The following is a 114,805-nucleotide window of genomic DNA, read 5'->3' as shown; positions in this document are numbered from 1 at the left end:
CGAACAAGGATCCGAAGGCGACCTATGAGGCGCTGCGTGTCTATCTGATGCTTTACGACAAGGCGAAGTTCAACGCCGACGACGTCAAGGCATGGGTACTCGACGACTGGGCGAAGACCGACAGCGCATCCGTATTCGGCGGTCGCGCCTCGATGATCGATCACGTCCAGCAATTATTCTCCGGCAGTCGGGTAGTCCAGTCGCCGCTCATCCGTAACGACGCGCTGATCGAGCAGGCACGCGCCTTCCTCGACCGCAGCAATGCGACCGACCGGCTCTACGAGCGGGCCAAGGCCGCCATGATGAAGGAGGCGCCCGACGAGTTCACGCTGATCCGCGCGGTGGGCCCCCAGGCGGGGACCGTCTTCACGCGCGCAAGCGGCGCGCCGCTCTCGCGCGGCGTGCCGGGCCTCTTCACGTTCGACGGCTACCGCAATCTGTTCGACAAGCGCCTGCCCGAGTTCGTGCAGGTCGCGCGCGATGACGATGCGTGGGTGATGGGGCGCTCTTACCTCGGCGGCCTCGCCGATCAGGCTCAAAAAAAAACTGCTGAGCTTGTAAGTACGGCCACTGGTGCCGACGATCCGCTGACAGAAGCCATCCGCCGGGAATATCTGACGGAGTATGCGCAGCAGTGGAATGCGTTTCTCGGCGACATCCGCACGGTGACAGGGACGAGTCTCGCGTTCAACCTGCAGGTGCTGCGCAGCTTTGCCGCACCTGGCTCCCCTCTTGCGCGGCTCGCGCGTGCGGCCGTGCATGAAACGACGCTCACGCAGCCAATCGCCGCAACCGGCGGATCGCTGCTCCAGAAGGCGACCGACCAGATCAGCCAGAAGGCTGACTCTGCGCTGGGCATCCGGGCGTCGGAACAGGTCGAGCGCGAACTGCTCGACAGCCATTTTGCTGCGCTGCGCGAGGTCGTGACCGGCAACGCGGAGGTTCAGGCCACGGGCGATACCGCGGCACAAGCCGGCAAAACCGGGCTGGACGGTGTGACCAACCTGTTGAACGATTACTACACCGCGCTTACGGTGGCCGATAACGCGATCAGCAACAACAGCATGCCACCCGCCAGTGACACGGCCGCGAAGCTGAAGATGGCGGCGAACACGATGCCCGCGCCTTTGCGCGCCGTGCTGCTGCAACTTGCGCAACAAGGGTCGCAGGAGGTCAATCAGGGCATCGGCCAGTTGCTTTCACGCCAGATGGGTGCAGTGATCGGCGATACCTGCCGGCTCACGATCGAGGGCAACTACCCGTTCACACCAGGCAGCACGCGCGACGTGAGCATCGACGACTTTACGCGCGTGTTCGCGCAGGGCGGCGTCATTGACGACTTCTTCAACAAAACGCTGGCTCCCTTCGTCGACACCTCCGCGAAACCGTGGCGCTACCGCACGCTGCCCGGTGTGACGGAGCCAGTCCAGGGACCGGACCTTGAGCCGTTCCAGCATGCAAAGGCCATCCGTGATGTCTTCTTCAGCGGCCCCGGCCAGAATCAGATGACGTGGAAAGCCAACCTCCAAGTGCCGGAGCTCGATCCCGCCATTACCGGCCTCACGATCGACATCGACGGCCAGACGATGCTCTACCAGCACGGGCCGGTCACGCCTTTCGCGGTTAGCTGGCCCGGCCCTCGCGGCGGCGTACACGCCGAGATCACGGCGAACCCGCGTATCCGCCCCGAGACGTCAACCGCGTCTGCCGACGGCCCATGGGCGTTGATGCGCCTGCTGGCAAAGGGGCACGTCGTGGAGACGGCCACGCCAGGAAAGACACGCGTTGCCTTCGATTTCGATGGACGCAAGGCGGTGCTCGATATCGACAGCACCGGTAGCGTTGCCAATCCGCTCACGAGCGATGTCCTGAGAACGTTCCGCTGCCCGAGCTCGATGCCGGTATTCGGTCTCGCCGACAGCGGACCGCCACCGGGCCTGCCTGCCGCGGGGCTGCCCACGGCAACGGCCAGTCCGCATTGATCGCACCAACATCCGGAAAAGAGCTCATGACCGCGACCGACAACGTTGCCGCCTCGCCGCCAAACACCCGCATGCGGCTGGCCCAGTCGTGACCGCATCGAGCAATTCGTTTCACTTCACCTTATTCGATTCGGCACGTCAGGCGATCGCCGTCGAGCTTGATTCTGTAGAACCAAGATATCACGAGGGAAACACCATCGACGCGTAGGTCAACCTGTCGCTACCCAGCGGCGTAAAGACCATCAGCCGTTCGTGCGGCGTGCGGCTGATCGCATCGACGCGTTCCAGGATCAACCGATGATGTGCCGCCAACGGCGCCGCCAACGGCGCCGACAACGGCTCGAACTGCTCGTCGTCGGCCCCGTCTATGTCAGCGTCCGTGTCGTCACCTGCATCACCGCTCACCGGCCGGCCCGGCACCTCGATCGCGTTCGCGTTCTCGAGGATGCCCGCTCGCGCACGACGACGCGTCAGCAGTTCAGCCGCCGCCGCATCACGATCGACGGGATTGACGTCCTTTCTCAACGATGGCTTCGAGTTCGGCATCGCTCATCGACTGCACCAGCAGCGGCCCGCCGTTCGCGCCCGACAACTCGACCGCCTGCGCGGTCTCCTTCCAGTGCGCACGACATTTGAGCCAGAAGATTGCCGCGATGGTGTCGCCGCCCGTGGCCTTGTTGTAGAGCGATTGCGCCACGTTGCTGTTGGCGCGTACCGTGCCTTCAAGCAGCTCCTGCGCGAAGTGCGCGCGCAACGTCTGCTCGCTCACAGGTCGACCCCGCGCATCCATCACCAGCGCGCAAATCTCCGATACCGAGGTGCCACACGCAGCGAGCTTCAGCACCAGCTGGCGCTGCGCCACCGCTGGCGTGAACTTGCTGCGCGGCATTGTTCAATCTATGACGTAGTCAACGTGGTATTCGATGTTCAGCTCGCACGTTGCTCACGATCATGCTCTTTCGATCGGTTGCCACAGCCTCGTCGAATTGACTCGCTTCCGTGCGCGAGCAGAGCGTAAATGCGGTCACCCCAACCCACGGAGTCAGAAGCATGAACGCAATAGCCAACACCGCTCGGAACGCGATCGAACTCGATCCGCATCCGCTCGTGATCGGCCACGCCATCGAAGTCGACACGCAGACGATCGCGTTCGACCACCGCCACTACCACCGCACCGGCAAGACCGGCCACTCGATGCACGACAGCACGCCGGTCGCCGAATACCGCTCAGAAGACGGCCACACGGTCTGGGTCGATCCCCTCAACCGGGTGCATGCCCACACGCTCGACGAGGCGCGCGGATACCGCGCCGAAGCTGTTCGACAAGGCGCGCGTGAGGTACCGGTGCAGAAGGTGCACCGCATCGAGCACACCCGGCTGAAGGCCGGCGATGCGCTCTACGACGCGCACGGCCGCAAGGTCGACGAGGTGCTGTATTTCACCTACGGCCTGAAGCACAGCGAACGCATCGTTCACACGCGCGCCGGCTACGCCCACGCCACACGGGGCGGATACCTGCTGGGCCTGTCCAACCGTGCACCGGAATAAGACCGCTTCTTGCGCGCAGCGCCGGCCACCCGCCGGCGTTCTCGTCGCTCAGCGATGCGATTCATCCCATGCCACGGCTGTCGAGTCCATTCCGCGCGCTGTCGCATCGTTCCGACACCGTCGCACGAACATCGCGAAGGGCCGCAGAAATCACTCGATGGGTTGGCGGTGGTACGCGACAGTGAACCCATCGCAACGCACCACGACCTCACGCACATGAACGCCCTGCTCGACACCACGATCCCCGCCCCGCGCAACGAACGCCTCGGCTTCTTCATGAGCATGGGCCGCCATGCCAGCGACGCCTGGCCGCTCGCGATGCTCGCCATCGAACGCCTCGCCGATGAAGAGTTCGACGCCATCCGCGCCTTTCTGGAGAGCGACCACGGACGCATCTTCGCCGACCACGTGCTCAAGCGCATGACCCACGGCGCCTCCCTCGAACATATCCTGGTTGTCGCCGCGCCACGCCGTCCACATCGCGCCGCCGCGCTCATGATTGACGAGCAGCTTGATCGCCGCTCCCAGCGCGTCCGCTTCCCAGTGCGTCAGGCCGCGCATCGACATGACGTCGGCCGCGGTGCGCGCGGCACCCGTATCGACGGTCAGCGCCGCATCGCGATCGAGGCCCACGCGCACCTCCATCTCGACCGTCACGCCGGATTGCACCACCCCGTTCAGGCGATGTTGTCCGTCGATCATGCTTCCGTCGGTGGCGAACTTGATGCACTCGCCGTTCAGACGCCAGCGCCCGCTCTTCATCTGCTGCGCGTAGTAACGCACCAGACGCGGCTTCACGAAGCGATTGCCATGGTTGCTCCCGAGCCACCGTTCGGCCAGCGCGGGCGAGACCGCCACGCGCACCACGAGCGGCGTCTGGCAGTACGGTAACTCCGACAGCGGAGGTATTCCCGCAGAAAAGAGCTCCGCCGTAGTGCTGGCCGTTTGCGGCACGCGGGCGTCGAGCCGCGGTGCGTGGTTCGCGGAGCGCGCGGCCTCGGAGGCAGACTGGCCCGAGCCGTTCGCAGTCTCTCGCAACGGGTAGTCGAGCGACAGTCGCACTGGAAGTGCTTGATTCGTAGTGCTATCCTTAATAGGGTTCATTGCGACAACTCCTTCGTCAAGTGAACTCCCCGTGGGTCTGTGGCCGTACTGCTGTGTGCGGCCATTTTTTCGCCGCCGTGATCGGCGGCACACACTCAACCGGTTCCGACCGACTCGAATAACGGGACCAGAACACGATCATGGATGCCGAAACGCGACACGCGCGGCCCGTCCACTTCGGCGTCAACAAGCAACTTGTTCTCGAGCGCGGTTTTCAGCGCGGCAAGGATGATGAGGCGCTCGGCAAACTCACGCATCGGGATCACCGATCTGCTGAGGTTCGGTCGACGAGCGCCCGGCGCAATTCGCCGACATTCCAGCGCGCGGTGACGCCGAGTTTGCGCGGTGCCGGAATCACGCCTTTACGCACGCGACGCCATACCGTCTGCGCCGTGCAGCCGTACAGAAGGCCCACCGTCCTGACGTTGACGAAGGCGCTGTCGGGGTAGGCGTCGAACAAAACAAAAGCATCGGGAAGAGGAGAAGCTGACACGGTATCGCTCCTGGCTGCGGCGCGATACGGTCAGACTCGGAAGGTATCGCACCAGGCGTGGGTGAAATGCCTGAGGCGATACCGATTAAATACCGCAAATCGGGACTTGAAAAGCTCGCTGCGCGCAGCGTGTAGGCTGCACAGCCGCGATTCGGCGCGTCGCTCGGATCGCGACCCAGGCGAACTCGGGTGCTACTGCTTGTGCGGCGGGCGTCCGTTTTTACCGAAGTCGGTCAGCCACCTTCGGACGGTACGCTGCGCAACGGGACGCAGCGCAACGTCCGGCCCTCTTGCTTCGACCTCGATCATCTCCGTGATAGCCTCGGCCAACGCTTCCAGACTGCCACACGCGGACCGGTGCCGCTTAAACAGCTCATGCGCCCGCCGTTTCGCCGCATTGGTCCCCGCGTGTCTCCTTCCCGCATTTCTCGAAGCCGTCTCGGAAATAGTCTTCTTGGTTGCCGCCTCCAGATCTTGAGTTTGAGCCACCTCTACAGCAATCTGGCGGTTGAGGTCGTCCACCGCGCGCAGCGTCCTTTCGTGCGCGAATCGCTCGGCCCAGCAGCTCGCCTCCATTGCTTCCAGCGCGTGGTATCCGGCCTCTTGCCACCACGTAAACGGGTCATCGATCCAATCCGTGGCCATCACGCCCGTCGTTTGCCTCGCACACGTCACGTCGTCCGTGAGTGTGCCCGCAGTGGCCTTCTCGTGAGCGAGGCTTAGAATATGATCGGCTTGCACCGCATGGCAGAGCGCGAGCACGGCAAAATATTCGTACGCCTCGCCATTGGGGAAATCAGCATCACGTTTGAGGTCGTAGCTCCGGATTACGTCAGCCAACGCTGCAGCATCGGCGATGACGCCGTGGCGAGAGCCGGGCGATGCGCAGTCTCCGTCATCGCATGGATACCCGGCATCGTCAAAGTACTGTTCGATGACGACATCCACCTTCGCGGCCACCGCCTCAATCGCTTCACTGCTGCGCCTGTGGAGCATGACACGCGCGCGCCGTGCGATCTCTTTCAATTTGAGCTTGCTGCTGAGTTCGTCGTTCTTAAGGTCCACGCGCTTGGCGACACAGCTCTCCCAGTACCACATGCCGTTTCTCCCAGCAAATGTGGATCACAATGACACACCATCGAGGCCCAGCCAGCTCGACGCCAACCACTTCGCTCTCGACTCCAAAGAATACGCCAAGGCACGCATATCGACTCGGTCGAAATGAGTCGATACGAGTTCGCCCGCAGCACTTCAGAAAATCGCCGGATTGTTTCAGTTTGTGCTCTATAACAGCTCGCGTTGCAAGGCCGCGCTTCAGCTGGAAGCATGATGAGCCGCAACAGCACGGGTTAAGGAACCTTCGAAAGACTTGAAGGCGCGCTCGGCTCCGATATCACGCTTACTCAGTATTTATCCCTACATTGGGGTCGTTTCTCGGGATCCCAACAAATACGTGTTTAATTCCTGCTTGGCGCTTTCGTCGGCATCTCAAGCGTTTAACAAGAAAGTTGTTTTTTAATCGACGTTTAATTTGATTCGTTATCCAAATCAATTTTTGGACAACTCGAACAAGTCTCTCTTGCACTGAGGCTAACGAATTTATATCGTGCCCTGTGTTAGCCCTGCTTTTCCGGATGTTTCCCCATGCGTCCCCCTTTCATATCTGACTGCGCTTCCAACACCACTGGTCAAGACGCCGGCCCCGTGTCGTCGAGCACGACACGCTGTACGCACCCAACACGCTCACTTCGTGCCCTCGGACTCAAACCACGCACCCTGCATTCGCTGCGCCGTGCCGACGTGCGCTCCGTTGCGCGACTCTGCGAGCTGAGTGAACACGAACTGCTGCTCATCCCCGGCATCGGTCGCGGCTCGATCACGGCGATCACCTCGGCGCTTGCCAGCCGTTCGCTTTCTTTGCACGGGGACGACCATGGCCGCGACTGAGACCGAAGTCACCTTCAGCGACGGTGCCGATGCCGCGGCGAGCGCGCCGGCCAGCCGGCACGTCAATCTGCCCGCCACGGAGGACCACGCGATCGAGGCCCTGAGCGCCTCCGGCATCTCGAAGCTGCTGCGCTCGCCCGCCCACTATCATGTCTGGCGCACGGCTGCGCGCGCACAAACTCCAGCGATGGCCTTTGGCACCATCGTTCACGCGCTCGTACTCGAACCGCATCGAGCGCCACCCGTCGCGATTACGCCGGCCTGCGAACGGCGCTCCAGCATCGACAAGGCAATCTGGGCCGACTTCGAAGCGAACCTGAACGGCCGCGTGCCGATGAAGCAGGACGAGTACGATCGCGCCCTACGGGTTCGCGATGCGGTCTGGACCAGCGCCGGTGCACGCGTACTGCTCAAGGATGTCGTCAGCGAGGTATCGATTTTCTGGCGCGACACTCAATTTGATATTCCATGCAAAGCGCGGCTCGATGCACTTCGCCCCGATCACGGCGTCATCGATCGGAAGACCACCGCCGATGCGACGCCCGATGCCTTCGCGCGCTCTGTCGCGAATTTTTCCTATCACGCCCAAGCCGCGCACTACTGGCGCGCGGTCGAACATGCGCTACACGCCTCGCCGCCCTTCTTCGCCTGGATCGCCATCGAGACCGAACCGCCGTTCGGCTCACGCTGCTATGTCATCGAGGTCGATGCGCTGCGCCTCGGCGGCGAACTGGCCGACCGCGCCACCGCGCGCTACGCCGCGGCATTGCGCAATGATCGGTGGCCCGGCTACATCGAAGCGATCGAGCCGCTGCGTCTGCCGAAGTGGGCGCTGCGCATCGATGCCATTTGAGGAGGCGCCATGTCTGTCAATGCCAACATCGCCGCGTTCCGGGGCGACCTCGACAAACAGCGCAAAGAGCTGGAGTTCGTGCTGCCCAAGCATATCGATTTGGGTGGCTTCTGCCGCATCGTGCTGACAGCGGTCAGCGCCAACGAGAAGCTTGCGAGCGCCGATCGAACCAGCCTCTTGGCCGCGTGCATGGAGGCCGCCGAGGATGGGCTCTTGCCCGATGGTCGCGAAGGCGCGATCGTTCCGTACTTCAGCAAACGCGCGAACGGCTATACCGCGTCTTGGCAACCAATGGTCTGGGGGCTCGTCAAACTGGTGCGTCAGTCGGGCGAGTTGCGCGACCCTGGCGCGCACGTCGTGACGAACGCCGATCGCTTCGACTATCTCGTCGATGAACACGGCGAGCACTTCCGTCACCGCCCGGACTTCGCACAATCAAATGCCCAGCCGGTTTTAATCTACGCGTTTGCACGCACCAAGGATGGCGGCGTCTATTTCGAGGCGATGCCGTGGCGCGAGGTGGAGAAGTTCCGCGATCTCGCGCAAGCGCGATCCGAGGACACGCCGTGGCACAGCTGGACTGACGAGATGGCGAAGGTGCGCGTGCTCAAGCGCCTGTGCAAGGGGCTGCCGATGTCGGCGACAGCGCGCGCGGCGCTCGTGCGCGATGACGCTCGTGATGCACAACACTTCGCGCCCGTGTCCGATGCCGTCGATCCGGTCTCGGCGATCAATGCGACGATCCGCGCCGGGGCGGCAAGCGTGCCCACTCTCGACGCCCCCGCACTCACACCCGCATCCACATCCGAACTCAACCAAGCCACGCATTCATCGAAGCGTTCGCGCGGCGCGCGCGGCAAATACAGCGTCTCCACGGACGCCAACCCACCACAGGGATCAGCGTCGCCGCTGAGCTTCACCTATGCGCAAGTCGTCGAGCGACTGAATCGCGCGGCAGACCTCGCGGAGCTCACCGCGGCGTCAAAGCTGATCGACTCGGTGGCCGATGAACAACAGCGTGAAGAACTGTACGAACTCTCCGGGCAGATCGCGGCGGACTTCGCCGCGCAGGCGCACGACGACGACGTTCAACGGTCATGAGAGTAATCGTGCCCGACAAGAACGTGCGCAAGTTGCTCGCGCGCTATCCCGGACTGGAAGTCACACGCACCGATCACCACGTGCGCGTGCGTCATCGCGGCACCGGCGACTTCATCATCGTCTCGCTCACGCCTTCGGACTGGCGCAGCCTGCGCAAAGTCGAGCGCGATCTCGAACATCTTCGGGCGGGCATGGGCTACCTGCAGCGCGCCACCCGACGCCGGCGTTCGGACACGGGTCAGTAAGCACCGCACCAGCCGACACGTCACCCTCGGGCGGTATGTTCAGGAAAGGACGAAATAGACGAATCCAGTGGCTGTTCGCGGCACCCGACGGTACAGTCGCCGTCCCTTGGCACCCACACGGGGGCAGCGTCGGGACCGCGCGGCCCGCACTCGATGAAGAGGATCACTGATCATGCGAACGATTCGAAACGCACCGGTCGCGACCGCGCCATCGCATGGCAACTACGTGAGTGTGGCACTGGCCGCCGCGCTCACGGGTCTCTCGCAGAAAGCCATCCGCCGCAAGATCGAACAGGGACGATGGCTCGAAAACCGCGAATACCGCCGCGCGCCAGACGGTGCCATCTTTATTTCATTGCAGGGATTTCAGAAATGGGTAGAACGACAGGAGGCGTAGAGGTCCGCGCGGCCTCCATTCGCCTGAGCTTCACTGCGCAGGGCGTGCGCTATCGCAGCACACTCATGGTCGAAGGCGCGGCCGTGTTGCCCACGCCCGCCAACATCCAGTACGCCAACCGGCTCATCGCCGAGATCGGCAAGGGCATTCAAGCCGGTACCTTCGACATGGCCGAGTACTTCCCCGAAGGCGCCACGCCGGTCAAGCGAATACCAGGGACGCCCATGCCGGCCATCGAAGCGCCCGCGATCAAGCCGCCGGCAAGCGAAGCGCCCGTCAACGTGACGCGCGGAAAGCCAGCCTCCGCGAAGCGCACGCCGAAAAGCGCATCGCCCGCCGAACTCACCGTCGAAGCCTGGCTCACGCAATGGCTCGCCATGACCCGCATCGAAACCTCCACGCGCATCGGCTACGACGCCGCCGTCAAGTTCTGGTGCCGCGCCATCTGCGACAACCGCGCCCGCAAGCTGGGCACCCTGCCGCTCGCCGCGCTCAAGCTCTCGCATATCCTCACGGCTATCGCCAGCCGCCGCGAACTCTCCGGCAAGACCATCAACAATTACGTCTCCGTGCTGCGTCTGGTGCTCTCCGTCGCCGTCGCCGACCAACTGATGGCGACCAACCTGGCCGAATCGGTCTCGCGCGCCAAGCACCAGCGCCAGCCGACCGACCCGTTCTCGCGCGAGGAGTCGGAGGCGATCATCGCGGAGGCCGCCAACGTCGACCCGCAGATCCACAACTACATCGAACTGTGGTTCTGGACCGGCTTGCGCACCTCGGAAATCAACGGGCTGGAATGGCGTTTCGTCGACTTCAAGGACAACACCATCGCGATCGAGCGCGTGCTCGTCGCAGGCGAAGAGAAGCACCGCACCAAGACGGCCGAGGCGCGCCTCGTGCGCCTGAACAGCCGCGCGCACGCCGCCCTGCAGCGCCAGCGCGCCTTCACGCAAGTCGCCGGCGCCCGGGTGTTCCAGGACCCGCGCACGGCCCGCCCGTGGCACAGCGAGGAGGCATTTCAGCGCGTGTTCTGGGCGCGCATACTCAAACGCCTCGGCATCCGCTACCGCCGCCCCTACAACATGCGCCACTCCTACGCCACCAGCATGCTCATGGCCGGCATGACCCCCGCCTTCTGTGCGCGCCAGCTCGGTCACACCGTCGAGATGTTTCTCAGGACGTATGCCAAATGGATCGACGGCAGCCAGAACGATCTCGAAATGGCGCGGCTGGAGAATGCGCTGACGGACCCGTTGGCGCTATCGCGTACCTCGAAGCTATCGTAGCCGTCTCTCAGACCGTGGCGTGAGCGCCGTCCGTGTGGTGCGGCTACCGGCCATGAGGGGTCATTCATTTGCCCCATCGTTCGGACGTCGGCACGTCGGCTCCGCTGAACAAACGGTCATTCGGAAGGTCAGGACCGGCATTGGTACACCCAACTAGCCAGCCATTTGGACTCGCTATCCGCAACGAAATTACCATTGAATGTCCAGCTACGTGATCAGGACAGCCCATAGCTCAGGCAAATGAATTTATGGATGTCGGTCAGTCGCCAACCCACAATGGCGGAATGTTGAGGGCTAGCCAGCCACGGGATTGCCGCATCCCTGCAAGGAAATGCCGGATGATCTCCTTGACGAACCACCCGTCGCACAGGAACTGCGGGTGATGATACATCGTCGGGGATGCATCTTCCCCGGTCAGCGAGAGGCACATGAAGAGGCCGTTGCACCGAATCCTTCTTTCTCCTGGTCTAGACCCATTACAATTGCTCAGCGACGGCTCAAGGAACCCTTGGCACATACAGGAGAAAGGCGTTAGCGATGGATCTGAAGGAACAAGCACCGGATGACAGCGGCGCAACTCCGATCGGTAACGAGGAACCGACAAAGAGAGATGCACTGTCTGGCGTAGACCGGGTGGTCCAACTCGCGGACCTCAATCACCCAGGCGTACAAAAGCTCGTTCTCGATCGACTCGATAGAGCAGAAGCCCGAGTGTTGGAACTAGAAAGATATCGGCAGGATTACCACGATACGCGTGAAAAGTTGGTGGTTGCAGAGTCGTCACTGAAACGCATCATGTCTCTCGACGTCTTGCAATCGACGCTACTTGGTGTTGGATGCATGGCTATCGGGTTGTTGCCGACCGCCTGGGGCAATTGGGGGCTGTTTTGTATTGGTGGTCTTGGCGGCCTCGCCATGGTCGTGGGAAGCTTCGTATCCAAATTTAGGAACACCCGATGAAGCTCGAAATTCAGTCCTTTGCCGACATCGGTGATATATCCAAAGAAAGAATAGTCCTTCGGGCGCTTGATGATATTAACATCGGCGACTATGTAATTTTGCGATCCAAACGGTCGAACGACGGTGGTCCTCTATCCGGAGCAAAAAGCGCCTACTGGTTTCCTGACGTTGTGGTTAAAACTGGGGACTTGATCGTCTTGTATACGAAGACAGGGAATGCTGGTAAGAAAGCACTTTCACGCGATCGGACGGCGCACTTTTACTATTGGCGCATGAAAGAGACTCTTTGGGGAGAAGACAACGAGAACATCGCCGTAGTGCTTGAATCCAAGAGTTGGGAAAGCAAATCGCCGGTATCTTAAATGGCGCTGGACAAATATGCCCAATCGTGAGGACTTTACCGAAGACGAAGTGAAGATCGCGTACGGCATTGCGCGTGACGTTGCTCGTGGAAATCTGCCGCGGAGTGCCGGAGATCAACTCGTCATCGAAAAACTCGGTGCGAAGCCCTATACGGCCGCGCAGTTTACAGAGGCCTATCCGGCGATGCTCGACGGCATTCTCTACAAAAAGACACTAAGCGATCTTGCCGTGACCGTCTACGTTGAAGCCATCACCGCGGAGCACGGTTTAGCGAAGAGGGCGTTGGCGCTGCAGGCGGTTTTCAAAAATATCGAGTTCTGGGAGAAAAACGAAAGCGTACGACGGGGTAGGCCCGCTTTCCGCAAGAGCCAACGCGCGCTTTATCAGATGTTGCTCGCCGCTAGCCCCGTTAATTTCGTCTATCCCGACGACCTTGTGTGGTCCAAGACGCATTACGAAGGTGCAGTAACGCAAGTGCTCGTCAATCGCTACGAACGAGACCCGACCGCAAGGGCCACCGCGATTGCGCACTACGGTTGCAAATGCTGCGCATGCGGGTTTGACTTTGAGGCGAAATACGGAGAACTCGGGCGTGGATTCATTCATGTGCATCACGTTGTCGATCTAGCCACGATCGGCGCCGAATACCAGGTTGATCCGATTAAAGACCTGCGCCCAGTATGTCCCAACTGTCATGCAATGCTTCATACGGAAAAGCCGTCCATGGAGATCAGCGCTCTGCGAGATTTGATCGCCGCGAAGACCATTGATTTCCGGACCTGAAGCGGCGTGCTAAGTCAGCTTTGGCTGTAGTGCGGCAGTCGTTTTGTGCGAGCGGATGTCTGTTCGACCTTGGAAGCGGACGTTGAGGTCATGACGGACCGAACGGCGGCTAGGGGTCGACAACGGTGTCTCGGCCAGACGCCGTCTGAAGTCTCACCAGGAGATCCAAACAGGCCACCTCTACGGCGGTGATTGTCGTCTTTGAGGCGACGTAGCCGGTGACCGCTATTCGCTCGCTCGGCTGTACGTTGGCCTAGGTGCCAAACCCAGGCTGTGCAAGGCAGTCACCGTGGTAGGCCCGAGTGGGTAACGCGACCCACTCGGTCCCCAACGGCGGTTTTCCCGCGTGGGTGACGTCACCCACCCGCGTCCCCGAAGGGTCCCCAAAGTGTCCCCGAAGGCTCCGGCCGGGGACCGAAACGACGCTAACCCTTTGATAGTTTTAAGTAAGTGCTGGTGGGCCGGGTGGGACTCGAACCCACTATCGGTCGATTATGAGTCGACAGCTTATACCAGTTAAGCTTCCGGCCCTTTGCTGGCAGAGGGCAAAAAGAAAGCGCCGAGCGGCGCTTTCCGTTACTTCAGAACTTTGCGCGAGGCAACTACGAAGGGTAGCGAGTTTGCCTCACAACGCCGCTCAAGACAAGTCCCGTCAGTTGCCTTCGAGGAACGACTTCAGCTTGTCCGACCGACTCGGATGTCGCAACTTGCGCAACGCCTTCGCTTCGATCTGGCGAATCCGCTCGCGCGTTACGTCGAACTGCTTGCCGACTTCTTCCAGGGTGTGATCCGTGCTCATCTCAATGCCGAATCGCATGCGCAACACCTTCGCCTCACGCGGCGTCAGCGAATCGAGCACGTCCTTGACGACATCGCGCATCGACGCATGCAGCGCCGCGTCGGACGGCGCCACCGTATTCGTGTCTTCGATGAAATCGCCGAGATGCGAGTCGTCGTCGTCGCCGATCGGCGTTTCCATGGAGATCGGCTCCTTCGCGATCTTCATGATCTTGCGGATCTTGTCCTCCGGCATTTCCATCTTCTCAGCGAGCGTCGCCGGATCCGGCTCGAGACCCGTCTCCTGCAAAATCTGCCGCGAGATTCGGTTCATCTTGTTGATCGTCTCGATCATATGAACCGGAATACGGATCGTGCGCGCCTGGTCGGCAATCGAACGCGTGATCGCCTGACGAATCCACCACGTCGCGTATGTCGAGAACTTGTAGCCACGACGATATTCGAACTTGTCCACGGCCTTCATCAGGCCGATGTTGCCTTCCTGGATCAGATCGAGGAACTGCAGGCCGCGATTCGTGTATTTCTTCGCGATGGAAATCACGAGACGCAAATTCGCCTCTGTCATCTCACGCTTCGCCTGACGCGCCTTCAACTCGCCCGCCGCCATCTGCCGGTTGGTTTCCTTCAGATCCTTCAACGGCAGTACGACGCGCGCCTGCAAATCCAGCAGACGTTGCTGCTGCTCGCGAATCGCCGGAATATTGCGTTCCAGCACCGCGCTGTATTCATGACCTTCGGCAACGACCTTGTCCGACCATTCGAGATCCGTCTCGTTGCCGGGGAAACGCGTGATGAACTCGGCGCGCGGCATGCCGCACTTGTCGACCACCGTATGCAGAATCTGCCGCTCGACCTGGCGCACTTCGTCCACTTGCGCGCGCAGCGTATCGCACAGGCGCTCGACGGTGCGCGCGGTGAAGCGAATGTTCATCAGCTCCGTCTGGATCGCTTCCTGCGCCTTCAGATAGGCCTTCGACTTGTAACCTTCCTTCTCGTAGGCGCGGCGCATCTTGTCGAACCATTCGCTGATGAGCGCGAACTTCTCGAGCGACTGGAGCTTGAGGGCTTCGAGTTGGGCGGCGTTGGCGCTGGCTTGCGCGCTGCCGTCGTCCTCTTCTTCCTCTTCCTCGTCGCTCTCTTCCTCCGACTCTTCGTCTTCCGACTCGATGGCTTCCGCTTCCTGCTCGGAGAAGCCGTCCGTGTCCTGGGCGTTCGGATCGATCAGGCCGTCGACGAGTTCATCGACGCGCACTTCCTCGTTCTGCACGCGCTCGGCCATCGCGAGGATGTCGGCGATGGTCGTCGGGCACGCGGAAATCGCCATGACCATGTGCTTGAGGCCGTCCTCGATGCGCTTCGCGATCTCGATTTCGCCCTCGCGCGTCAGGAGTTCGACGGTGCCCATCTCGCGCATGTACATGCGGACGGGGTCGGTCGTGCGGCCGAATTCTGAATCGACCGTGGACAGCGCGACTTCGGCCTCTTCCTCTACTTCGTCGTCGGACGAGGCATTCGGCGCGTTGTCGTTCAGCAGCAGTGTCTCGGCATCCGGCGCTTGTTCGTACACGGCCACGCCCATGTCATTGAACGTGCTGATGATGCCTTCGATCGCCTCGGTTTCCGTGAAGTTGTCCGGAAGGTGATCGTTGATCTCGCCGTAGGTCAGGAAGCCGCGCTCCTTGCCGAGCTTGATGAGCGCGCGCAGCTTGCCGCGCCGCTCCTCCAGTTCCTCGACGGTGCCGGGCGCGCTCGACGAGAACGCGTCTTTCAGCAGCGCCTTCTCTTTCGCACGGCGATCGCGGGCCTTGGCCTTTTCGACCTTCGCCGCCGGAGCGGCGCCAGACTCTGCGTTTTGCATTGCGTCGTCTTCGACGGATACATCGTTCAGCTTTTTCGTCATGGAGTTCGCCATACCGGCTTTAGTCTCGACTCGCGGCTGCTGGACAACAGCCGATGGAACCGTGAATACCCAATACGCGCACGCTGCTTCGTCCTGCGTGCCCTGCCCGGAGCGCCATCGCGGTTCGAACGAGTGTGAATCGTCTCCTCGCCCTACCCTCAATAGCAGCCGCTTCCCTTATGCCCGTCTGTACGTCGGCGTGCTTATCGGCCCGTTTCGTGTGACTTATGCGGCGCGCGCCACGTATGCCGCAGCGCGCCGCATTCCGGACAGCCGATTCAGACAGCGCCTTCCTGCCTACCTTCCTACGCAAAACCAATGTCAAATACGCTTTGCCAATTGCTCGATCGCTGCCGCCCATCTGCCGTGAAAAACCGACAAAAAAGCACTCGAACAGTTGACAAAAAGCAATTCGCTTTGAACTTTTAATTATAGCATTCTCACCTTCCGCCATCCGGGCTCGCGCCCCGCCTGGCTTTGATCTGCGCGACTCTCGCCGACAATTCCGAGAACTCCGCCACCTCTTCCGCCGACAGGCTGGATTGCCTGGCCAGTTGATCCAGACGCGCGCGGTAGCTGTCATGCCGCAGCTTCACGACGGTCGCTTGCAATTCCTCCGCCAGCAGCCGCTTCTGTTCCTCGACTCGCTGCGCTGCATCTTCATCGGACGGGTCGCGCATCAGCAAATCGCGAACGTTTTCATCATAGGCGAGAATTTCCTGGAAGATATCGTCGTACGTGGGCGCGTTTGCTGCATTTCTCAAGATCTCCGACAGCAACTGGAATTCCGCGGCATCTCCCAGTTCGCGCGCATGCGAGATCACTTCACCGAAAAGTTCGCCGTGCTCGGTCATCGTCACGAGGGTGCGCTCGCTTTCCTGATCGAGTGAAGCCGCCATGCCGGGGTACATCACCAGGTTGCGCAGCGCGCGCTGTTCCTGCCCCGTCACGCGGCGGCGCTCGCTCTTCGGTACGTTCGCGCGCGCGACGGCGGCCGCTCGCGAATCGATGTCGCACAGCGCGGCGATCTCGGTGAACGGCGTGTCGAGCCGGTCCGCCAGCATGTGCAGGATCTGCACGCGAAGCGCATTCGCCGGCAATGCCTGAAGCAACGGCTTCGCGTCGAAGAGCGCTTTCGCGCGGCCTTCGGGCTGCTCCAGTTCCTTGTCGTTCAGCACCTCGTTCAGCAGGAACTGCGACAACGGCATGGCCCGATCGACCTGCTCGCCGAATCCATCCGTGCCGAATTCGCGCACATAGCTGTCGGGATCGTGTTCCTTCGGCAAGAACAGGAACTTGATCGTCCGATTGTCCGCCGCGTGCGGCAGCGCCGCTTCCAGCGCGCGACGCGCGGCGCGCCGGCCGGCCGAGTCGCCGTCGAAACTGAACACGACCGTATCCGTCTGGCGGAACAGCTTTTGCACGTGAACCGGCGTGCAGGCCGTGCCGAGCGTCGCCACGGCATTCGCAAAACCCAGCTGCGCGAGCGCGACGACATCCATATACCCTTCGACGACGAGCACGTACCCCAGTTCACGAATCGCGAGACGCGCTTCGAAGAGGCCGTACAACTCGCTGCCCTTGCTGAACAGCGGCGTCTCGGGCGAGTTCAGATATTTGGGCTCGCCGCCGTCGAGCACACGTCCGCCGAAACCGATCACGTTGCCCTTCACGTTGCGGATCGGGAACATCACGCGTTCGCGGAAACGATCGTAGCGACGCGCCTGTCCCTGCGAATCGGTTTTCTCGCTGACGATCACGAGTCCCGATTCGACCAGGTTTTCATCCCGATAATCGGGAAATGCCGATTCGAGGTTCTGCCAGCCATCCGGCGCATAGCCGAGTCCGAAACGTGCGGCGACTTCGCCGGTCAAACCGCGCTTCTTCAGATAGGCGATAGCGTTCGGCGCGCCGCGCAGTTGCTTGCGATAAAAATCGCACGCGGTCTGCATCACGTCCGTCAGCGCGACGCTGACCGCCTTGCTCGGTGCGCTGTCGCCGCCACCGCCACGGAACGAGTTCGAAGGCTCCTGCGGCACCGTCAGCCCCGCGCCCTGCGCGAGCTCTTTCACGGCCTCGGGAAACGTGAGGCCGGTGTGCTCCATCAGAAAGCCGATCGCGGTGCCGTGCGCGCCGCAACCGAAGCAGTGATAGAACTGCTTGGTCGGGCTGACCGTGAACGACGGGCTCTTCTCGTTGTGAAACGGGCACAGGCCCATGAAGTTCGCGCCGCCCTTCTTTAACTGGACGTAGCGGCCCACCACGTCGACGATATCGACGCGGTTGAGCAAATCCTGCAGGAAAGCGTGCGGAATCACCGAATCAGAAGCAGCGGACGTTACTTGGCGAGAGCGGCTTTCACCTGCGCGGAGACCGCGGTCATGTCAGCCTTGCCGGCGAGTTTGGGCTTCAGCACGCCCATCACCTTGCCCATGTCCTGCGGGCCGGCGGCGCCCGTCGCGGCGACGGCGGCCTGAACTTCGGCGGCGATCGCGTCGGCGGAAAGCTGTTCGGGCATGTACGCCGCGAGCACCGCCAGTTCCGCCTTTTCCTTGTCGGCGAGATCGGTGCGTCCCGCGGCTTCGAACTGGCTGATCGAATCCTTGCGCTGCTTGATCATCTTGTCGATGACTGCGGTGATGCCCGCATCGTCGAGCGTGACGCGATCGTCGACTTCACGCTGCTTGATGGCCGCGAGCAGCAGGCGAATCGTGCCGAGGCGCTCGGTTTCCTTCGCGCGCATGGCAGTCTTCATGTCGTCGTTGATCTGGTCTTTGAGGCTCATCGTTCACCCGGTGCAATTGCGAAAGTTTGAATTCCGGCCGGCGCCCGGCTATCCCGCGAAAGTAAAAACCCGCTTGGGAACGCCTCCTCAAGCGGGACTATTAGCGGGCCGTTCGGCGATGCAGCGAAGGTATGCAGCGACCCGTGCCGCGATAACCGTTCAAGCGCCTGCCAGAGCGGAGAGAATCCTCCGATGACCGTCTGAGTATAGCAAACGGGTTCGCATTTCGAGACTCGCCAAAACCCCCGGCCGGGCCTGCTCAGGCGGTGTTCGTCGCGTCTCGTGCATGCTCGGCGGCGGCCTTGCCCGCCGCGACGCCCGAGGCCCACGCCCACTGGAAGTTATAGCCGCCGAGCCAGCCGGTGACATCGACCGCCTCGCCGATGAAATAGAGCCCGGCGACGCGCTCGCTCATCATCGTCGCGGACGAAAGCTCGCGCGTGTCGACGCCGCCGCGCGTGACTTCCGCCTTGCGATAGCCTTCGGTGCCGCTCGGCGTGAGCGTCCAGCCGGACAGCGACGCGCCGATCGCCTTCAACGTGCGGTCGGGCAGATCGGCGAGGCGTGCATCGACCGGCACGCGCTGCGCTTCGAGCCACGCGTGCGCGAGACGCGCGGGCACGTGCTCGGCGAGAAAATTGCCGATCTGCTTCTTCGAGCCTGCTTTGGCGTCGATCAGCATGTCGGTGGCATCCGCATCGGGAAGCAAATCGACGTGAATCGGCTCCGACGTATTCCAGTAGCTCGATATCTGCAGCACGCCCGGCCCCGACACGCCGCGATGCGTGAGCAGCAGATCCTCGTCGAATTCGCCGCGTGTCTTGCCCTTGCCGGTGCTGATGCGCACCGGCAGCGAAAGCCCCGACAACGCCGCGAACGGCGTCCAGTCGGCGGACGTGAACGTGAGCGGCACGAGCGCCGGGCGTGTCTCGACGAGCGTGTGGCCGAACTGCTTCGCGACGCGATAACCGAAATCCGTCGCGCCGATCTTCGGAATCGACAGGCCGCCCGTCGCGATCACGAGCGCCGCGGCGCCGATCGCGCCCGCGGTCGTGTCGAGCGCGAACCGCGCGCCGTCGTGACGAATCTCGTGCACGGCGACCGGACGCCGCCACGCGACGCGCCCCGCATCGCACTCGCTTTTCAGCACGTCGATGATGGTTTCGCTGGAGTCGTCGCAGAAAAGCTGGCCCTTGTGCTTCTCATGCCACTTCACGCGATATTGCTTGAGCAGCGCGAGAAAATCGCGCGGCGTATAGCGCGCGAGCGCGGAGCGGCAGAAATGCGGATTCGCAGACAGAAAATTTGCCGGCTGCGCATTGATGTTGGTGAAATTGCAGCGCCCACCGCCAGAGATGCGGATTTTTTCGGCGAGACGCTCGGCGTGGTCGATGAGCACGACGCGGCGCCCGGACTGAGCGGCCACGGCCGCGCACATCATGCCGGCTGCGCCCGCGCCGATGACGGCGATATCGAAGGATTCCATGGCGCGCATTTTAACCGCTGCGCCCGCTAGCGCCTCGGACCACGGAACGCAAAAAGTGCGCCGCTGCTATACTTTTTTGTTCCCTCCAAAGCGTTACTCCCATGCTAGTTCTCGGCATCGAAAGCTCCTGCGACGAAACCGGCCTCGCCCTCTACGACACCGGGCGTGGCCTGCTCTCGCACGCGCTCCACTCGCAGATCGCGATGCATCGCGACTACGGCGGCGTCGTGCCTGAACTGGCTTCGCGCGACCACATCCGTCGCGCGCTGCCGCTGCTGGAGGACGTGCTCGAACAATCCGGCGCGCAGCGCGGCGACATCGACGCCATTGCGTTCACGCAGGGACCGGGGCTCGCGGGCGCGCTGCTGGTCGGTGCGAGCATCGCGAATTCGCTGGCGATGGCTTGGGACAAGCCGACCGTCGGCATCCATCATCTGGAAGGGCATCTGCTGTCGCCGCTGCTCGTCGACGCGCCGCCGCCGTTTCCGTTCGTCGCGCTGCTCGTGTCGGGCGGGCACACGCAGTTGATGCGCGTCACCGATGTCGGCGTCTACGAGACGCTCGGCGAAACCCTCGACGACGCCGCCGGCGAAGCCTTCGACAAGACCGCGAAGCTGCTCGGCCTGGGCTATCCGGGCGGACCGGAAGTCTCGCGGCTCGCGGAATTCGGCACGCCGTGCGCGGTCGCGCTGCCGCGTCCGATGCTCCATTCCGGCGATCTCGATTTCAGTTTCAGCGGCCTGAAAACGGCCGTGCTCACGCAGAGCCGCAAGCTCGGCAACAACGTCTGCGAGCAGGCGAAGGCCGATCTCGCGCGCGGTTTCGTCGATGCCGCGGTGGACGTGCTCGTCGCCAAATCGCTCGCCGCGTTGAAGAAGACGGGACTGAAGCGGCTCGTCGTGGCGGGCGGCGTCGGCGCGAACCGGCAGTTGCGCGAGGCGCTGTCGGCGGCGGCGAAAAAACGTCGCTTCGACGTTCATTACCCCGACCTGTCGCTCTGCACCGACAACGGCGCGATGATCGCGCTCGCGGGCGCGCTGCGGCTGTCGCGCTGGCCGGAGCAGGCCGTGCGCGATTACGCGTTCACCGTGAAGCCGCGCTGGGACCTCACCTCGCTCGCGCGCGCCTGAATCTTTATCTCGGCGGATTGAACGGCTGCACGATCGCCTTGAACACGGGCAGCATCTCGCAGCGATCGCTATGGCCGATGAGCGTCGGCCAGCGCGTCGAGCTGACAATCTCCGGGTGCGCCTCGCGCGCGAAGCGCAGCGCGCAGGCCACGGCGATATCGGCGTGACCGATCGCGTCGCCGAACCAGAAGGGTGTCGCGCGCGTGGCGCGGTCCGCTTCCAGCGCGTTCAGAACGCGCTCGACCTGTCCCGTGCAGCGATCGAGCCACGCCTGCGATTTTTCCTTGTGCAGCACACGTTCGTACACGAGCGCGACCGCCTTGTCGGCAAGGCCTGTCGCGAGCGCACACACCTTCAGCGCCTCGCGGCGCTCCGGGCCGCTCGATGCGACCATCGCGCGCGCGTCGCCCGCCTGCTCGTCGAGGTAGTCGAGGATCATCGTGCTTTCGATGAGCGCATCGCCTGAATCGAGCACGAGCGTCGGCACGCGGCACAGCGGGTTGTAGGGTGCGATCTTGTCGGCATCGCCGAATGTCGACCATGGGCGATGCTCGAAAGCCATGTCGTACAGCTCGAGGGCGATGGCGACGCGCCGCACGAACGGGGAATCGTATTGGCCGATCAGAATCAAGATGGCTCCGCATTGTCGAGATGAGGTGGACGGCCAGTTTAAGCGCGCGCGGGCCTCGGAAACAACGGCCACGCGAGCGACGCGCACAGGCCCGCCGCGAACCACACCAGCGGCCAGGAACCGATCGCGAGCACGAGCGGAATGGCGAGCGGTGTGAGGAAAAAGCCGGCGAAAACGGCCGTGTTCGCCATGCCGAGCGCAGTGCCGGCGCGCTCGGCGCCCGCAAGCGTCGCCAGTTCCGTGTACGCGACGCCGTGCCAGGCCGACACGCACACGCCCGCCACGATCAGCATCGCAGCCAGCGCCACAGGCATCCGGACTGCGCCGAGCGCCGTCGCGACACCGAGCGCGACGAACGACGCGCACGCGGCTATCGTCGAGACGCGCAAGTACGCCCGGCGATTGCGGTGCCGGTCGGTGTGGCGGCCGCTCCAGACCCGCATTGCGATCGCGCCGAGCTGAAGCGTGGCCATCGTGGCGCTGATCGCGCTCACGCCGAAGCGCGCGGCGTCGTGCATGAAAATCGTCGCGAAGCTCAGCACCGCGAACTGCGGCACGCACAACACGCCGATGCCGAGCACAACCCGCCAGACCAGCCCGTTCCTCAGCGGCGCGGCAATTTCGCTTCGAATCGCCCGATGTGTCGTCTCGGGCGGCTCGTGCAGCCAGCGCCAGGCGAACACACCAGACAGCGCGCACAGGGCGGCCAGCGCGCCGAATACGGCCCCGAAGCCATGCGACGACGCGAGCCACGGCAACACCGCCGCGCCGATGCCGCCGCCCAGCGGCACGGCGGTCTGGCGAATGCTCATCGCGAGGCCGCGCTCGCCTTCGCCAAACCACGCCATCACCGCGCGCCCGCTCGATCCGTTGACGCTGCCGCCCAGAATGCCGAGCACGCACATCGCGAAGACGAGCCAGCCGAAGCTCGCCGTGGCGGGCGTCGCGAACAGGGTCATCGCGACGAGCACAGCAGCCGTCGAGAACAGGCCCGTCAGCAAAACGGGACGATCGCCCCACTTGTCGGTCAATATGCCCCACGGCAATTCCGAGAGCGCGACGCCCAAACCCAGCGCACCCAGCACGACACCCAGATGCCCGTTGCTCAGATGGTAGGCGGTGCGCACCCACACTGCGGTCGTCGGAAATCCCGTCGCCGCCGCCGATATGCTCGCGTTCGCCGCGACGCCGACGCCCAGCACTTTCCAGCGATGCCCGCCGCCGAGCGCGGGCGCCTTTTTTGAATTCAAAACGAAAGAAGTGGCCATGCTGCAGTCCATCGAAGATTTGACTGCGGCCAGTTTGAGGGCTTAGCATCATCCTGAAAATCACAAATTATTTGATTGATCGTTCATTTAAACAGGATGATTTTCAATGGCTCAGACGACCTTCGATCTCGCCGTGCTGCGCAGCTTCGTCGCGGGCATGGACCTCGGCAGCTTCGCGAAGGCGGCGGACCGCGTCGGGCGTTCGACCTCCGCCGTCAGCGCCCAGATTCACAAGCTCGAAGAACAGGCGGGCACGCCGCTGTTTCGCAAATCCGGACGCGGCCTCGCGCTCACCGACGCGGGCGAAGTCATGCTCAATTACGCCCGGCGCCTCGTCGAATTGAACGATGAAGCCGCGGTCGCGGTGCGCGGCGTCGATCTGGAAGGCTGGATCCGCCTCGGGCTGCAGGAGGATTTCGGCGAAGTCGTGCTGCCGGATGTGCTCGGCCGCTTTGCGCGAGCGCATCCGAAAGTGCGCATCGAGGCGCGCGTCGCACGCAATACGGAGTTGCTGGAACGCATCGGCGGCGGGCAGCTCGATCTCGCGCTCGTGTGGGGCGCTGCAGGCGTGCCCGACGAAAGCCAGGCGTCGAATCTGCCCGAACCGATCGCCGCGCCGTCGATGCGCTGGATCGCGTCATCGACCGTACCCTGGCATTTCGACGCCGACGAGCCGTTGCCGCTCATCGCGTTCGATCGTCCGTGCCTCTTTCACAGCGCGGCCGCGGCGGCGCTCGACCGCGCGGGCATCAAATGGCGCGTGGCCTTCACGAGCCCGAGTCTGTCCGGACTGTGGGCGGCAGCGGCGGCAGGACTCGGCGTGACGGTGCGGACGAGTTACGGCCTGCCGTCGACCGTCCGGACGCTCGACAACGGCGAAGGCGGCCTGCCCGCATTGCCGTCGATTCCGCTGGCGCTGCATCGTGCGTCGGGAAAGGGCTCGCCGCTGGTCGAACGGCTGGCGATGCTCGTGGTGGAGTCGGTGCGGGAAGCGCACGTTTCGTCGGAAACGGCGCTCGCATAGGAAAAGAGCGGGTTCGAAAGACCGGCTCTTGAACAGGCGATCAGGCGTCGCGGCGCTTGTCGCGCTCGATCACAGCGTACGCGCTGTGATTGTGGATCGACTCGAAATTCTCGGCCTCGAGCGTATACGCGACGATGCGCTGCTCGGCATTCAGACGCATGGCGATGTCGCGCACGAGGTCTTCGACGAACTTCGGATTTTCATACGCGCGTTCGGTCACGAGCTTCTCGTCGGGGCGCTTCAGCAAGCCCCACAGTTCGCACGACGCCTCTTCCTCCGCGATGCGGATCAATTCCTCGACCGGCATCTCTTCCGTCAGTTCCGCCGCGATCGTGACGTGCGAGCGCTGGTTGTGCGCGCCGTACTGCGAAATCTTCTTCGAACACGGACACAGGCTCGTCACCGGCACGAGCACTTTGATCGACATGCGCGTGTCGCCGTCGCGACGCTCGGCGACGAAGGTCACTTCGTAATCCAGCAGGCTCTTCACGCCCGAAACCGGGGCGGTCTTCATCACGAAGTACGGCATCGTCACTTCGATGCGGCCCGAGTGCGCTTCGAGCTTCGCGAGCATCAGCGACAGCAATCCGCGCAGCGCGTGCTGGTCGACCGGCAGGCGATTCTCTTCCAGCAACGCGACGAATCGCGACATGTGCGTACCCTTCTGCTCGGCCGGCAGATGAACATCGAGATTCCATACCCCGACCGTCGGCTTCAGACCGTCTTCCGTCAGCACCGTCAGCGGATAGCGCACACCCTTCACACCGACGCGCTGAATCGCGATCTGACGCGTGTCAGGCGTGCTCTGGACGTCGGGCATCACGAAGGCGGGATTCATCTGATTCATTTGTTTGTCCTTATGCGCCGCGCGTCAGGTGAGACGCGAGCGGTTCGAAACGTTCAAGCGCACACGGCGCGGGACGATGCCCGCGCCGTGTGACAAAGCGTTGATGCACGGCGCACCCCGAGCGCGCCGTTCGAGCGAAGCGTCGTCAGGCGACGCGCTTGGTCAGCTTGCCTGCGTTGGCGCTTTCGATTGCGTCGATGAAACGCGCGCGAATCGACTTGACGATGCCGGCCGCATCGAGACCCACGCTCGCGAGCAGCTTGGCCGGATCGCCGTGATCGATGAACACGTCCGGCAGACCGAGTTGCAGCACGGGCTTCAGGACCAAGCTCGCCAGCAGCGCTTCGACGCACGCGGAGCCCGCGCCGCCCATGATCGCGCCTTCTTCGATCGTCACGATCGCGTCGTGCGTCGCGGCGAGCTCGCGCAGCAGGTCGGCGTCGACCGGCTTCACGAAGCGCATGTTGGCGACCGTCAGATCGAGTTCTTCGGCGGCGGCGAGCGACGGCGCGACCATCGTGCCGAACGCGCAAATCGCGATGCGCTTGCCCGAGCCCATCTTCTGCGACGACTCGCGGCGAATCTCACCCTTGCCGACAGGAATCGCGGTCATCTGCTTGACCGTCGCGACACCCGTGCCCGCGCCGCGCGGATAGCGCACGGCCGTCGGGTTCGGCTGCTGCAGCGCCGTGTAGAGCATCTGACGGCATTCGTTTTCGTCCGATGCGGCCATCACCGTCATGTTCGGAATGCAGCGCAGGAACGCGAGATCGTAGTTGCCCGCGTGTGTCGCGCCGTCCGCGCCGACAAGGCCCGCGCGGTCGATGGCGAACACCACCGGCAGATTCTGCAGCGCGACATCGTGGATCAACTGGTCGTACGCGCGCTGCAGGAAGGTCGAATAGATCGCGACGACCGGCTTCATGCCGTCCGCGGCCAGCCCGCCCGCGAACGTCACGGCGTGCTGCTCGGCGATGCCGACATCGAAATAGCGATCCGGGAAGCGCTTCTCGAACTCGACCATGCCGGAGCCTTCGCGCATCGCCGGCGTGATGCCGACCACGCGCGAATCTTGCGCGGCGGCGTCGCACAGCCATTCGCCGAAGACTTGCGTGTAGGTCTTCTTGGAAGGCGCCGTCGACGGCTTGATGCCTTCGGCCGGATTGAACTTGCCCGGGCCGTGATAGAGCACCGGATCGGCCTCGGCGAGCTTGTAGCCCTGACCCTTCTTCGTGACGACGTGGAGGAATTGCGGGCCGCGCAGTTCCTTGATGTTCTGCAGCGTCGGGATCAGCGAATCGAGATCGTGACCGTCGATCGGCCCGATGTAGTTGAAGCCGAATTCCTCGAACAGCGTGGCCGGCACGATCATGCCCTTCGCGTGCTCTTCCAGCTTGCGCGCGAGATCGAGCACGGGGGGCGCATGACGCAGCACGCGCTCGACGCCCGCGCGCGCGGCGGCGTAAAAACGGCCTGACATCAGGCGCGCGAGATGGCGATTCAGCGCGCCGACCGGCGGCGAAATCGACATGTCGTTGTCGTTGAGGATGACGAGCAGCGGCACGTCATCGGCGACGCCCGCGTTGTTCATCGCCTCGAAGGCCATGCCCGCGGTCATCGCGCCGTCGCCGATCACGGCGATCGAATAGCGGTTGTCGCCTTGCAGCTTGTTGGCGATCGCCATGCCGAGCGCCGCCGAAATCGACGTGCTCGAGTGCGCCGTGCCGAAGGTGTCGTATTCGGATTCGGCGCGGCGCGGAAAGCCGGAAATGCCGCCGAGCTGACGCAGGCCGGGCATCTGGTCGCGGCGGCCGGTCAGGATCTTGTGCGGATACGTCTGATGACCGACGTCCCAGACGATGCGGTCATTAGGCGTATCGAACACATAGTGCAACGCGATGGTCAGCTCGACCGTGCCCAGATTGGACGACAGATGGCCGCCCGTCTGGGACACGCTGTCGAGCACGTAGGCTCGCAGCTCGTCGGCCAGCGGTTGCAGTTGGCGACGATCGAGGGCCCGCAAATCGGCCGGATCGTCGATGGATTTCAGCAAGTCGTACATCGTCGTCCCATTTTAGGAAAACTGGCGTGATTCGTTCGGCGCGATTGTTTCGGGTTTGCCCGATCGCGCCGTGGGGTTCGTCACGCGTTCAACAATCAATTCACCCGGTTCACGACCAGATCGGCAAGCTCGGCCAGGCGCTGGCCGCGCGCGCCGAACGGCCGGATCGCGGCGTGCGCGTCGCGGCCGAGCTGCGCGGCGAGCTCACGCGACGCATCGAGCCCGATGATCGACACGTAAGTCGGTTTGTCGTGCTGCGCGTCCTTGCCGGCGGTCTTGCCGAGCGTGGCGGAATCGGCGGTGACGTCCAGGATGTCGTCGACGACCTGGAACGCGAGGCCGATCGCGGCCGCATACTGGTCCAGCGACGTCAGAGCATCCGCGCCCGGATGCGTGCCCGCGAGCGCGCCCATGCGCACCGACGCGCGCAGCAACGCCCCCGTTTTCTTGCGATGCATCGTCTCGAGCTCGGGACGCGAAAGCTTGCGGCCGACGCTTTCCAGGTCGATCGCCTGGCCACCCGCCATGCCGAGCGAGCCGCTCGCGACCGCGAGTTCACGCACGAGCGCGGCTTGCTGGGCAGCGTCGAGACCATTGCCCTCGGCCGTCAACGCGACGAACGCCTGCGATTGCAGCGCGTCACCGACGAGCAGTGCCGTCGCTTCGTCATACTGGATGTGTACCGTGGGCTTGCCGCGACGCAATGCGTCGTCATCCATGGCGGGCATGTCGTCATGCACCAGCGAATAGACGTGAATCATCTCGAGCGCGGCGCTCGCCGCTTCCACGGCCTGCGCGCTCGCGCCGGTCAGCTCGCCCGCCGCGTGGACGAGCAGCGGACGCACCCGCTTGCCGCCGCCCAGCACCGCATAGCGCATGGCCTCGTGCAGGCGCGCCGGCGCGACGTCCGTGCCCGGAAGATAGTGTTCGAGTGCCGTCTCGACGCGATCCAGCGTCGCGCGCATCCATTGTTCGAAGGTCATAGGTCGTCGTCCCCGTTGTCGTTTGTCGCTCCGGCACCCTGGGTGGCGCGCTGTACCTCGGCGGGCAGCGGCTTGAGCGTCTCGCCATCGAGAACGCGAACCTGCTGCTCGACTTTCTCGAGTTGCTGTTGGCAAAAGCCCACAAGCGCCGCGCCGCGGCGATAGGCCGCAAGCGATTCCTCGAGACTCAGCGCGCCTTCTTCCATGCGCGCGACGAGCGATTCGAGTTCTGCCAGCGCCGCCTCGTAGTTCTCCGGGAGCTGCGCGACGTCCGCGCTTTGCGCGTCGGCGCCGGTTTGCTCGCCTGTTTCCTGGACAGCGGTCTTCGCCATGAATCGTGGATGTGCAAATTGAATTTTTGGAACCAAGTCGCACATTCTACGGCAAAAGACAAATTTTCGACCCGCATCCCGTCCATGCGGGACCGGCGAGGCTGCTTTGCCGGATTGTCCGCCAATCGCAGCGGGGCGCGCGATCCGTGCTCATAAGCGCAACGATTGCGAGGAACTCTCGTGACAATTTATACCCAAATCAAGACCTTAAGCACCCCAAGGATGCAGATTTCGGTATAATCGCGGGCTCCCTAAATCGAATCTTCGATGGTTGGGTTGTTCACTGCTTTCACGTTTTCATCGGGAGTGGGAATGTCCAATCTGAGCAATGCATTGCAGCTGAATGCCATTCACAGTCAGCTGCCAGTCACGGCTTACTTTGACGAAGCGCTTCTTACGCGCGAACTCGACACACTTTTCAAGCAAGGTCCACGCTATATCGGGCACGAACTCATGGTTCCCGAGGCGGGAAACTATTTCGCGCTTCCGGGCGAAGGCGAAGGGCGCGTGCTCGTCCGTAATCAGCAGAGCAATATCGAACTGCTGTCGAACGTGTGCCGCCATCGTCAGGCGATCATGCTCAATGGCCGCGGCAGCGCGGACAACATCGTCTGCCCTCTGCATCGCTGGACCTACGATCTCGACGGTCAGTTGCTCGGCGCGCCGCATTTCGCGGACAAGCCCTGCCTGAACCTCGGCAAGACTTCGCTACAGAACTGGCAAGGCCTGCTTTTCGAATCGGAGGGCCGCGACGTCGCCGCGGATCTCGCGAGGCTTGGCACGGCAAAGCATTTCGACTTTTCGGGCTTCATGTTCGATCACGTCGAAGTGCACGAGTGCAACTACAACTGGAAGACCTTCATCGAGGTCTATCTGGAGGACTATCACGTCGCGCCGTTCCATCCGGGACTCGGCAGCTTCGTGTCGTGCGACAACCTCGAGTGGGAATTCGGCGACTGGTATAGCGTGCAGACCGTCGGCGTCCACAAGAATCTGGAAAAGCCGGGCAGCCCGACGTACCGCAAGTGGCACGACGAAGTCCTGCGCTTCCGCAACGGCACGCCACCGGAGTTCGGCGCGATCTGGATGGTCTACTACCCCGGCCTGATGATCGAGTGGTATCCGCACGTGCTGGTCGTGTCGTGGCTCATTCCGCACGGCACGCAAAAGACGACGAACATCGTCGAGTTCTATTACCCCGAGGAAATCGCGCTTTTCGAACGCGAGTTCATCGAGGCGGAGCGCGCCGCGTACATGGAGACCGCGCGCGAGGACGATGAGATCGCCGAACGCATGGACGCCGGTCGTCGCGCGCTGATGTCGCGCGGCGAGAATCAGGTCGGGCCGTATCAAAGCCCGATGGAATCCGGCATGCAGCACTTCCACGAGTTCCTGCGGCATCAGCTCGGGCCCATCTGAACGCGATTCGGGGTTTGTGTCGAGACATCGGAAAAGACGGGCTTTCGGGCCCGTTTTTTCTTTTAGACTATTGATTCATCCCGCATTGCAAGCGCCGCTTCAGGAGCCGTCATGTCGCACACCCATTACACCACGCTCATCTCGGCGACGAATCTCGCCGAACGGCTCGCCGCCGCGCCCGGCAGCATGCTCGTCTTCGATTGCCGCTTCGACCTCGCCGCACCCGAATCGGGCGAAACGGCTTACGCGCAAGGGCATATTCCCGGCGCGCATTATCTCCACCTGGATCGCGACTTGTCCGGCGTCAAAACGGGCACGAACGGGCGTCATCCGTTGCCGGAGCGCGCGGCGCTCGTCGCGAAACTGGCGAGCTTCGGCCTGAACGAAGGCCAGCAAGTGGTCGCCTACGATGCGCATGGCGGCATGTACGCCGCACGTCTCTGGTGGCTGCTGCGCTGGCTCGGACACGATTCCGTCGCGCTGCTCGACGGCGGCCTCCCGGCCTGGGAAGCCGCGGGCAATCCGCTCGACACCGCCGTGCCGCCGAAAACCCAAGGCACGTTCAAGGCCGGCGCGCCGCGTCAGGTGACCATCGACGCCCATGCGATCGAGCGCAACATCGGCACGCGCGATCATCTGCTGATCGATGCGCGCGCCGCCGACCGCTATCGCGGCGAAAACGAGACGATCGATCCCGTCGGCGGGCATATTCCCGGCGCGCTGAATCATTTCTTCAAGAACAACCTGACGGCGGAAGGCCGCTTCAAGACCGCGCACGAACTGCGCGAGGCGTTCGGATCGCTGATCGGCGCGACGCCGGCAGACCGCATCGTCCTGCAATGCGGCTCGGGCGTGACGGCATGCCACAACGTGCTCGCAATGGAGATTGCCGGCCTGCACGGTGCGGCGCTCTATCCCGGCTCGTGGAGCGAGTGGAGCGCCGATCCGGGCCGGCCGGTCGCGACCGGCCCGAATCCCTGAGCGTCGTTATTTGACGCCGTGCTCGCGGAACCACGCTAGCGCGCGCTTCCAGCCGTCCTCGGCGTCGGCCTTTCGATAACTCGGACGATAATCCGCGAAGAACGCATGCGGCGCGTCGTCGTACACGACGAACTGCGAATTCTTCGCGGGCGGCGGGTCGTTTGCGAGCGCCTGCTTCATCTGTTCGATCGTGTCTTGCGGAATGCTCTGATCCTGCCGGCCATAGAGTCCGAGCACGGGGACCTTGAGCTGGCTCGCGAGGTCGATCGGATTGGTCGGGTTGTTCTCGGTCTTGTTGCCGACGAGCCGCCCGTACCACGCCACCGCCGCCTTCAGGTTGGGATTGTGCTCGGCATAGAGCCATGTGATGCGCCCGCCCCAGCAAAACCCGGTTATGCCCACGCGCTTCGGGTCGCCGCCATGCTCGCCCGCCCATTTGACGGTCTGGTCGATGTCCGAGATCACCTGCGAATCGGGCACTTTCGACACCAGTTGCTCGTTGAGTTGCTGCATCGACTTGTACGCCGATGCGTCGCCCTGACGCGTGTAGAGATCCGGCGCGACGGCGAGATAGCCCTGCTTTGCAAAGCGCCGGCATACGTCGGCGATATGCTCGTGGACGCCGAAAATCTCGTGAATCACGATGACGACCGGCAGATGCGTCTTGCCCTTGGGTTGCGCTCGATACGCGGGCACGAGCGTGCCGTCCGCCCCGCGTATGCCGATCGCGCCGGCTTCCAGCCCGTCGCTGTCGGTATGAATGGTTTGCGCCGACACCGGCAGCACGGCGGCCGCGAAGCCGGTTCCGAAGGTCGCCTTGATGAAGGTGCGTCGGTCGAACGGAACGTGCGGAATGAGGCTGTCGACTTCAGGGTCTAGCATACGAAGCTCCCGCGGCAAGGCCGTCGCGACGCGTGCGCGATCGCGCGACGGCGTGGATCGTTGAAATCCGCGCGACGTGTTCGAGGCGTCAGACGCGCGGTGCTGCACGGCGGCGAAAAGGCGCGCGCACGAAATGCGTCGCCTTCTCGCGCGCCGCCCATTCTAAACAGCTTTCAACGAATGACGCAGGCGCTCTATTCCGCTATTCCGAATCAGTGAAGCTTGACGCGCGGCGCGGTGGAGCGGCGCAGCCAGTGCGCGAAGGTATCGAGCACCATGCGCGCATAGCCGTGCAGCGCGGCTACATGCAAGCGGTACAGCGACATGTACATGAAGCGCGCGAAGAGCCCTTCGATCAGCATGTTGCCGCCGATCAGGCCGCCCATCAGATTGCCGACCGCGCTGTAATGCCCGAGCGACACCAGCGAGCCGAAATCGCGATAGGTGTACTCGGGCAGCGGCTTGCCCTGCAACATCCGCTCGAACGACTTGAACAGAAAACTCGCCTGCTGGTGCGCGGCCTGCGCGCGCGGCGGCACGTTGCGCTCGTTGCCGGGCCACGGACACGCGGCGCAATCGCCGAGCGCGAAGACGTTATCGTCGGCTTCGGTTTGCAACGTGCGGCGCACGACGAGTTGGCCGAGACGGTTGGTCGGCAGGCCGTCGAGATCATTGAGGATCGCGGGCGCCTTGATGCCCGCGGCCCAGACCGTGAGATCCGCGCGTATCGTCTTGCCGCTCGCCGTGCGGATCGTATCGCGCGATACCTGCGCGACCGTTTCGCCGGTCATCAGCTTCACGCCGAGCTTGGTGAGCAGCTCCGCCGTCGCGATGGACACGCGCTCCTGCAACGCCGGCAGGATGCGCGGCCCGGCTTCGATCAGCACGATGCCGATGTCGTGCTTCGGATCGAGCTTGTGCAATCCGTATGCGGAAAGCACCTGCGCGGTGTTGCGCAGTTCCGCCGACAATTCGACGCCCGTCGCGCCCGCGCCGACGATGGCGACCTGAATGCGCGGCATGGGATCGACGCCCGGTGCGTCCTCCGCTTCGTCCACGCCCGCCGCGACGGGTTCGGGCGCGAAGTGCTCCGCGCGCATGCACGCCGCGATCAAACGCTTGCGGAAGAGTTCCGCCTGACCGACCGTATCGAGCGCGATCGAATTCTGTTGCGCGCCTTCCACGCCGAAGAAATGCGTCGTACTGCCGATGGCGATGACGAGCGTGTCGTACTCCAGTTCTCGCTCGGGCAAAAGTTCACCCGCTTCTTCATCGCGCAATGCGCCGATGGTGATGCGCCGGGTCGCGCGATTCAGTCCGACGAGTTCGCCCTGCTGAAACTCGAAGCCGTGCCACAAGGCCTGCGCTGCGTATTCGAGCTCTTGCGTGAAGGGGTCCATGCTGCCCGCTGCGACTTCATGCAGGAGCGGCTTCCAGATATGGGTCGGATTGCGGTCGACGAGCGTGACTTGCGCTTTCGGCGGTGCTTTGCCATCGGTCGAGCCGAAACGGTCGCCGAGACGCGTCGCGAGTTCGAGGCCGCCAGCCCCTCCGCCGATTATGATGAAGCGATGCATGGAACTCTCCCTGTGCTTTTATATTCGATCGGCCTTCGTGCGTATCTTCCTCGATTGACTTATTGTGCGGAGCTTCGATGACAGTCACAAGCGCGTCACCAACATGTCGGACATATGCGACATGTGTCGCATATGTCTTGCGCAAAGAATTTCAGTGCGCTTCTTCCCAGTTATTGCCGACGCCCACTTCCGCGACGAGCGGCACCTTCAGCTTCGCGACGCCGCACATCAGTTCAGGTAAGCGCTTCCTGACCTCGGGCAGCGCCTCTTCGGGCACTTCGAGCACGAGTTCGTCGTGCACCTGCATGATCATCTTCGCGCCGATGCCCGACGCTTCGAGCCAGTCCTGCACGGCGATCATCGACAGCTTGATGAGATCGGCAGCGGTGCCCTGCATCGGCGCGTTGATCGCGGCGCGCTCCGCCGCCTGACGGCGCGGACCGCTGCCGCCATTGATCTCGGGCAGCCACAGTCGCCGGCCGAACACGGTCTCGACGAAGCCGTTCGCCTTCGCGCTCATGCGCGTGTTCTCCATATAGGCGGCAACGCCCGGATAGCGCGCGAAATAGCGGTCGATATAAAGCTTCGCCGCATCGCGCGTGATGCCTAGATTCGACGCGAGCCCGAACGAACTCATGCCGTAGATCAACCCGAAGTTGATGACCTTCGCGATGCGACGCTGGTCGTTGTCGACTTCTAGCGGCGTGACGCTGAACACTTCCGACGCCGTCGCGCGATGCACGTCCTCGCCGTACTGGAACGCGCGCATCAGCGATTCGTCGCCGGAGATGTGCGCCATGATGCGCAGTTCGATCTGCGAGTAATCCGCCGATACGATCTTGCTGCCCGGCGATGCGATGAACGCTTCGCGGATGCGTCGCCCTTCACCCGTGCGCACCGGGATGTTCTGCAGGTTCGGTTCGTTCGACGACAGGCGCCCCGTCACCGCAACGGCCTGCGCATAGTTCGTATGCACGCGTCCCGTCGATGCGTTGACCATGCGCGGCAACTTGTCCGTATAAGTGGACTTGAGCTTGGACAGCCCGCGATGCTCAAGCAGCACCTTGGGCAACGGATAGTCTTCCGCGAGCTTCTGCAGCACTTCTTCATCGGTGGAAGGCGCGCCGCTCGGCGTCTTCTTCACGACCGGCAACTGCAGCTTCTCGAAGAAAATCTGCCCGATCTGCTTCGGCGAGCCGAGATTGAATTCGCCGCCCGCGAGCTCGTAAGCTTGCGCCTGCAGATCGATGAGACGCTTCGCGATCTCGTTGCTTTGCGTTTCGAGGCGTTGACGATCGATCAGGACTCCGTTTCGTTCCATCTTGCGCAGCACGCGCGACGTCGGCATTTCGATATCGCGATATACGCGCAACAAGCCTTCCTCCTGCGCCACTTGCGGATAGAGCGCGTGATGCAGACGCAAGGTGATATCGGCGTCTTCGGCGGCGTATGCCGATGCCTTGTCGAGCGGCACTTCATCGAAGCCGATCTGCGATGCGCCCTTGCCCGCGACGTCTTCGTACTTGATCGTCTTCACGCCGAGATGACGCAACGCGAGGTTGTCCATGTCGTGCGGACGATGCGATTCCAGCACATACGATTGCAGCAGCGTGTCGTGCTCGACGCCGCGCATTTCGATGCCGTAGTTCGCGAGCACCTGTTCGTCATACTTCAGGTGTTGACCGACTTTTTTCTTCGATGCATCTTCGAGCCAGGGCTTGAGCTTCGCGAGCACTTCATCGCGCGGCAATTGCTCGGGCGCATCCGGCCCGCGATGCGCGACGGGAATATAGGCCGCGTGTCCCGGCTCCGTCGACACCGACATGCCGACGATCTGCGCGGTCATCGGATCGAGCGACGTGGTCTCGCTGTCGAAGGACGTGAGCTCCGCCTCGTTGATGCGCTCGAGCCATGCATCGAACTGCGCCCAAGTCTGCACCGTCTCATAGCGATGCGCGATTTCGGTGACTTCGGCGGGCGGCGTATCGCTCGGGCCTTCGACCGCATCGGCGATCTCGATCTCGCGCAACCACGTCTTGAAGCCATGACGCATGAACACATCGCGCAGTTCGTCGCGCGATTCGGGGCGCGTCGCGAGCGTGTTGTCGATGGACTCGATCTGCGAAGTGAGGTCGCATTCCGTGTGCACGGTGACGAGCTTTCTCGCCATCGGCAGGAAGTCCAGAGCCTTGCGCAGATTGTCTCCTACCGCACCCTTGATCTCGCTGGCATGTTCTACGATGCCATCAAGGGTTTCGTATTGCGTGAGCCATTTGAGCGCTGTCTTGGGGCCGCACTTTTCGACTCCCGGCACGTTGTCGACGGTATCGCCGATGAGCGACAGATAGTCGACGATACGCTCCGGCGGCACGCCGAACTTCGTGAGCACGCCGGCGCGGTCGAGCGTTTCGTTGGTCATCGTATTGATGAGGGTGACATGGTCCGTCACGAGCTGAGCCAGATCCTTGTCGCCCGTCGACACGATCACGTTCATGCCGCGCTTTTCGGCTTCGACCGCGAGCGTGCCGATGACGTCGTCCGCTTCGACGCCCTCGATCATCACGAGCGGCCAGCCGAGCGCGCGAACGGCGACGTGAATGGGTTCGATCTGTCTGGAGAGGTCTTCCGGCATCGACGGCCGGTTGGCCTTGTAGTCGGCGTACCAGTCGTCGCGGAAAGTCTTGCCTTTGGCATCAAATACGCACGCGCTATACTCTGCATTGACTTCGCGCCGCAAGCGCCGCAGCATGTTGATCATCCCATAGAGAGCGCCTGTGGGCCCGCCGTCGGGGCCTCGCAGGTCCGGCATGGCATGGTAGGCCCGGTACAAGTAACTAGAACCGTCGACCAATAGCAGGGTCTTACCTTCAAGACTTAGTTCTTCAGGCATTATGAACAAGAGAAAAGTGATTCCGAGTCTGCGATCGCTCGCAGATCAAGAGCGCGCGACGGCCAAGAAGGCTCGCGCATCGTGGCAGATGTTCACGATTATGGCAGAGTTTATCGAGGCGACCGAGTACCTCTCGGAGATCCGCCCTGCCATCAGCATCTATGGTTCGGCGCGTCTGAAACCGGAGTCGCCGTACTATCAGCTCACGATCGAAATCGCGCAAAAATTCTCCGATGCGGGCTTCGCCGTCATTTCGGGCGGCGGCCCGGGCATCATGGAAGCGGCGAACAAGGGCGCGCACGCGGGCAAATCGCCTTCGGTGGGCCTGAACATCGAATTGCCGCACGAGCAGTCGGGCAATCAGTGGCAGGACATCTCGCTGCGCTTCCGTCACTTCTTCACGCGCAAGGTCACGTTCGTGAAGAACTCGGACGCGGTCGTGGTGATGCCGGGCGGCTTCGGCACGCTGGACGAGCTCGCCGAAGTGCTGACGCTCATTCAGACGAAGAAGTCGCGGCACGTGCCGATCGTGCTCGTCGGCGCGGAGTTCTGGGCCGGACTGCTCGACTGGTTCAAGAATACGCTGCTGACCAACGGTGTCATCAGCCCGAAAGATCTGGATCTGATGCAGGTGATCGACGATCCGGATCAAGTGCTCGATGCCGTGCTGCGGTTCTATGAAGATCGGGAAGAATCGGTCGAGCAGCCGGCGGAAGGCAAGTCGGATGAAGACCGGATGTTCTATCTGTGATGCGAACTCGGTGCGAGCGGCCTGATAAACCGCTCGCATCGTTTCACGCCGACATCACTGAAACGCCACCTCCGCAAAGCTGCGCAGCTTCCGGCTATGCAGCTTCGACAAGCCATTCTCGCGCAGCAACTCCATCGCCTTGACGCCGATCTGCAAGTGCTGATCCACTTGCGCGCGATAGAACTGATCGGCCATGCCGGGCAGCTTCAATTCCCCATGCAGCGGTTTATCGGAGACGCATAGCAAGGTGCCGTATGGCACGCGGAAGCGAAAGCCGTTCGCGGCGATCGTCGCGCTTTCCATATCGAGCGCCACCGCGCGGCTCTGCGATAGCCGACGCACCGGCTCGCGATGATCTCGCAGTTCCCAGTTACGATTGTCGACGCTCGCGACCGTGCCCGTGCGCATCACGCGCTTCAGTTCGACGCCTTCGAGCTGCGTCACCTGCGCGACCGCGCGCTCGAGCGCGACCTGCACTTCCGCGAGCGCAGGCACCGGCACCCAAAGCGGCAGATCGTCGTCGAGCACGTGATCCTCGCGCACGTAACCATGCGCCAGCACGTAATCGCCGAGACGCTGCGTATTGCGCAAACCCGCGCAGTGTCCGAGCATGATCCACGCATGCGGCCGCAGCACCGCGATGTGATCCGTGATCGTCTTCGCATTCGACGGCCCCACGCCGATATTCACCATCGTGATGCCGCTGCCGTCCGCGCGCTTCAGGTGGTATGCGGGCATTTGCGGCAGGCGCGAGGGCTGCGATCCTTCCTCCGGCTGTTCGCCGAGATTCGCGTTATACGTGACGACATCGCCCGGTTCGACGAACGACGAATACTCGCTGCGATACGCGCGCGTTTCCTCGTCGTCGGCGCGCGACATCATCGTGCGGCCGAGCTTCACGAACTCGTCGATATAAAACTGGTAGTTCGTGTAGAGCACGTAGTTCTGAAAATGCGTGGGCGACGTCGCCGTATAGTGTCTCAGCCGATGCAGCGAGAAATCGACGCGCGCCGCCGTGAACAGCGCAAGCGGATGCGGCTCGCCCGGACCCGGCTCGTACGTGCCGTTGACGATGCGATCGTCGAGCAGCGCGAGGTCGGGCGTATCGAAGATGTTGCGCATCGCGAGCAGCCGGTCGCGGTCGAGATCGCCTTCGAGATGAATGCCTTCGGCGAATGCGAAGTGAATCGGAATGGGGTGCGCGGACACGCCGACTTCGAGGCCCACGTGATGGTTCTTTGTGAGCAGTCGCAATTGCTCGCGGTAATAGTCCCCGAAAAGATCGGGACGGGTGAGCGTCGTTTCATAGATGCCCGGGCCCGCGACGAAGCCGTACGAGCGGCGCGAATCGATCTGCGTATTGAGTTCGGTGCGCACACGCACGAACGGATAGCACGCGCGCACGCGATGCGTGAACTGCTCGTTGCGGCGATAGCGCGCGAAGGCGTCGCGCAGAAATGCGGTATTCGCTTCATAGATCGCCGAAAGGCGCGTGACGGCCGCGGCGGGATCTTCGAAGGATTCGGTCGGAAAATCGTTGGCGGGCGTGCCTTGTGTGCTTTGAGTCCGGTCGTTTGTCATGATCTTGTGTCTTTATTCGATGCCCTCGTAATGAATCGACATTAACACGGAAGAATGGGCGGACCATGAAGTCCCTCCTCTTGTGAGTGCGTGCGATCACACCTCGCAACACCTTTTTGTCCGCCGAAGTCAAAATTCTCGAAAGCGGCGCAAAATAAGGCGTTGGCTCCGCGCGCATCGCTCAGTCAGCAATCGTTTTGTTAGAATCCGGCCATCGCCTGGAGAACCATCATGAAGCCGCACCTTTGCGCCGCCGCCGCGGCAGTCCTCGCCGCAGCAAGCTTCGGCGCATACGCGCAGCCAGCCGCCAAGGCACAAGCTCAACCGGCAACGCAGCAAATGTCGCCGGAAGAAGCAGCGGGCCTTCCCGATCTGAAAGCCATCAACCGTCCGCCCGCGAATGTCAGCTCGAAAGTCGAGATTTCGCCGCCGCGCACGCCGAGCTATCACGAACTGAGCACCAACGGCACCGAAATCACCGAATATCGCGACAAGGGCAAGCCCGTCGAAATCGACGTGCGATCGAATTTCGGCACGCGCTATCAAATGAGCGCGCCCGCCGATACATCGCCGCAAGTGCGCGACAACGGCAAAGCCAGCACGCGTCTGCCGTCGATCAACCTGCATTACTGATCCCGCAAGATCGCTTCGGACCCGCTCCTTCCGGGCGGGTCGCGGCGCCGCGGCTCCTTGCCCGGCGTCACCGTTCATCGGCCTGTTTCTGGCCGTCCAACCTGACCGACGTTTCCCGCATGGCCGTTTTCACTCCCGTCACCACCGCCGATCTCGGCGACTGGCTGCAAGACTACGATCTCGGCGATGTCGTCGAATTTCGCGGCATCCAGTCGGGCATCGAGAACAGCAACTTCTTTCTCACGACGACGCACGGCGAGTACGTGCTCACGATCTTCGAGAATCTCACGGCGACGCAACTGCCGTTCTATCTCGATCTGATGCGCCATCTGGCCTCGCATCGCGTGCCGGTGCCCGATCCGATGCCGCGCCGCGACGGCTCGCTCTTCGGCTTGCTGCACGGCAAGCCCGCGTCGATCGTCACGAAGCTCGAAGGCGCGCCCGAGCTTGCGCCAACGCCCGCGCATTGCATAGAGGTCGGTCAGATGCTCGCGCGTTTGCATCTCGCGGGGCGCGACTTTTCGCAGCATCAGCCGAATTTGCGCAGCCTCTCGTGGTGGCAGGAAAAAGCGCCGTCGATTGTCGAATTCCTGAGCCGCGAGCAGCGTGAACTGTTCGAAAACGAGCTCGCGCATCAGGCCGCGTTCTTCGGCTCGGCGGAATTCGCGTCGCTGCCCGACGGTCCGTGCCACTGCGATCTGTTCCGCGACAACGTGCTGTTCGCGCACGGCCGCGAGCACGCGCGCCTCGGCGGCTTCTTCGATTTCTACTTCGCGGGCGTCGACAAGTGGCTTTTCGACGTCGCCGTGACGGTGAACGACTGGTGCATCGACCTCGCCACCGGCGTGCTCGATCACGCGCGCGTCGATGCGATGCTGCGCGCCTATCAGACCGTGCGTCCGTTCACGCCCGCCGAAGAGCGTCACTGGAACGACATGCTGCGCGCCGGCGCGATGCGCTTCTGGGTCTCGCGCCTGTTCGACTTTCATCGCCCGCGCGAAGCACAGATGCTCAAAGCGCACGATCCCGGCCATTTCGAACGCATTCTGCGCGAACGCGTCAAAGCCGCTTCTCCCGTCAATCGATAACCAGCGACATGCGACTGATCGAAGTTCCCGCCAAGACCGGCTATGTCTGGTTCCGTCAGGGCATCTGGCTGTTCCGCCGCAACCCGTTTGCGTTTCTCACGGTGTTCTTCGCCTATCTGTTCGTGATGACGCTGATCTCGCGCGTGCCGCTCGTCGGCCCGCTGCTGCCGCTGCTGTTCATTCCGGGCATCGCGGTCGGCTTCATGGCGGCGTGCCGCAACACGATCGCGGGCAAGCCCGTCTGGCCGACCATCCTGGTCGACGGATTCCGTTCGTACGGCAGCGTCGTCGCGCGCAGGCTGCTCGCGCTGGGCGCGCTGTACATCGTCGCGCTGATGGCGATCTTCGCGGCGTCGGCGCTGGTGGACGGCGGCACGCTGCTCAACATCATGATGGGCGATGGTCCGAGCGGCGATCCGGAGACGGTCGCCGCGAGCTTCAGCCCGCTCGCGGTGCTCGTCGCGATGGCGTGCTATGTGCCGGTCGCGATGCTGTTCTGGTTCGCGCCGATTCTCGTCGCGTGGCACGACGTGCCACCCGTGAAGGCGCTGTTCTTCAGCCTCGTTTCGTGCTGGCGCAACCGTGGTGCGTTCATTTACTACGGCGTGCTGTGGATCGCCATCGCGCTCGCGGTCTCGTTCGGCCTGACCGCGCTGATGCAGGCGCTCGGCGCGGGACAGGAAATGGCGCTCGCGGTGCTGATGCCCGCATCGATCATCGTCACGACCGCGTTGTATTGCTCGTTTTACGCAACCTATCGCGGCTGCTTCGGCGTGCAGTCGCCCGACTCGCCGGACATTCCCGACGCGACCGGCACCCCCAGCGCCTGATCGAACGCCGCGCCCGACCATCGGGCGGGGCGATCGTTCGTGCACGAAGCATTGCACGTACACTAGCGATATCGGCCGCCCCGGCCCTCCTGCCGCGCCTTCGCTCATGACTTCGACCGACGCTTTGCCCGACTTCCCGCTCGACCTCGATCAGCAGTTGTGCTTCGCGCTCTATTCGACTTCGCTCGCGATGACGAAAGCGTACAAGCCGCTGCTGGAGAAACTCGGGCTGACGTATCCGCAATATCTGACGATGCTCGTGCTGTGGGAAGCCGACGACCTCACGGTCAAGGAAATCGCCGCGCGCCTCGCGCTCGATTCAGCAACGATGACTCCCCTCCTCAAGCGGCTCGAAGCGCAGGGCTACGTCGAACGCGTGCGCGGCGTCGAGGATGAGCGCCAGGTTCACATCCGCCTGACCGACTCCGGCCGCGCGCTCAAACAATCCGCCCGCGACATTCCGAGCGAAATCTATTGCGCATCGGGTTCCGACATCGATGCGATTTTGCGTCTGCGCGGCGATCTGGTGCGCTTGCGCGCGTCGCTCAGCGAGTATCTCGATAGCTGATCCGAGGTCGATAGCGATTCGCTAAAGATCTCATCGCGATAATTTAATTTGCACGCTAATAATTAGCGCGATATATTTAAGACGTGGTCAACGCAACGTCAATCTGACAAACGAAACATACGGAGAGAAACGATGAGCATCCTCTACAAGGCAACGGCGACGAGCACCGGCGGGCGTGATGGCCGCGCGATTTCCTCGGACGAGCAACTGAATGTGAAACTGAGCGCGCCGAAGGAACTGGGCGGATCGGGCGCGCCGGGGACGAATCCCGAGCAACTGTTTGCCGCCGGCTATTCGGCCTGCTTTCTTTCGGCGATGAAGTTCGTCGCGGGCCAGCAAAAGCGCGCGATTCCCGCCGATACGACCGTGTCAGCCGATGTAGGCGTCGGTCCTAACGATGCGGGTGGCTTCAAGCTCGATATCGAATTGCGTGTCTCGCTTCCGGGCCTCGACGCGACGGAAGCTCAGGCACTGGTCGACGCCGCGCACCAGGTGTGCCCGTATTCGAACGCCACGCGCAATAACGTGGATGTGCGCGTGAAAGTCATCTGACGCTGCGCGAGGCGGATACGAAAATGCCGGCTCCAAAGCCGGCATTTTCGATAGCTTGCGAAAAGCTTAGTGCGACATCCACGACGGGTGACGTGCAGCCACTCGCTGATCCAATTTTTTCATACGATATTCGAGATCGTAGATGTCCGTGGCTTCGGCGAGATAAGCGTCGTCGCGCGCGCGATCGCGCTCGTCAGCGGACTTGGTCAGAAACAGGAAAATTCGGCTGATCAAAAACATGGTGGACCTCGCTTTGAATACTGGGGTTACTACCTATGAAAGCGATTATAGGGTAATCCCTGATTCAACGCCAGTCCTGCTTGCTAGAAGACTGATACTAAAGACTAAATTGCAACACACGAAACACTGAACGACAGCCGTCAGGCCACGAACGCATCGCGCGCGGCCTCGGCCGGACGCCGTTGGTGTTTAAAAAACTCCCACATCACTGCCGATGAATCCGGTCCTTTGGATGAGTGGAATGCCACGGTATCGTCGCCACCCGCCCACGAATGGCCAAGGCCACGCACGATCGACGTCTTGACCACACGCCGTCCGCTCTTGAAGTAATCCGTCACCACACCGTCCGGATGCGCTTCCTCGCGCGTCTCACCCGCACGGCGGTTGCCCGCGGCATCGATGAAGCCGTTCAATCGCAGAAACTGCCTGGCGAGTTGCTCGGCGTTCGCCGCCGTCACCACCGAGTCCAGTTCACCGTGCACGATGATCGCTGGCATGCCCGGATAATCGCGGACGTCGACCGCGGCATCGACCAACGCGACCGGATCGCTGCGTGCGCCCCGGCGCATCACGTCCATCGCGCCGATGGCCGAGCGGGCCTCGCCGAACACGACGCCCGAGTGCAGGCCGACAGCCGCGAAAACGTGCGGATAGCGCAAGGCGAGCAGCGCCGCGAGGCCCGCGCCCGCGGACATGCCCGCGAGATAGACGCGCTCCGGATCCAGATCGTGCTGTTCGACCATCGCGTTCACCAGTGACACGACGGACGCGGCCTCGCCACCGCCTCCACTGCCGGAATCGTCATACCAGCGCCAACAGCGATGCGCGTGATCGTGTTTCGATTGTTCGGGATACAGCACCGCGAACCCGTACCGGTCCGCAAGCAGATTGATGCGTGTGCCTTGTGCGAACTCGTCGGCGTTCTGCTTGCAACCGTGCAGCATCACGACGAGCGGCATCGGCTCCGCCCCGGTTTTCGGCGGCATATAGAGCGCGTACGACATGTGATTCACGAAGCGGCCGGTCGTCGGCGGCGCCGAGTGATACGAGCGGGCCCACTTCCCACGCGCCCACGCCGACGCACGCGGCCGCACACGCGATTCGCGCGTTGCGGGACGCGCGGCCGCGCGGGGCGCTGCGCTCGCCTTGGCAGCCGCACCGGACTTCAGTTTCGACTTGGCGGCGGTTTTAGCGCGCGCGGGCTTGGCCGCCGCGCGGGGCTTCGGTGTGCGAATCGCTTCGACCTGGCCGGCGACCAGGCGTCTCAAGCCGCGCAACCAGAGCTTGGTAAGGCTTTTCGACATTCGGCTGGGTCCTCCACAAACATGCATTCGGATGGCGCGACGAAAAACCGCGCCGGGTTGTGCATTGCACAATAACACCAAAACAGCGGGACGGCGCGCGCCTGAGCCTTACATATCGGGATGAATTAACAGCAATTCAACAAAAAAGCCAAAATTAAACGAAAGTTACGCGATGTAACGATCACCTTGCATTCAGCAATGTCGCATAATTCAGGATCTTCCCAAGCGTTATACTGATGCGAATTTGCGGCAGCGTGTCGAAAATTGTTGTCGGCCGAAAAGGCCTATGACCCCAGCGCTGCCGCACTGCAGCAACCCTCATTCCCAAGAATACCAATGCACGTGGACTTACCTGTTTCCGCCTGGATCGCCGTGACCGCGCTCGGCAGCGTCGGCGTCATGGGGCCGGTGGCGGTCATCATCGCGGCCTGGCTCGCGATCGGCTATCGCTGGAAATACGCAGGCGCGTGGCTCGCGCTGCTCGGCGCGGCGAGCGGACTCGTCGCGTTGAGCAAAATCGCGTTCATCGGCTGGGGAATCGGCGTGCGCCATCTCGATTTCACCGGCATCAGCGGGCACGCGCTGATGTCCACGGCGGTGCTGCCGGTCGCGATTTTCGTCGCGCTGCTGCCCACACGTAGTGCAATACGCGCCACCGGTGTCGCGCTCGGTTTGCTGCTGGGCGTGTGGGTCGGCGTGTCGCGCGTCGTGCTCGACGCGCATTCAGTCTCGGAAGTCGTGGCGGGATGCGCACTCGGCGCGGTGGTCGCGCTCGCGTTCGTGTGGATCGCGTGGCGGGCCGAATCCGGCAAGCTCGCGCCGGCGCCCGTTGCAGCGAGCCTCGCGGCGGTCGTCGTGGCCTTGCACGGCGTGCCGGTCCCAACGCAGCACTGGATTACGGAAATCGCGCTCGGGCTCTCGGGCCACGAGCGTCCCTATGTGCGGGCGAGCTGGAAAGCGAAGACATTTCGCGCGCCGGATCGCCGCACCGAACGGCCAGCGGAAGAACGCGCGGCTGCCTGACACGGCGGCCGCCTTCGGGGTGCGTGACGCTTAGTCGTTCACGCCGATGATCACGCTCGATGCCTTGATCACCGCCACGGCCTTCTGACCCTGCGCGAGGCCGAGCGTGTCGGCGCTTTGGTTCGTGATGATCGCGGTGATGGTGGTGCCGCCGTCGAGCGACAGTGACACTTCCGCGTTCACCGCGCCTTTTGTCACGCTGGCAACCGTGCCGCGCAACTGATTGCGCGCGGACAGCTTCGCGTTCGCATCTTCCATCAGCATGACCCACGATGCCTTGATGAGCGCGAACGCATCGCCGCCTTCCTTCAGACCCAGCGACTGCGTGCTTTCGTGTGTGACCACGGCGACGATTGTCTGGCCACCCGGCAAGCCGAGCTCGATTTCGTCGTTGACCGCACCGCGCGTGACCTTCGTCACCTTGCCGGCCAGTTGATTGCGTGCGCTTGTTTTCATTCCTAGTCTCCCGATCAATTGCCAGTCATGGGCGAAGCCTTCGATGGCCGCGCCCGCCCGTTCCAGAAATTTTCGATGCTCGCGTTCGATCGCGCGGTACGTGTCGATGAGACGCAGCGCCGCCGGCGTGAGCGTCGTGCCGCCGCCGCCCCTGCCGCCCGTCGCGCTCGTCACGAGCGATTCGCCGGCCAGGTTGTTCATGGTATCGACTGCGTCCCACGCGGCCTTGTAACTCATGCCGACGGATTTCGCCGCGGCGGTGATGGATCCCGAGTCGCGAATCGCGGCCAGAAGCGCGATGCGCGCCGCGCCGCCGAGCGTTTCCGATCCGCTTCGCAGCCAGACGGAGCCACCCAGTTCCAGCGGATCACGCACCTTCGACGGTGCTGTTTTACTCATCTGTCGCCTCGGGGATCATGCTGAAACAATGAACGCGTGACGCATTATATCGACTGGTCCACATGCGGACGATGCATCGAGCGTAGCAGCCGCTCGCCCTCCTGCGCGTCCTTGCGCGCCGACGCCGCACCCCACGCCCGCGCGAAGCCGCGCTGATAGTCGCTGGCTTCGGGGAGGGACGCGAGCCGATCGGCGGCGACGGCCGCATCGTTCGCTTCGCCGAGAACCGTCTGCAATTCGCCGAGCAGCCTCGCGGTTTCCTTGCGCGTGCGCCGCGACGTCACCGAGCGGAAAAATTCGAGCGCATAACGCAGACGCTTTGCGTGGATGCGCACGCGATGCCGCTCGCGCGCTTCGAGCGACACCAGATCGGGCGCGCGCGCGATACGCCGATAATCCTTGCGCATGCGTTTCTCGGCAAAGCTGACGAAGCGCATCGGCGACGCGTCGTCCTGCGATGCGAACCGCGCGAGCCATTCGACGAACGCGAGCGTCAGCCGCGCGTAGCGTTTCGACGCGAGCGCGTCGCGCACCCTGTCGCGCGCGACACTGCGCTTCACATCCGCCGCGGCGATGACCCGCTGCCAGCGCCCGGCGTTGTCGTCCGATCCGGCGTAGGCGGGCAAAGTCTTGTCGGTGAAGACGTCCCAGTCGCGCGCATCGGCGAGCAGGTCGCCGAACCACTTCAGATCGGGCGCGATACGCGTGTTCCAGGTATCGTCGACATAATCGCGAAAGAGCTTCAGCAGCGTCTTCAGCCGCCTCTGCGCGACGCGCAACTGATGCACGTGCTCGTCGCCGAGATCCGCGCGCGAAGCCACCGCGTTGCCGAACCACTGCCCGGCTACCGACGCCGCGATCGCGACGAACGCATCGCGGCGCGTGGCCGTGCGCGGCAGATCGAGTTTCGCGGCATGCACCGGCTCCGTCTCCGACGCGTGCTCGTCGTCCGGCGCGATGAAAAACGGCGCGGCGTCGATCACTTCGCCCGCGAGCCAGAAGACGGCGTCCAGTGCGCCGTTCACCGACGGCGCCGCGAGCCGCAGCACAGGCATGCCCCGTTCCGTCAATTCGAGCGTCACGAGAACGTCCGTGCCGTCTGCATCGATGCGCCATTCGATACGTTCGACCTCGCGCTCGAGTCCGGGATTCGGCGCGGACACGTCGATGGTTTCGCCGCTGTCGTCTTCGAGCGACACGACATTTTCCGCTTCCACAAGCCGATGCGCGTGCTCGAGCGGCTCGCGCAGCGCATCGTCGGCCTGCGCGAATGCGATCAGCGACGCCGCCAGATCCTCGCCCGCGGGATGCGCGAAGGTCCGGAATCGCGTGAAGCCGGGCATCGACGCGCCTTCCTCCTGCACGGCGCAGAGCGTGCGTGCGCCGTCCGTCGTTTCGACCGACAACCGCCATCTCGCCGCTTTCAGCGGAATCTCCCGCGTTGCAAATCGCGTGCTGACGGGCGTCGCACTCGCAAACGCGGCGATGCGCCGGAGCTCGTCCGCCAGCGAGTCGATCGATCCGTCGTCCGATCGATGCGATTGCAGCGCCACCTCGATCCACGCCGTCATGAAGTCTTCCTCCAGCGGCTCGTCGCCGCCCGTCAATTCATACGAAATGACTGTCATTTCCCGATTCACGAAATCGACACACGCTCCGGGAAACATGCCCATTCGAGCTTCTGAAACGCTTCTCGTCTGCTTTTCACCTTTCGTTACGGACCTCGCTCAGGACCAGCCCTCAAGGACGCGACATGAACCAGATTGCCTTTCCCCAATCCCGAGAGGGCCGCACGCTCGGGCAGCGCCTCGCGCTGCTGCTCTTCCTGCTCGCCATCGGTGCGGGCGCGGTGTATTGCATCCTGCATCTGCTCGAAGATCTCGCGCCGGTGCGCGAATCGTCGGCATTTCCGTACATCCTGCTCGGCGTCGCGCTTCTGATCGCGCTCGGCTTCGAATTCGTCAACGGTTTTCACGACACCGCCAATGCTGTCGCCACTGTAATTTACACGCACTCTTTGACGCCAAACTTAGCGGTTGTCTGGTCGGGCGCATGGAATTTCATCGGCGTGCTGATTTCGAGCGGCGCGGTCGCGTTCGGCATCCTGCAACTGCTGCCGGTCGAGCTGATCATCGGCGTCGGCAGCTCGCAGGGCTTCGCGATGGTCTTCGCCCTCCTGATCGCGGCGATCATCTGGAATCTCGGCACCTGGGCGCTCGGCCTGCCTTCTTCCAGTTCGCATACGTTGATCGGTTCGGTGATCGGCGTCGGCCTCATGAACCAGATGCTGCACGGCACGAACGGCACGTCGGGCGTCGACTGGAGCCAGGCGGTGTCGGTCGGCAAGTCGCTGCTGTTTTCGCCGATCATCGGTTTCATCCTTGCGGGCTTTCTGCTCTATGTGCTGAAGCTCGTCGTGCGCGTGCCCGCGCTCTACAAGGAGCCGGAGAAGAACGCGCCGCCGCCGTTCTGGATCCGCTGCCTGCTGATCCTGACGTGCACGGGCGTTTCATTCGCGCACGGCTCGAACGACGGCCAGAAAGGCATGGGCCTCATCATGCTGATCCTGATCGGCACCGTGCCGACCGCCTACGCGCTGAACAAGGCGGTGACGGCGAACGAGACGCAAACCTTCGTCGCGGTGAGCCACAGCGCGTCCGAAGCGCTGCAGCGCTATGGCAAAGGCGCCGCGCCCGCCGCCGACGCGCGCGGCCAGGTCGAAAAATATGTGCAGACGAAAACGCTCGCGCCGGACACGATCGCGTCGCTGAAAAGCGTGGTCGATTCGATCGAATCGCAAGTGCGCCCGAGCCAGACGATGGCCGACGTGCCGCAGGGCAACGTCCGGAACGTGCGCAACGAGATGTACATCGCGTCCGAAGCGCTGCGCATCATGGAAAAGCAAAAAGCGCCGGCCTTTTCCACGGACGACACCGCCGTGCTGAGCAACTACAAGAAGCAGCTCGACCACGCGACGAAGTTCATCCCGACATGGGTGAAGGTTGCGGTCGCCGTCGCGCTCGGTCTGGGCACGATGGTCGGCTGGAAGCGCATCGTCGTGACGGTCGGCGAACGCATCGGCAAGACGCATCTGACTTATGGACAAGGCGCGTCGGCGGAACTCGTCGCGATGCTGACCATCGGCGCCGCCGATGCCTACGGCCTGCCCGTCAGCACGACGCACGTGTTGTCGTCGGGTGTCGCCGGCACGATGGCCGCGAACGGCTCCGGCCTGCAGTGGCGCACGGTGCGCAGCCTGGCGCTCGCGTGGATCCTGACGTTGCCGGTATCGATCGCGCTCGCGGGCCTGCTGTTCTGGGTGTTCCGCGGGATCTTCTGAGCGGCTTTCCACATTGATTGCAAAGGCGCGCGAAGCCCTTCGAAGGGCTTTCGCGCACCCGTGCAAGTTTTGCCCGTCTCCTCTCGTTTCGCCTCTCCTTTTCGACAATTGTCTGCGCACGCACGCATTCCGCGGACACGCGGGACGCCTTGCGCCGTGGGCTTTTCATGCCCACTGGCACAGCCTTTGCTCAATTGCTGTCGTCGATCGCACAACTGATCGTGCCGGCGGCCAGGCGCCGCCGCTCCCCTGGCGCATGACTGTCGATGACGGTTGGGAGGCTGCGCCCGGCGCCGATCCGTCACGCGGTCATTTGATAAGGAGAGTCGAATGACGATCGGAACCATACTGCTGATCATCCTGATCCTGATCTTGATCGGCGCCATTCCTTCCTGGCCGCACAGCCGCAGTTGGGGCTATGGGCCAAGCGGGATCGTCGGTGTCGTGCTGATCGTGGTTATCGTTCTGTTGTTGATGGGCCGGTTGTGACGCACAGCCGCGTTCAATTGCGCGAAAAAAAAGGGGCGCTCCGTCGGGGGCGCCCCTTTTGCTGTTCGTACTCGCGTGCTCAAACGCGCATCACCTGGCCGTTCGGTTCGATCTTGCGCGGAATGACCGGCTCCGTCTGTTTCGGCGCTGAAGGTTTCGAACGCGGCGTGACGGACGGTTGCTCGATCGCGGCTTTATCGGCGACCTGCTTGACCGACGTCGCGCTCTTGTGCTTTTTCTTCGCCGCGGGTTGCACGGCCGGATGCGGCTTGCTCTTGCCCTTGATGGACTGTGCTTCGGGAGGATTCCAGACTTCCGTGTAGCGCTCGGCCGCGAAAAGCGACGACGAGCCGATCAGAAGAACGACGATCAGGAATACGCGCTTCAAGTGATTCGCTCCAACGGTTAATGGCCCGCTCTGCGCGAGAGGATGGCGTCGAGCGACTGCTCGGATGTTTCCAGTTCGCGCAACGCGGCGTCGAGACGCTCGAGCGAGCGCGCGACAGAGCGCCCGTCCTGCTCGAAACCGGACTCGCCTCGCGTCGCGTCGAACGCGGCGTTGACCGCGCGCGTCGCGCGCATGAACCGTTCGAGCGCAGCGGCTTCGAGCGGATCGTTGCGTGGATTCATCGGCAAGCTCCTGTTGCAGACAAGCTGTACGAATATACAGTAAGCCGACGCCGCGGCAAACAGCCGGCGCGCGGCGTGGTGAAAATGCCAAAGCGCCTCTTGACCGTGGCCCCGGAGTGCCTTCGACGGCGTGTGGCGGCATTTCGTCGCGCCTGCGGGCGGTGTCGCTCGCGATTAAGTCGCGCTTAATTCTCTCCCGACACACTGACTTCGCGATCCGGCTCCATTGCCGCCGTCCACATCGGACGGCCGAGTCATCACCGTGAGGAACGTGCCATGCCAGTCAATACCGCCGCGCGCCGAAGCTTCGCCAATCTTGCCCCGACGATGCGCAAGCAATACGCGCTCACGCTGCGCGAATGCCGTCTGTCCCTGCCGGTCGAGCCGCCGTGGGGACCGGCGTATCGCATGGTCGAATGGGTGCCGAAGAACGATCAGCGCGTGCAGCGCCGCGTGCTGCCCGCCGATTGCACGCCATCGCAAATCGCCGATGCACTCAAATCCCACGTACCGGGCCGCCGCTACGGCCCGACCGATGACGACGACTGATCCGGCGCTGCAAGTCGAAACACTCATGGCGCGCTTGTATTAATCCAAATGTGGACTAATATACTCAACAAGTTCCTTTGGAGACTTAATGACATGCCCAACGCCGCACGTGCCGAACGAGCGCTGGCCGGCCGCCCGGTGCCGCAGCCGGCGCTGGATTCGAGCGATCTTTCCGCCGCCGGCCTGCGCGCCTTCTTCAATATCGCCCGCGACTGGGCGCTCTCGGCCGAAGAGCAGATTACGCTGCTGGGCTCGCCCGGGCGCTCCACCTATTTCAAGTGGAAGCACGACCCCGAATCCGCCCGGCTCGCGCGCGACACGCTGGAGCGCCTGTCGCTGATTCTCGGCATTTACAAGGCGCTGCAAATCCTCCTCCCCGATTCGAAAGCCGCCGATACCTGGATTCGCCGTCCCAACACCGCCGCGCCTTTCGGCGGCCGTCCGGCGCTCGACCGGCTGCTGGCGGGCAATATCAGCGATCTCGTCGCCGTGCGCCAATACCTCGATGCGATGCGAGGCGGCTGGGCGTGATGGGGATCGCATTCAGCAAGGACATATCGAACTGGCGCGAACGTTGGCCGCATAGTCTGCTCGACTGGTCGCCGGCGTATCGCGTGATTCCAACGCGCTTTCCGGCCGTCAATCTCTTCGATCGCGTGGCCTCGCCGCAGGACTTCGAAGCGCTCTATGCACTCGAGGCCATGACGAACGACCGTCTGCGCACCGAAGTCGGCGAACTCGATCTCGTGCCGCCCGAGGAACGCTGCTTCGGTCCGGGCTGCGGGCCGATCATGGCGGCGTTCACCCATCTGAATCCCAACGGCAGCCGCTTCTCCGACGGCAGCTACGGCGTGTTCTATTGCGGCCGGGAACAGCAGACGGCGATCGCGGAAACGCGCTACCACTCGGGGCTTTTCCTCGCCGCAACGAAGGAGGCACCGCTGCGTCAGCAGATGCGTCTCTACACGGTGATGGCGCACGGCGAGGTCGTCGACTTGCGCGGCGATGCGATCGCGCAGGCCAGCCTCGATCCGCGCATCCTTGCGCCGGACGATTACGGGCCGGGCAAGGCGCTCGGACGCGCGGTGCGTGCAGCGGGCGCACGCGGGATCGTCTATCCATCGGTGCGCGATCCGCAAGGGGAATGCCTCGCCGCCCTGCGCACGACGATGCTGCGCGACTGCCAGCATGCGGCCTACCTCGAATACAACTGGAATGGCGAGACGGTCGACTATGTGTTCGAGTTGAATCAGGTCGGCTGATCGGGCAAACGTTTCACACGCTTCAGCCGATCGCCACCGCCGTTTCAGTCCGCATGCGCGCGAGTTTCTTCGACGCCGGGCGCGCCGCCTTTCTCGCGGGCTTCTTCGCGACCTGCTCGAGCGCCTGCGACGCGGCATTCTTGCCGCTCGACTTCAGCGCACCGGCGCGCGCCTTGCGGCTCGACTCCGACAGCAGCCTGGTGAGGCGCGTGTCGGTCGCCGCAGCGCCCTTGCGGTTCTTGCGCGCCGCCTCACGCGTGCGACGCTTCGCATCCTTTTCGAGGAAGATCGCGAGCGCGGCCTCGTCGGTCCTGAGTCCATGACGGCGCGACGCAGGCATCGTCTCGGCGAGCTCGCCCGCTTCGAATGCCTCGATCACGGCCGGATGCACGTAGCACTTGCGGCACACGGCGGGCGTATTGCGCAGCAAGAGCGCGACTTCCTTCACCGTGCAGACGACATGCTTGCGCGCCTCCGTCACCGTCTCCCATTTCAGCCTTCTGAGCGCCGCGAGCGCGAACACGCTGCCGGCCCACGTGCGATAGTCCTTCGCCGTGAAGTCCGCGCCGGTGATCTCGTGCAGATATTCGTTGATGTCGGATGAAGAGACCGAATGGCGCGCGCCATCGGCATCGAGATATTGAAAGAGATCCTGCCCGGGCAGATCCATGCAACGCCTGACGATGCGCGCGACCCGTGCGTCGCTCACCGCGACATCGTGCTCGATGCCGCTCTTGCCACGGAACCTGAACCTCAGCGTCCCTGCCGACACTTTCAGATGGCGCTTCTTTAGCGTCGTCAGCCCGTACGAGCGGTTCTCGCGCGCGTACTCCTCGCTGCCGACGCGGATCAGCGTCGTGTCGAGCAGACGCACGATGGTAGCGAGCACCTTGTCGCGCGGCATGCCGTCGAGCGACAGGTCCCGTGCGACGCGCGAACGCAGTTTCGGCAGCACCGCGGAGAACGCGAGCATGCGTTCGTATTTGTTGGCGTCGCGGGTTTCGCGCCATTGCGGGTGATAACGATATTGCTTGCGACCGCGCGCATCTCGACCGGTCGCCTGCAGATGGCCGCGCGAATCGGGGCAGATCCAGACATCGGCATAGGCCGGCGGAATCGCGAGCGCGTTGATGCGGCGAATCTCGGCTTCGTCGTCGATGCGCTTGCCCTGCGTGTTGAAGTAAGCGAACGCGCCGTCGATCCATTCGCGCGTGTAGCCGCGGTGCGAATCGTCCATGTAGCGCAAACCCGGTGGCAGATCCTCCGGGCAACCTTGCACGCCGGCGCTCGGGCGATCGCTGGCCCCGCCGCCTGTCTCGTTGTTCGTACCGATTCTCGCCACCGTGCGCCTCGCCTGATTGATCTTCGATTCATGGCGAAGCGTCGAGCAACGTACGTGCCGGATTATCGGACCGCGTGCGACAGTCAGGGCAGCGCGAGTTCGCGAGCGCCTTCCGACGAGGCCCAGCGCTCCTTCACCGACCAGCGCTCGTCGGTGCCGGCCTGAACGATCGTGAGCCGGCCTTCCGGCGCGAACGCGCACGTATCGATGTAAATCTGCGAGCCGATCTGCTTCACCGCGCGCGTCGGCGTATGGCCGCAATAGGTCCGCGACAGCCCGAACTGCTGGGCCGGATCCGCGTGACCGAGCGCGAGGCCGCGGCCCCACAGAATCTGGTTGCGCACGTCTTCGTGAAAATCGCCGGCATCGAGTTCGGCGTCGTTGCCGAAGAACTCGGCGTGCAGCACGTTGAAGCGCCGCTCGCCCTCGCCGACAATGCGCACGAGCGGCAGCGTGGAAAGCCGCGTCGCGAGCGTGGAGAGCTGGTCGTCGGGAATTGTCTCGGCCCACGCGCCGCCGATCGCGTACCACGACTGACGGCGCATCGTGCCGGTCGCCACGGAGATCAGCGCATCCTCGTGATTACCGAGCACGGGATAGAACCACGGCTTGTCGATGAGATCGACGGCCGCGAGAGAATCCGTGCCGCGATCGACCAGATCGCCGACGGAGAACAGCCGGTCCCGCGCGCCATCGAAGCCGATTTCGTGCAGAAGATAGCGCAGCGCATCGACGCAGCCATGCAGATCACCGACCACGAAATCGCGGCCGATATCATTGGCGGGATGCCTGCAGACGATAGGATAGGTAGGACCATTCATGCGCCGATGATAGCGCTGCTCAATGACGCCGTGTGCGGGCTAAATCGCTTTTGCAAGCAATTCGCAAGCCGCTTCCACATTCGTTACAGCGGCGTTACCGGCGCGCCCGATGTTCCCGTAAAAGCTGCCGCTCGCGTGGTAAGACAAGGAATTTATTGCACGATCGGGCGGCGCGCTCAGACGCCTTCAATGGGGTCTCTTCGATCAGAGTTTCACAGGCTCAGGTTGCTGAAAGGCGTACGGGCAATAATCGCAGCCATCGAGCGAAGTCTGCTCTCTTGCGGATCCAGACGCGATGAAGCACATGCTCCCGCCCGTCCTGCGCAATAGGCCGCGCGCGCTGATCGGCCTGTCGGTAGGTTGCGTCGTCGCCGCGTTGATTCCGGCGCACGTGCGGCCGACCGCGCGCGCGTTGATCGGCTGGGACTCGGCCGTCTGGCTCTATCTCGCGCTGATCTGGCTGCAGATGGCGACCGCGCACCAGAGCGACGTGCAGGCGCTCGCCGAACGCGAAGACGAAAATGCCGCGACCGTCCTCATGGTCGTGAGCGTGGCGGCGATTGCGAGCATCGTGGCGATCGTCGTCGAATTGTCGACGGCGAAGAACATGGGCGCGAGCGCCGTGCCGCATTACGTGCTCACCGGCGCGACCATGCTCGGCGCGTGGTTCCTGATCCCGACCATGTTCACGCTGCACTACGCGCGGCACTACTATCAGTCGCCGGATAACGATCCCGCGCTCAAGTTTCCCGACCGGCACCTGAAGCCGGGTTACTGGGACTTCCTTTACTTCTCGTTCACGATCGCGGTCGCATCGCAGACTGCCGACATCGCCCTTGCATCGACCTCGGCGCGCCGCACCGCGCTCGCGCAATCGGTGCTGTCGTTCTTCTTCAACCTCGCGGTGCTCGGCCTGTCGATCAATATCGCCGCGAGCATGGTCGGCGGCTGAAACGACGCTGTCACGCGCACGCCATAAGCTGAGCCGACGCCCCGTGTAAAAACGCGGCGCGGGCCGCAGTCAGTTTTACACGCGGCACGTCCGTGCCATTTTCGTGCATTCCCGGGCGCGCGCCGGCGGTCTCGTCGTGTCATAGGCGGAATCGGACGTGTCGCATCGCACGTACGTCCCGGCCGGTGGCACACCGATTGCTGCAATGCGCCAGCCAATTCCGATGAACCCCGATCAGCGCTTGCCTGCGCGGCTTTTCGCCCGCGCGTTCCTCTTGCACAGGAGCTCAACTTGCCTTTGAATGTTCTGCTGGTCGCCTCCGAAGCCGTCCCGCTCGCCAAGACCGGCGGACTCGGCGACATGGTCAGCGCCTATGCTGCAGCGCTGCGTGAAGCCGGCGTCGACGCCACCATCCTGCTTCCCGCTTATCCGAACGCGATCGCCCAGGCCGAAGGCCTGAGCAAGGTCGGCACGCTCACCGGCCTGCCCGGCGGCGACGCCGCACTGTTGCGCGGCCGCATGCCCGGGACCGGCGTGCCGGTGTTGCTGCTGCGCTGCGACACGCTGTACGCGCGCACGGGCCTTTATCAGGACGCGCAGGGCCGCGACTATCAGGACAACGCGATCCGCTTCGCGACGCTCTCGGCCGCGGCGGTCAGAATCGCGCAAGGCGTGCGCGGCGTGAAGAAGCCCGACATCGTCCATGCACACGACTGGCACACGGGCCTGACGCCGCTTCTGATGAAGCATGCGGGCGTGCACGCAAAGAGCGTATTCACGATCCACAATCTCGCATTCCAGGGCAACTATGCGCTCTCGCTTGGTGCGTCGCTCGGCGTGCCGGACAAATGGCTGGTGCATGCGCTCAGCGATCCCGACAGCATCGAGTTCTATGGCGCGTTGAGTCTGATGAAAGCGGGCATCGTGCATGCCGATCGGGTAACGACCGTGTCCGAGACCTACGCGCGCGAAATTCTCACGCCCCGCTTCGGCCATCTGATGGAAGGCGTCCTCCAGAGCTGCGCCGACAAGCTCTCGGGCGTCGTGAACGGCATCGACGAAACAACGTGGAATCCGGCCGCCGATCCGCTCATCGAGCGCAACTATTCTTTCGACGACATGCGCGGCAAGCATGCCTGCAAGCGCGCGCTGCAACGCAGATTCGGCTTGCCCGTCGATGCGTTCGCGCCGCTCATGGCGATCGGCAGCCGCATGACCGGACAAAAGCTCGCCGATGTCGCGCTCGAAGCATTGCCACGACTGCTCGCAAGACATCCGCGTCTGCAGCTCGCGGTGATCGGCAAGGGCGAGGCGTATATCGAAGCGGGCTTCAGGAAGCTCGCGCAGGAATGGCCGGATCGCGTGGGCGTGCATATCGGCTATGACGAAAGGCGCGCGCATGCACTGCACGCGGGCGCGGACATCCTGCTGCACGGCAGCCGCTTCGAACCTTGCGGCCTCACGCAGATGTACGCGATGCGCTATGGCACGCTGCCGGTCGCATCGCGCGTGGGCGGCCTCGCCGACACGATCGTCGATGCGGCGCAAAACGCCGTGCACGGCGTGCGCGACGTGCTGCGCCCATCGGTCTGGTTGCGCGAAGGCACGCGCGACCTGCCTGTCGCGTCGATCCCCGCGCCGCGTGCCTCGCGCGCGCCGACCGGCTTTCTCTTCGAAGGCGAACGCTCCGACGATATCGTCAACGCCGCGAGCCGCGCGCTCGACGCGTACATGCGTCCGCAGGTGTGGCGGGCGTTGCAGCGCAACGCGATGTCCTGCGATTTCGGATGGAACGAAGCCGTCACGAAGATGGTCGCACTGTACGTCGGCCTGAGCGACGCGCGTCCGAGCCGCACCGCACTGCGTGCGCGCCGCGTTCCCGACGTCGTGGAGGCGGCCGCTCGAACGTCCGCGCAGACGCGGGACGCCCATACGCTCGCGCGCACCGCGTGAGCATGTCGGCCGAAGTTGTTCCATAGTAGTGCCTCGACGTAGAGCTGAGCCGGGCACTCGCCGGGCGCGGCACGCAATGTGCTGCCTCGCCCCGTGCGTGACCGAAGGGAGCCCCTTCAGGGATGACCGAGGAAACCCCTTTGGGGATGATCGAAGGCAGTCCCGTGAGGAAGCCCGAAGGAAATCACTTGGGGACCGTGGCGCCCACCGTGAGCGTGAAGCGCGCTCGATGCACGGTGCATCGCGACAACGCGGCCAGGCAGGCGTCGATTCACGCGGCGCCAGGGTGTAATCTGAGTTCCGCCTGAAGTTCGCGCGATTCGTGACGCGCGGACCAGCTCTTCAGCCAGTTTGGCCCGTGAGCGTGATCGCGATTGATGCCCGCATCCCCGCCACCGCAGGACGACTCTGGAAAAGACGAACGATGGAAAACCATCAAGCTCATCATGCGTACGCGCCTCGTATTTACTTCATCGATCCCTTGCTCGTCGGCCCGCTCGCGAACTGGCCCGCCCACTTCGAGCATGCCGCCGGACTCGGCTTCGACCATGTCCTGATCGCCTCGCCGTTCATGCCCGGCAACAACGGGCATCGCGAGGCCGTCGCCGATCATCATCGGCTGCATTCCGTCTTCGAATCCGATGCGAGCGCGTCCGATGCGCTGCGCCAGCTCGCCGACGCTGCCCGCCGCCATAAGCTCACGCTGCTCGTCGATATCGTGATCGACCGCGTGAGCGCCGAAGGCGGGCTCTATCGGGACAACAAACACTGGTTCCAGCCGTTCGAGAGCGCGGATGCGCGGCTCGATCCGCGCAGGGCGCCGAGTCAGCGCGATGTCGCCTGGGCGAACTTCGCCGATGGCGAGGCCGCGCATCATCTGACCGAATGGTGGGCGCGCGAGTTGAACCTGCTCGCCGATGCGGGCATCGGCGGCTTTCGTTTCGATTCGCCGCACGCGGTGCCCGCGCATGTGTGGCGCAGGCTCGGCGCCGCGGTGCGCGAGAAGCATCCTGAGACACGCTGGCTCGCGTGGACCGTCGGCGTCACGCGTCACGATCTGCATGGCCTCGCCGATGCCGCGTTCGACGCGGTGTTCGCATCGACGCGCTGGTGGGACTTCAAGGGCGCGTGGCTCTTCGACGAGCACGCGGCGCTGTCGCGCGTCGCATCGCCGATCGCGTTTCCGGAAGATCCCTTCGGCGCGCGGCTCATCAACGAACTCTCCGACACGAGCGACACCGCGCTCGTCGAACGCGCGTACGCACGCGCCCTCGACACCGCCGCCGCGCTCGGCACCGGCATCATGGTGCCGATGGGCTTCGAGTATGGCGTCGGCCTGCCGATGTCGCCGCAATACGGCATCGCGGCCGAGTACGAACGCGCGAAGAACGAGAAGCGCATCGACCTCACGGCGCGCGTCCGGCGCGCGAACGATCTGCAGCGCAATGTCGGCACCCTGTCGAGCGTCGGCGAACTGCGCGCGCTGACGGGCGCGGGCACGCCCTACGCGGCGCTCATCCGCGCGGATGGCGGCGATCTGCGTCACAGCGGCGACGCCGTGCTCGCGATGATCAATCCGGATCTCGTCGCGCCCGTGCATGTCGACACGCTGCATCTGCTCGAATCGGTGCCGGGCAACTACACGCGCTTCGCGCTCATCGACGATGCCATGGGCAAGCCCGAGCGCCTCGCGCCTTTCATGCTCAAGGCGGGCGAAGTGCGCCTGTATCGCGCGGAAGCCGAGCCGTTCATCCTGCTCGCGCAACCGCAGGTTAAGCGCGGCGCGAAGGCTGCCGACAAGAAGTCGGTGACCGAGGCGATCGCCGCGCCGCGCGTGTCGATCGAAAGCGTGACGCCCTCGGTCGATCATGGACGGTTTCCGGCGAAACGCATCGTCGGCGAGGCGTTGGAGGTTCAGGCCGCGATCTTCGCGGAAGGTCATGACAAGATCGCCGCGGCCGTGCAATGGCGCGCCGCCGACGAAACCGACTGGCACGAAGCGCCGATGAGCGCCGTGCAGCCCGCCGGCCTCGATCTGTGGAGCGCGCGCATTCCGCTCGAACGCGTCGGCCGGCATGAATTCGTCGTGATGGCATGGCGCGACGATTACGCGTCGCTCATCGATCACATGCAGAAGAAGCTGAAGGCCGGGCAGACCGTCGAGCTGGAGCTGGAGGAAGCGAAACATCTGTTCGCGCTGATCCTCGCGGAAGTCAAGACCGCCGACGATGCCGACGCCGACAGCAAGCCGCTCGAAGCGATCGTCCAGGAATTCACGAAGGCCGAGGACGCGCGCAAGCTCGAACTCGTGCTCGCGAGCGCGACGGCGAAGGCGGTTGCAGCGGCGCGGCATCGGCCGTTCCTGTCGCGCGATCCGGTCGTGTACCGGGTCGATTCGGAACGCGCCGCCGCGCGCTTCGCGAGCTGGTACGAGATCTTCCCGCGCTCCATGAGCGACGACGTGAATCGTCACGGCACGTTCATCGACGTGATCGGCAAGATGCCGCGCATCCGCGAGATGGGCTTCGACGTGCTCTACTTCCCGCCGATTCATCCGATCGGCGTCGCGAACCGCAAGGGCAAGAACAACACGCTGACGGCCCAGCCGGGCGATGTCGGCAGCCCGTATGCGATCGGCGGCAAGGAAGGCGGCCACACCGCCGTGCATCCGGAGCTGGGCAATCTCGACGACTTCAAGCGCATGCTCGAAGCCGCGCATGAACATGGGCTCGAAATCGCGCTCGACTTCGCGGTGCAATGCTCGCCCGATCATCCGTGGCTCAAGGAACATCCGACCTGGTTCGCCTGGCGTCCCGACGGCACGCTGCGCTACGCGGAAAATCCGCCGAAGAAGTATCAGGACATCGTCAATCCGGACTTCTATGCGCAGGACGCGAAGCCCGAACTGTGGATCGCGTTGCGCGACGTGTTCCTGCACTGGATCGCGGCGGGCGTGCGCATCTTTCGCATCGATAACCCGCATACGAAGCCGTTTCCGTTTTGGGAATGGGCGATCGGCGACGTGCGCGCGCGCCACCCCGACGTGATCTTTCTATCCGAAGCATTCACGCGGCCGCGCGTGATGAATCGCCTCGCGAAGCTCGGCTTCTCACAGTCGTACACGTACTTCACGTGGCGCGAGAGCAAGCGCGATTTCATCGACTACATGCACGACCTCACGCAGACCGATGCGAAGGAATTCTTCCGCCCGAACTTCTTCGTGAACACGCCCGACATCAATCCGCGCTTCCTGCAAAGCTCGGGGCGGCCGGGCTTCGTGATTCGCGCGGCATTGGCGGCGACGCTGTCGGGCCTGTGGGGCGTGTACAGCGGCTTCGAGCTGTGCGAATCGGCGGCGCTGCCCAACAGCGAGGAGTATCTGGACTCCGAGAAGTACGAGCTGAAGGCGTGGGACTGGAACCGGCCCGGCAACATCGTCACCGAGATCACGGCGCTCAATCGCATCCGCCGCGCGAATCCCGCGTTGCAGACGCATTTGAACATCAACTTCCTGCCCGCGCATAACGATCACATCCTGTTCTTCGAGAAGGCGAACGCATCGCGCGACAACGTCGTGCTCGTCGCGATCAACCTCGATCCGTTCAACGAGCAAGGAGCGGATATCGAATTGCCATGGCAGACACTCGACCGCTGGGGCGTGCATGAATGGGATGCGCTCGCGGTCGAGGATCAGGTGACCGGCGAGAAGTTCGAGTGGCGCGGACGGCGTCAGCATGTGCGGCTCAGTCCGCATTCGCTGCCGTTCGCGATCTGGCGCATTGCGCCGACCTGGGGCTTGCCGAAGCCTCAGCCTTCGGACGAAGGATGAATCCTCAGCAACGAACGAGAGCACACCAATAACAAGGGCGAATAGTCACGCATTCAGCCCATAAGGACATTGGAGCGAAACCGTGGATACAAGGGTGAAGCGCAACAAGAAAGCCTCGATTCTCAGCGACGATCCGCTCTGGTACAAAGACGCGATCATCTATCAGGTTCACATCAAGTCTTTCTTCGATGCGAACAACGACGGCATCGGCGATTTCCCCGGCCTGCTCGCGAAGCTCGACTACATCGCGGAGCTGGGCGTCGATGCGATCTGGCTGCTGCCGTTCTATCCGTCGCCGCGCCGCGACGACGGTTACGACATCGCCGACTATCGCAACGTGCATCCGGACTACGGCACGCTCGCGGATGTGAAGCGCTTCATTCAGGAAGCGCACGCGCGCGGCATACGCGTGATCACCGAGCTCGTCATCAATCACACGTCGGATCAGCATCCGTGGTTTCAGCGCGCACGGCATGCGAAGCCGGGATCGAATCATCGCAACTATTACGTGTGGTCCGACACGGACAAGAAGTACGAAGAGACGCGCATCATCTTCATCGACACGGAGCCGTCGAACTGGACGCATGATCCTGTCGCGGGACAGTACTACTGGCACCGCTTCTATTCGCACCAGCCGGATCTGAACTTCGACAATCCCGCGGTCATCAAGGAAGTGCTTTCCGTGATGCGCTTCTGGCTCGACATGGGCATCGACGGGCTGCGGCTGGATGCGGTGCCCTATCTCGTCGAACGCGAAGGCACGAACAACGAGAATCTGCCCGAGACGCACGCGATCCTCAAGAAGATCCGCGCGACCATCGACGCGGAGTATCCGAACCGCATGCTGCTTGCGGAAGCGAACCAGTGGCCGGAAGACGTGAAGGAATACTTCGGCGATGAAGACGAATGCCACATGGCGTTCCATTTCCCGCTGATGCCGCGCATCTACATGTCGATCGCGAGCGAAGACCGCTTTCCGATCACCGACATCATGCGGCAGACGCCCGATCTCGGCACGACCAATCAATGGGCCATCTTCCTGCGCAATCACGACGAGCTCACGCTCGAAATGGTCACGGACTCCGAGCGCGATTATCTGTGGAACACGTATGCGAGCGATCGGCGCGCGCGCCTGAACCTCGGCATTCGCCGGCGTCTCGCGCCGCTCATGGAGCGCGACCGCCGCCGCATCGAACTGATCAATTCGCTGCTGCTGTCGATGCCCGGCACGCCCGTGATTTATTACGGCGACGAACTCGGCATGGGCGACAACATCCACCTGGGCGATCGCGACGGCGTGCGCACGCCGATGCAATGGTCGTCCGATCGCAACGGCGGTTTCTCGCGCGCCGATCCCGAGCAACTCGTGTTGCCGCCCGTGATGGGCTCGCTCTACGGCTATGACGCGGTGAACGTCGAATCGCAGAGCCGCGATCCGCATTCGCTGCTGAACTGGACGCGCAAGATGCTCGCGGTGCGCCGCTCGAAGCATGCGTTCGGGCGCGGCACGATCCGCTTCCTGCGGCCCGCGAATCGCAAGATCCTCGCGTACTTGCGCGAGGTCGAAGGCGAGCCGCCGATCCTGTGCGTCGCGAATCTGTCGCGCGCGCCGCAGGCGGTCGAGCTGGACCTGTCGGAATTCGACGGATCGGTGCCGCTCGAAATGACGGCGGACTCGCCGTTCCCGGCCATCGGCAAGCTCACTTATCTGCTGACTTTTCCGCCTTACGGCTTCCTGTGGTTCCAGCTTTGCCCGGGCAACATGCGGCCCGCGTGGGCGCAGGCGCCGTCCGAGCAGTTGCCGGAGTTCGTCACGATGGTGATTCGCGCGGGACAGACCGGACCGACGCCGGAGAACGTGCGCCTGCTCGAGTCGGAAGTGCTGCCGAATTATCTGAGCAAGCGCCGCTGGTTCGCATCGAAGGATCAGAAGCTGCATGCGGTGCGCCTCGCCGCGCTGACGACGATCGAAGGCGCGGGCTTCGCGTTCACGGAGATCGAAGCCGACGTCGGCGATCATTGCGAACGCTACGTGCTGCCGCTGTCCATCGCGTGGGGCACAGAGACGACCTCGCCGCTCTATATGCAGCTCGCGCTGGCGCGCGTGCGCCGCAACCGCAACATCGGGCATCTGACCGATGCGTTCGCCGTGCCGCAATTCACCTATGGCGTGATGCGCAAGCTCAAGGAGCGCGCGGTCGTGCCGACGGTGCAGAAGAGCGAGATCCGCTTCATCCCGACCGAGCGTCTCAGCGAGCTCAACTACTATCCCGCCGATCTGCCCGAAATCCGCTGGCTCGCGGCCGAGCAGAGCAACAGCTCGCTCGTGATCGGTGAAAAGGTCGTGCTGAAGCTCGTGCGGCGCATCGTCGGCGGCATTCATCCGGAAGCGGAGATGAGCCGCTATCTGACGAAGCTCGGCTATGCGAACACCGGCCCGCTGTACGGCGAAGTCGTGCGCGTCGATCCGCAAGGCGTGCCGCATACGCTCGTCATCCTGCAAGGCTTCATCGACAACCAGGGCGATGCGTGGAACTACGCACTCGACTATTTGCGCCGCACCGTCGATGAGCTCGCGGTCGCGGTGGAGTCCGAAGAGCACACGCAGGAACGCGATGCGCAGGCCGAAGGATTCGCGGGTTACGGCAGCATCGCGGGCGTCATCGGCAAGCGGCTGGGCGAGTTGCATGTCGCGCTCGCATCGCCGACCGACGACGAAGCCTTCTCGCCGAAGCGCGCCACGCACAAGGACGTCAAGGGCTGGATCGACGGCACGCTGAAGCTGCTCGGATCGGCGCTCGACATCCTTGCGCAGAAGATCGGCGATTTCAGCGAGCACGACCGTTTCCTCGCGCAGAGCCTGCTCGACCGTCGCGAGATGCTCGTCGATACGGTGAAGAAGTTCGTCGCGCCCGATGCCGATGCGCTGTGCATCCGCATCCACGGCGACTTCCATCTGGGCCAGGTGCTGATGGCTCAGGGCGATGCGTATCTCATCGACTTCGAAGGCGAGCCCGCGCGTGCGCTCGACGAGCGCCGCAAGAAGACGAGTCCGCTGCGCGATGTTGCGGGCCTGTTGCGCTCGCTCTCGTACGCGAGCGCGGCGGCGCAATCGACGACCGAGAACGCGCCCGCGCAGACGGCGGATCGCAAGCGCGCGCTCTTCGAGCGCATGCGTGCGTTCGCCGAGGAGAGCTTCTTGCGTGAGTACATGGAGGCGATCGCCACGTCGCCCGAAACGATCGCGGCCGAAGACGTGTTTCAACCGTTGCTCGATCTCTTCCTGATCGAGAAGGCCGCTTACGAAATCCGCTACGAAGCAGCGAACCGGCCGACCTGGATCGGCCTTCCGTTGCGGGGTCTCGCGTCGCTCGCGAGCCGCTTGCTCGGAGACACGGGCGAGCCGCCCGCGCCGGGCACGCGACCCGTGTTCGGAGCAACCAAGGACAATCCGGATGGAACTCAACATGAACACTCGTAGCGATCCGGCGGATACCAGGAATCCGGCGCACGGACTCAATCCGCTCGACATCGACGCGCTCGTCGAAGCCCGGCATCCCGATCCGTTCTCGATGCTCGGCCTGCACGAAACCGATCTTGGACATGTCGTGCGCGTGTTCCTGCCGGGGGCATCGTCGGTGAGCGTCGCGGATCGCGACAACGGCGAGCACATCGGCTCGCTCGCGCGCATCCACGATGCGGGGCTTTACGCCGGCTTCGTCGAAAGGCCGGCGGCATATCGTCTTCGGATCGACTGGCACGGCACGCCGCAGGAAACGCACGACACGTATTCGTTCGGCCCCGTGCTCACCGAAGACTGGCTCGCGCGCCTCTCGCAGGCGGACCCTTACGCGGTGCTCGAATGCCTCGGCTCGCGGCCGGTCACGCACGGCAACGTCGCGGGCGTGCGCTTCGCGGTGTGGGCGCCGAATGCGCGGCGCGTGTCGGTGGTCGGCGACTTCAACACGTGGGATGGCCGCCGTCATCCGATGCGCCTGCGTCACGATGCCGGCGTGTGGGAGTTGTTCATTCCGGGCATCGGCGCGGGCACGCGCTACAAGTACGAGATCGTCACGCGCGACGGCCACACGCTGCCGCTCAAGGCCGATCCCTGCGCGATGCAGAGCGAGAAACCGCCGTCGACGGCATCGGTCGTCGCGGATGCGGACGCGATCGATCACTACGCGTGGACCGATGCCGAATGGATGGCCACGCGCGGCGGCAAGCAGACGCCGCAATCGCCGATCGCCATTTACGAGGCGCATGCCGAATCGTGGCTGCGCGTGCCGGAGGAAGCCAATCGCGGCATGAACTGGCACGAGCTTGCCGAGCGTCTGATTCCGTATGCGAAGGGCATGGGCTTCACGCACCTCGAATTCATGCCGATCGCTGAGCATCCGTTCGGCGGCTCGTGGGGTTATCAGCCGCTCGGGCAGTTCGCGCCGTCGGCGCGCTTCGGCACGCCGGAGCAATTCGCGGAGTTCGTGAACCGGGCGCATGAAGCGGGACTCGGCGTGATCATCGACTGGGTGCCGGCGCACTTTCCGAACGACGCGCACGGCCTCGTGCAATTCGACGGAACGCCGCTTTACGAACATGCGGACCCGCGCGAGGGCTATCACCAGGACTGGAACACGATGATCTACAACCTCGGCCGCAACGAGGTGAGCGCGTTCCTGATCGCATCGGGGATAGCGTGGCTGAAGCGTTATCACGTCGACGGCCTGCGTGTCGATGCGGTCGCGTCGATGCTCTATCGCGATTATTCGCGCAAGGCGGGCGAGTGGGTGCCGAACATCTACGGCGGGCGCGAGAATCTCGAATCGATCGCGTTCCTGAAGCGGCTGAATCATGAAGTGCGGCAGATTCCGGGCGCGATCACCGTCGCGGAGGAGTCGACGGCATGGCCCGGCGTGACGGCGAATGTCGAAAGCGGCGGCCTCGGCTTCGACTTCAAGTGGAACATGGGCTGGATGCACGACACGCTGCATTACATGCAGGAAGATCCGGTCTATCGGCAGTATCACCATCATCTTTATACGTTCGGGATGGTGTATGCGTACTCCGAGCGGTTCGTGTTGCCGTTGTCGCACGATGAAGTCGTGCACGGCAAGGGATCGCTCATCAACAAGATGCCAGGCGACCGCTGGCAGAAATTCGCGAATCTGCGCGCGTATTTCGGCTTCATGTGGACGCATCCGGGCAAGAAGCTTTTGTTCATGGGCGGCGAGTTCGGGCAGTTCGCCGAATTCAATCACGATGAATCGCCGCACTGGCACTTGCTCGATGACGCGCTGCACGGCGGATTGCAGAAACTCGTGCGCGATCTGAATCTGCTTTATACGAGCGAGCCTGCGTTGCACAAGCTGGATAGCGATTCGCGCGGATTCGAGTGGATCGTCGGTGATGACAATGCGAATAGCGTCTATGCGTATCGGCGCACGGATGCCGAAGGGCGCGATCTTGTCGTGGTGTGCAACATGACGCCGGTGCCGAGGTCGGCTTATCGCGTAGGGTTGCCGCGGCGCGGGCGCTGGAGCGAGATCTTCAATTCCGATGCTTCCGTTTATGGAGGGTCGAATATGGGGAATGGCGGGGTTATTCATACGGATGACTATCCGAGTCATGGGAGGGAGCAGTCGGCGGCATTGACGTTGCCTCCATTGGCGACGATTGTGTTGCGGGCTGATTGAGCGATCTTTTTCGAGGGATCTTTTGTGGGGGTTTTCGCCGGATCCCGTTATCGCGGTGGTCTATTGGCACTGCCCCTGTGCGGGGCGGCACCTACTTTCTTTGCTGCTGCAAAGAAAGTAGGCAAAGAAAGCAGCTCTCCCCATCCAAAGTACTTCACGCCGGCCGCGGCACAGGCGATTGGCTGAATGGAACGGCAATAGCGGGTGCCCCCACAAGCAGAACAGGGCTTGGCTCGCACACGGTCTGACAAGCTAGTGATTCGAGGACACTGGTTCAGCACGAAACAGCACCGGCACAGCGCTACGCGCTGCCGCCGAGTCCACAAGGGAAACCGACGAGAAGCACGCGCGGTGAGATGGAAGTGTTAGCAAAGAAGCACGCGCCGACCCGATGGACCCATCGGCTGCGAAGCGGGCCGGAGCCATTTCGTGCTGAACCCGCAAGGATTGCGGTGCGATGAGGCGGATCGTGCGCGATCCAAGCCGTGTTCTGCTTGTGAGGGCACTCGCTACTGGCGGACCATTAGGCCAATCGCCTGTGCCGGGGCCGGTGTGAAGTACTTTGGATGGGGAGAGCTGCTTTCTTTGGTTACTTTCTTTGCAGCAGCAAAGAAAGTGACTGCCGCCCCGCACAGGGGCAGTGCCAATAGACCGATGCGAACACAGGATTCCATGAAGGCAACAGCAAACCAGGCGACTGCGGCACCACAAAAGGGTGCACTGCCAAAAGACAACCGCGAAATCAGGATTCCACAAAAGACCAAGGCCAAAGACAAAAAACCGCACCACCCCCGCAACGAAAAACAAACGGCATAAACTTACCCGACCCCCAACCCAGCAGAAGGCTAGAAGAACCCAGAGGACGGCTGCACATGGCAAATGCACTCCCCGACAAGTTGCTCCCGGGCGCCCCCTACCCGCTCGGAGCCAACTGGGACGGTCTGGGCGTCAACTTCGCGGTGTTTTCATCGAACGCCCACCGCATCGAGGTATGTCTCTTCGACAGCACCGGCCGCAAGGAATTGATGCGCTTCGATCTGCCCGAGTGCACCGATGAAATCTGGCACGGCTATCTGCCCGGCGCGCATCCGGGCACCGTCTACGGTTTCCGCGCGCACGGGCCGTATCAGCCGCAGCAAGGCCATCGCTTCAATCCGCACAAGCTGCTGCTCGACCCATACGCGAAAAAGCTCGTCGGCCCTTGGCGCTGGTCCGATGCGCTCTTCGGCTATCGCGTGCATTCGAACCGGCTCGACATGTCGATGGACCGCCGCGACTCCGCGCCCGCCATGCCCAAGTGCATCGTCACCGACGACGCCTTCGACTGGTCCCGCGACGTACGCCCCGACACGCCCTGGGGCGAAACGATCGTCTACGAAACGCACGTGCGCGGTGCATCGATGATGCGCAACGATATCCGTCAGCACGAACGCGGCACATTCGCCGCGCTCTCGTCGCCGTGGTTCATCGAGCATCTGCAGAAGCTCGGCATCACCGCCGTCGAATTCCTGCCGGTGCACGCGTTTCTCAACGACCGCTTTCTCGTCGAACGCAGTCTCAGGAACTACTGGGGCTACAACACCGCTGCGTTCTTCGCGCCGGAACCCTCGTATCTGTCGACACACCGGCTCAACGAAATGCGCATCGCCGTGCGCCAGTTGCACGCGGCGGGCATCGAAGTGTTTCTCGACGTCGTCTACAACCACACGTGCGAAGGCAACGAACTCGGGCCCACGGTCTCGTGGCGCGGCCTCGACAACGCCAGCTATTACCGCCTGATTCCCGGCGACGAGCGGCACTACATCAACGAGACCGGCTGCGGCAATACCGTGAACCTGTCGCATCCGCGCGTGCTGCAGATGGTCATGGATTCACTGCGCTACTGGAGCACGGCATTCAACATCGACGGATTTCGTTTCGATCTCGGCGTCACGCTCGGCCGCGAAGGCCACGGCTTCGATCCGGGCTCGGGCTTCTTCGACGCAATCCGCCAGGACCCGGTCCTCTCCACGCGCAAGCTCATCTCCGAGCCGTGGGACATCGGGCCGGACGGCTATCAGGTCGGCAATCATCCGCCGGGCTTCGCCGAATGGAACGACAAGTATCGCGACGGCGTGCGACGTTTCTGGCGCGGCGATTCGGGCATGCGCCCCGACCTCGCGGCGCGTCTCACGGGGTCCGCGGAACTCTTCAATCGCCGCTTCAGGAAACCGTGGGCATCGGTGAACTTCGTCGCGTCACATGACGGCTTCACGCTCGCGGATGTCACCGCGTACTCGCACAAGCACAACGAGGCGAATCAGGAGGGCAACAACGACGGCCACAACGAGAATTGCAGCGCGAACTGGGGCGTCGAAGGCCCGACCGAAGATCCCGCGATCCTCGAAGTGCGCGCGCGTCTCGCCCGCTCGATGATCGCGACGACGCTGCTCTCGCTCGGCACGCCGATGCTGCTCGGCGGCGACGAATTCGGCCGCTCGCAACAGGGCAACAACAATGCCTATTGCCAGGACAACGAGATCTCCTGGATCGACTGGGACGCCGCGCAGAGTCCGCCGGGCGTCGAGATGACGGAGTTCGTCGCGAGAGTTATTGCGCTGCGCAAAAACTACCCGGTGCTGCGCGAAACGCGCTTCCTGTACGGCGACCGCGAAGTGCTGCCCGGACTCTACGATGTGAGCTGGTTCGATGAACGCGGCAGCGCGCTCGCGATCGAAGCATGGCAGGACCCCGAAGGCCGCGCGCTCACGCTGCGGCGCGCCGGCCCGGGCGTCGACGGTGAAATCGATGTACTGCTGCTCCTGTTCAACGGATCGTCACAGACGCTCGTGTTCACGCCGCCCGCGCCCCACTTGGAATGGAACGTGCTCCTGGATAGCGCGGAGCCCGATTCCGTGACGCGGCCGCTCGTGGGCAGCGAGCTTACCCTGGCCGCGCACAGCATCGTCGTGATGCTGGCCGAGCCGACCGGCGATGCCGACTGGCAGGCGGTCTGGATGGCGGGCGCGCATCAGGGACCGCGTCTGCTGACGGCCTTGCCGCCCGATCCCGGCACGATGCCCTCGCATCGGGAGCCCGAAATCGATTCGCCTCACTGACTCACGCAGCCCCACAGCAGCAATACAGGCAGGAAATCATGTCCGAACGTCCGATCGATCCGCACAAGCATCACCATGCGTATTGCCTTCCTTTCGGCGCTCATCTGACGGGCGCCGCGCGCGAGCATCCGCGCACGCGTTTCCGCTTCTGGGCGCCTTCGCGCGAAGCCGTGCAAGTGGAAATCCAGCGCGCGGGCGGCACGCCCGAGCTTATCGACATGCAGGCGACCGGCGACGGCTGGTTCGAAGCCGAAGCCGATGGCGGCGCGGGCACGCTGTATCGCTATCGGCTGGACGACGATCTCGCGGTGCCCGACCCCGCTTCGCGCTTTCAGCCGCAAGACGTGCACGGGCCCAGCGAAGTCATCGATCCGCGCGCGTATCGCTGGACTCACACGAACTGGCACGGCCGGCCGTGGGAAGAAACCGTGCTCTACGAACTGCACGTCGGCGCGATGGGCGGGTTCGCAGGCGTCACCGCGCGCCTTCCCGAGCTTGCGCAGCTCGGTGTGACGGCCATCGAACTGATGCCGCTCAACGATTTTTCCGGCACGCGCAACTGGGGCTATGACGGCGTGCTGCCCTATGCGCCCGACTCGTCGTATGGCCGCCCCGAAGATCTGAAGAAGCTCGTCGACACCGCGCACGGTCTCGGCCTGATGGTCTTTCTCGATGTCGTCTACAACCACTTCGGCCCGGACGGCAATTATCTGCACGCGTATGCGAAAACCTTCTTCCGCGAAGGCGTGCATACGCCGTGGGGCCCGGCGATCGATTTCGAGCGTCCGCAGGTGCGCGACCTCTTCTTCGACAATGCCCTGTATTGGCTCAACGAATATCGTTTCGATGGCCTGCGCCTCGACGCGGTGCACGCGATCAACGACGACGAATGGCTTCGCGAGATGGCGCATCGTGTGCGCGGTTCCGTCGAGGCGAGCCGTCACGTGCATCTCGTGCTGGAGAACGAGCACAACACGGCGAATCTGCTGGAAACGCATTTCGACGCCCAATGGAACGACGACGCGCACAACACGTTGCACGTCCTGCTGACCGGCGAACAGGAGAGCTACTACGGCGCGTATTGCGACAAGCCCATCGAAAAGCTCGCGCGGATTCTAGGGGAAGGCTTCGCGTATCAGGGCGATCCGTCGCCGATACACGACGGCAAGCCGCGCGGCGAACCGAGCGCGCATCTGCCGCCCACGCGTTTCGTGATGTTCCTGCAGAACCACGATCAGATCGGCAATCGCGCGATGGGCGACCGGCTGCGTTCCTTGACCGACGATGAATCGCTCTTCGCCGCGACGGCCCTGCTGCTGCTTTCGCCGCAGATTCCGCTGCTGTTCATGGAGGAGCAATACGGATCGAAGCAACCGTTCCTCTTTTTCACCGACTACCACGACCAGCTCGCCGACGCGGTGCGCGAAGGCCGCCGCAAGGAGTTCGCGAAGTTCTCCGCATTCAGCGACGAAAAGCGCCGCGCGCAGATTCCCGATCCGAACGACAAAAAAACGTTCGAGATGTCCTCGCCCGACATCGGCGACAAACAGGACGAAGCGGACCGGCTCGCCTGGCTGCATTTCTATCGCTCCGCATTGACGGTGCGCGCGAAGCTCGTCACGCCGCGTCTGAAGGGCGCGAAATCGCTCGGCGCGGACGTGCTCGGCAATAAGGCGCTCGTCGCGCGATGGAAGCTCGGCGACGGCGAGACGCTCACCGTCGCGCTGAATCTCGGCGACACGGGCATCGCACTGAAAGAGAAGCCGCCGGGCAAGATCGTCTTCGAGACGCCGGCGCGCGCGCAGGATCGCGCGCGTGACGGCGAACTCGGCGGCCGCACGTTCCTCGCCTGGCTCACCGGCGAAGTGAACGAGTATGCGATCGCGCACGACGCGCGACGCTTCGAACCGGCATCCGCCGAAGGGAAAATCTCGTGAGCGCCGCCGCGACGAAAACCCACCCGACGGGCGCCGCCACGCGTCCCGTGAGCAGCATCGAAGCGCTCGCGGAGCGCGCGGGCTTCGAGATCGAATGGCAGAACGCGCACAAGATCATGCAGCGCGTGCCGGAAACGACGCTGCGCATCCTCCTCGAAAAGCTCGGCCTGCCGTGCGGCAACGCCACGCAACTCAAGCAGAGCATGGCCGCCGTCGATGCCGAAATGAGCGGGCGCAAGCTGCCGCCGCTCATCACGGCCGAAGTGGATCGCGGCATCGCGCTGCCGGTGTCGGCGGCGAAACAGGGCGCGCGCTATCGCATCGAGCTGGAAAGCGGCGCGGTGATCGACGGGCGCTTCACGTCGCCCAAGGGCGAAACGGCGCTGCTCTCGCCGATCGCGGAGCCGGGCTACCACACGCTCGTCATCAACGACCATCGCACGACGCTCGCGGTCGCGCCCGCGCGCTGCTACACGCTCGACGACGCGTGGCGCACGCTCGACGAAGATGCGTCGAATGCGCCGCCGCTCTGGGGCGTCGCGGCGCAAGTGTATGGCCTGCGACGCGACGGCGATGGCGGCATCGGCGATTTCACCGCGCTCGCATCGCTCGCGACGCAAGCGGCGAAGCGCGGCGGACATGCCGTCGCGATCAGCCCGATGCACGCGATGTTCAGCGCCGAGCCGAACAAGTTCAGCCCCTACTCGCCATCGTCGCGCCTCTTTCTCAACATCGCGCATGTCGATCCGGCCGCCGTGCTCGGCGCACCGGCCGCGCGCGCGGCGATCGAGAAGGCGGGCGTCGCGAAAGAACTCGTCGAGCTCGAAGGATTGACGCTGATCGACTGGCCGCGCGCATCGAAAGCGCGTCTCGCGATTCTGCGCGCGCTCTTCGCTACGTTCTCCGAAGACCGCGACTCGCCCTTCGCGAAGGACTTCGCCGCGTTCGTCGAAGAAGGCGGACGCCCGCTCGAAGATCATGCGCGCTTCGAAGCGCTGCAGGCCGCGCAGATCGAGCAGAACGGCGAAGGCCACTGGCGCAACTGGCCCGATGCGTTGCGCGATCCGCGCAGCGAAGCGGTGACCGAATTCGCGAACGCCAATCGCCGCGAAGTCGATTTCCATCTGTTCACGCAATGGCTCGCCGCGAAGGGACTCATGCACGCGCAGCACGCCGCGCGCGACGCGGGCATGGCCGTCGGGCTCGTCGCGGACCTCGCCGTCGGTTGCGACAGCGCGGGCAGTCATGCGTGGTCGTATCGGGATGAAATGCTCACGGGCGTGTCCGTCGGCGCGCCGCCGGATCTCTTCAATCAGGCCGGACAATCGTGGGGACTGACGACGTTCTCGCCGCGCGCAATGCGCACGCAGGGCTTCGCCGCATTCATCGACATGCTGCGTGCTTCGTTCGCGCGCGCGGGCGGCATCCGCATCGATCACATCCTGGGCTTGCGCCGGCTGTGGCTCGTGCCCGAAGGCGAAAGCGCGAAGGACGGCGCCTATCTGCGCTATCCGCTCGACGACATGCTGCGTCTCATCGCGCTCGAATCGTGGCGGCATCGCGCGATCGTGATCGGCGAGGATCTCGGCACCGTGCCGCCCGGCTTCACGGAGCGTTTGCAGGAGCACGGCTTGCTTGGCATTCGTGTGCTGTGGTTCGAACGCGAAGTGGACGGCCCGGGTTTCAAGCCGCCGCGCGAATGGGACAGCGGCGTGACCGCAACGACGACCACACACGATCTGCCGACGGTCACCGGATGGTGGCGCGGCGAGGACATCGTGTGGCGCTCGAAGATCGGCCAGACCATGGCGCGCGCGGATGGCCGCGACGCCGTCGAAGTGGCTCTCGAGGAGCGCGGCGAAGATCGCGGGCATTTGTGGCGCGCGTTTCAGGACGCGGGCATTGCGCCGGACGCCGTGAATGCGCCCGACATCGACAATGCACCCGTCGATGAAGCGCTCGCCTTCGTCGCCGCGACGCCCGCGCCGCTCGTCACGTATCCGCTCGAAGACTTGCTCGCGCTCGCGGAGCAGCCGAACCTGCCGGGCTCGATCGACGAGCATCCGAACTGGAGAAGGCGCATGGCGCGGCCCGTCGACGAACTGTTTCTCGACGATGCATTCGCCGACCGCCTGCTCGCCGTCGATGCCGCGCGCAAGCGCTCCGCGCAACCGAACGAACCCCTATCGAAACCCGAATCACCATGACCGTACCGCGTTCCACGCTCAGGCTCCAGCTTCACAAGGGCTTCACTTTCGACGATGCCGCCGCGCTCGTGGATTACTTCGCGCGGCTCGGCGTGAGTCACGCCTATGTGTCACCGATCACGGCCGCGACCGCCGGCTCCACGCACGGCTACGACGTCGTGGACTACACGCGGGTCAATCCCGAACTGGGCGGCGAGGACGGGCTGCGGCGCTTCGTCGAGAAGCTGCGCGCGCACGAGATGGGGCTCATCGTCGATATCGTGCCGAACCACATGGGCGTGGGCGGATCGGAGAACGCGTGGTGGCAGGACATCCTCGAATGGGGCCGGCATGCCGCGCATGCGCGCTTTTTCGACGTCGACTGGCATTCGCCCGATCCCGCTTTGCGCGGCAAGGTGCTCGCGCCGTTCCTCGGCGCATCCTATGGCGACGAGTTGCAGGGCGGCAAGATCAAGCTCGCCTATCGCGCGGATGAAGGGCGCTTCGTCATCGAGTACTACTCGAATGCGTTTCCGGTCTGCCCGGTCGACTACCCCGCCGTGTTTCAGGAAGCGCCCGAGCTCGCGCAGCGCTTCGTCGGCCTGACGACGCAGCCCGCCGATCAGCCGCGCGCCGCCGATGCACGCACCGCGCTCGTCACCATCGCGCAGACCGAGGGCGGCCAGGCCGCGATCGAGGCGATTCTCGCCGCGCATTCCCCGGACACGACTGCGGGCCGGGACCGTCTGCACCGGCTTCTGGAACGCCAGCACTATCGCCTCGCCTGGTGGCGCACCGCCGCGGACGAAGTGAACTGGCGGCGCTTCTTCGATGTGAGCACGCTCGGCGGCGTGCGCGTCGAACGGCCGGAGGTGTTCGAGGCATCGCACGCGCTCGTCTTCAGGCTCTTTACCGAAGGCCTGATCGATGGCGTGAGAGTCGATCACGTCGATGGTCTCGCCGAACCGCGCGAGTATTGCCAGCGCCTGCGCGCGCGGCTCGAAGAGTTGTCGGCGGGACGACCCGAGGCATTGCGGCACGGCAATGGGCGCACTTACTTCGTCGTCGAAAAGATTCTGGCGCGCGGCGAGCCTTTGCGCCGCGACTGGCAGGTCGACGGCACGACCGGCTACGACTTCATGAACGATGTCGGCGCGCTGTTGCACGATCCGGCTGGCGCGGAGCCGCTCGCCGCGCTATGGGCCGAGATCACGGGCAAGAGTGCGTGCTTCGCCGACGAAGCGCTCGCCGCGCGCCGCAAGATACTCGCGGAGAATCTCGCGGCGGAACTGGATCGCGTGACGCGCGCATTGCATCGGATCGCGCGCGATGCGCAGTCCACGCGCGATTTCACGTTCACGTCGATCAGGCGCGCGGTTGCGGAGCTCGTCGTGCAATTTCCGGTGTATCGCATCTATCCCGTGGGCGGCGTGCGTGGCCCCGAGGACGAGCACTTTTTTGCACGGGCGTTCGACGCCGCGCGCGCCGTGCTCGCGCGCGCGGATCATGTCGTGCTCGATCAGGTCGCGCAATGGCTCGGCGGCAAGCTGCCCGACGAATCGCCGCAACCCGAGCGCAGCGAACGCGGCGACCGCAACGAGCGGCCGGAACGCGGACGGGATCGCGCGGCGGAGCGCAATCGCGAGCGCGATCGCAATCAGGCGCAGGCGGGCCAGACTCCGCCGCCGTCGAGCGGTTCGCAGCGTCGCGCGGCACAGACGCTGTTCTCGCAACTGACATCGCCGGTGGCGGCGAAGGCCGTCGAGGATACGGCATGTTATCGGTATGGACGTCTCATTTCGCGCAATGAGGTCGGCGCGGACCCGGGCGAGTTTGCATTGTCCGTCGATGCTTTTCACGCCTGCAATCGCGAACGCCTCGATACGTTCCCGCACGCGATGCTCTGCACGGCGACACACGATCACAAGCGCGGCGAGGACGTGCGTGCGCGCATCGCGGCGTTGAGCGAGATCCCCGACGAATGGGCGGCCACGCTCAAACAGTGGTCCACGTTGAACACACCGTTGCGACGCGGACCGAGCGGCGGACACGGCGAGATGAGCGACATCGACGACTGGGCGCCCGGACCGGCCGCTGAAGCGATGCTGTATCAGACGCTCGTCGGCTGCTGGCCGACCACGCTCGCACCCGACGACGAAGCGGGCGTTCATGCGCTCGCCGAGCGTGTCGCGGGATGGCAGTTGAAGGCATTGCGCGAATCGAAGACGCGCACGAGCTGGTTCGCGCCCGACGAAGCGTATGAGAACGCGTGCAAGGACTTCCTGTTCGATATCGTCGCGCCGCAGCGGCGTAGCGGCTTCCTGCAGGAGTTGTCGGCATTCGTCGCGCGCATCGCGCCGCTCGGCGCGATAAACAGTTTCCAGCAGACGCTGTTACGGCTCACGTCGCCCGGCGTGCCGGATCTTTATCAGGGCACGGAGTTGTGGGACTTCAGTCTCGTCGATCCGGACAATCGTCGGCCGGTCGATTATGAATTGCGTCGCAAGTGGCTCGAGGAAGTCGAGGAGAAAGGACCGCCTTCGGAGCAGCTTGCGAACTGGCGCGACGGGCGCGTCAAGCTGGCGCTCGTGCGGCGCGCGCTGGCCTTGCGCAAGCATTGCGAGTCGTTGTTCGCGCAGGGCGAGTATTTGCCGCTCGACGTGCAGGGCGAGCATGCGGAGCGCGTGATTGCGTATGCGCGGCATGCGGGAAGTGCGTTCGCCATCGTGATCGCGACGCGGCTCGCGGCGCCGTTGCTGGACGCGCGGAGCGAGCTGCCATTAGTCGATCCACAGCGCTGGGGCGATACATCGATCGTATTGCCCGAAGCGCTGCATTCGCGCGCGTTGTTCGATTGGCTGAGTCCCAATGCGCCCAAAGCCGACGGCAAGCGCCTGCTCTTGCGCGATGCGCTGGGGGTGATGCCGGTGGCCCTGCTCGTGGAAGAAGGGGTACCGAGGCCCTAGCAGGCCGTTGAAGCGTGCCGCGCGCTGGCTCTCCGGGATGAGCGAGCGCGCGTTCGCGAAGAGATATTCCGACGCTTAGCGAGGAGGATTCACGACGACATATTGCACGGTCGTGCCTGAATACTGAGGCTCATACCACGCGGAGCCGCATTGCTGGTACACGGCGCCATTGATGTTGACCGCCGAGCAACTCGGCGGCAGGCTGCGGACGATCGATCCCACGACGGCCGCTGTTGCGACTGCTGCCGTGGTGACGGCGGCGGCGGTCGCGATGGGATGATCGTCGTACCATCCGCCGTGATCGCAGCATCCGTGATTATTGTTGTAGTTGTTCACGACGTCAGCGCGATTGGAGCTGACTTGCCGATAGGTCTCCTGTCGATTGCTCTCGCGCTCGGTGCGATTGGACTGCCGCGTCTCGACGTTCGCTTCATGGGCAGCCTGCCAGTTACCACCGCCTACTGACGTCCGCGCGCCGCCACGAACCTGAAACGCACTCGCCGACGACGCGATTCCGAGCGCCATCAGCGCCACGCCTGCCGTCGTCAAGAATTTTTTCGCTTTCATCGATGTTCTCTTCATTGAAGCACTATTGGGCATTTGCGATTTGAGCGAACTTGATCTGACGTGCATTTTCAGGCGCCGAAAATTCGAACGTTTTCTGGTTGATTTCAGGGTTTAGATTCCAGTGATACACCGCGGTGTATTGCGGTCGCTGCTTGTCGGTCAACGTCACGATATTCAGCTTGCACGGAAGCGGTTGATTGCCCTTCTGAATCCAGATTTGCCAGTCCACCGCGCTTTCGTGATATGCGTAGTGCGAACAAGTGACGCCGCCTACGACTTCATCGCCTAGATAGGCAGCCGAAAGCACGCGCTTCATGTCATCCGGATTCGAGCCCAGCGTGAAAATATCGCTCAGCGGCAACTCGATCCCATATCTGCTTTCAAGCGCGCCAGTGAGCTCCTTGATGGTCGCGGGTGCGGCGACCGTCGCATAATAATTGTCGGGTTGCGTATATAGCGTGAAGTGCTTGCCGTTGAAATAGGCATGGCGGCTCGTGCCCGACGCATCGCCGACGATATCGGCCTTGAGGTGATCGGGGCGATTCACGGTCAGCTTTGTCTTGTGCGACAACTGAATCAACTGCGTCGTGTCGCCGTTCACCATGATCCGATCTGTCGTCGAATCGACGTCGAGCGAAAACTGCTTCACAGTTTGCAGATAACCGCTCATCTTGACGAGTGCATCCATTGCGACGGCGTCGGGTTTGTGCAGCGTGGATTGCGCGGCCGCTTTTTCTGTCGCAAATACACCGCTTTGCGCAATACCGATTGCGCCTGCTACCGCGGCTAAAAGCGCCACCTTTTTGAAACTTCGCATCGTTCGCCTTTTTCTTTATTCAAATAATCAGCCGCCTTCGGCAAGGCTGAAATTGCGGCCAGTAAATATGCCTTCGCCGAACATCACGCGTAGCAGCGCCGCGCGACCCCGGCGCGCGCACGAAGCATCAGCGGATGAATCACGTCGGGTTGTACGCCTGAGGCGCATGACGACGCCAACTAACAGGCGCTCGACATTTTCGGAATCTCGCCCAAGAGGCACGTGACGCCAAGGCAAAACTGACCTGAACCAAAGCATTGAATCCGACTGGATGATGAGTTCAACTGTTGAACGACCGCTTTTCCCAGCACCCAGCCAGCGCCTTGCCGGGAATTACTTCACGATCTGACCGTTGCGCGTCACATCGATTGCCGTGGCGGAAACATAGGTCGCCATGACGTTGTCGCCGACCTTGAACTTGTCGAGCGCGACATCCGGCGACGCCTTCAGCGTAACGATGCGCTTCGCGCCCGAGAGCGTCACTTCGCGCGTGACGGGGTCGATCTTCTGGATCGTCGCCACGACTTGCACACCGGCCGTCCTCACCACCACGCCATCCGATGCAGGCGCGATCTGTTCCGCGGTCACGCGCGAATGCGTGTTCTTCGGGTCGACCTTGTCGGCCGACAACAGCAGCGCACCGCGGTATTGCATGTGAACTTCGTCGCCGACCTTCAGCTTCTTGATATCAGCGACCGTCGGATCGATCCCGACCGCGACGGTGTGGCCCTTCGGCCCTTTCAGGTCCACGACGCCGTCATGAAGGTCGATCTTGGTGATCTTTGCGACCATATTCACGACGACCGCATCGCCCACGGCCGGAGTCGCGCTGGATGCTTGCGTTGCGTTCGCCGCCTGTTGCGCCTGTGCCGCTGACGCAGCGAGCAAGGCAACGCTGGCGGCGGCTGCCGCCAGCGTGAGTTGGACGAAACGGGAAGTACGTTGTTGCATGTGATGCTCCACACAAAATGTCAGGCCGGTCGGCCCGAGACAGAAATTGGCATCGATACTTCGCGCGAGCAGACGGTCCGAAGCGCATTAGCGGCGGCGGCTAGATCTACGTTAACGAGCGGGTTACGATCGGCTTCAATTTACTGTGTGAAGAATACCTAAGCAACGGTCTTTTGCCTCTCAACTAGGCGGATTTGAAAAATTCAGTTGCGCCATGTATTTATGCCTTCATTCGAAGAATGAAGATCGAGACAGGTCATGTAGTCTGCGTGAGAACTAACGACATCACGCCGAGTTATCGAGATGAAAAAAACATTCGCGGCCGTGTTCGCTGACGTCTCTTTGGCAGCGGCCTCTGCATTGTTCTTGTCGTCATGCGTCGCCGACGCGAGCAAGGATCAACCCGCGGCGCGCACGGGCCTGCCTAATCCGGCATCCGTCAATTGCGTCCAGCGCGGGGGGACGTTGGAAATCGTGAAAACGGCCGAGGGAGAGGCCGGCATCTGCCGGTTTCCCAATGGCCGACAGTGCGACGAATGGGCGCTGATGCGCGGAGAATGCTCGCCAGAAAAGTAACGCCACTGCCAGTCGCGGCGTATCGTCCTGATCCGGCGATCAAGAATCATTCGGCTTCCTCGAGCGCCTCTTCGCGTGGATAGACCCGCACCAGCACGATCCTGGGGCCCTTCATCTTCTTGACGACGATATCGAAGCGGTCGAACTCGACCCTTTGCCCCTCGATCGGCAAATCGCCCAGCGCATTGATGACGAGTCCGCCGACCGATTCCGCCCGCCCTTCGTCGATATCGATCCCGAGCGCCCGCTCCAGCGAAACCACAGGCAAGCTTCCCTTGCCCATCAACGTGCCGTCGTCCATGCGCGACCAATCGGCATCGCCCTGACGGAACTCGTCGTGAATCTGGCCGACGAGTGCGCCGAGCAGGTTATCGAGCGTGATGAAGCCGATGGGCTTCGCGCCCTTGCGTCCGACGATCGCGAGATGCGGCGCGCCCTTGCGAAAGCGCCGAAACAATTCGAGCGCCGACAGATTCGGCGCGACGTACTGCACGGGCCGCACATGACGCGAAAGCTTGTCGATCTTCCCGGCGGCATCTTTCGACAGGCTGAAGTTGAAGCCGCGCGCGGCGCCATCGCCTGCCAGCAGCAGATCCTTCAGATGGATCATGCCGATCACGCGTTCGCCCGACGCATCGGCGAACAGCGGATAGCGCGAGAAACGATGCCGCGCGATCACGGCAAGGTTGTCGCGCATCGGCAAATCGTTGCGCAGCCCCACCAGTTCATGCGCCGGACGCATTAAATCCGACACCGTCATGCGGCTGAAATCGAGCGAATGCGCGATGGTGTTCCACTCGTCCTCGTTATACGAAGATCCGCCGCCATGATGACGCCCGCGCAGGATCAGCTTGAGCTCATCGGTGGAGTAATGCGCATCGTGACCGTGCTCGCCCGAAATGCCGAACGGCCGCAGGACCAGATTCGCGCTCGCGTTCAGCACCCAGATGAACGGGTACATCAGCCAGTAGAAACCGTAAAGCGGCATGGCGAGCCACAGTCCGACCTGCTCCGCGCGACGGATGGCCCACGACTTCGGCGCCAGTTCGCCGACGACGATATGCAGAAACGAAATGACCGAGAACGCGAAGAAGAGCGAGATCGAGTCGATCAGCTTTTCCGACTCGACGCCGAGCAGCGCAAAGAGCGGATGCAGAAGCGTTGCGAATGCCGGCTCGCCGATCCAGCCAAGCCCGAGCGATGCCAGCGTGATACCGAGCTGGCATGCGGACAGATAGGCATCGAGCTGCCCGTGGACCTTCGCGAGCAGACGGCCGGGCAGGCCGTTGGTGCGTGCGATCGCCTTGACGCGCGTGGCCCGCAACTTGACGAGCCCGAACTCCGCCGCGACGAAGAAACCATTCAACGCGACGAGCAACAATGCGCCGATCAGCGCGACTACCTGAGCCAAAGCAACTCTCTTCGAAAGTGGAAAGCGTCAGTATATGGGTGACAGCTGATCGAAAGTCAATTTACATTCCTGCGACCGGCACGCGCACCGACAACGTGACCTCGGCGCCGTCGACGATATCGCCGTGCTCGAATGCACCGCCGTGCGCCTCGGACACGCGCTTGCACAGCGCGAGGCCCCATGCGATGCGTCCGCCCTCGCGCGGCTCCAGCGCCTGGCGACGCGCGAACGCTTCGAGCACGTGCGGCGACGCCGTATCGCCGAGCGCCTGCGCCGATGCCGTGAAACGCACATCCGTGCGCCACATGCTGCCCTCGATGTTGCTCGATGCGCGCACGGTCGCGCTCGCGGGGCTCGCTTCGGCGGCGAACGCGAGCATGAGCCAGAGCGCCTGCAACAGGCGCTCTGCATCGCCTTCGAGTTGCTCTTCCGCGAGCGGCGAGTCGATTTCGATCGCGACGCCGCGCGCACCCGCAACGCTGGCACGCGCGAGCGACGCGCTCTTTTCCAGAAGCGGGCGCAACGCGACGGGCGCGAGCGCGACCTGCAGCGCCTTGGTTTCGGCGCGCGTCGTATCGACCGATTGTTCGATCAGCTTCACCTGCTGCTCGACACCCGAGCGGATGCCGGCGAGCGCGCGTTGCGCGGCGGGATCGTTGGCGTCGACCTTGCGTTCGAGCACATAGCCCCAGCTATGGATCGCGTTGAGCGGTCCGCGCAGATCGTGCGACACGACCGACAGCACGTGATCGCGCATGAAAAGCGCAGCCTCGGCACGCAGATGTGCAACGCGGTCGGCGACGCCGTGCCCGCGCTCCGATGCATCCGCATCCGGCGACACGATCAGCGTCACGCAATCCGGGCCCGGCAGCGCGATGATCGAGAAGGCGCGCGACGCGTGGTCCTCACCGAGCTCCACGTGCGCGCGACGCGTGCCGTTGCCCGCCAGCGCGGCGTCGGCGGCTTCGGAGAGCGCGGCCGTGAGCGGACGGGGCAAGGGCGTGTCGGCGAGCGTGCGGCCACTGAGCGCGGCGGGATCGAGATCGAAGAGATGAGCGAGAACGGCGTCGACGGAGAGGCATCGCTGGGCGGCGTCGAGCACCAGCACGCCGTCATTTCCTGCGACGGCCGCATCGAAGGACGCGTCGCCTTCAGGCTCGACCGTACTGGAGAAAGACGTTGTCACGGTTATGGTTCCTTGCGTGTATCGGTATTGCGGTTGATGTCGCGAAAGCCGGATGCGCTGCGACTGCACTGCGCATCTGCCCTGAGGAACGGGCCGCGTTATGACCTGTGCAGATCATTATATGTGAGCGCCTACGACGCATGCGGCAGCGGTTCGCATCGCGTCCCGCCGCGTTGAAGCAATCCACGTGCACAAGGATCGACAAACATGCGCTTGAATGGCGCACGCGCGCACCGCCTTATCGATTGCAGTCGATTACATGTCCAGCGGTTGTCCATTGCGATGCCTCGACGCGAACGTTTGCATACCAGCACTTTGCATGGATTTCAACCGAACGATCGCATTCGGAAAGGCCACTTGCGTGTGCCAACCCACTGATGAATGCATTTTTCTCTTGTTAAAGTGCTTTCGGCATGCACTTTGCGTCCTCTCCGGTATTCCATGACGGTCCGGAACCGGCGCACTCCGTTCGTATTCCGCGCAACCGACGCCGGGCCAAGGCACGGGCGCGCAAAACCTCTTTGGCCCCGCGCCGCTTCGACGGCAAGACGCACGAGCGAAACTATTCGCATCAGGCGTTGTCACGAAAAGGCCCACCCGTACGGGCGGGCCTGCAGGGTTCGTAGCCTTGCGTCATAGTCATAAAATCACGCTGCGCTCAAGCCGGGGAAAAAACCGTTCAATGGCTTCATTTCGAAAGAACTTTACGATCCTGATGACGTTGCAGGTATCCACATACCTCGCGCCGCTGCTGACGCTGCCGTGGCTCGCGCGCGTCCTCGGGCCGAGCGAATATGGACGCCTTTCATTCGGCCTCGCCTTCATCGCGTACTTCATTTCGATTACGAATTACAGCTTCTCGCTCACTGCGACGCCGAAGATCTCGATCAATCGCGAGAGCCGCGAACTGCGCTCGAAAATATTCTGGGAGACCATCGTCACACAGGCCGCGCTCGCATTCGCGGGACTGCTGGTCGTGATTGCGCTGACCTCCTTCATACCTTATCTGGAAGAGAATCGCGAATTGCTGATCATCGGCTATGGCCAGGCGATCGGAGCGATGCTGATTCCGACGTGGTACTTTCAAGGCGTCGAAGATCTCGGCATGTTGAGCGTATTCGTATTCATCGGACGTGCGCTCAGCATTCCTGCGATGTATCTCTTCGTGCGCGAGCACGACGATGTATATATCGCGATGGCGGTCAATGCGCTGGTGCCGCTCGTATCGGGCATCGCGATCTGCACATACCTTTATTTCCGGCGTGAGATCGACTTTGTGAGCGTGTCGTTCAGGACCATACTCGTTCGTCTGAAGGACGGATGGAGCGTGTTCATCGCGACGTCCATCGTCGATATCTATGCGTCGAGCAACATCGTGCTGCTCACGTTCATCTCGGGCAATGTCGCGGCCGGCTACTTCGCCGCCGGCGACAAGCTGATCCGGGCCGCGTTGAACATGCTTCAGCCGCTGAAGACGGCGGCATACCCGCGCGTGAGTTTTCTCATGCATCATGCGAAGGACGACGCGTTCGCTTTCCTGCGCAAGATGTTCGTGGTGCAAGGCTTGATCGTGTCGCTGATCTCGGTGTGCATCTTCTTCGGCGCCCCGCTTGCAGTAAAACTCTTGTACGGACCGAAGTTCTTGCCTACCGTAGAGGTGTTGCGATGGATGGCCTTCGTGCCGCTGATGGTCGGGCTCTCGGATCTCTTCGGTGTTCAGACCATGCTTCCGCTCGGTATGAAGGCGCAGTTCAGTCGCGTGCTGATGGCTTCGGCGGTGTTGAATTTCGGCTTGCTTGCCGTGCTGGCAAAGCTCTTCGGCGAGCAGGGTGCAGCGGCTACGGTGCTGATCGTCGAGACGCTGGTGGCCACAGCGATGGCCTTCACGCTGCATCTGCAAGGCGTACCCTTGCTCAAGCGTCCACGTCCGATTACCGGAGGCGCAGGCTCGGAAACGACCTGAACCGTATGCCGAAATATGAAGCGTGCAAAAGCGAATACGCGCATTGCACATTCATGCGGAGAAATCGTGAAATTGACGTGTTATGAAAAGTAACAAATGATTCTATTTGGTAACGCCTTTATCAATTAGCGGCATTAAGTCAGTTTTGTTTTGCACCTCAGGGGCGCGGCGGCGCCGCTTTCGACTTGCGCCTTACTTTAAAGTTGCATTTAAGTATGTGAGTCAACGAACCGACCCATGCAGTTCGAGCCGATATCTTATTGGCTCGAACAGTATTTAATTAAGAGAGCTGCCGAATGGATACAGAAGAAATGTCGATCGAGCATGTGCAGAGACTGGCGGACCAAGCCGCGAGCCTGCGCATGCAGTCGGTCGCGGTACCGCTCAAGGATCTGCAGATCCTTCTGCAGATTTGCGAAACGGCGATTGCTCAGCAGAATGCCGTCACCACGAAATAGCCTTCACCAGTCTGTATTCGTCAGCATAGTGACGTCAGATCTTTGATCCACCTATCGGCTTTACGTCCCGCTGCAGAGAGGCTGTTTTACCGGCTGAACTGCGTTTCACCGCGCGACGCAGAATAATCTTCGCAAAGACCGACATCGGGGCGCCCATCCGGCCAATTTGCATGGCCGGGAGCTTGCGGCAGGTAAATCCAGGCTCGAAATCGAGCTTGATGGGGTTCTTGCATCCCTGTACGCAAGGAACGAGTCATGCTGCGCCGGATCTCGTGCGTATTTTTCGCGTGCGTATTACATCGCGCGATTAGTACTGCGACACGCATATCCCGGTCTTTTTCGCGTTCCTCGAGATGGCCATGCACGGCCACTTCGGATGCGCTCGCCCCTCGCAAAAGTCTCACGTCACGTCCATAACAACCAGGCCATTCCTTCTCATTGCATTTCGCCGCGGGCGCTCGGCGAGACGCCAATCGAAGAGTCGAACATGAAAGAGATCGTCCATATCACCGAAGCCTTCGGCGGCGGTGTGCTATCCATGCTGACCCAGCTCTCGAACCGCGCGGCGGCCGCTGGCGTCGGCGTAACGATCCTTCATTCCATCCGGCAGGAAACACCGAATAACTTCGCAAAGCTCTTTCATCCGGCGGTAAAGCTGACCTATGTGAGCATGTTTCGCGAAGTGAGCATGAAGAACGATCTGACCAGCCTGTGGAGTCTTGTCCGCAAGCTCAAGGAGTGCGATCCCTCGGTGATCCATCTGCATTCGTCGAAGGCAGGCGTGCTCGGGCGCGCGGCCGCGCGCATCGCCGCGCCGCGTGCACGCGTGTTCTATTCGCCGCATGGCCTCGCGTTTCTGCGCCGCGACGTATCGCCCGCAAAGCAGTTCGCCTATCTGAGCTTCGAGCGCATCGCCGCGCGGCTCGGCGGCACCATCGTCGCGTGTTCGAAGAGCGAGCTCTCCGAGATCGAAACGAAGATGCGCGCGCGCCAGGCGCGCATGATCGAGAACGGCGTCAACGTGCCCGAGATTCCGCCGCGCATCGATACCGGCGCCAGAGGAATACTCATCGGCATGAGCGGCCGCGCGATGTTCCAGAAGAATCATGAAGCGTTCGTGAAGCTCGCGACCGAGTTGCATGACCCGACCGTGCGCTTTCTGTGGATCGGCGGAAACGAGAACGAGTTGCCGGCGGGCACGCCGAACGGCGCCGTGTCGTGCAGCGGCTGGGTCGCGCGCGACCGTGCGCTCGAACTCACGTCCGGTCTCGATATCTACGTGCAGACGTCGCGTTGGGAAGGCATGCCGATCGCACTCATCGAGGCGCAGGTGGCGGGTATTCCCGCCGTCGTGACCGATGTGGTCGGCAATCGCGACGTCGTGCAGCATGGCGTGACGGGCTTCGTCGCATCGAGCGTGGACGAGATGGCGAAGTACATCGCGATCCTGCGCGACGATCCCGAACTGCGCGCGCGCATGGGCGCCGCAGCGAGAGCATCCGCAAGCAAGCGCTTCTCGATGGACGCGATCTTCCGTCAATGGCTCTCGATGTACGAGTTCGGCTCCGACAAGCACCGGCGCGAACCGCTCGGCGCCAATGAGGTTGCCTCGTATGAAACCAGCTCCGATTCTCAGTTCTGACGCTTCGAACATGGACACCACGATCACCACGAACAAGCTCGTCTATAACGGCCGCTTCACGAGCCAGAAAACCACCGGCGTACAGCGCGTCGCGCGCGAGCTCGTCGCCGCGCTCGGGCAGTTGCCGCAAGGCGCCCATGTGACGCTCGCCGTTCCGCCGCAAGGCGGGCTCGATCCCGTGCAAGGCGTCGAGACCGTCAAGCTCGGTTTCGGCAAGGGCGTCTTCTGGGAGCAGATCGTCCTGCCGCTTTTCGCGGGGCGCTCTCGTATCGTGAACCTCTCGAACTCGGGCTCGATCTTCCGCGCGAACCAGATCATCTACATGCACGATGCCGCGGTGTTCGATACGCCCGCGCACTTCTCGTGGAAGTTTCGCACCTGGTATCACGTGATGTTCTGGATCCTCGCGCGCACCTCGAGCTGCGTGCTGACCAATTCGAAGTTCTCGCGCGACCGGCTCGCGCATCATGTCGGCGTGCCGGCGGAGCGCATCGGCGTGGTGCCGCTCGCCGCCGATCATCTCGATCACATCACGCCGGATGTATCCGTGATCGATGAGCTGAAGCTCACGAAGCAACGCTATGTGCTCGCCGTGAGCAGCATGAATCCGACGAAGAACTTCAAGCGTCTCGTCGAAGCGTTCATGCGCCTGAACGATCCGTCGATCGATCTCGTGATCGTGGGTATGAAGAATGCCGCAATCTTCGGCAAGGCGCATGATCTGTCGAGCGCGCCCAATATCAAGCAGGCAGGCTATGTCAGCGACGAAAAACTGCGGGCGCTCTACCAGAATGCGGCATGCTTCCTCTATCCTTCGATTTACGAGGGCTTCGGCATTCCGCCGCTCGAAGCGATGCGCAATGGCTGCCCGACACTCGTCGGACGCGCGGCCGCATTGCCGGAGACCTGTGGCGATGCATCGATCTATTGCGACCCTTACTCGGTCGAAGACATCTCGAACAAGCTGCGCGAGCTGCTCGATTCGCCCGAATTGAGCGAAGACCTGCGGCGCCGCGGCCTCGCGCATGCCGAGCGCTTCCGCTGGACGGAGAGCGCCCGTCTGCTGATGCAGTTCATCGACAAGCCGTGACGACAAGCGGCCGCACTGAGACGACCGCGCGCGGCATGCGCGCGCGGAAGCAGCCACAACATTCCGACGTGCTGGCCGAATGACAGCGCGCACTTTCGTGAGGTCCGAACGTCGATGCGAACTTTGTTGGTTGCCGTATCCCTTTTCGGCGCGCTGTGCTGCGCGTCCGTTTTGATCTACGCGCGCAGCGGCTCACCCGACGCCTACCACAGCAGCACCTCGGCGAGCGCCAAGGGAAGCGCCGCGAGCGTCGCGTCGCCGAAGATCGCTTGCGGCAATGGATCGAAAGGCGTGTTCTACGGCATCGCTGGACATCTCGAGCATCACGGCGCGTACGGGATGAGCGACTACGACCTGCAGATTTCACAGCTCCGCGATCTCGGTGTCACGATGTATGCGCAGGATGTATCGAGCGAGCAGAGCGCACACATGGTCGCGAATTTCGCGCGCGCGGCGGCGAAGCAATGCGTCGGCGTGCTCGCGCTCGTCACGCCCTTCGAGCCGGAGAAGCGCGCGAACGAACAGGAAACCTTCGAGCGCGGCTATGCGCTCGGCAAGACGGCGGGACGCGTACTGAAGGGCCTCGTTACGTACTATCAGGTCGGCAACGAATACGACAACTGGACGATACTCGGCTCGGACCGCAGCGGCGAACATCCGCAAGACTACGACAACGCGATGTTCATGAAGGCGCGCGGTTCGATCCTCGGCCTGATCAAGGGCATACGCGAAACGAATCCGGACGCGAAGATCCTGCTCACGTCGTTCAGCTGGCTTCATTACGGCTTTACGGACATGCTGTATGCGGGCACGCAGCCCGACGGCACGCGTGGCCATCCGGTTCCGCATTGGGACATCACCGCGTGGCACTGGTACTCGAACATGGGCTCGATCACGGCGGCCGGCGACAAGAAGGTCAACGTGCTGGAACGGCTGCGCGACAGCTATGGCAAGCCGATCTGGATCACCGAATACGGCGTTCGGCCGACGCATGCGGATCCGGCCGGCTACCTCGTCGGCAAGGATGCATTGAAGGGATTCGTGTCGCTGGCGAAGACCTACAACATTCAGAACGTGACGTTGTACGAGCTCTATGACGATCAGCGCTTCGGCGGCGACGGCAACTACGGCGTGATCCACGATGACGGCAAAACGCGCAAGTCGCGCTTCAATACCGTGCGCGATTTCATCAAGGCTAACCCGATGCCATAAAAGTTCAATCTTTTGGTGTTACAAATAAATCATGGGCCAAACCCGCGATTATCGCGTGAAAGAGCGGCCGCGCAAGCGGCATGCCCACCCTTATTCTGCTCATTACGTTCGGTACTTAACAGACGCGTGCAGTTTGGGCCCGGAAGATTACCCTGACGCTATTTTTTCCGGACCTAACGTCTCGTTTGTCAGCAAGCGCTTCGTAAAGGAATCGGCGAGTTTCACCCGTCGAATTCCGCGACGCGGTTACGAGGCACGGAGTGTGCTTCTCGAAGACATCGCACTCCGACGAGCCGACGCGCTTCGTCATGCGAGCCCGGAGCATCGTGCGCTTCGCCCGCTTTTCAGAGCCTCTCGCGTCTTTAGTCTGGAAGTTCCGACGGCCACGCGCCGGACCAACAACACGTAGGACGTACCGCGGACTTGTCGCGCGGGCTTTCTGTTTTTTCTCAGCCCGGGAAACAACGCTCAAACTTATCGAACTGAGGACGCGCCATTGAACACCCTCTACGTCAACTCCGGATCTTCGCGCCCTGGCAGGGACGACGGTGAATTCACCGCGAGCGACATGCTCAGGCTACTGCGCGATCACCTTGGCATCCTCTTCCTGTTCATCGGGATCACGGCCGGGCTCGCGACCGCTTATGCATTTCTCGCCAAGCCCATCTATTCGTCGGATGTGGTCGTGCGCGTGGATCCACCGGATCCGAACGCGCTCGGCATCGCGCCGCAGGGCCAGATGCAGATGCAGCAGGCTCAACCCACCGCAACTCAGCTCGCGCCCGCTGAAATCTCCGTGATGCAGAGCCGCTCGGTGCTCGAGCCCGTCGTGAAGCAGTTCCACTTCGACATCAAGGTCAAGCCGAACACGTTTCCCGTGCTCGGTCAGATCGCGGAAGTGTTCGCGAAGAAGGGGCATCTCGCTCCCGCATGGTTCGGCCTCGATTCGTACGGCTGGGGCGGCGAGTCGCTGCAGATCGGCCGTCTCGACGTGCCGCCGGCGCTAGAAGATCAGAAGCTCGATCTGGTTCTGCTCGACAACAACCAGTACGAATTGCGCGACCCCGACGGCGCGTTGCTCCTGCGCGGCACCATCGGCCGTCCGGCATCGGCGAACGGCGTGTCGATTCTCGTGAATGGCGCGCTCGGTCATCCGGGCGTGCATTTCGACGTGACGCGTCTCAACACGCTCGACGCGATCGCGCTCATGAAGAAGACGATGAAGGTGGCCGAGTCCGCGAAGGACACGGGCGTCGTGCAGATCACCTTCAACGCCGACGACCCCGCGCTCACCGCCGATGTCGCGAACGCGCTCGGCCAGGCGTATCTGAACGCCGCCGTGCAGGCGCGTCAGGCGAACGACACCAAGACGCTCGAATTCATCCGCGGAGAATTGCCGCGCCTCGAAAGCGATCTGCGTCGCGCCGAAAGCAACTTGAGCCAGTTCCGTTCGAAATCGCAGTCGGTGACGCCGCTCAACGAAGCGCAGGCGTATTTGCAAGGCAGCATCGTATCGATGCAGCAACTCGCGACGCTGAAGCTGCAGCGCACGCAGGCCTTGCAACGCTTCCAGCCCAACAGCCCGCAAGTGGTCAATCTCGATCAGCAGATCGCGGAGCTCGAGGCGTCGAACAAGCAGATCCAGCAGCGCTTCGACAGCATGCCCGCATCCGAGCGCCAGAACGCGACGCTCACGCGTGATGCGCGCGTGGCCGAAACCATCTACATGGGGATGGTGAACAAGGCGCAAGAGCTCTCGGTGCGCCGCGCGAGCACGAGCGGCGGCGCGCATATCGTCGATAACGCGCTGCGTCCTTATCGTCCGGTGAAGCCGAACAAGTCGCTCGTGATCGCCGCGGGCACGGGCCTAGGCTTCTTCATCGGCACGTTCTTCATCTTCCTGCGCCGCCACGCGATGATCGGCGTGACCGATCCGATGTTCGTCGAGCGCCGTCTGTCGGTGCCCGTGCTGGGCGAAGTGCTGTATAGCCGGCAACAGGCCATGCTCGATCACGAGATCGCCGTCTCGCCGGTGGAACATGCGCCGCTCACCTTCTCCGGCGCCCAGAACGGCGGGCCGCCGAAGGCGCTGCCGCATGTTCACCTGCCGGAGCACGACGCGTTCGCAATGCCGCACGTGGCCGACACGGATCGCGACGCCCGCGTGCTCGCGACGCGCTTCCCGCACGATCCCGCCGTCGAGGCGCTGCGCGCGGTGCGTACCGAGCTATATCGCGATCTCGCCAATGCGCCGAACAATATCGTGATGCTGACTGGCCCGATTCCGTCGGCGGGCAAGAGCTTCGTCGCGGCGAACCTCTCGGTGCTGCTCGCGGAGATCGGCCTGCGCGTGCTGCTGATCGACGGCGACATGCGCCGCGGCCACATCGCGTCGTTCTTCAAGCAGTCGAATCCGGGCGGTCTCTCGGAAGTGCTGAAGGGCGAACTCGCGCTCGGCGATGCGATCCGCTATGTTGGCGTGCCGGGGCTTTCGTTCATGTCGTGCGGCGGCTATCCGGAGAACCCGTCCGAGCTGCTGATGATGCCGGGCTTCCGCAACATGCTCGCGCGCATGAGCGAACAGTTCGACCTCGTGATCGTCGATACGCCGCCGTTCCTCGTCGTGACCGATGCGGCGATCGTCGCGAGCGACGCGGGTTCGACCGTGCTCGTGCTGCGCTCGGGCATCCAGAGCGAGGAAGAGATCGAGGAAACCGTCAAGAAGGTGCAGCGCTCGGGCGGCAGGCTCGTCGGCTCGGTATTCAACGCGATTCCGCGCCGCCCGAGCAATCGCCGCAGTTATGGCTACGCGGCGGCTTATACGAGCACGTTCAAGTCGATGAACTGACCGCGCGCGCATAATGAAGCGCAGCGGTTGAAGGAATCGCGCCGCGTGCCCGTCACGCGGCGCTTGACGTTGTAGCAGTGGTGTCTGTCGAGATGTGCCCATCCGCAGCGACCCGAACGATCGTTCATACGTCTTGGTCCGCTTGCATGGGTCACGGGGTATCGACGCCCTCGCGTCGTCAACCGGGTCGATGAGAGAGACGCATATGAGCGGACGTTTTTCCTTCAGGCATCGGCTCGTGCAATGCCCGCGCTGCCGCAGGCAGGTGGGCGCTTATCTGAGCGTGTGTCCGCATTGCGATTTTCATCGCACGCGCAATCCGGAGCCCGATCCGGTCGGGCCTGCGCCGCGCATCTGGCTGCGTCCGGCGCTGGTGATCGTGATCGCTCTGCTCGCGTCTTTCCGGCCTCGCGGCTAAGCGCGATCCTCGCGCCGCGAAAACCGATGAACGAGCCGGCGGGCGCAGGGCTTGCTTTGTTCCTGCCGTGTACGGTACGACACCGATAACAACCGATGCCCGTTTCGAAGCGGGCGCATCCAACCATCGATGATGAAAGAAAAAGCGGCGCTGACCGACCTCTACTACCGAATCTGGGCCTTCGCGATGCCGGTGACGTCGTTTCTCGTCATGCCATCGATTCAAGGCACGACGATCGGCTATCTGATGTGCTTTCTCTCCGTGCCGCTCGTGCTGCTGTTCGGCGGGCGCGCGCGCAAGAACTGGATGCATTTCGTGGGCGCGGCGATCGCCGTGTGGCTGCTGATGGTCTGCACCTCGCAGCTCGCGGACGTGATGGCGCCCTTCGATCCCGACTTCAGCAAGATCTCGCTCGTCGACGACACCGATCCTTTCACCTTCATCATGCGCAAGAGCATGTTCACGCAGTCCATTTACGTGGCGGCGGTCGTGCTCTATGCGGCGTATGTGTACCACTACTACAAGCCGACCTGGGACCAGTGGGTTCTCGCGGCGGTCACTTTGCTCGCGCTGTACGGCATGTTCGAAGTGGCCTACTACATCGTGACGGGCCAGCCGGGCGACTTCATTTCGAATCGCGCATTCGGCGACCAGTTCGGCAAGGGCATCGTGCGCTCCGACGGCACCGTGAACGGCAGTTCGTTCCAGCAGATCGACATCAAGGGCTTTCCGGTCCAGCGGCTGAAAGCGCTCACCGGCGAGCCGTCGATGTACGCGATGTCCATATTTCCGTTCTGGGTCTACTTCAACGCGACCTCGCGCGTGCGCTGGCCGGTATGGATCATCGGTCTGTCGCTCCTGATGACGACGTCGTCGACCGTGCTGATCGGCTATGCGGTGTACTCGCTCATTCGCGTGCGCAAGCTCGGCATCAATCCGGTCAAGGCGCTGATCGGGCTCTTCGTGCTGTGCGTGATCGCGTATCTCCTGCAGGACTACATCGCTGATCTGTTCAAGCAGATGGTGACGGACAAGCTCGAGGCGAAAACCGAGTCGGGTTCCGATCGCGGCGTGCAGTTCCTTCAGTCGATGCAACTGTGGCTTCATGCGGCGCCGCTCAATCAGATCTTCGGCATCGGCTTCGGCTACATACGTTCGACCGATCTTTTCTCGACGCTGCTCGTCAATACCGGCGTCGTCGGCACGATCGTCATCAGCATGTTGATGCTCTACCCCGCATTCAAACTCGACTGGGATCCGCGCGGCATGGCGCTGCGCCAATGTTGCGCCGCGACCTGGACGATGATGATGGTGTCCGTGCCCGAGTTCGCCTATCTCGCGCCCTGGACACTGGTGGCGATGGCCTACGTCCGCGTGCGCGCGCTGAAGGTCGCCAGGCAGCAGGTCGGCGACAAGGCCGCCGCGGTCGCGATGCGCGACTCGCAGGACGGCGCCTCGATCGGCACCGCGATCGGCAGACACGTGAGGCCAGAAATCGGCTCGCGCATCGGCTCGCGCTTCGGTCCGCCCGGCCGTCATCTCTGAGCCGCCGATCAAAGGCGGCGCCCGCGAGCGCCGCCCCGCTTCCCTGTGACGTTCTACAATGTCGGTTTCGACCACCGGCTCATCCTTCGTCGATGGCCGGGCAACCAGGGAGCAACCATGTCGATTGTCACGACCGATTCCGGTCTCAAATACGAAGACGTCACCGTTGGCGAAGGCGCTGAAGCCGTCGCGGGCAAGACGGTCAGCGTGCACTACACGGGCTGGCTTACGGACGGCCAAAAATTCGATTCGAGCAAGGACCGCAACGACCCGTTCGCCTTCGTGCTGGGCGGCGGCATGGTCATCAAGGGCTGGGACGAAGGCGTCCAGGGCATGAAAGTGGGCGGCGTGCGCCGTCTCACGATTCCGCCGCAACTCGGCTATGGCGCGCGCGGCGCGGGCGGCGTGATTCCGCCGAACGCGACGCTCGTGTTCGAAGTGGAACTGCTCGACGTCTGAGTTTGAACGGCATGAGCGCGCCGCTGCATCGCCCCGCCGTGTCGCTGCGCCGCTATGAGGCGGCGCAGGCGTCCGACGTGCACGACTTTCATCAGATCGTGCTCGGCGTCGACGGGTCGATGGAGATGGCCGTCGACGGCAACGGCGCGCGCATCGATTGCGGCGGCGCATGGATCATTCCGGCGGGCGCGCGCCACGACTACTGGGCCGAGGGCGATAACCGCCAGTTGGTGCTCGATCTGCCCGCCGCGTCCGTCGCGGTGCCCGAGCGCTACTTCGAGCGGGCCCGCGCGATCGCGATCGATCCGCGCATCATGCAAGCCGTCGCCGATGTCGCCCGTCGCGCGCATTCCGGCGCTTCCCATCAGGCCGACCGCTTCGCATGGCAGGCCGCCGCGCACCTATGCGGCGCGCTGATGCGCGACACGGACGATTCCATCGACGCAATGCGCGGACTCGACTTCGCGCGCATCGACCGATGGTTGCGTGTGCATCTGTCCGAGCCGCTGCGTATCGCCGATCTCGCCGCGCACTGCGGCTTCGGCATGCGGCGCTTTCATCAACTCTTCAACGAGGCATTCGGCGAGACGCCGCATCGCTATCTGCATCGTCTGCGGCTCGACACCGCGTTGACGCTGCTCGCCGATCCGCGCGCGTCGCTCACCGGCATCGCGCTCGATGTCGGCTTCGCGGATCAGAGCGCGTTCACGCATGCGTTCTCGAAACGCTTCGGCATATCGCCGGGACAATGGCGCAGCGGCGGCTTCAAGTCGCCACGCGGCGCTTAACTCAGACCGCGCGCCAGATCGGCGCGTATGTCGTCCGGATCCTCGAGCCCCACTGCAAGACGAATCAGCCCTTCGCGTATGCCCGCCGCCTCGCGCACTTCGGGCGCAAGACGCCCGTGCGTCGTCGTCGACGGATGCGTGATCGTCGTGCGCGTGTCGCCGAGATTGCCGGTGATCGAGCACAGATTCGTGCCGTCGATCACGCGCCATGCATTCGCGCGCTGCTGCTCTCGCGTGTCGCCCTTCAGTTCGAACGACACGATCGCACCGCCCGCCTTCTGCTGCTTCTTCGCGATCGCATGCTGCGGATGCGATTCGAGCCCTGGATAGAACACGCGATTCACGGCGGGATGCGCTTCGAGCCAGCGCGCGATTTCCAGCGCATTGGCCGATTGCCTCTCGACGCGCAACGCGAGCGTTTCCATGCCTTTCAACAGCACCCATGCATTGAACGCGGACATCGTCGGACCGGCGCTGCGCACGAACGGGAACACCGTCTCCATGATGAAGCGCCTGGAGCCGACCAGCGCGCCGCCGAGCACGCGGCCCTGACCATCGAGAAACTTCGTGGCCGAATGCATCACGACGTCCGCGCCGAGTTTGAGCGGCTGCTGCAAGGCCGGACTGCAAAAGCAGTTATCGACGACGAACAGCGCGCCGTTCTGCTTCGCGATCTTCGCGATCGCCTCGATGTCGGCGATCTCCGTCAGCGGATTCGACGGCGTCTCCAGGAAGAACATCTTCGTTTCCGGCGTCGCGGCCGCTTGCCATTCGTCGGGTCTGGTCGGATCCACGAACGTCGTCGTGATGCCAAACTTCGGGAAGATCTGTGTGAACATGCCGATCGTCGAGCCGAACAGACTCTTCGAGCTGACGATGTGATCGCCCTGCTGCATCGACGCCATCACGACGGACAATATCGCCGACATGCCCGATGCCGTCGCCATGCACGCCTCGCCGCCTTCGAGCGCGGCAAGACGGTTCTGGAACATCGTGACGGTCGGGTTGGTGAAGCGCGAGTACGTGTACGCTTCTTCCGCGTTTTTGAAGCGCTCGGCCGCTTCCGCCGCGCTCGAAAAGCAGAAGCTCGACGTGAGAAAGAGCGCTTCGGCATGCTCGTTGAACTCGCTGCGCAAGGTGCCGGCGCGCACGGCGAGCGTATCGAAGCTAAGGTGGTCGTCCATGCTTTTCTCCGTTGTTTTCAGGCTCGCGACGCAAAAAAGCCCGCTTGGTCCTTGCAGACGAAGCGGGCTCGATTGAAGCGCCGAAGACTTACTCGACCGATAGTTGCAGATGCAACTGCGAGCGCGCCATGCCGCCTTCCTGCGCTTCGCTTGCCGCATCGCGATCCGACTGCGATTGCGGCGCGAGACGCGCGGACTCGATGCGATCGAGGTAGTCGGTCGTCACGTCGCCGGTGATGTAGTTGCCGTCGAAGCACGATGCCTCGAACTCCTTCAGCGCCGGGTTGATGTCGCGGATCGCGCTCTTCAGGTCTTCCACGTCCTGATACACGAGATAGTCGGCGCCGATCATGCGCGCCACTTCCTCGTCGCTGCGGCCATGCGCGACCAGTTCGCCGCGCGTCGGCATGTCGATGCCGTACACGTTCGGGAACTTCACCGGCGGCGCGGCAGACGCGAAGATCACCTTGTTCGCGCCGGCATCGCGGGCCATCTGCACGATTTCATGCGAAGTCGTGCCGCGCACGATGGAATCGTCGACGATCAACACGTTCTTGCCCTTGAACTCGATGCCCATCGCATTGAGCTTCTGGCGCACCGACTTCTTGCGCACCGCCTGGCCCGGCATGATGAAGGTGCGGCCAACGTAGCGGTTCTTGAAGAAGCCCTCGCGATACTCGACGCCGAGCTTCGCGGCGACCTGCATCGCGGCGGGACGCGACGAATCGGGAATCGGCATTACGACGTCGATCGGCACGTCCGGCAGCACGCGCTTGATCTTCTCGGCGAGGTAATCGCCCATGCGCAGGCGCGCGTTGTAAACCGGCACGCCGTCGAGGCACGAGTCCGGACGCGCGAGGTACACGAGCTCGAAAATGCACGGGTTGAGTTCCGGCTTCTCGGCGCATTGATGGCTGTGCAGATTGCCTTCCGCATCGATGAAGATCGCTTCGCCCGGCTCCACGTCACGCACGAATTCGAAGCCGATGCCTTCGATCGCCACCGACTCCGACGCGACCATCCATTCGACGCCCGTCGATGTTTCCAGCTTGCCGAGCACGAGCGGACGAATGCCGAACGGATCGCGGAACGCGACGAGCCCGTAGCCCGCGATCAGCGAGACGATCGCATACGAGCCCTTCACGCGGCGATGCACGCCCGCGACGGCCTTCCACAGCGCGGTGGCGTCGAGTTGCAGGCCCGAGCTGGCAAGCTGCAGTTCGTGCGCGAACACGTTGAGGAGCACTTCGGTGTCGGATGCGGTGTTGATGTGCCGGCGGTCGATGCGGAACATCTCGTCCTTCAGCTGCATCCAGTTCGTGAGATTGCCGTTATGCGCGAGAATGATGCCGAACGGCGCATTCACGTAGAACGGCTGGGCTTCTTCCTCGCTGGATGCGGAACCGGCGGTCGGATAACGCACCTGGCCGATGCCGACATTGCCCGGCAGGCTGCGCATGTTGCGCGTGCGGAACACGTCGCGCACCATGCCGTTGGCCTTGTGCATGTGGAAGTTATTGCCGTTCGCCGTGGCGATGCCCGCCGCGTCCTGTCCGCGATGCTGGAGCAGGAGCAGGCTGTCATAGATCAGCTGATTGACGGGACTTTGGGAAACTACACCTACGATGCCGCACATGGCATGGTCCTTCAAAGAGTCGAAACGGGTAGACAAGACGTTGCCCGGATCTCATCGACGCTTCTCTCGAACTTCGGCCGTGACGAAGCCGGGTCGAAGCGTCTTCGAGTCCTCGCGCGTTCCTCGTGTAGCCGGCCGTTCATCTATTGTGCGGCGTCTGGCGCCGGGCCGCTCGGTTGGGGAGCGACGTGCACATACGCGGCGAGCGTATCGGGGAGCAGCGGTTTCAATTCGCGCACGCCTTGCTCGGCCATCGGCCGCAGCAGCGCATTGCGCCAAAAATCCTTTTCCGGCAGTTCGGTCAGGCCAGCCAGGGCGACCAGAATCACTACCAATATAGCCCCTCTGACGAGGCCGAACAGCAAGCCCAACGAACGGTCCACGCCGCGCAGGCCGGTCACTTCCGTGATGCGCGTCAAAAGCGCCGACAGCACGCTCGATACGAGCAGCACCGCCGCGACCACCAGCACAAACGCCACGAGCCATTGCGTGAGCGCGCCGCCGGGCCACGTCGACGGGATATACGGCACCACGAGCCCGACGAAGCGCCCGGCGATCAGGATGGCGGCAACCCAGCCGACCAGACCGAATGCTTCTGCCAACAGACCGCGCCACATGCCGCGCAGCGCGGACAGGCCGATCACGGCCATCACGGCGTAGTCGAAAGCGGTGAACATCGAGCCTGTTTAGTTCGATGCCCGGGTGCCGCCGCCCAGACCGGCCTGGCGCACCTTCACCAGCGCCGCCTGCGCCGACGCGCGATCCGGGAACGGACCCGCGCGCAGCAGCGCCTTGGTCGCCCCATCCGATTGTTTGCGATGTTCGAGATATGCGGGCACGCCCGCTGACTTCAACTTGTTGACCCAGTTCTGCGCGGCGGTTTCGTCGTCGAACTGGCCGATTTGCAGCACGAAGCGGCTGCCAGCCGGCGACGACGGCGTGTTGGCCGCGCCTGCGGCCGCGTTCGCCGCGGTGTTCGCGTTGGCTTCCTCGGAAGGCTCGGCGGCCTGCGGCTTCGCGTTCTGATTCGCTACGGCGGCCGGCTTCGACGGCTTCGCTTCCGTTTTCGCTTCGGGCTTCGGCTCGGGCTTCGCCTGGGCCGTCGCCGTCGGCGCGCCCGCCGGCGGCTGCGTCACGCCAGCGGAAACGCTGCCCGACGCGCCTGCCGGCGCCTCATGCGCCACGCCGGCCTGCGTGTCCGCGTCGTTCGCTTCGCGCGACTGCTTCGCGGCGGGGGCGGGACGATTGGGGATATCGATGGAAATGTCGTCAGTGACGGGCTTGGGACGGGAATCCAGCACCATCGGCAGGACGATGACGGCGGCGAGCACCAGCGCAATCGCGCCGACGAGCCTGCGGCGTGCGCGCTGCTTCTCCGGCAAGGTGGGATCGAGCATCATCGCGTCGGCGTCGGTGCGCTCGGATCTGCGCGTGCGGCGTTCCGTGCGGACGGTGTGACGCGAGCCGCGTGAAGATTCGGAGTATGCGTCGCGACCGGAGTCGTCTTTCTTGCCGAACGAAAAGAGTCCCATGTATCGCTTGGTGCTGACGGCCGCCCGTCTCAAAGATGCTGCTAGTTATGCTGCATTCGACGGTAGGCCATGACGCCCGCTACCGTGTAGAAACTGCCGAAAACCAAAATTCTATCATTTTCGGAGGCTCGACTTAATGCATCTTGAAAAGCTGCCGCAGGTGTTTCAAATCGGGAAACGCTGCTGTCGGCGCTGTCGTTGACACCGGAATCGCGCAAGGCATGTTCGAGTTGCTCCGCCGACGCGGCGCGCGGCGTAGGCAGCGCGGTCACGTTCCAGTGGTCGATCTCTCCCTTGAGCTGTTTCAGGACGCCTTCGATGTCCTTGTCGCGCATCGCGCCGAACACCGCATACGTGTACGGAAAATAGCCCATATTGCCGAGATTTTGCGCCAAAACGGCAGCGGCGTGAGGATTGTGCGCCACATCGAGAATGATCTGCGGCTTGCCTGGCAGCACCTGGAAGCGGCCCGGCAACTCGACATTCGCCAGCCCGAGCCGGATATCCTGTGCCGAGACCGGCAGCCGGTCGCGCAGCGATTCCAGCGCGGCGAGCGCCGCCGACGTGTTAATCAGCTGATTCGCGCCGCGCAGCGCCGGATACGCGAGCGCCGAACGCCGCTGCGCGCGGCCGATATAGCTCCACTGCTGACGCTCGTTGCCCGGTTGCGCCTCGTAACGGAAGTCGCGTCCGACGAGCCAGAGGTCCGCGCCGATCGCCTCAGCGTGATCGATCAGGCTTTGCGGCGGCGACGGATCTCCGCAAACCGCCGGCTTGCCCGCGCGGAAAATGCCCGCCTTCTCGAAGCCGATCTTCTCGCGCGTATCGCCGAGAAAATCCGTATGGTCGATGTCGATGCTCGTGATCACCGCGCAGTCCGTATCGACGATGTTCACCGCGTCCAGACGCCCGCCGAGCCCCACTTCCAGAATCACCGCATCGAGCCCGCGCGACGCGAAAAGATGCAGGATCGCTAGCGTGGTGAATTCGAAGTAAGTCAGCGAAACCGGCTCGGACCGGCTCGCGCGAGCCTTTTCGACGGCCGCGAAATGTTCGAGCAGATCGGCGTCGCTCGCGTCGGCGCCATCGATGCGCGCGCGCTCGTTGAACGACAACAGATGCGGCGAGGTATGGCAGCCGACGCGATAACCCGCGCGCAGCAGGATCGTTTCGATGATCGCGCACGTCGAGCCCTTGCCGTTCGTGCCGCCGACGGTGATCACGGGACAATCGAAGCGCAGCCCGAGCGCATCCTTCACCTTGCCGATGCGCGCGAGGCCCATGTCGATGCCGACCGGATGCGCCGCTTCCAGATGGGCAAGCCAGGCGTCGAGAGTGGGGAAAGTGTTCATTTTAGAGACCGGAAAAGCAAAACGCCGCGCGGAACCTCAGGGTTCGCGCGCGGCGCTGCATATCAACGACTCAGGCGACCGAATCGGCGGGCTGCCGCGTCATCAGCGCCATCAACTGGGCGAGTTCTTCGCGCATCTTGCGGCGATCGACGATCATATCGATCGCGCCCTTCTGCAACAGGAACTCCGCGCGCTGGAAGCCTTCCGGCAGCTTCTCGCGCACGGTCTGCTCGATCACGCGCGGGCCGGCGAAGCCGATCAACGCTTTCGGTTCGCCGATCACGACGTCGCCGAGGAACGCGAAGCTCGCGGACACGCCGCCCATCGTCGGGTCGGTCAGCACGGAAATGAACGGCAGTTTGGCGTCCGACAGCTTGGTCAGAAGCGCGGTGGTCTTGGCCATCTGCATGAGCGAAAGCAGGCTCTCCTGCATGCGCGCGCCGCCCGACGCCGTGAAGCAGATGAACGGCACGTTCTGCTCGAGCGCATTGCGCGCGCCGCGCACGAAGCGCTCGCCGACCACCGAGCCCATCGAGCCGCCCATGAACGAGAATTCGAAGCACGCGACGACGCATGGAATCGTGTGGATCGCGCCGCCCATGACGACCATGGCATCGGTCTCGTCGGTATCCTCCATCGCTTCTTTAATGCGATCGGGATACTTGCGGCTGTCCTTGAACTTCAGCGCGTCGACCGGCACGACTTCCTGGCCGATTTCGTAGCGGCCTTCCGGATCGAGCAGGCGGTCGAGCCGCTCGCGCGCGCCGATGCGCATGTGATGGCTGCACTTCGGGCAAACGTGCAGGTTCGCCTCGACGTCGTTGCGATACAGCACCGCCTCGCACGCCGGGCACTTCACCCACAGGCCCTCGGGGATGCCCTTGCGGCTTTTGGGATCGGTTTGCTTGATCTTCGGCGGCAGCAGTTTGTCGAGCCAGCTCATCGTTTTTCCTTGACTGATCGGTCGCCGCGCGGCGCACGCCCGAATGAGGCGGCCCGCGGCGGCGCGTATTTTACTGTGCGGCGTCGAGCGCCTGACGAATTTCGGCGATGAAGCTCGTCAGCGACGCGGCCGCGGCGTCCGGCTTCGCGTCCTCGAGGAGTTGCACGAGGCGGCTGCCGATGACGACGGCGTCCGCGACATCGGCGACGGCTCGCGCGGTCTGGGCGTCGCGAATGCCGAAACCGACGCCGACCGGCAGGGGCACGCGCGACTTGATGGCCGGGATTTTACTCGCGATGCTGGAAACGTCCAGATTTGCCGCGCCGGTCACGCCTTTCAGCGATACGTAGTAGACATAGCCGCTCGCGATCTTGCCGACCGCCGCGACGCGCTCATCCGTCGATGTCGGCGCGAGCAGGAAGATCGGATCGATGCCGGCTTCGCGCATCGACGCGCCGAAGCCTTCCGCTTCCTCGGGCGGGTAATCGACGACAAGCACGCCGTCGACGCCCGCTTCCTTCGCGGCCTTGGCGAACGCGTCGGCGCCCATGCGTTCGATCGGATTCGCGTAGCCCATCAGCACGACAGGCGTCTTGTCGTCGGTTTGCCGGAAGCGCGCGACATCGGCCAGCACGCTCTTGAGCGTCACGCCGCGCGCGAGGGCGCGCTCTGACGACCGCTGGATGACAGGACCATCGGCCATCGGATCGGAAAACGGCACGCCCAGTTCGATGACGTCCGCGCCGCCCTTCGCCAGCGCGTGCATGAACTCGACGGTTTGTTCGGGATTCGGGTCGCCCGCCGTGATGAACGGGATCAGCCCTTTTTTGCCCTGCGCGGCCAACGCCGCAAAAGTATTCTTGATACGGGACATGAGAATTCTCGTGGTCGTATTCGTTGACGTCAGACGCTTCGGTACTCTTCAGTACGCATCTGACGCGATCAGCGACGAAAAAGACGCTATTCGGCTTGCGCAGCAGTGTCGGTCGTCATGAGCGGCTTTCGGCGCGCTCGTACGGGCTCGTCCGGCTTGAGCCGCGCGGTGCGCGCTTCGGCAGTCCGGGTTTCCGCGATTGCGCAGTAATCCGCGTTGATCTCGTAACCCGTGAATTGCCGATCGTGCCGCGCGCACGCGACCGCCGTCGTGCCGCTTCCCATGAACGGGTCGAGCACGCGGCCACCCGGAGGACAGCTCGCGAGCACCATGCGCTCGACGATCTCCAGCGGCTTCTGCGTCGGATGGTCGACCCGCTCTGCGTGCTGCCTGTGCAGACGCGACACCGACCAGACATCCTTCGGGTTGTAACCCAGCTCCAGCCACTTGCTGCCTTCGAAAATCTTTCGCGAGCGCGCCTTTTTCGTCTCTGCGTCGTAGGGAATGCGCACCGGATCGAGATCGAAGTAGTAATCCTTCGATACCGCGAAATAACCGATGTTGTCATGCACCGACGTAAATTTGCGCGTCGTTCCGCCCATGCTCGGCACGCGCCGGTCCCAGACGATTTCGTTGATCATCAGGAGGCGGCGTTTCAGGAACACGAACAGTTCGGGCGAATACTGCCAGGTGCAGAAGATGTACAGCGAACCGCTCGCCTTGAGCTTGGGAATCGCCAGATCGAGCCAGCGATACGTCCACTCCAGAAAAGCGTCGCCGGACAGCATGTCCGAGTCGTTCCCGTAATCCTTGCCCAGACCATAGGGCGGATCCGCGACGATCAGATCGATCGACGCGTCGGGAATGTGTTCGGCATCGGCCAGAAAATCGCGGTTGCGGATGTCACTGCCGGCGCTCTGAAGGGCGCCGGCGGACAACGGCTCGTCGATGACGGTGCGCATCGATCAGGCGCTCAGAACTGGATGCCCGATCGCTCGGCGACCGTGTGCATGTCCTTGTCGCCCCGGCCCGACAAATTGACGAGCAGCACCTTGTCGCGCGGCAACGTCTTGGCGAGCTTGGCGCCGTAGGCGAGCGCGTGGCTCGATTCCAGCGCCGGGATGATGCCTTCGATGCGGCAGCAGTCGTGGAAGGCCTTGAGCGCTTCGTCGTCGGTGATGCCGACGTACTCCGCGCGTCCCGCGTCCTTCAGCCACGCGTGCTCGGGACCGACGCCCGGATAGTCGAGACCCGCGGAAACCGAATGCGTCTCGATGATCTGGCCGTTTTCGTCCTGCAGCAGATACGTGCGATTGCCGTGCAGCACACCCGGACTGCCGCCCATCAGCGATGCGGCATGACGACCGGTATCGATGCCGTCGCCGGCTGCTTCGACGCCGATCAGCTTGACGGCTTTGTCGTCGATATACGGATAAAAGATACCCATCGCGTTCGATCCGCCGCCAACGCATGCGATCACGGCGTCCGGCTGACGGCCGGCCATTTCGGGCATCTGCACCCGGCACTCGTCGCCGATCACGCGCTGGAAGTCGCGCACCATCATCGGATACGGATGCGGGCCGGCCACGGTGCCGATGATATAGAACGTGTTTTCGACGTTCGTCACCCAGTCGCGCATGGCCTCGTTGAGGGCGTCCTTCAGCGTCTTCGAGCCGGATTCGACCGGCACGACCGTCGCGCCCAGCAGCTTCATGCGATAGACGTTCGCCGCCTGACGACGCACGTCCTCCGCGCCCATGTAGACAACGCATTCCATGCCGAAACGCGCCGCGATCGTCGCGGTCGCCACGCCGTGCTGGCCCGCGCCGGTCTCGGCGATCACGCGCGGCTTGCCCATCTTGCGGGCGAGCAGCGCCTGCCCGATCACGTTGTTGACCTTGTGAGCGCCGGTGTGATTCAGGTCTTCGCGTTTGAGATAAAGCTGCGCGCCGCCGAGCATTTCACTCCAGCGCTTTGCGTGATAAATCGGCGACGGACGGCCCACGTAATGCTTGAGCTCGTACTCGTATTCGGCGAGAAACTCGGGATCCTGGCGTGCCGCCTCGTACGCGGCGCGCAATTCATCGAGCGCGTGGATAAGCGTTTCGGAGACGAACACGCCTCCATATTGGCCGAAGTGGCCTCTTTCGTCTGGCAAGTTGTACATTGCGTCACTCTCTCGGTTACGTGGCCGACAGCGCGGCCACGTTCGATTCACCCAGCATCCGCTTCGCGCACCGCGCGCACGAATGCCGCCATTCGGGCGGGATCCTTCACGCCCTTGGCGCCCGGCACTTCGATGCCGCTCGAGACATCGACCGCGTACGGGCGCACACGCCGAATGGCGTCACTGACGTTTTGCGCGTTCAACCCACCACTCAAAACGGCCCGATGCCCGAGATCTGTTGGGATAAGTGACCAATCGAATACCTTTCCACCGCCGCCGAAGCCCTCGACGAGAGCGTCGAGCAGAAGGCCGCCTGCGGCTTTGAACTTGAAAGACGATTCTATCAAATGGCTTGTCGACGCATCAGGCCCAATTCGCAGTGCGCGCCAATAGGATAAACCCGCAATTGCTGCAAGTTCCTCGCACTGCTCGGGGGTTTCGTCGCCATGAAATTGCAGGAGCGACAGCGGCACACTGGATGCGACTTCGCGAATCCATTCGGGCGTCGCGTTCACGAAAAGCCCGACGGACGACACGAGCGGGGGCACCTGTCGCGCCAGCTCGACGGCCTGCGCGACGCTCACGGAGCGCGGACTCGGCGGATAAAACACGAAGCCCACGGCGTCCGCGCCGAGCGCGACGGCGTGCTGCACGTCCTCGACGCGCGAAAGTCCGCATAGCTTGATGCGGGTGCGATGCAAATCACGATCTGTCATTTCGGCTCTGCCCAGATTGCGCTCCAGGGCATGCTGGCAATATGCGGCGGCGGCACCGCGAAGTGTTCAGGATAGCCGACCTCGGCCAGATACAGCCCATCGGGCATGAAGGTCGGGGCGGCGGCGCGACGATCGCGGGCGGCGAGGATGTCGGCCATCCACGAGGCCGGATGACGACCTCGGCCGATCGCGACGAAACATCCCATCAGATTGCGCACCATGTGATGCAGAAACGCATTGGCGCGAAACCGAAAGTGGATGAAGTCGCCCTGCTCGCGCACATCGATTTGATAAAGGTATTTCACGGGCGTCTTCGACTGGCAATCGGCGGCGCGAAAAGACGAAAAATCGTGCTCGCCGATCAGGCACGCGATCGATGCGCGCATCGCCTCGACGTCCAGCGGTGTGTGCACCCAGCCTGCGCGTTTCGCGAGCATGGGTGAACGCACGGGATTGGCGTACAGAACGTAATAATAAGTCCGCTCGAAAGCGGCGAAGCGCGCGTGAAAGTCATCGGGCATCGGCTTCGCCCATTGCACCGCGACGGTGTCGGGCAAAAACGCGTTCGTGCCGCGCACCCACGAGAATTCGGCGCGATCGAGTTCGGTGTCGAAATGCACGACCTGGCCGAGCCCGTGCACACCCGTGTCCGTGCGTCCGGCCACGACGGTAGGGAGCGGCGTCTGCGCAAAATTCGCGAGCGCGCGTTCCAGTTCGTTCTGCACCGTCTTGCCGTGCGGCTGCGACTGCCAGCCGCAAAACGCCGCGCCGTCGTACTGAATGCCTAAAGCGATGCGCATCAGGAATGCGGCGCGAGCGTCGACAAGAGCGTGGCGGCCTGCTGACGCGTTGCCGGATCGTTCGATTCGATCACTTCCTGCAACAGCGTGCGCGCGCCGGAAAGATCGCCCAACTCGATATATTCCGCGGCCAATTCGAGCTTGTTACGCGCGATCGTCGCCAGTTGTGCGGGCGTCAGCGCGGGCAGCGGCTCAGTCGTGCTCGACGCCGCTCCCAGGTCGAAATCGAGGCTGAGCGGTCCGAAACGGGTGGCGCCGAGGCCTGCAACCGATGCCGCGCCGGCGGTACCCGCTTCTATCTGCGATGCCACGGACTGGCCTTGCGACTGGGTTTGCCGCGCCGTTTCGGGTCGCGCCAGCGGCTGCGGGACGAACGGCACCTGTGCGATCGGTTGTACTTCGGCCGGCGGCGGCTGCAAGGCTGCGGGATGCTGCGCGTGCGACGGCGTATCGCTCGTCGACGCTGACGTCTCGATCACTGGCACGGTCGCACTGGGCGGCTTGATCGACAGTTCCATGCGCGGCGGCAGTTCCATTTCGAGGGAGCCGAGCGCCTGAATCGCGTCCTGGGGAAACTTGGGCATGGGGAAGCGATGGGCGAGCACCGGCTCTTCATCCGGCGCAATCCCCGATTTTTCCGCTTCGCGCGCCGCCTGGTCCTCGATGTCGCGCTGCTCGGCGGCGCGTTGTTCCGCGGCGCTCTCTTCGGCGGCGCGCGCCTGAAGTTCGCGCAGTTCCGCCTCACGCGCGATGATCTCGCGTGCGGCAGCCTCGCGCGCCTGCTCCTCGCGCTCGGTTACCTGACGCAGTTCGGCCTCGCGCTGCTCGGCTTCACGATGCGCCAGTTCGCGTGTGAGCGCTTCCCGCGCGGCGGCTTCGCGCGCCCGGATCTCGCGCTCTTCGGCCTCGCGCGCGGCGGCCTGACGGGCCGCGGCTTCGCGCTCTTCGGTTTCCCACTTTTCCGCTTCGCGGCGTGCCGCCTCTCGCGCCGCGATCTCACGCGCGTGCTGCTCATGCTGATCGTGCGGGTCGGGTTCGCTGACAGGTGGCACGAAATCGGGATGACGGGCGGCAGGCGCAACCGGCGCGAACGGCGCTTCTTGTGCCGGATGGCCGGCATGGGCGGTATCGGCGATCGGCTTCGCTTCAGTGGTTGGCGCAGGCTCGTCTTCGGACGGGACGACGGGTGCCCGAGCCGCGTCTGCTTGATCGACAAACGCAGCCGCTGCGGCAAGCCCGGATTGGTCCTCGCCAGGCCGTTGGCCTTCCGGACCAACCTTCGCCTTGCGCAGCGCTTCGTTGCGCGCGTTGGCGTCAGCTTGAGCCTCCTCCAGACTCGCGAAGGTCCGGGGCGCTCGGTCGACGTTTCCATCATTCGGCGCGGCGGCTCGCTTCTTGCGCCGCTTTCTGAGCAGCAGGGCACCGATCACCAAGATCGCGACGGCCACGACGAACGGTGAAAGTCCGATGGTCGCCGCCGTCACGCCGCTTCGGCTAGCCGGCATGGGCGCAGCCGCAGCGGGCTCGCTCGCGGGCGCGGCGACCGCCGATGCAGCCTCGGGCGTCGTTTGCTCCGGTGCCGCGGTTGCGCTTGCTTGCGGCTCGACGGCCGACGCGCTCGCCGCAGCCGACGCCATCGCCGTGCTCTGCGAAGCGGGTGCCGCCGCGCTGGCGGCGGCGGGCGCCTCGGCGGGCGCAGTCTGCTGCGCCTCGGGCGCGGAAGCCGCGGGCAGTGCAGACGCCGCGCCGCTCAGATCCGCAGGCACGTTCAGCACCGCGCCGAGCCTCAGCTTGTTGATATCGTGATTCCCGAAGGCGTTGGGATTGGCGTCGAACAGCGCGCGCGCTGCCTTCGCGCGCACGTCGCGATCCTTGGACCCGGTGAGCTCGCCGGCGATGTCGTTCAGCGATTGACCCGGCTTGACCGCGTACGTCTGTCCCGTCGTGGCAGGCGCGGCGGCGCCGCTTGCCTGGGCGAGCGCATCGCCGGGAATCGCCCAGAACATCGCGCAGGCAGCGAAACCTGCCACGGCGAATGCCGCACGCGATGATGAAAGGAAAGACCGGCGAGGTCGTTGGATCATTGAGGCTCCGGGTACGGCAAAAATTGAAACATACGGCTGAAAACCGTTCGATAACCACGGTGTTTCAAGAACACCGCACAAAAACAAAAAGCGTCGCGAGAAACGCGACGCTTTCGGATTTGGCTCGCGCTTCCAGGCGCGTAGTTTACTTTACTTGTCGAGCAGGATGCGCAGCATGCGGCGCAGCGGTTCGGCGGCGCCCCACAACAGTTGATCGCCGACGGTGAAGGCCGACAGATAATCGCCGCCCATCGCCAGCTTGCGCAGACGGCCGACCGGCACCGTCAGCGTGCCCGTGACGACCGCAGGCGAAAGATCGCGGATCGACGCTTCGCGCTCGTTCGGCACGACCTTCACCCAGTCGTTCGCCGACGCGAGGATGCCATGCACTTCGTCCAGCGGCACGTCCTTCGAGAGCTTGATGGTGAGCGCCTGCGAGTGGCAGCGCATCGCGCCGATACGCACGCAGAGACCGTCGACGGGAATCGAGCCCGGCGTGCCCATGGCCGGCTTGCCGAGAATCTTGTTGGTTTCCGCGCCGCCCTTCCACTCTTCCTTCGACATGCCGTTGCCGAGATCCTTGTCGATCCACGGAATCAGCGAGCCCGCGAGCGGCACGCCGAAGTTGTCGACGGGCATGCGCTCGCCGTTCATCGCGGCGAGCACGCGCCGGTCGATATCGAGAATCGCCGACGACGGATCGGCCAGATCTTCCTTCGCGGAACCGTAGAGCACGCCCATTTGCTGGAGCAGTTCGCGCATGTTCTGCGCGCCCGCGCCCGAAGCGGCCTGATAGGTCATCGCGGTCGTCCATTCGACCAGGTTCTCGCGGAACAGGCCGCCGAGCGCCATCAGCATCAGGCTGACCGTGCAGTTGCCGCCGATGAAGTCGCGGCCGCCCTTCACGAGCGAATCCTTGATGACGTTCAGGTTGACCGGATCGAGGATGATGACCGCGTCGTCCTTCATGCGCAGCGCCGAGGCCGCGTCGATCCAGTAGCCCTTCCAGCCCGCCGCGCGCAGCTTCGGATACACCTCGTTGGTGTAGTCGCCGCCCTGGCAGGTGATGATGGCGTCGCACTTCTTCAGGTCGTCGATGCTCGTCGCGTCTTTGAGCTTCGTCTCGTTTTTGGCGAACGACGGCGCGTTGCCGCCCGCATTGCTGGTGCTGAAGAACACCGGTTCGATCAAGTCGAAATCGCCTTCCTGCTGCATGCGCTGCATCAGGACGCTGCCGACCATACCGCGCCAACCAACGAGACCTACGTTCATGACTAACCCTTAACTGTGGACGCTTCCCCGCATCTTTACCCGGCGTGGCCGCGCGGGGAAGACGCTCGGACACGAGGGACGATCAGCGAATCGTGATCGCTTTGATGGAGATTTTCGTAATGCGCGTTTTAACCGTGGCTTTGATGGCCACGATGCGCGTGCTGATGGCGAGTTCCGTCGCGAGCGTCTTTGAGCCGCGTCCGATGGAATCCAGAGAGAATTGAGAGTTCTTCGCCATAGCAAAGCAATATACACGATTACCAGACGTTTTCGACGGCGTCATGCTGCAGGTGCGTGAAAATCGTACGGATCGTGCGCGAACATCGGTAAAAAGAGACGATCGGCCGCTCTTTTGCTTGCAGCGCCGATCGCCTTTTTCGAGATTACAGCGCCTTCAGCACCGCGTCGCCCATTTCCTTCGTGCCGACGACCTTGCCGTCCGCCGTCGCTATGTCGCCGGTCCGGTAACCCTGCTCCAGCACCTTCTTCACCGCGCTTTCGATGCGATCCGCCTGCTCCGTCTTGCCGAGCGAATAACGCAGCATCATCGCTGCCGAGAGGATGGTCGCGAGCGGATTGGCGACGCCCTTGCCCGCGATATCCGGCGCGGAACCGTGCGACGGCTCGTACAGACCCTTGTTGTTCTTGTCGAGCGACGCCGACGGCAGCATGCCGATGGAGCCGGTGAGCATCGCGGCTTCGTCCGACAGGATGTCGCCGAACATGTTGCCGGTCACCACGACGTCGAACGCCTTCGGCGCCTTGACCAGTTGCATCGCGGCGTTGTCGACGTACATGTGCGACAGCTCGACGTCCGGATATTCCTTCGCGACGTCGATCATCGTGTCGCGCCACAACTGCGACGTTTCGAGCACGTTCGCCTTGTCGACGCTCGTCAGCTTCTTCTGGCGCTTCTGTGCCGCCGCAAACGCGACATGCGCGATGCGGCGCACTTCGGGCTCCGAATAGCGCATCGTGTCGAAGCCTTCCTTCGCGCCCGCGAACGGGCCGTCCGGCGCTTCGCGCAGGCCGCGCGGCGCGCCGAAGTAGATGTCGCCGTTGAGCTCGCGGACGATGAGAATGTCGAGCCCCGACACGATCTCCGGCTTCAACGACGATGCGCCCGTCAGTTGCGGATAGCAGATCGCCGGACGAAAGTTCGCGAAAAGCTGCAGATGCTTGCGCAAGCCGAGAATCGCCTGTTCGGGGCGCAGCGCGCGCTCGAGCTTGTCGTATTTCCAGTCGCCGACCGCGCCGAACAGGATCGCATCGGCTTCCTTCGCGAGCGCCAGCGTGGAATCGGGCAACGGATGGCCCTTCGCCTCATAGCCCGCTCCCCCGACCGGCGCCTCTTCCAGCTCGAACTTCTCGCCGAGCGCGTTCAGCACCTTGACCGCTTCGGCGGTGATTTCCGGACCGATCCCGTCGCCGGGCAACACTGCAATCTTCATCGTCTCTTCCTTCTTCGTGTGTCGTAGTTCGGTTATCCAACGAGCCGGTTGTTCAACCACGGCTGCTTCGCCAGGCGCTCGGCCTCGAACTGCTTGATCTTGTCCGCATGACGCAGCGTGAGGCCGATATCGTCGAAGCCGTTCAGCAAGCAGTACTTGCGGAAGCCCGGCACCTCGAACGCGTACTCGGTGCCGTCGCCGGTGCGCACGACTTGCGCTTCGAGATCGATCGTCAGCTCAAAGCCGACGAACGCGTAGGTCTCGTTGAACAGCTTGTCGACCTGCTGTTCCGTCAGCGCGACCGGCAACAGGCCGTTCTTGAAGCAGTTGTTATAGAAAATGTCCGCGAAGCTCGGCGCGATGATCGCGCGGAAGCCGTACTGGTCCAGCGCCCACGGCGCGTGCTCGCGCGAGCTGCCGCAGCCGAAATTCTTGCGCGTGAGCAGAATCGACGCGCCCTGATAGCGCGGCTGATTCAGCACGAAATCCGGATTGAGCGGACGCTTGCTGTTGTCTCGGCCGGGCTGGCCTACATCGAGATAACGCCATTCGTCGAACGCGTTCGGGCCGAAACCCGTGCGCTTGATCGACTTCAGAAACTGCTTCGGGATGATCGCGTCCGTGTCGACGTTCTCGCGATCCAGCGGCGCCACGAGGCCGCTATGCACAATGAATTTTTCCATGACGATCGAACCTCTCGGGATATTTAAGCGAGCTTGCGCACGTCGACGAAGTGGCCTTCGATCGCGGCGGCGGCGGCCATCGCGGGGCTCACGAGGTGCGTGCGTCCGCCCGCGCCCTGACGGCCTTCGAAGTTGCGGTTCGACGTCGATGCGCAGCGCTCGCCCGGCTCCAGCCGGTCGGCGTTCATCGCGAGGCACATCGAGCAGCCCGGCTCGCGCCATTCGAAACCGGCGTTCGTGAAGATCTTGTCCAGGCCTTCGCGCTCGGCTTGCGCCTTCACGAGACCCGATCCCGGCACGACCATCGCGAGACGAATGTTCGACGCGACGCGCTTGCCCAGCGACTTCACGACATACGCGGCCGCGCGCAGGTCTTCGATGCGCGCGTTCGTGCACGAGCCGATGAAGATCTTGTCCGGCTTGATCGATTCGATCGGCGTATTCGGCTGCAGCGCCATGTAGGTCAGCGCGCGTTCCATCGCGTCGCGCTTGACGGGATCCTTTTCCTTGTCGGGATCGGGCACGCGGCCGTCGATCGACGTCACCATTTCGGGGGACGTGCCCCACGTCACTTGCGGCACGATCTCGGCGGCATTCAACTCGACGACGCGGTCGAACTGCGCACCGTCATCCGACTTGAACTGACGCCAGTATTCGACCGCCTGATTCCACTCGACGCCTTGCGGCGAGTACGGACGGTCCTTCAGGTAATTGATGGTCGTGTCGTCGACCGCGACCATGCCCGCGCGCGCGCCCGCTTCGATCGCCATGTTGCAGACGGTCATGCGGCCTTCCATCGTCAGCGCGCGGATGGTCGAGCCGCCGAATTCCATCGCGTAGCCGGTGCCGCCCGCCGTGCCGATCTTGCCGATGATCGCGAGCACGATGTCCTTCGCCGTGCAGCCGCGCGGCAACGTGCCTTCGACCTGCACGAGCATGTTCTTGCTCTTTTTCTGCAGGAGCGTCTGGGTGGCGAGCACGTGCTCCACTTCCGACGTGCCGATGCCATGCGCCAGCGCGCCGAACGCGCCGTGCGTGGACGTGTGCGAGTCGCCGCACACGATCGTCATGCCGGGCAGCGTCGCGCCCTGCTCCGGCCCGATGATATGCACGATGCCCTGGCGCAGATCGTTCATCTTGAACTGCGTGATACCGAAGGCGTCGCAGTTTTCGTCGAGAGTGTCGACTTGCAGCTTGGAGACCGGATCGGCGATGCCGTGCGAGCGATCGGTCGTCGGCACGTTGTGATCGGACACCGCCAGGTTCGCGCTGATGCGCCACACCGGGCGCTCGGCCAGCTTCAGGCCTTCGAAGGCCTGCGGGCTCGTCACTTCATGCAGCAGGTGACGGTCGATGTAGAGGATCGAGGTGCCGTCCTCTTCCGTGTGGACAACGTGCGTGTTCCACAGTTTGTCGTAGAGAGTCTGTGCCATTGTGAGCGCTTTCGTAGGTGACTGCGGGGAGGTGCCGCCGTGGTTTCATCGGCAGCTTGTGGACCGATTATGCCACTTCCACGCGTGGCCCGGGTACTAGGATGATGGAAAAAACCTATAAAAAACAGTTAGTTATCGTGGTGGCATCAGTACCTGTATCGGCACTACCAGCTTGCGTCGAATATCGGTGCAGCCGTGCGGAACGCATTTGCCCTGACGGCTCGGGCTAAACGGCCGCCGCGACCGGCGCCGCTCGGGATGTGATCGAGCGTTCTTCGCAACCTCCGGGTCGAACGATTCCATGAAAACCACGATTCGGATCGTCGACAACGCTCGGCGCGCCGTTGCCGGCAATACGCCTTCGAGCGCATTGAATATCGTGCAAGAAATTTTGCCGATCGGCCAATCGACGGGCACGAACGACTCAGTGTTTCGCCCGGCCTCGAAACAAAAAAGCCCCGGCGATCACTCGCCAGGGCTCTCCCATACCAACTCGCGGTTAACGCGGCTTAGCGCTTTGCCAGCGGCTTCGCTTCACGCGGCGTCTGGCCGATGAACAACTGACGCGGGCGGCCGATCTTCTGCTCGGGATCCGCAATCATTTCGTTCCACTGCGCGATCCAGCCGACCGTGCGCGCCATCGCGAAGATGCACGTGAACATCGACGTCGGGATGCCCAGCGCGCGCTGCACGATGCCCGAGTAGAAGTCGACGTTCGGGTACAGCTTGCGCGACACGAAGTATTCGTCTTCCAGCGCGATCTTTTCCAGTTGCATCGCGAGCTTGAAGAGCGGGTCGTCGTGCAAACCGAGTTCGTTCAGCACTTCGTGGCACGTCTCACGCATCAGCTTCGCGCGCGGGTCGTAGTTCTTGTACACGCGGTGACCGAAGCCCATCAGCTTCACGCCCGAGTTCTTGTCCTTCACCTGCTTGATGAACTCAGGAATGTTGTCGACCGAGCCGATCTCTTCCAGCATGTTCAGCGCCGCTTCGTTCGCGCCGCCGTGCGCCGGGCCCCACAGACACGCGATACCGGCCGCGATACACGCGAACGGATTCGCGCCCGACGAACCCGCGAGACGCACCGTGGACGTCGACGCATTCTGCTCGTGGTCCGCGTGCAGGATCAGGATGCGGTCGAGCGCGCGCACCAGCACGTCGTTGACCTTGTACTCTTCGCACGGGTTCGAGAACATCATGTGCATGAAGTTCGCGCTGTACGACAGTTCGTTCTTCGGATACACGAACGGCTGGCCGATGCTGAACTTGTACGCCATCGCGACGAGCGTCGGCAGCTTGGCGATCATGCGGATCGCCGACACTTCGCGGTGACGCGGATCGTTGATGTTCAGCGAGTCGTGATAGAACGCCGACAGCGCGCCGACAGCGGCCGTCAGCACGGCCATCGGGTGCGCGTCGCGACGGAAGCCGCGGAAGAAGAAGTGCATCTGCTCGTGCACCATCGTGTGACGCGTGACCGTGTCCACGAATTCCTTGTTCTGCGCCGTGTTCGGCAGCTCGCCCTTGAGCAGCAGGTAGCAGGTTTCGAGGAAGTCGGCGTTCACGGCCAACTGCTCGATCGGGTAGCCGCGATACAGCAGCTCGCCCTTGTCACCGTCGATGTAGGTGATCGCGGAATTGCACGACGCCGTCGACATGAAGCCCGGGTCATACGTGAACTTGCCGGTCTGACCGTACAACTTGCGGATGTCGATCACGTCCGGGCCCATCGTGCCCTTGTAGATCGGCATTTCGACGCTCGGCGAGTTGTCGCTGAACGATAGCGTGGCTTTAACATCTGACGGGGTCATAGCACATCCTCAATCGAAGTATGGGTACAGGTTTTCGATAATTTGCACGACGGAAGCTGCGCGGCAAAACTGTTTATCGGTCTGTGTGCACTGCAACAGGCCTATTTTGCAAAACTCCGCGAATTCCTGCTGAAATCACGCGGAGCGCAGCATCTCCAGCAATCGGATCACGTCCGGCGTCGCCAGGTCGCCTTCCGGCTCCGTGCGCGCCAGCAGCAGGTCCATCAGTTCGTTGTCGCTCAGCTCCAGCAGGCGGGTCAATGCGGCCACGTCGGCGTCACTGAGGTCATGCTCATATCGGCTGAAGAAACGATCGAAGATCAGATCGTTTTCCAGCAGGCCGCGCCGCGCGCGCCAGCGAAGGCGCGCGCGCCGAAGGGGATCGGACTGGTGAGATTCGTCCATTG

General features: G+C 63.3%; 100 protein-coding genes, 1 tRNA gene and 1 pseudogene (1 of these 102 cut by a window edge). 49 read left to right on the top strand and 53 right to left on the bottom strand.

The window, feature by feature from the left end:
- Positions 1–1,982 (top strand): annotated as a pseudogene (gene tssM, locus U4Y90_RS04875) (type VI secretion system membrane subunit TssM); its annotated part reaches 1,471 nt to the left of the window's first position; the annotation flags it as partial.
- Between the two features lie 180 nt (positions 1,983–2,162).
- On the opposite strand, the gene U4Y90_RS04870 reads toward tssM, so the two are convergent.
- The gene (locus tag U4Y90_RS04870) at positions 2,163–2,507 is read right to left on the bottom strand and encodes a hypothetical protein (RefSeq protein WP_321792810.1); all 345 of its coding nucleotides are present in this window, start codon (positions 2,505–2,507) and stop codon (positions 2,163–2,165) included.
- Positions 2,476–2,871, bottom strand: coding sequence for a hypothetical protein (locus U4Y90_RS04865; RefSeq protein WP_321792808.1), 396 nt, complete (start codon positions 2,869–2,871; stop codon positions 2,476–2,478). Before U4Y90_RS04865 ends, U4Y90_RS04870 begins: the two co-directional genes overlap by 32 nt.
- Positions 2,872–3,032: 161 nt before the next feature.
- Here U4Y90_RS04865 and U4Y90_RS04860 point away from each other — a divergent pair, with 161 nt between their 5' ends.
- Positions 3,033–3,530: a hypothetical protein gene (locus U4Y90_RS04860; protein ID WP_321792806.1), complete on the top strand. Its 498-nt coding sequence runs from the start codon at positions 3,033–3,035 to the stop codon at positions 3,528–3,530.
- 150 nt (positions 3,531–3,680) lie between these two features.
- On the opposite strand, the gene U4Y90_RS04855 is transcribed toward U4Y90_RS04860, so the two are convergent.
- The 4 genes from U4Y90_RS04855 to U4Y90_RS04840 all read right to left on the bottom strand — a co-directional run bounded on the left by U4Y90_RS04855 (position 3,681) and on the right by U4Y90_RS04840 (position 6,225).
- The gene (locus tag U4Y90_RS04855) at positions 3,681–4,634 is read right to left on the bottom strand and encodes a hypothetical protein (RefSeq protein WP_321792804.1); all 954 of its coding nucleotides are present in this window, start codon (positions 4,632–4,634) and stop codon (positions 3,681–3,683) included.
- Between the two features lie 95 nt (positions 4,635–4,729).
- Positions 4,730–4,891 (bottom strand): hypothetical protein, encoded by a 162-nt coding sequence (locus U4Y90_RS04850; protein WP_321792802.1) that lies wholly within the window; start codon positions 4,889–4,891, stop codon positions 4,730–4,732.
- A gap of 5 nt (positions 4,892–4,896) precedes the next feature.
- Positions 4,897–5,127, bottom strand: coding sequence for a transcriptional regulator (locus U4Y90_RS04845; RefSeq protein ID WP_321792800.1), 231 nt, complete (start codon positions 5,125–5,127; stop codon positions 4,897–4,899).
- 192 nt (positions 5,128–5,319) lie between these two features.
- Positions 5,320–6,225, bottom strand: a complete 906-nt coding sequence (locus U4Y90_RS04840) for a hypothetical protein (protein WP_321792798.1) — start codon at positions 6,223–6,225, stop codon at positions 5,320–5,322.
- A gap of 546 nt (positions 6,226–6,771) precedes the next feature.
- Between U4Y90_RS04840 and U4Y90_RS36080 the strand changes: the two genes are divergently transcribed.
- The 9 genes from U4Y90_RS36080 (at position 6,772) to U4Y90_RS04800 (ending at position 13,062) form a co-directional block, all read left to right on the top strand.
- The gene (locus U4Y90_RS36080; RefSeq protein WP_415749293.1) at positions 6,772–7,074 is read left to right on the top strand and encodes a DNA-directed RNA polymerase subunit alpha C-terminal domain-containing protein; all 303 of its coding nucleotides are present in this window, start codon (positions 6,772–6,774) and stop codon (positions 7,072–7,074) included.
- On the top strand, positions 7,061–7,927 hold the full coding sequence (locus tag U4Y90_RS04835; RefSeq protein ID WP_321792796.1) for a PD-(D/E)XK nuclease-like domain-containing protein: 867 nt from the start codon (positions 7,061–7,063) through the stop codon (positions 7,925–7,927). The genes U4Y90_RS36080 and U4Y90_RS04835 overlap by 14 nt, the downstream gene beginning before the upstream one ends.
- Before the next feature lie 9 nt (positions 7,928–7,936).
- A complete protein-coding gene (locus U4Y90_RS04830; RefSeq protein WP_321792794.1) occupies positions 7,937–9,028 on the top strand; it encodes a recombinase RecT in 1,092 nt (363 codons plus the stop codon).
- Positions 9,025–9,273 (top strand): hypothetical protein, encoded by a 249-nt coding sequence (locus U4Y90_RS04825; protein WP_321792792.1) that lies wholly within the window; start codon positions 9,025–9,027, stop codon positions 9,271–9,273. Before U4Y90_RS04830 ends, U4Y90_RS04825 begins: the two co-directional genes overlap by 4 nt.
- Before the next feature lie 172 nt (positions 9,274–9,445).
- A complete protein-coding gene (locus U4Y90_RS04820; protein WP_321792790.1) occupies positions 9,446–9,670 on the top strand; it encodes an excisionase in 225 nt (74 codons plus the stop codon).
- Positions 9,646–10,956, top strand: coding sequence for an Arm DNA-binding domain-containing protein (locus U4Y90_RS04815; RefSeq protein ID WP_415749292.1), 1,311 nt, complete (start codon positions 9,646–9,648; stop codon positions 10,954–10,956). The genes U4Y90_RS04820 and U4Y90_RS04815 overlap by 25 nt, the downstream gene beginning before the upstream one ends.
- Positions 10,957–11,493: 537 nt before the next feature.
- Positions 11,494–11,916 (top strand): hypothetical protein, encoded by a 423-nt coding sequence (locus tag U4Y90_RS04810; protein ID WP_321792786.1) that lies wholly within the window; start codon positions 11,494–11,496, stop codon positions 11,914–11,916.
- Complete coding sequence (locus U4Y90_RS04805) at positions 11,913–12,278, top strand: hypothetical protein (protein ID WP_321792784.1); 366 nt, start codon at positions 11,913–11,915, stop codon at positions 12,276–12,278. Before U4Y90_RS04810 ends, U4Y90_RS04805 begins: the two co-directional genes overlap by 4 nt.
- Before the next feature lie 16 nt (positions 12,279–12,294).
- Positions 12,295–13,062 carry an HNH endonuclease gene (locus U4Y90_RS04800; protein WP_321792782.1) on the top strand — a complete coding sequence of 256 codons (768 nt, stop codon included), beginning with the start codon at positions 12,295–12,297 and terminating at the stop codon, positions 13,060–13,062.
- A gap of 454 nt (positions 13,063–13,516) precedes the next feature.
- On the opposite strand, the gene U4Y90_RS04795 is transcribed toward U4Y90_RS04800, so the two are convergent.
- From U4Y90_RS04795 to U4Y90_RS04775, 5 genes are all read right to left on the bottom strand, one after another.
- A tRNA-Ile gene (locus tag U4Y90_RS04795) sits at positions 13,517–13,593 on the bottom strand.
- 121 nt (positions 13,594–13,714) lie between these two features.
- Positions 13,715–15,772: an RNA polymerase sigma factor RpoD gene (gene rpoD, locus U4Y90_RS04790; protein WP_321792780.1), complete on the bottom strand. Its 2,058-nt coding sequence runs from the start codon at positions 15,770–15,772 to the stop codon at positions 13,715–13,717.
- 428 nt (positions 15,773–16,200) lie between these two features.
- Positions 16,201–18,078 carry a DNA primase gene (gene dnaG / locus U4Y90_RS04785; protein ID WP_321792778.1) on the bottom strand — a complete coding sequence of 626 codons (1,878 nt, stop codon included), beginning with the start codon at positions 18,076–18,078 and terminating at the stop codon, positions 16,201–16,203.
- 20 nt (positions 18,079–18,098) lie between these two features.
- On the bottom strand, positions 18,099–18,545 hold the full coding sequence (locus U4Y90_RS04780) for a GatB/YqeY domain-containing protein (RefSeq protein WP_321792776.1): 447 nt from the start codon (positions 18,543–18,545) through the stop codon (positions 18,099–18,101).
- A gap of 259 nt (positions 18,546–18,804) precedes the next feature.
- Entirely contained in the window at positions 18,805–20,031 is a 1,227-nt protein-coding gene (locus U4Y90_RS04775) for an NAD(P)/FAD-dependent oxidoreductase (protein ID WP_321792774.1), read from the bottom strand.
- Positions 20,032–20,132: 101 nt separating this feature from the next.
- Here U4Y90_RS04775 and tsaD point away from each other — a divergent pair, with 101 nt between their 5' ends.
- Positions 20,133–21,161 (top strand): tRNA (adenosine(37)-N6)-threonylcarbamoyltransferase complex transferase subunit TsaD, encoded by a 1,029-nt coding sequence (gene tsaD / locus U4Y90_RS04770; RefSeq protein WP_321792772.1) that lies wholly within the window; start codon positions 20,133–20,135, stop codon positions 21,159–21,161.
- A gap of 4 nt (positions 21,162–21,165) precedes the next feature.
- On the opposite strand, the gene U4Y90_RS04765 is transcribed toward tsaD, so the two are convergent.
- Together U4Y90_RS04765 and U4Y90_RS04760 are read right to left on the bottom strand one after the other, a co-directional pair.
- A complete protein-coding gene (locus U4Y90_RS04765) occupies positions 21,166–21,792 on the bottom strand; it encodes a glutathione S-transferase family protein (RefSeq protein ID WP_321792770.1) in 627 nt (208 codons plus the stop codon).
- A 38-nt stretch (positions 21,793–21,830) separates the two neighbouring features.
- Positions 21,831–23,060 carry an MFS transporter gene (locus tag U4Y90_RS04760; protein WP_321792768.1) on the bottom strand — a complete coding sequence of 410 codons (1,230 nt, stop codon included), beginning with the start codon at positions 23,058–23,060 and terminating at the stop codon, positions 21,831–21,833.
- Between the two features lie 106 nt (positions 23,061–23,166).
- Here U4Y90_RS04760 and U4Y90_RS04755 point away from each other — a divergent pair, with 106 nt between their 5' ends.
- A complete protein-coding gene (locus tag U4Y90_RS04755) occupies positions 23,167–24,084 on the top strand; it encodes a LysR substrate-binding domain-containing protein (RefSeq protein WP_321792765.1) in 918 nt (305 codons plus the stop codon).
- Between the two features lie 40 nt (positions 24,085–24,124).
- On the opposite strand, the gene folE2 is transcribed toward U4Y90_RS04755, so the two are convergent.
- The 4 genes from folE2 to U4Y90_RS04735 form a co-directional block, all read right to left on the bottom strand.
- Entirely contained in the window at positions 24,125–24,931 is an 807-nt protein-coding gene (folE2, locus tag U4Y90_RS04750) for a GTP cyclohydrolase FolE2 (RefSeq protein WP_321792763.1), read from the bottom strand.
- Between the two features lie 145 nt (positions 24,932–25,076).
- A complete protein-coding gene (gene dxs / locus U4Y90_RS04745) occupies positions 25,077–26,993 on the bottom strand; it encodes a 1-deoxy-D-xylulose-5-phosphate synthase (RefSeq protein ID WP_321792761.1) in 1,917 nt (638 codons plus the stop codon).
- Between the two features lie 95 nt (positions 26,994–27,088).
- Positions 27,089–27,976 (bottom strand): farnesyl diphosphate synthase, encoded by an 888-nt coding sequence (locus U4Y90_RS04740; RefSeq protein ID WP_321792759.1) that lies wholly within the window; start codon positions 27,974–27,976, stop codon positions 27,089–27,091.
- On the bottom strand, positions 27,973–28,308 hold the full coding sequence (locus U4Y90_RS04735; RefSeq protein ID WP_321792757.1) for an exodeoxyribonuclease VII small subunit: 336 nt from the start codon (positions 28,306–28,308) through the stop codon (positions 27,973–27,975). Before U4Y90_RS04735 ends, U4Y90_RS04740 begins: the two co-directional genes overlap by 4 nt.
- 312 nt (positions 28,309–28,620) lie before the next feature.
- Here U4Y90_RS04735 and U4Y90_RS04730 point away from each other — a divergent pair, with 312 nt between their 5' ends.
- Together U4Y90_RS04730 and U4Y90_RS04725 are read left to right on the top strand one after the other, a co-directional pair.
- A complete protein-coding gene (locus U4Y90_RS04730) occupies positions 28,621–29,727 on the top strand; it encodes an aromatic ring-hydroxylating dioxygenase subunit alpha (RefSeq protein WP_321792755.1) in 1,107 nt (368 codons plus the stop codon).
- 111 nt (positions 29,728–29,838) lie between these two features.
- Positions 29,839–30,708: a sulfurtransferase gene (locus U4Y90_RS04725; RefSeq protein WP_321792753.1), complete on the top strand. Its 870-nt coding sequence runs from the start codon at positions 29,839–29,841 to the stop codon at positions 30,706–30,708.
- A 6-nt stretch (positions 30,709–30,714) separates the two neighbouring features.
- Here the strand turns inward: U4Y90_RS04725 and U4Y90_RS04720 are convergent, their stop codons facing one another.
- From U4Y90_RS04720 to polA, 3 genes are all read right to left on the bottom strand, one after another.
- A complete protein-coding gene (locus U4Y90_RS04720) occupies positions 30,715–31,590 on the bottom strand; it encodes a dienelactone hydrolase family protein (RefSeq protein WP_321792751.1) in 876 nt (291 codons plus the stop codon).
- Between the two features lie 212 nt (positions 31,591–31,802).
- The gene (locus U4Y90_RS04715; RefSeq protein WP_321792749.1) at positions 31,803–33,167 is read right to left on the bottom strand and encodes an NAD(P)/FAD-dependent oxidoreductase; all 1,365 of its coding nucleotides are present in this window, start codon (positions 33,165–33,167) and stop codon (positions 31,803–31,805) included.
- A 151-nt stretch (positions 33,168–33,318) separates the two neighbouring features.
- The gene (polA, locus tag U4Y90_RS04710; RefSeq protein WP_321793424.1) at positions 33,319–36,057 is read right to left on the bottom strand and encodes a DNA polymerase I; all 2,739 of its coding nucleotides are present in this window, start codon (positions 36,055–36,057) and stop codon (positions 33,319–33,321) included.
- Between the two features lies 1 nt (position 36,058).
- Here polA and U4Y90_RS04705 point away from each other — a divergent pair, with 1 nt between their 5' ends.
- Entirely contained in the window at positions 36,059–36,808 is a 750-nt protein-coding gene (locus tag U4Y90_RS04705) for a TIGR00730 family Rossman fold protein (protein WP_061137638.1), read from the top strand.
- 54 nt (positions 36,809–36,862) lie between these two features.
- Here the strand turns inward: U4Y90_RS04705 and U4Y90_RS04700 are convergent, their stop codons facing one another.
- On the bottom strand, positions 36,863–38,389 hold the full coding sequence (locus U4Y90_RS04700; RefSeq protein WP_321792745.1) for an AMP nucleosidase: 1,527 nt from the start codon (positions 38,387–38,389) through the stop codon (positions 36,863–36,865).
- 231 nt (positions 38,390–38,620) lie between these two features.
- On the opposite strand from U4Y90_RS04700, the gene U4Y90_RS04695 reads away from it, so the two are divergent.
- The 5 genes from U4Y90_RS04695 to U4Y90_RS04675 all read left to right on the top strand — a co-directional run bounded on the left by U4Y90_RS04695 (position 38,621) and on the right by U4Y90_RS04675 (position 42,060).
- The gene (locus U4Y90_RS04695) at positions 38,621–39,022 is read left to right on the top strand and encodes a hypothetical protein (protein WP_321792743.1); all 402 of its coding nucleotides are present in this window, start codon (positions 38,621–38,623) and stop codon (positions 39,020–39,022) included.
- 119 nt (positions 39,023–39,141) lie between these two features.
- Positions 39,142–40,110: a homoserine kinase gene (locus U4Y90_RS04690; RefSeq protein ID WP_321792741.1), complete on the top strand. Its 969-nt coding sequence runs from the start codon at positions 39,142–39,144 to the stop codon at positions 40,108–40,110.
- A gap of 8 nt (positions 40,111–40,118) precedes the next feature.
- On the top strand, positions 40,119–40,940 hold the full coding sequence (locus U4Y90_RS04685; RefSeq protein WP_321792739.1) for a BPSS1780 family membrane protein: 822 nt from the start codon (positions 40,119–40,121) through the stop codon (positions 40,938–40,940).
- A gap of 106 nt (positions 40,941–41,046) precedes the next feature.
- The gene (locus U4Y90_RS04680) at positions 41,047–41,508 is read left to right on the top strand and encodes a MarR family transcriptional regulator (RefSeq protein ID WP_321792737.1); all 462 of its coding nucleotides are present in this window, start codon (positions 41,047–41,049) and stop codon (positions 41,506–41,508) included.
- A 132-nt stretch (positions 41,509–41,640) separates the two neighbouring features.
- The gene (locus U4Y90_RS04675) at positions 41,641–42,060 is read left to right on the top strand and encodes an organic hydroperoxide resistance protein (protein ID WP_321792735.1); all 420 of its coding nucleotides are present in this window, start codon (positions 41,641–41,643) and stop codon (positions 42,058–42,060) included.
- A 66-nt stretch (positions 42,061–42,126) separates the two neighbouring features.
- Here the strand turns inward: U4Y90_RS04675 and U4Y90_RS04670 are convergent, their stop codons facing one another.
- Together U4Y90_RS04670 and U4Y90_RS04665 are read right to left on the bottom strand one after the other, a co-directional pair.
- Positions 42,127–42,300 (bottom strand): DUF3563 family protein, encoded by a 174-nt coding sequence (locus U4Y90_RS04670; RefSeq protein ID WP_321792733.1) that lies wholly within the window; start codon positions 42,298–42,300, stop codon positions 42,127–42,129.
- 140 nt (positions 42,301–42,440) lie between these two features.
- The gene (locus U4Y90_RS04665) at positions 42,441–43,604 is read right to left on the bottom strand and encodes a PHB depolymerase family esterase (RefSeq protein WP_321792731.1); all 1,164 of its coding nucleotides are present in this window, start codon (positions 43,602–43,604) and stop codon (positions 42,441–42,443) included.
- A gap of 336 nt (positions 43,605–43,940) precedes the next feature.
- On the opposite strand from U4Y90_RS04665, the gene U4Y90_RS04660 reads away from it, so the two are divergent.
- Positions 43,941–44,627, top strand: coding sequence for a phosphatase PAP2 family protein (locus U4Y90_RS04660; protein WP_321792729.1), 687 nt, complete (start codon positions 43,941–43,943; stop codon positions 44,625–44,627).
- Positions 44,628–44,657: 30 nt separating this feature from the next.
- Here the strand turns inward: U4Y90_RS04660 and U4Y90_RS04655 are convergent, their stop codons facing one another.
- Together U4Y90_RS04655 and U4Y90_RS04650 are read right to left on the bottom strand one after the other, a co-directional pair.
- Positions 44,658–45,482, bottom strand: coding sequence for a TOBE domain-containing protein (locus U4Y90_RS04655; RefSeq protein WP_321792727.1), 825 nt, complete (start codon positions 45,480–45,482; stop codon positions 44,658–44,660).
- Positions 45,483–45,526: 44 nt separating this feature from the next.
- Positions 45,527–47,110 carry a CHAD domain-containing protein gene (locus tag U4Y90_RS04650; protein WP_321792726.1) on the bottom strand — a complete coding sequence of 528 codons (1,584 nt, stop codon included), beginning with the start codon at positions 47,108–47,110 and terminating at the stop codon, positions 45,527–45,529.
- 125 nt (positions 47,111–47,235) lie between these two features.
- Between U4Y90_RS04650 and U4Y90_RS04645 the strand changes: the two genes are divergently transcribed.
- On the top strand, positions 47,236–48,822 hold the full coding sequence (locus U4Y90_RS04645; RefSeq protein WP_321792724.1) for an inorganic phosphate transporter: 1,587 nt from the start codon (positions 47,236–47,238) through the stop codon (positions 48,820–48,822).
- Positions 48,823–49,152: 330 nt separating this feature from the next.
- The gene (locus U4Y90_RS04640) at positions 49,153–49,311 is read left to right on the top strand and encodes a DUF3309 family protein (protein WP_086971801.1); all 159 of its coding nucleotides are present in this window, start codon (positions 49,153–49,155) and stop codon (positions 49,309–49,311) included.
- A gap of 79 nt (positions 49,312–49,390) precedes the next feature.
- Here U4Y90_RS04640 and U4Y90_RS04635 read toward each other — a convergent pair whose 3' ends face one another.
- Both U4Y90_RS04635 and U4Y90_RS04630 read right to left on the bottom strand, forming a co-directional pair.
- Positions 49,391–49,699, bottom strand: coding sequence for a hypothetical protein (locus U4Y90_RS04635; protein ID WP_321792716.1), 309 nt, complete (start codon positions 49,697–49,699; stop codon positions 49,391–49,393).
- A gap of 17 nt (positions 49,700–49,716) precedes the next feature.
- A complete protein-coding gene (locus U4Y90_RS04630) occupies positions 49,717–49,941 on the bottom strand; it encodes a hypothetical protein (protein WP_321792714.1) in 225 nt (74 codons plus the stop codon).
- Between the two features lie 276 nt (positions 49,942–50,217).
- Between U4Y90_RS04630 and U4Y90_RS04625 the strand changes: the two genes are divergently transcribed.
- From U4Y90_RS04625 to U4Y90_RS04615, 3 genes are all read left to right on the top strand, one after another.
- Positions 50,218–50,490, top strand: a complete 273-nt coding sequence (locus U4Y90_RS04625) for a DUF2866 domain-containing protein (RefSeq protein ID WP_321792712.1) — start codon at positions 50,218–50,220, stop codon at positions 50,488–50,490.
- Between the two features lie 93 nt (positions 50,491–50,583).
- Positions 50,584–51,021, top strand: coding sequence for an MbcA/ParS/Xre antitoxin family protein (locus tag U4Y90_RS04620; RefSeq protein WP_321792710.1), 438 nt, complete (start codon positions 50,584–50,586; stop codon positions 51,019–51,021).
- Positions 51,021–51,752, top strand: coding sequence for an RES family NAD+ phosphorylase (locus tag U4Y90_RS04615; protein ID WP_321793422.1), 732 nt, complete (start codon positions 51,021–51,023; stop codon positions 51,750–51,752). The genes U4Y90_RS04620 and U4Y90_RS04615 overlap by 1 nt, the downstream gene beginning before the upstream one ends.
- Before the next feature lie 22 nt (positions 51,753–51,774).
- Here U4Y90_RS04615 and U4Y90_RS04610 read toward each other — a convergent pair whose 3' ends face one another.
- On the bottom strand, positions 51,775–53,094 hold the full coding sequence (locus tag U4Y90_RS04610) for a DNA topoisomerase IB (RefSeq protein ID WP_321792709.1): 1,320 nt from the start codon (positions 53,092–53,094) through the stop codon (positions 51,775–51,777).
- An 83-nt stretch (positions 53,095–53,177) separates the two neighbouring features.
- On the bottom strand, positions 53,178–53,915 hold the full coding sequence (locus U4Y90_RS04605) for a metallophosphoesterase (RefSeq protein WP_321792707.1): 738 nt from the start codon (positions 53,913–53,915) through the stop codon (positions 53,178–53,180).
- Between the two features lie 295 nt (positions 53,916–54,210).
- Between U4Y90_RS04605 and U4Y90_RS04600 the strand changes: the two genes are divergently transcribed.
- The 10 genes from U4Y90_RS04600 to treY all read left to right on the top strand — a co-directional run bounded on the left by U4Y90_RS04600 (position 54,211) and on the right by treY (position 76,529).
- Positions 54,211–54,867, top strand: a complete 657-nt coding sequence (locus U4Y90_RS04600) for a DUF1345 domain-containing protein (RefSeq protein ID WP_321792703.1) — start codon at positions 54,211–54,213, stop codon at positions 54,865–54,867.
- A gap of 291 nt (positions 54,868–55,158) precedes the next feature.
- Positions 55,159–56,820 (top strand): glycogen synthase GlgA, encoded by a 1,662-nt coding sequence (glgA, locus tag U4Y90_RS04595; RefSeq protein ID WP_321792701.1) that lies wholly within the window; start codon positions 55,159–55,161, stop codon positions 56,818–56,820.
- 424 nt (positions 56,821–57,244) lie between these two features.
- Positions 57,245–60,649, top strand: a complete 3,405-nt coding sequence (locus U4Y90_RS04590; protein ID WP_321792699.1) for a maltotransferase domain-containing protein — start codon at positions 57,245–57,247, stop codon at positions 60,647–60,649.
- Positions 60,650–60,743: 94 nt separating this feature from the next.
- Positions 60,744–64,130 carry a maltose alpha-D-glucosyltransferase gene (gene treS / locus U4Y90_RS04585; protein ID WP_321793420.1) on the top strand — a complete coding sequence of 1,129 codons (3,387 nt, stop codon included), beginning with the start codon at positions 60,744–60,746 and terminating at the stop codon, positions 64,128–64,130.
- On the top strand, positions 64,117–66,342 hold the full coding sequence (glgB, locus tag U4Y90_RS04580) for a 1,4-alpha-glucan branching protein GlgB (protein ID WP_321792697.1): 2,226 nt from the start codon (positions 64,117–64,119) through the stop codon (positions 66,340–66,342). Before treS ends, glgB begins: the two co-directional genes overlap by 14 nt.
- A gap of 429 nt (positions 66,343–66,771) precedes the next feature.
- Positions 66,772–67,158, top strand: a complete 387-nt coding sequence (locus tag U4Y90_RS04575) for a hypothetical protein (RefSeq protein WP_321792696.1) — start codon at positions 66,772–66,774, stop codon at positions 67,156–67,158.
- Between the two features lie 56 nt (positions 67,159–67,214).
- On the top strand, positions 67,215–69,440 hold the full coding sequence (gene glgX, locus U4Y90_RS04570; protein ID WP_321792694.1) for a glycogen debranching protein GlgX: 2,226 nt from the start codon (positions 67,215–67,217) through the stop codon (positions 69,438–69,440).
- 38 nt (positions 69,441–69,478) lie between these two features.
- The gene (gene treZ, locus U4Y90_RS04565; RefSeq protein WP_321792692.1) at positions 69,479–71,377 is read left to right on the top strand and encodes a malto-oligosyltrehalose trehalohydrolase; all 1,899 of its coding nucleotides are present in this window, start codon (positions 69,479–69,481) and stop codon (positions 71,375–71,377) included.
- Positions 71,374–73,584 (top strand): 4-alpha-glucanotransferase, encoded by a 2,211-nt coding sequence (gene malQ / locus U4Y90_RS04560; RefSeq protein WP_321792690.1) that lies wholly within the window; start codon positions 71,374–71,376, stop codon positions 73,582–73,584. Before treZ ends, malQ begins: the two co-directional genes overlap by 4 nt.
- Complete coding sequence (gene treY, locus U4Y90_RS04555; protein ID WP_321792689.1) at positions 73,581–76,529, top strand: malto-oligosyltrehalose synthase; 2,949 nt, start codon at positions 73,581–73,583, stop codon at positions 76,527–76,529. The genes malQ and treY overlap by 4 nt, the downstream gene beginning before the upstream one ends.
- A 75-nt stretch (positions 76,530–76,604) precedes the next feature.
- Here treY and U4Y90_RS04550 read toward each other — a convergent pair whose 3' ends face one another.
- From U4Y90_RS04550 to U4Y90_RS04540, 3 genes are all read right to left on the bottom strand, one after another.
- Positions 76,605–77,096: a hypothetical protein gene (locus U4Y90_RS04550; protein ID WP_321792687.1), complete on the bottom strand. Its 492-nt coding sequence runs from the start codon at positions 77,094–77,096 to the stop codon at positions 76,605–76,607.
- Positions 77,097–77,118: 22 nt separating this feature from the next.
- On the bottom strand, positions 77,119–77,913 hold the full coding sequence (locus U4Y90_RS04545; protein ID WP_321792685.1) for a DUF2092 domain-containing protein: 795 nt from the start codon (positions 77,911–77,913) through the stop codon (positions 77,119–77,121).
- Positions 77,914–78,246: 333 nt separating this feature from the next.
- The gene (locus U4Y90_RS04540) at positions 78,247–78,864 is read right to left on the bottom strand and encodes a hypothetical protein (RefSeq protein ID WP_321792683.1); all 618 of its coding nucleotides are present in this window, start codon (positions 78,862–78,864) and stop codon (positions 78,247–78,249) included.
- 303 nt (positions 78,865–79,167) lie between these two features.
- Between U4Y90_RS04540 and U4Y90_RS04535 the strand changes: the two genes are divergently transcribed.
- Positions 79,168–79,440 (top strand): DUF333 domain-containing protein, encoded by a 273-nt coding sequence (locus tag U4Y90_RS04535; RefSeq protein ID WP_321792681.1) that lies wholly within the window; start codon positions 79,168–79,170, stop codon positions 79,438–79,440.
- Positions 79,441–79,486: 46 nt separating this feature from the next.
- Here the strand turns inward: U4Y90_RS04535 and U4Y90_RS04530 are convergent, their stop codons facing one another.
- Positions 79,487–80,851: a hemolysin family protein gene (locus U4Y90_RS04530; RefSeq protein ID WP_321792679.1), complete on the bottom strand. Its 1,365-nt coding sequence runs from the start codon at positions 80,849–80,851 to the stop codon at positions 79,487–79,489.
- Positions 80,852–80,912: 61 nt separating this feature from the next.
- Positions 80,913–82,037, bottom strand: coding sequence for a HAMP domain-containing sensor histidine kinase (locus U4Y90_RS04525; RefSeq protein ID WP_321792677.1), 1,125 nt, complete (start codon positions 82,035–82,037; stop codon positions 80,913–80,915).
- Between the two features lie 682 nt (positions 82,038–82,719).
- On the opposite strand from U4Y90_RS04525, the gene U4Y90_RS04520 reads away from it, so the two are divergent.
- The 10 genes from U4Y90_RS04520 to U4Y90_RS04475 all read left to right on the top strand — a co-directional run bounded on the left by U4Y90_RS04520 (position 82,720) and on the right by U4Y90_RS04475 (position 94,460).
- The gene (locus U4Y90_RS04520; RefSeq protein WP_321792675.1) at positions 82,720–84,000 is read left to right on the top strand and encodes a flippase; all 1,281 of its coding nucleotides are present in this window, start codon (positions 82,720–82,722) and stop codon (positions 83,998–84,000) included.
- A gap of 296 nt (positions 84,001–84,296) precedes the next feature.
- Positions 84,297–84,458 (top strand): hypothetical protein, encoded by a 162-nt coding sequence (locus U4Y90_RS04515; RefSeq protein ID WP_321792673.1) that lies wholly within the window; start codon positions 84,297–84,299, stop codon positions 84,456–84,458.
- Positions 84,459–84,945: 487 nt separating this feature from the next.
- Positions 84,946–86,100 (top strand): glycosyltransferase, encoded by a 1,155-nt coding sequence (locus tag U4Y90_RS04510; RefSeq protein ID WP_321792671.1) that lies wholly within the window; start codon positions 84,946–84,948, stop codon positions 86,098–86,100.
- Between the two features lie 10 nt (positions 86,101–86,110).
- Positions 86,111–87,190 (top strand): glycosyltransferase family 1 protein, encoded by a 1,080-nt coding sequence (locus U4Y90_RS04505; RefSeq protein ID WP_321792669.1) that lies wholly within the window; start codon positions 86,111–86,113, stop codon positions 87,188–87,190.
- Between the two features lie 114 nt (positions 87,191–87,304).
- Complete coding sequence (locus tag U4Y90_RS04500) at positions 87,305–88,402, top strand: glycosyl hydrolase (RefSeq protein WP_321792667.1); 1,098 nt, start codon at positions 87,305–87,307, stop codon at positions 88,400–88,402.
- A 496-nt stretch (positions 88,403–88,898) separates the two neighbouring features.
- A complete protein-coding gene (locus U4Y90_RS04495; RefSeq protein WP_321792665.1) occupies positions 88,899–91,250 on the top strand; it encodes a polysaccharide biosynthesis tyrosine autokinase in 2,352 nt (783 codons plus the stop codon).
- A gap of 205 nt (positions 91,251–91,455) precedes the next feature.
- Positions 91,456–91,668: a hypothetical protein gene (locus tag U4Y90_RS04490; RefSeq protein ID WP_321792663.1), complete on the top strand. Its 213-nt coding sequence runs from the start codon at positions 91,456–91,458 to the stop codon at positions 91,666–91,668.
- 129 nt (positions 91,669–91,797) lie between these two features.
- A complete protein-coding gene (locus tag U4Y90_RS04485; protein WP_321792661.1) occupies positions 91,798–93,213 on the top strand; it encodes a hypothetical protein in 1,416 nt (471 codons plus the stop codon).
- Between the two features lie 117 nt (positions 93,214–93,330).
- Positions 93,331–93,672, top strand: coding sequence for an FKBP-type peptidyl-prolyl cis-trans isomerase (locus U4Y90_RS04480; RefSeq protein WP_035502329.1), 342 nt, complete (start codon positions 93,331–93,333; stop codon positions 93,670–93,672).
- Positions 93,669–94,460 (top strand): AraC family transcriptional regulator, encoded by a 792-nt coding sequence (locus U4Y90_RS04475; protein ID WP_321793418.1) that lies wholly within the window; start codon positions 93,669–93,671, stop codon positions 94,458–94,460. Before U4Y90_RS04480 ends, U4Y90_RS04475 begins: the two co-directional genes overlap by 4 nt.
- Here the strand turns inward: U4Y90_RS04475 and U4Y90_RS04470 are convergent.
- The 12 genes from U4Y90_RS04470 to U4Y90_RS04415 form a co-directional block, all read right to left on the bottom strand.
- Complete coding sequence (locus tag U4Y90_RS04470) at positions 94,457–95,644, bottom strand: O-succinylhomoserine sulfhydrylase (RefSeq protein ID WP_321792653.1); 1,188 nt, start codon at positions 95,642–95,644, stop codon at positions 94,457–94,459. The genes U4Y90_RS04475 and U4Y90_RS04470 overlap by 4 nt on opposite strands.
- A gap of 88 nt (positions 95,645–95,732) precedes the next feature.
- Positions 95,733–97,280, bottom strand: coding sequence for an amidophosphoribosyltransferase (purF, locus tag U4Y90_RS04465; protein ID WP_321792651.1), 1,548 nt, complete (start codon positions 97,278–97,280; stop codon positions 95,733–95,735).
- Positions 97,281–97,423: 143 nt separating this feature from the next.
- On the bottom strand, positions 97,424–97,957 hold the full coding sequence (locus U4Y90_RS04460; protein ID WP_321792649.1) for a CvpA family protein: 534 nt from the start codon (positions 97,955–97,957) through the stop codon (positions 97,424–97,426).
- 9 nt (positions 97,958–97,966) lie between these two features.
- Positions 97,967–98,812, bottom strand: a complete 846-nt coding sequence (locus U4Y90_RS04455) for an SPOR domain-containing protein (RefSeq protein WP_321792647.1) — start codon at positions 98,810–98,812, stop codon at positions 97,967–97,969.
- 41 nt (positions 98,813–98,853) lie between these two features.
- Positions 98,854–100,164: a bifunctional tetrahydrofolate synthase/dihydrofolate synthase gene (folC, locus tag U4Y90_RS04450; RefSeq protein WP_321792645.1), complete on the bottom strand. Its 1,311-nt coding sequence runs from the start codon at positions 100,162–100,164 to the stop codon at positions 98,854–98,856.
- Positions 100,165–100,234: 70 nt separating this feature from the next.
- Complete coding sequence (gene accD / locus U4Y90_RS04445) at positions 100,235–101,107, bottom strand: acetyl-CoA carboxylase, carboxyltransferase subunit beta (RefSeq protein ID WP_321792643.1); 873 nt, start codon at positions 101,105–101,107, stop codon at positions 100,235–100,237.
- Positions 101,108–101,177: 70 nt separating this feature from the next.
- Positions 101,178–101,981, bottom strand: coding sequence for a tryptophan synthase subunit alpha (gene trpA, locus U4Y90_RS04440; protein ID WP_321792641.1), 804 nt, complete (start codon positions 101,979–101,981; stop codon positions 101,178–101,180).
- A gap of 86 nt (positions 101,982–102,067) precedes the next feature.
- Positions 102,068–102,943, bottom strand: a complete 876-nt coding sequence (locus U4Y90_RS04435) for a site-specific DNA-methyltransferase (protein ID WP_321792639.1) — start codon at positions 102,941–102,943, stop codon at positions 102,068–102,070.
- Positions 102,944–102,954: 11 nt separating this feature from the next.
- A complete protein-coding gene (gene trpB / locus U4Y90_RS04430; RefSeq protein WP_321792638.1) occupies positions 102,955–104,148 on the bottom strand; it encodes a tryptophan synthase subunit beta in 1,194 nt (397 codons plus the stop codon).
- 47 nt (positions 104,149–104,195) lie between these two features.
- Positions 104,196–104,864, bottom strand: coding sequence for a phosphoribosylanthranilate isomerase (locus U4Y90_RS04425; RefSeq protein ID WP_321792636.1), 669 nt, complete (start codon positions 104,862–104,864; stop codon positions 104,196–104,198).
- Entirely contained in the window at positions 104,861–105,664 is an 804-nt protein-coding gene (truA, locus tag U4Y90_RS04420) for a tRNA pseudouridine(38-40) synthase TruA (RefSeq protein ID WP_321792634.1), read from the bottom strand. Before truA ends, U4Y90_RS04425 begins: the two co-directional genes overlap by 4 nt.
- Positions 105,664–107,148 (bottom strand): FimV/HubP family polar landmark protein, encoded by a 1,485-nt coding sequence (locus U4Y90_RS04415; protein ID WP_321792632.1) that lies wholly within the window; start codon positions 107,146–107,148, stop codon positions 105,664–105,666. Before U4Y90_RS04415 ends, truA begins: the two co-directional genes overlap by 1 nt.
- A gap of 19 nt (positions 107,149–107,167) precedes the next feature.
- On the opposite strand from U4Y90_RS04415, the gene U4Y90_RS04410 reads away from it, so the two are divergent.
- Entirely contained in the window at positions 107,168–107,470 is a 303-nt protein-coding gene (locus U4Y90_RS04410) for a hypothetical protein (protein ID WP_321792630.1), read from the top strand.
- A 428-nt stretch (positions 107,471–107,898) separates the two neighbouring features.
- Here U4Y90_RS04410 and asd read toward each other — a convergent pair whose 3' ends face one another.
- From asd to U4Y90_RS04375, 7 genes are all read right to left on the bottom strand, one after another.
- The gene (asd, locus tag U4Y90_RS04405) at positions 107,899–109,020 is read right to left on the bottom strand and encodes an aspartate-semialdehyde dehydrogenase (protein WP_321792628.1); all 1,122 of its coding nucleotides are present in this window, start codon (positions 109,018–109,020) and stop codon (positions 107,899–107,901) included.
- Positions 109,021–109,102: 82 nt separating this feature from the next.
- The gene (locus U4Y90_RS04400; protein ID WP_321792626.1) at positions 109,103–109,303 is read right to left on the bottom strand and encodes a hypothetical protein; all 201 of its coding nucleotides are present in this window, start codon (positions 109,301–109,303) and stop codon (positions 109,103–109,105) included.
- Between the two features lie 100 nt (positions 109,304–109,403).
- A complete protein-coding gene (gene leuB, locus U4Y90_RS04395) occupies positions 109,404–110,471 on the bottom strand; it encodes a 3-isopropylmalate dehydrogenase (protein WP_008354048.1) in 1,068 nt (355 codons plus the stop codon).
- Positions 110,472–110,503: 32 nt separating this feature from the next.
- Complete coding sequence (gene leuD, locus U4Y90_RS04390; protein WP_321792621.1) at positions 110,504–111,154, bottom strand: 3-isopropylmalate dehydratase small subunit; 651 nt, start codon at positions 111,152–111,154, stop codon at positions 110,504–110,506.
- A gap of 23 nt (positions 111,155–111,177) precedes the next feature.
- Positions 111,178–112,587 (bottom strand): 3-isopropylmalate dehydratase large subunit, encoded by a 1,410-nt coding sequence (leuC, locus tag U4Y90_RS04385; protein ID WP_321792619.1) that lies wholly within the window; start codon positions 112,585–112,587, stop codon positions 111,178–111,180.
- Between the two features lie 509 nt (positions 112,588–113,096).
- A complete protein-coding gene (gene gltA / locus U4Y90_RS04380; protein WP_321792617.1) occupies positions 113,097–114,398 on the bottom strand; it encodes a citrate synthase in 1,302 nt (433 codons plus the stop codon).
- A gap of 135 nt (positions 114,399–114,533) precedes the next feature.
- Positions 114,534–114,803, bottom strand: a complete 270-nt coding sequence (locus tag U4Y90_RS04375) for a succinate dehydrogenase assembly factor 2 (RefSeq protein ID WP_321792615.1) — start codon at positions 114,801–114,803, stop codon at positions 114,534–114,536.
- Positions 114,804–114,805: the final 2 nt, after the last annotated feature.

The sequence above is a fragment of the Caballeronia sp. J97 genome (genome assembly GCF_905220305.1).
Taxonomy (GTDB): Bacteria; Pseudomonadota; Gammaproteobacteria; order Burkholderiales; family Burkholderiaceae; genus Caballeronia.
The sequence above is the reverse complement of the archived record's forward strand: the minus strand, read 5'-3'. Positions and strand labels throughout refer to the sequence as shown.

What these genes read in the sequence shown, in the direction of transcription:
- U4Y90_RS04740 (WP_321792759.1), bottom strand. Translation starts at nt 27,976, where the DNA reads ATGACCTTCGAACAATGGATGCGCGCGACGCTGGATCGCGTCGAGACG.
- asd (WP_321792628.1), bottom strand. Translation starts at nt 109,020, where the DNA reads ATGAACGTAGGTCTCGTTGGTTGGCGCGGTATGGTCGGCAGCGTCCTG.
- U4Y90_RS04490 (WP_321792663.1), top strand. Translation starts at nt 91,456, where the DNA reads ATGAGCGGACGTTTTTCCTTCAGGCATCGGCTCGTGCAATGCCCGCGC.
- glgX (WP_321792694.1), top strand. Translation starts at nt 67,215, where the DNA reads ATGGCAAATGCACTCCCCGACAAGTTGCTCCCGGGCGCCCCCTACCCG.
- U4Y90_RS04705 (WP_061137638.1), top strand. Translation starts at nt 36,059, where the DNA reads ATGAACAAGAGAAAAGTGATTCCGAGTCTGCGATCGCTCGCAGATCAA.
- U4Y90_RS04860 (WP_321792806.1), top strand. Translation starts at nt 3,033, where the DNA reads ATGAACGCAATAGCCAACACCGCTCGGAACGCGATCGAACTCGATCCG.
- U4Y90_RS04800 (WP_321792782.1), top strand. Translation starts at nt 12,295, where the DNA reads ATGCCCAATCGTGAGGACTTTACCGAAGACGAAGTGAAGATCGCGTAC.
- tsaD (WP_321792772.1), top strand. Translation starts at nt 20,133, where the DNA reads ATGCTAGTTCTCGGCATCGAAAGCTCCTGCGACGAAACCGGCCTCGCC.
- U4Y90_RS04505 (WP_321792669.1), top strand. Translation starts at nt 86,111, where the DNA reads ATGGACACCACGATCACCACGAACAAGCTCGTCTATAACGGCCGCTTC.
- U4Y90_RS04725 (WP_321792753.1), top strand. Translation starts at nt 29,839, where the DNA reads ATGTCGCACACCCATTACACCACGCTCATCTCGGCGACGAATCTCGCC.
- U4Y90_RS04715 (WP_321792749.1), bottom strand. Translation starts at nt 33,167, where the DNA reads ATGCATCGCTTCATCATAATCGGCGGAGGGGCTGGCGGCCTCGAACTC.
- U4Y90_RS04780 (WP_321792776.1), bottom strand. Translation starts at nt 18,545, where the DNA reads ATGAGCCTCAAAGACCAGATCAACGACGACATGAAGACTGCCATGCGC.
- U4Y90_RS04550 (WP_321792687.1), bottom strand. Translation starts at nt 77,096, where the DNA reads ATGAAAGCGAAAAAATTCTTGACGACGGCAGGCGTGGCGCTGATGGCG.
- U4Y90_RS04545 (WP_321792685.1), bottom strand. Translation starts at nt 77,913, where the DNA reads ATGCGAAGTTTCAAAAAGGTGGCGCTTTTAGCCGCGGTAGCAGGCGCA.
- U4Y90_RS04810 (WP_321792786.1), top strand. Translation starts at nt 11,494, where the DNA reads ATGGATCTGAAGGAACAAGCACCGGATGACAGCGGCGCAACTCCGATC.
- leuD (WP_321792621.1), bottom strand. Translation starts at nt 111,154, where the DNA reads ATGGAAAAATTCATTGTGCATAGCGGCCTCGTGGCGCCGCTGGATCGC.
- U4Y90_RS04480 (WP_035502329.1), top strand. Translation starts at nt 93,331, where the DNA reads ATGTCGATTGTCACGACCGATTCCGGTCTCAAATACGAAGACGTCACC.
- U4Y90_RS04400 (WP_321792626.1), bottom strand. Translation starts at nt 109,303, where the DNA reads ATGACGCCGTCGAAAACGTCTGGTAATCGTGTATATTGCTTTGCTATG.
- U4Y90_RS04730 (WP_321792755.1), top strand. Translation starts at nt 28,621, where the DNA reads ATGTCCAATCTGAGCAATGCATTGCAGCTGAATGCCATTCACAGTCAG.
- U4Y90_RS04665 (WP_321792731.1), bottom strand. Translation starts at nt 43,604, where the DNA reads ATGTCGAAAAGCCTTACCAAGCTCTGGTTGCGCGGCTTGAGACGCCTG.
- U4Y90_RS04510 (WP_321792671.1), top strand. Translation starts at nt 84,946, where the DNA reads ATGAAAGAGATCGTCCATATCACCGAAGCCTTCGGCGGCGGTGTGCTA.
- U4Y90_RS04675 (WP_321792735.1), top strand. Translation starts at nt 41,641, where the DNA reads ATGAGCATCCTCTACAAGGCAACGGCGACGAGCACCGGCGGGCGTGAT.
- U4Y90_RS04720 (WP_321792751.1), bottom strand. Translation starts at nt 31,590, where the DNA reads ATGCTAGACCCTGAAGTCGACAGCCTCATTCCGCACGTTCCGTTCGAC.
- U4Y90_RS04775 (WP_321792774.1), bottom strand. Translation starts at nt 20,031, where the DNA reads ATGGAATCCTTCGATATCGCCGTCATCGGCGCGGGCGCAGCCGGCATG.
- polA (WP_321793424.1), bottom strand. Translation starts at nt 36,057, where the DNA reads ATGCCTGAAGAACTAAGTCTTGAAGGTAAGACCCTGCTATTGGTCGAC.
- U4Y90_RS04865 (WP_321792808.1), bottom strand. Translation starts at nt 2,871, where the DNA reads ATGCCGCGCAGCAAGTTCACGCCAGCGGTGGCGCAGCGCCAGCTGGTG.
- purF (WP_321792651.1), bottom strand. Translation starts at nt 97,280, where the DNA reads ATGTGCGGCATCGTAGGTGTAGTTTCCCAAAGTCCCGTCAATCAGCTG.
- U4Y90_RS04435 (WP_321792639.1), bottom strand. Translation starts at nt 102,943, where the DNA reads ATGCGCACCGTCATCGACGAGCCGTTGTCCGCCGGCGCCCTTCAGAGC.
- U4Y90_RS04650 (WP_321792726.1), bottom strand. Translation starts at nt 47,110, where the DNA reads ATGACAGTCATTTCGTATGAATTGACGGGCGGCGACGAGCCGCTGGAG.
- U4Y90_RS04460 (WP_321792649.1), bottom strand. Translation starts at nt 97,957, where the DNA reads ATGTTCACCGCTTTCGACTACGCCGTGATGGCCGTGATCGGCCTGTCC.
- U4Y90_RS04455 (WP_321792647.1), bottom strand. Translation starts at nt 98,812, where the DNA reads ATGGGACTCTTTTCGTTCGGCAAGAAAGACGACTCCGGTCGCGACGCA.
- folC (WP_321792645.1), bottom strand. Translation starts at nt 100,164, where the DNA reads ATGAACACTTTCCCCACTCTCGACGCCTGGCTTGCCCATCTGGAAGCG.
- dxs (WP_321792761.1), bottom strand. Translation starts at nt 26,993, where the DNA reads ATGTACGACTTGCTGAAATCCATCGACGATCCGGCCGATTTGCGGGCC.
- U4Y90_RS04410 (WP_321792630.1), top strand. Translation starts at nt 107,168, where the DNA reads ATGGGCGCAGCCGCAGCGGGCTCGCTCGCGGGCGCGGCGACCGCCGAT.
- U4Y90_RS04520 (WP_321792675.1), top strand. Translation starts at nt 82,720, where the DNA reads ATGGCTTCATTTCGAAAGAACTTTACGATCCTGATGACGTTGCAGGTA.
- gltA (WP_321792617.1), bottom strand. Translation starts at nt 114,398, where the DNA reads ATGACCCCGTCAGATGTTAAAGCCACGCTATCGTTCAGCGACAACTCG.
- U4Y90_RS04855 (WP_321792804.1), bottom strand. Translation starts at nt 4,634, where the DNA reads ATGAACCCTATTAAGGATAGCACTACGAATCAAGCACTTCCAGTGCGA.
- truA (WP_321792634.1), bottom strand. Translation starts at nt 105,664, where the DNA reads ATGCGCATCGCTTTAGGCATTCAGTACGACGGCGCGGCGTTTTGCGGC.
- treZ (WP_321792692.1), top strand. Translation starts at nt 69,479, where the DNA reads ATGTCCGAACGTCCGATCGATCCGCACAAGCATCACCATGCGTATTGC.
- U4Y90_RS04645 (WP_321792724.1), top strand. Translation starts at nt 47,236, where the DNA reads ATGAACCAGATTGCCTTTCCCCAATCCCGAGAGGGCCGCACGCTCGGG.
- U4Y90_RS04830 (WP_321792794.1), top strand. Translation starts at nt 7,937, where the DNA reads ATGTCTGTCAATGCCAACATCGCCGCGTTCCGGGGCGACCTCGACAAA.
- U4Y90_RS04590 (WP_321792699.1), top strand. Translation starts at nt 57,245, where the DNA reads ATGGAAAACCATCAAGCTCATCATGCGTACGCGCCTCGTATTTACTTC.
- U4Y90_RS04735 (WP_321792757.1), bottom strand. Translation starts at nt 28,308, where the DNA reads ATGGCGAAGACCGCTGTCCAGGAAACAGGCGAGCAAACCGGCGCCGAC.
- U4Y90_RS04540 (WP_321792683.1), bottom strand. Translation starts at nt 78,864, where the DNA reads ATGCAACAACGTACTTCCCGTTTCGTCCAACTCACGCTGGCGGCAGCC.
- U4Y90_RS04600 (WP_321792703.1), top strand. Translation starts at nt 54,211, where the DNA reads ATGAAGCACATGCTCCCGCCCGTCCTGCGCAATAGGCCGCGCGCGCTG.
- U4Y90_RS04615 (WP_321793422.1), top strand. Translation starts at nt 51,021, where the DNA reads ATGGGGATCGCATTCAGCAAGGACATATCGAACTGGCGCGAACGTTGG.
- U4Y90_RS04655 (WP_321792727.1), bottom strand. Translation starts at nt 45,482, where the DNA reads ATGAGTAAAACAGCACCGTCGAAGGTGCGTGATCCGCTGGAACTGGGT.
- U4Y90_RS04470 (WP_321792653.1), bottom strand. Translation starts at nt 95,644, where the DNA reads ATGGACGACCACCTTAGCTTCGATACGCTCGCCGTGCGCGCCGGCACC.
- U4Y90_RS04805 (WP_321792784.1), top strand. Translation starts at nt 11,913, where the DNA reads ATGAAGCTCGAAATTCAGTCCTTTGCCGACATCGGTGATATATCCAAA.
- rpoD (WP_321792780.1), bottom strand. Translation starts at nt 15,772, where the DNA reads ATGGCGAACTCCATGACGAAAAAGCTGAACGATGTATCCGTCGAAGAC.
- U4Y90_RS04605 (WP_321792707.1), bottom strand. Translation starts at nt 53,915, where the DNA reads ATGAATGGTCCTACCTATCCTATCGTCTGCAGGCATCCCGCCAATGAT.
- U4Y90_RS04700 (WP_321792745.1), bottom strand. Translation starts at nt 38,389, where the DNA reads ATGACAAACGACCGGACTCAAAGCACACAAGGCACGCCCGCCAACGAT.
- U4Y90_RS04670 (WP_321792733.1), bottom strand. Translation starts at nt 42,300, where the DNA reads ATGTTTTTGATCAGCCGAATTTTCCTGTTTCTGACCAAGTCCGCTGAC.
- folE2 (WP_321792763.1), bottom strand. Translation starts at nt 24,931, where the DNA reads ATGAATCAGATGAATCCCGCCTTCGTGATGCCCGACGTCCAGAGCACG.
- U4Y90_RS04835 (WP_321792796.1), top strand. Translation starts at nt 7,061, where the DNA reads ATGGCCGCGACTGAGACCGAAGTCACCTTCAGCGACGGTGCCGATGCC.
- U4Y90_RS04820 (WP_321792790.1), top strand. Translation starts at nt 9,446, where the DNA reads ATGCGAACGATTCGAAACGCACCGGTCGCGACCGCGCCATCGCATGGC.
- U4Y90_RS04515 (WP_321792673.1), top strand. Translation starts at nt 84,297, where the DNA reads ATGGATACAGAAGAAATGTCGATCGAGCATGTGCAGAGACTGGCGGAC.
- accD (WP_321792643.1), bottom strand. Translation starts at nt 101,107, where the DNA reads ATGAGCTGGCTCGACAAACTGCTGCCGCCGAAGATCAAGCAAACCGAT.
- U4Y90_RS04485 (WP_321792661.1), top strand. Translation starts at nt 91,798, where the DNA reads ATGATGAAAGAAAAAGCGGCGCTGACCGACCTCTACTACCGAATCTGG.
- U4Y90_RS04625 (WP_321792712.1), top strand. Translation starts at nt 50,218, where the DNA reads ATGCCAGTCAATACCGCCGCGCGCCGAAGCTTCGCCAATCTTGCCCCG.
- U4Y90_RS04815 (WP_415749292.1), top strand. Translation starts at nt 9,646, where the DNA reads ATGGGTAGAACGACAGGAGGCGTAGAGGTCCGCGCGGCCTCCATTCGC.
- U4Y90_RS04660 (WP_321792729.1), top strand. Translation starts at nt 43,941, where the DNA reads ATGCACGTGGACTTACCTGTTTCCGCCTGGATCGCCGTGACCGCGCTC.
- U4Y90_RS04760 (WP_321792768.1), bottom strand. Translation starts at nt 23,060, where the DNA reads ATGGCCACTTCTTTCGTTTTGAATTCAAAAAAGGCGCCCGCGCTCGGC.
- U4Y90_RS04425 (WP_321792636.1), bottom strand. Translation starts at nt 104,864, where the DNA reads ATGACAGATCGTGATTTGCATCGCACCCGCATCAAGCTATGCGGACTT.
- U4Y90_RS04685 (WP_321792739.1), top strand. Translation starts at nt 40,119, where the DNA reads ATGCGACTGATCGAAGTTCCCGCCAAGACCGGCTATGTCTGGTTCCGT.
- leuB (WP_008354048.1), bottom strand. Translation starts at nt 110,471, where the DNA reads ATGAAGATTGCAGTGTTGCCCGGCGACGGGATCGGTCCGGAAATCACC.
- U4Y90_RS04620 (WP_321792710.1), top strand. Translation starts at nt 50,584, where the DNA reads ATGCCCAACGCCGCACGTGCCGAACGAGCGCTGGCCGGCCGCCCGGTG.
- U4Y90_RS04535 (WP_321792681.1), top strand. Translation starts at nt 79,168, where the DNA reads ATGAAAAAAACATTCGCGGCCGTGTTCGCTGACGTCTCTTTGGCAGCG.
- glgB (WP_321792697.1), top strand. Translation starts at nt 64,117, where the DNA reads ATGAACACTCGTAGCGATCCGGCGGATACCAGGAATCCGGCGCACGGA.
- trpB (WP_321792638.1), bottom strand. Translation starts at nt 104,148, where the DNA reads ATGTACAACTTGCCAGACGAAAGAGGCCACTTCGGCCAATATGGAGGC.
- U4Y90_RS04690 (WP_321792741.1), top strand. Translation starts at nt 39,142, where the DNA reads ATGGCCGTTTTCACTCCCGTCACCACCGCCGATCTCGGCGACTGGCTG.
- U4Y90_RS04695 (WP_321792743.1), top strand. Translation starts at nt 38,621, where the DNA reads ATGAAGCCGCACCTTTGCGCCGCCGCCGCGGCAGTCCTCGCCGCAGCA.
- U4Y90_RS04680 (WP_321792737.1), top strand. Translation starts at nt 41,047, where the DNA reads ATGACTTCGACCGACGCTTTGCCCGACTTCCCGCTCGACCTCGATCAG.
- U4Y90_RS04375 (WP_321792615.1), bottom strand. Translation starts at nt 114,803, where the DNA reads ATGGACGAATCTCACCAGTCCGATCCCCTTCGGCGCGCGCGCCTTCGC.
- U4Y90_RS04640 (WP_086971801.1), top strand. Translation starts at nt 49,153, where the DNA reads ATGACGATCGGAACCATACTGCTGATCATCCTGATCCTGATCTTGATC.
- U4Y90_RS04500 (WP_321792667.1), top strand. Translation starts at nt 87,305, where the DNA reads ATGCGAACTTTGTTGGTTGCCGTATCCCTTTTCGGCGCGCTGTGCTGC.
- leuC (WP_321792619.1), bottom strand. Translation starts at nt 112,587, where the DNA reads ATGGCACAGACTCTCTACGACAAACTGTGGAACACGCACGTTGTCCAC.
- U4Y90_RS04630 (WP_321792714.1), bottom strand. Translation starts at nt 49,941, where the DNA reads ATGAATCCACGCAACGATCCGCTCGAAGCCGCTGCGCTCGAACGGTTC.
- U4Y90_RS36080 (WP_415749293.1), top strand. Translation starts at nt 6,772, where the DNA reads ATGCGTCCCCCTTTCATATCTGACTGCGCTTCCAACACCACTGGTCAA.
- treY (WP_321792689.1), top strand. Translation starts at nt 73,581, where the DNA reads ATGACCGTACCGCGTTCCACGCTCAGGCTCCAGCTTCACAAGGGCTTC.
- U4Y90_RS04755 (WP_321792765.1), top strand. Translation starts at nt 23,167, where the DNA reads ATGGCTCAGACGACCTTCGATCTCGCCGTGCTGCGCAGCTTCGTCGCG.
- trpA (WP_321792641.1), bottom strand. Translation starts at nt 101,981, where the DNA reads ATGTCCCGTATCAAGAATACTTTTGCGGCGTTGGCCGCGCAGGGCAAA.
- U4Y90_RS04850 (WP_321792802.1), bottom strand. Translation starts at nt 4,891, where the DNA reads ATGCGTGAGTTTGCCGAGCGCCTCATCATCCTTGCCGCGCTGAAAACC.
- U4Y90_RS04840 (WP_321792798.1), bottom strand. Translation starts at nt 6,225, where the DNA reads ATGTGGTACTGGGAGAGCTGTGTCGCCAAGCGCGTGGACCTTAAGAAC.
- U4Y90_RS04825 (WP_321792792.1), top strand. Translation starts at nt 9,025, where the DNA reads ATGAGAGTAATCGTGCCCGACAAGAACGTGCGCAAGTTGCTCGCGCGC.